This window comes from Bacteroides caecimuris (assembly GCF_001688725.2).
In the GTDB taxonomy this organism is placed as follows: domain Bacteria; phylum Bacteroidota; class Bacteroidia; order Bacteroidales; family Bacteroidaceae; genus Bacteroides; species Bacteroides caecimuris.
On the sequence record NZ_CP015401.2, the window covers coordinates 3,169,056 to 3,284,398 of the forward strand.

The window sequence follows — 115,343 nt, forward strand, 5'->3', positions numbered from 1 at the left end:
CACCAGCCTACGATACGTGCCATGGCAAACAGCGGAGTGAAGATTTCCTGCGGCAAACCGATCATTTCATACACGAAGCCCGAGTAGAAGTCGATGTTACTGGAGACAGTCTTTCCGTTGTTTTTAACCCGTCCGAAAGTAGCGATGGCACGTTCTTCCAGCAGTTCGAGGAAAGCAAATTCGTTTTCTCTGCCTTTTTCACGGGCAAGGTCGCGAGCCAGTTCTTTCAATAGAAGAGCACGAGGGTCGGAGATGGTATAAACGGCATGTCCGATACCATAAATCAGTCCGGTCTTGTTATACACTTCTTTGTTCAACATTCGGGTGAAGTAAGTGTCTATTTCATCTACACTTGTCCAGTCTTTGATATTTTCTTTCAGATGGTGGAACATGTCGGCAACCTGAATATTGGCACCTCCGTGAAGCGGGCCTTTCAGCGAACCGATACCTGCGGCAATGGCCGAATAAGTATCTGTTCCGGTAGAAGAAGTGACGCGGACGGTGAAGGTGGAGTTGTTACCACCACCATGCTCTGCCTGAAGAATCAATAACAAATCGAGGGTGCGTGCATCCAGTTCGGTATAGTCTTTTTTCAGCATGTACAGGAAGTTTTCGGCAATAGAGAGCTTTTCCTGCGGATGGCGGATATGCAGAGAACGTCCGAAAGTAGCATGACGAAGCATATTATAAGCATAAGCGATGATAGTAGGGAACTTTGAAATCAGTTCAATACTCTGACGCATCAGGTTATCCCGGGAAGTATCATCCGCATTCGCGTCAAAACGATACATTTCGAGTACGCTGCGTGAAAGAATATTCATGATGTTGTTTCCTTCCAACTCGATGATGTTCATTTTCGTTTTCTGTTCCAACGGCATGTTGTCGTTAATCAACTCACGGAAAGAAAGCAATTCTTCTTTATCCGGCAGACGTCCGGAAAGCAATAGGTAAGCCACTTCTTCGAAGCCAAAGCGTTTCTCTTTGATTATAGCGTGAGAAATATCTTCTACATCATAACCGCGATAGAACAGTTTTCCCGGTATGGGTTTCAACCCACCGCCCGGCACACGTTCATACCCTACTACATTACCGATTCTAGTTAAACCTACCAATACACCTGTGCCGTCTTCATTACGCAATCCGCGCTTCACATCAAATTTCGGGAACAATTCATTATCAATCCGGGTAGCTTCTTTCATATCCTCGGAAAGCTTGTAAATCAAATACTCTTTTTTCATCTTTCTTCGTTTTTTATTCGTTACTTCTATTTTTCAATTCTTTCCACGATCTCACGAGTGAAAGCGGAAGTAGAAAGGGAGGTTCCATTCGGCATAAAACGGGCTAAATCGTGTGTAGCGCGAGCATCCAGAAAGCTTTGTTCCAAGGCTTTCTCTATCAGAGCAGCCGCTTCTTTCCAGTTAAAATATTCGAGCATCATTACTGCCGAAAGGATAATAGAGCAAGGGTTCACCACATTTTTTCCCGCAATATTGGGGGCTGTTCCATGAGTCGCTTCAAAGATGGCATGACCTGTCCGGTAGTTGATATTTGCTCCCGGAGCGATGCCGATACCGCCTACCATAGCCGCCAGTTGGTCGGAAACGTAGTCTCCGTTGAGGTTTAAGGTGGCTATCACGGAATATTCTTCGGGAATCAAGAGTGTATTTTGCAAGAAAGCATCCGCAATGCAATCTTTTATCACCAGTCTGCCATCTGCCAAAGCATCGGCAAACTCACGTTGCGCCAGTTCGTAGCCCCATTTTTTGAAACCACCTTCGGTAAACTTCATGATATTCCCTTTATGCACCAGCGTTACGGATGGCAAATGATGGTCGAGCGCATACTGGCAAGCAGCACGTACAAGACGCTCCGTACCCTCACGTGATACAGGTTTCACACCAAAAGAAGAGGTTTCCGAGAAACGGACTTTTGTCACGCCCATTTCGTCTTTCAGGAATTGATAGAACTTTTCTGCTTCCGGAGTTCCGGCTTCCCATTCGATACCTGCATAAATATCTTCCGTATTTTCACGGAACACACACATATTCACTTTCTCCGGTGATTTGACAGGCGACTGTACTCCCTGATACCAACGAACCGGACGAAGACAGACGTATAAATCAAGTGTCTGACGCAATGCTACGTTCAACGAACGGATTCCACCTCCGACAGGAGTTGTCAACGGACCTTTGATTCCTACCAGGTATTCCTGAAAGGTTTCCATTGTTTCATCCGGCAACCAGGAACCAGTCGCGTTGAAAGCACGTTCTCCTGCCAACACTTCTTTCCATTCAATACGACGTTTGCCGTCGTAGGCTTTCCGGATAGCTGCGTCCACTACGGCTTGCATAGCAGGAGTCACTTCGGCTCCTACTCCATCGCCAATAATATAAGGTACGGTAGGCACATCGGGCACCAGCAACGTACCATCTGTTTGCATGGTTATCTTACTCATCTTTTATCTTGCATTTAAAGCAGAACCGGCACGGAACCAAGCTATCTGCTGTACATTATATGTATGTTGCACTTCGAAACTTTCTTTCGTTCCGTCTTCATGATGAAGAATAATCATCAGATTGCGCCCCGGTGCGAAATGGACTAAGCCTGATACGGATAGAAGATCGTGTTCCTGAATCTTGTCATAGTCTGCCTTATCTACAAAAGTAAGAGCAAGCATTCCTTGTTTTTTCAGGTTCGTTTCGTGGATACGGGCAAAACTCTTAGCCAAAATAACACGTACATTGAGGAAACGTGGTTCCATGGCCGCATGTTCACGACTGGAACCTTCTCCATAATTCTCCTCAGCAACAACAATAGACGGAATACCTTCGGATTTATACATCTTTGCCGTACCGGAAACTGTTCCATAAGTATTTGTCGAACGATTCCAAACACGATTCGTTTCACCATTGAAAGCATTGACAGCCCCCATCAGCATATTGTCGGAAATATTCTCCAAATGTCCCCGAAAGCGGAGCCACGGACCTGCCATAGAGATATGGTCGGTAGTACATTTTCCCTGTGCTTTAATCAATAAAGGCATGTTCAGCAAGTCCTGCCCGTCCCATGCCGGGAAAGGAGTCAGAAGCTGGAGACGTTGGGAATCCGATTTTACCCTGATTTCCGTTTTTGCTCCGTGCGGGGCAATATACCCTTCATTTCCCTGTTCAAAACCTTTCAGGGGGAGTTCATCTCCTACAGGTTCGGAGAGTTTCATTTTTTCTCCGTTATGATTCACCAGTCTGTCTTTCAACGGGTTGAAACAGAGATCACCGGCTATTGTTAACGCCATCGTCAGTTCCGGAGAAGCTACAAACGCGTATGTGTTGGGATTACCATCAGCACGTTTGGCAAAATTACGGTTGAAAGAGGTAACGATTGAGTTTTTCCGTGTCGGATCGTCCGTCTGACGTTTCCACTGACCGATACAAGGTCCACAGGCATTTGCCATAATCGTGGCTCCCAGCCGTTCAAAAGCTTCAATCATACCGTCTCTTTCGGCAGTAGCCCGAATTTGCTCCGAACCCGGATTAACAATCAGCGGAGAAGCCACACTCAAATTCTTTTCTGTCACCTGCTTTGCCAAAGAAGCTGCACGGCTCAAATCCTGATAAGAAGAATTGGTACATGAACCTATCAAGCCCACCTCCATTTTACGGGGGTAGCCGTTCAATAACACTTTTTCTGCAAATTTAGAGATAGGGGTAGCGGCATCCGGTGTAAATGGTCCGTTTATATAAGGTTCGAGTTCCGACAAGTCAATTTCAATCACACAGTCGTAATAGTTGAACGGTTCATCGGTCACAATGTCGTCTGCACGAAGGTCTGCATCAACAGATTCTGCCCAATCGACTACACAATCTCTTCCAGTAGCTCTCAAATAAGTAGCCATGCGCCCGTCAAACGGGAACAAAGAGGTAGTAGCTCCAACTTCGGCACCCATATTGCAAATGGTCGCTTTCCCGGTAGCAGAAAGGGATTCGGTTCCGGGACCAAAATATTCGATAATAGCATTCGTTCCTCCTTTTACGGTAAGGATGCCTGCCAGTTTCAGGATTACATCTTTCGGAGAAGTCCACCCGCTTAGTTTTCCGGTCAGACGGACACCGATAATCTTCGGCATTTTCAGCTCCCATTCCATTCCGGTCATCACATCCACGGCATCCGCGCCACCGACACCGATAGCCACCATGCCCAGTCCGCCAGCATTAGGCGTATGAGAGTCTGTTCCCACCATCATACCACCGGGGAAAGCATAGTTTTCGAGCACTACCTGATGGATAATTCCTGCTCCCGGTTTCCAGAAGCCGATGCCATAACGGGAAGATACATCACGGAGGAAATCGTATACTTCTTCATTGGTCAGTCTTGCCGTAGCAATATCCGCCTTTGCACCTTTATACGCCTGTATCAAGTGATCGCAATGCACTGTTGAAGGCACAGCCACCTGATCCTTACCTGCATTCATAAATTGAAGCAAAGCCATTTGCGCAGTTGCATCCTGCATAGCCACACGGTCGGGACGGAAATTCACATAATCCTCTCCTCGTTTGTAATCTTTCAAATCGGCTACATCATACAGGTGAGCATACAAAATCTTTTCGGTCAACGTCAAAGGGCGTTTCAGTATAGCCCGTACGTGTTCTACCTTTCCTTTATAAGCAGCGTAGAAAGCTTCTAACATAGTCACATCATATACCATATTGCTTTTTGTTTTTTTAGTCTATCTATTAAAATAACGAACGGCGTTCGAGTAATGTTTAACAAAATGAAATATTTTTTCTATCCGAAACGAAGATTTGTTACCTTTGCATCTATTATGAGTAATAATCCGAAAAGTCCCATTATAGACCTTCAGCAACAGCAACTCCTCCTGCGAATGGAGTATGAATATGAGAAGGAAGAGTTTAAACGGCAAACCGAAACAATGGGTGTTGCCCGTAAAGTGAAGCGTGGTCTCTGCTGGTATCCTGTCTCTCTTGGTCGAAGTTACTACAATTCGCTGAATCAACTTGTAATAGATATTACACGGACCGAAAATAAAGAAATAGAACATTCCTTTGAGTTCGGACGTCCTGTTTGCTTTTTCCACCAGTCATTTGAAGGAAAAGTGAAGTATATGGATTTCATCGCTACCGTCAGCTTTGCCGACGAAGAACGAATGGTCGTTGTACTCCCCGGAGCGGGAGCCTTAACGGAACTGCAAACTGACGGCATACTGGGAGTACAACTTTATTTTGACGAAACATCGTACCGGACCATGTTCGAGGCACTGGAAGATACGATACGCGCCAAAGACAACCGCCTGGCGGAACTGCGTGACATTTTGCTGGGTACCCAAAAGCCAGGATTCCGCGAATTATATCCTGTCCGCTTCCCATGGCTGAACAGTACACAGGAAACAGCAGTCAATAAGGTGCTCTGTACGCGTGATGTATCTATTGTTCACGGTCCTCCGGGAACCGGAAAAAACGACGACTCTTGTCGAAGCCATTTACGAAACATTGCATCGGGAACCACAAGTGCTTGTTTGTGCGCAAAGCAATACAGCTGTCGACTGGATTTGTGAGAAACTGGTAGATCGGGGAGTCCCCGTGCTCCGCATTGGAAATCCAACCCGGGTCAACGACAAAATGCTTTCATCCACCTACGAACGCCGGTTTGAAAGTCATCCTGCCTACCCGGAGCTTTGGGGAATCCGTAAATCTATCCGCGAAATGGGTAGCCGGATGCGCCGGGGTAGTTATTCTGAACGGGAAGGAATGCGTAATCGCATGAGTCGTCTCCGCGACCGTGCCACGGAGTTGGAAATACAAATCAATGCCGATCTTTTCGACAGTGCCCGCGTAATTGCTTCTACCCTTGTCAGCAGCAACCACCGCCTGCTTAACGGACGTCGTTTTCCGACTTTATTCATCGACGAAGCTGCACAAGCCCTCGAAGCCGCCTGCTGGATCGCCATCCGCAAAGCAGACCGGGTCATCCTTGCAGGAGATCATTGTCAGCTTCCGCCGACTATCAAATGTATAGAAGCTTCCCGTGGAGGATTGGATCATACGTTAATGGAAAAAGTGGTTCAGCAAAAACCTTCCGCGGTCTCTCTATTAAAAGTACAGTACAGAATGCATGAAGACATCATGCAGTTTCCCTCCGATTGGTTTTATCATGGAGAACTGGAAGCTGCTCCGGAAGTACGCTATCGGGGGATTCTTGATTTCGACACTCCCATGAACTGGATCGATACTTCAGAGATGGACTTTCACGAAGATTTTGTAGGCGAAAGCTTCGGACGCATCAATAAGCAGGAAGCCAATCTATTACTGCAAGAACTGGAAACTTACATCGAACGTATCGGCAAAGAGCGGATACTGGATGAAAGCATTGATTTCGGTCTGATTTCGCCATACAAGGCACAAGTACAATATTTGAGAGGAAAAATAAAAGGAAGCAGCTTTTTACGCCCTTTCCGCAGCCTCATCACCGTGAATACAGTAGACGGCTTTCAGGGACAGGAACGGGACGTTATTTTCATCAGTCTCGTACGTGCCAACGAGGACGGGCAAATCGGGTTTCTAAATGACTTGCGAAGAATGAATGTAGCGATTACGCGAGCACGAATGAAGCTTGTTATCTTAGGAGATGCTTCCACCCTTACCAAACATCCTTTCTATAAAAAATTGATGTTGTTCATTAAGAAGGGAGAAAGCTAATAGCCCTCTCCCCTTTTAAACTTGTATAATTTATCCAGCTTAATTATTTTCCGGACGAAGTTTACGAACAGTTACAGCAGTCTGCCACATCTCGCTTTCGCGTAATTGACGGAGCTCCTCGTTTAACTTTTCACGATAATCAGGCTGTGAATTACTATCAATAGAAATCTGTGCTTCGTTACCAGTCTTCACGCTATTATACAACTTTTCAACTACCGGCTTGATAGCATCGTGGAATGGTCCCATCCAATCAAGGGCACCACGTTGAGCAGTAGTAGAGCAGTTAGCATACATCCAGTCCATACCGTTCTTTGCAAATAACGGCATCAATGACTGTGTCAGTTCTTCCACTGTTTCATTGAATGCTTCAGAAGGACTGTGACCGTTTTCACGCAATACTTCGTACTGTGCCAGCAACAAACCTTGGATAGCCCCCATCAATGAACCACGTTCACCTGTCAGGTCAGAAGTAGCCTCGCGTTGGAAAGTTGTTTCGAACAGATAACCTGAACCGATACCAATACCCAGTGCGATGGTTCTTTCGTAAGCCTTGCCTGTAGGATCCTGATAGATAGCATAAGAAGAGTTCAAGCCACGTCCTTCGAGGAACATAGTACGCAAAGATGTACCCGAACCTTTAGGAGCAACCATGATAACGTCGATATCAGCAGGAGGAACTACACCTGTACGGTCGTTCCAAGTGATAGCAAAACCGTGTGAAAAATAAAGAGCTTTTCCGGCAGTCAGGTAAGGCTTGATAGTAGGCCATACAGACATTACTGCTGCGTCAGACAACAGACACATTACAATAGTACCTTTTTCGCAAGCTTCTTCGATACCGAACAAAGTTTCACCCGGAACCCATCCGTCTGCTACTGCCTTATCGTATGTTTTTCCTTCACGTTGACCAACGATTACATTGAAACCGTTATCACGCAAGTTCAGTGCCTGTCCAGGCCCCTGTACGCCATAACCGATTACAGCGATTGTTTCATTTTTCAATACTTCACGAGCTTTTTCCAATGGAAATTCGTCACGGATTACTACAGTTTCAGTAGTACCTCCAAAATTCAACTGTGCCATTTTTTTGTTTTTAGTTTTTGATGACTTACGCCATCCGTTATTAATTGGTTTTATATTCTCACATTTATTCAAATATCACTTTTGAGCGGCAAACAACTTCGTTGCCATTCTTCTTCACTTCTACGTGAAACTCGTTTGAGTTCACTTCATCGCAGAAGAAAGAGAGTTCATCACCAAAATAGCTTTCCGCCACATACGCCATTTCAAAACGGCGGATACGTTTGGTCTTATACAGTTCAATCGGGAACAAATCAAGGATATGTTCGATGTAACGGATGCTGTTTACATGACCGTTGATATCTATATCACTGTATTTTGCCGTCAGGGTAGCTATCGGCTGATCGCTTGTCACTTTGATGCGTGAAGGCTTTTCAATCGGGCAAGGCTCATCACAGACATAATCTACGATACTTCCCCCATGCAAAGTCAACAAGTCGGCAGGCTTGCGGGTATTGAGACTAATCATTGCCCATACGGAACGTGCGTAGCCAATCTTCTTCCCATCCTTATCAATAATAGCAAAATTACGATCAGTAAACAAACGGTAGACATTTTCCACCCACGTCTGAACCGAGAAATTTTCATACTGATAAGGCATTTCATCCAACTCAATGGCCAGACGTGAAAGCACCCATGTGTAATTGTCCTCATTCAACGTTGCAATACCAAAACCACGGTCATTGGCGTGAAAACCCGCACAATTGAGCAGATGATTTCCCAGCACCCCCATAGTCAGACGTCCGTTGAAGTCCACATGGAACGGTTCTGCCACAAACTGATAAGTCCCTATTCTATTTTCTTCACTCATTATTCTTATTGATTTTTACTTTGGTTATACATAGCTTCCCGTCCATCAAGAAACTCATTCACCCGTTCAAAGCAGCTGGTAGTAATCGCTACACGTCCCGAACGAACAAACTGCAAAACACAATTCAAAGCCTTCAGTTCACCATAGAGCGAAGTTATATCTTCGCTCATTCCATTTTTCTCGACAATAGAAAATACCGGATTGACTTCCACTATACGTGCATTGTATCTACGGATTAGCTTGGATGCTTCCGGATTCTCCTGAAAAGCAGGAGTAGACACCTTATATAATGCAATCTCGTGGAAATAAATCTCATCCTCTGTGAAATAATGTGCCTGAATCACGTCGATCTTCTTTTCGATCTGTTTCACTACTTTCTCAATGATATCCTTATCAGTCCAGGCAGTTATCGTATACTTATGTACACCTTTAATAGAAGAAGCAGACACATTCAGACTCTCAATATTTATTTGCCGACGGGTAAATACAGCAGTTACCTGATTCAGCAATCCAGCTATATTCTCCGAATGAACAATGATTGTATATAACGTTTTATCACTCATAATTCTATTTTTTTTAATGCGGACCCTCAACTCTCCATTCTCAACTCTCAACTTCTCCTAGCACTCCAGCAACATCTGGTTTACCGAACCACCCGGAGGAGTCATCGGCAAAACATTGCCTTCTTCCACCACGCAGGCTTCGAGCAGGAACGGACCGTCCGTTGCCAGCATTTCAGCAATAGCTTCCTTCAGTTCTTCACGAGTGAAAACACGCTTGGAAGGAATATCATAAGCCGAAGCCACTTTCATATAATCCGGATTCAACATCGGGGTAAACGAATAGCGACGATTAAAAAACATAGCTTGCCACTGGCGTACGTTTCCGAGGTAATTATTGTTCAGGCAGATAATCTTCACGGGAGCTTTCTGCTCCATAATCGTACCCAGTTCCTGAATATTCATTTGCAGTCCGCCATCTCCCATAAATACGCATACGGTACGTTCCGGTGCTCCGAAAGTTGCCCCGATAGCTGCGGGAAGTCCGAAGCCCATTGTTCCAAGTCCTCCGGAAGTAATGATACTGCGTTCTTTCGTATATTTAAAGTAGCGTGCAGACATCATCTGATTTTGACCTACATCTGTTACCAAAACAGCTTCATGGTGAGTAGCATCACTAACCGCACGTACCACTTCTCCCATACTCAAAGAGTTTGTGGCAGGATGAAGTTCGGGACGGATTACTTTTTCCTCCTCTACTTTCTCATATTCTTTGAAGCTATCAACCCATTCGGTATGAGTGTTCTTTTTCAGGAGTTTCGTCACAGAAGCCAGTGTTTCCTTGCAATCTCCCAATACAGCTACATCTACCTTTACATTCTTATTAACTTCCGCAGGATCGATATCAAAATGAATCACTTTTGCCTGCTTGGCGTAAGTTGCCAAATTACCAGTCACACGGTCGTCAAAACGCATACCGACAGCAATCAGTACATCGCATTTATTGGTATTGATATTCGGTCCCAAATTGCCGTGCATACCCAGCATACCTTTATTTAACGGATGCTCTGTCGGCAAAGCCGAAAGTCCGAGCAGCGTACAACCCGCAGGCATATCCGCTTTTTCGATAAACTCGCGCAATTCACCTTGCGCATTTCCCAATTCAACGCCCTGTCCAACCAATACAAGCGGACGTTCGGCGTTATTAATCAGTTCGGCAGCGACCTGTACAGACTCCGCATCTGTATCGGGAACAGGAACATAACTGCGGATAAAATCGACTTTCGTCGGTTCATATTTCGTTTTCTCCACTTGCGCATTTTTGGCAAAGTCCAGCACCACCGGACCGGGACGGCCACTACGGGCAATGTAAAACGCACGTGCCACCGCCCAAGCTACATCTTCCGCACGGCGGATCTGATAGCTCCATTTAGCGATCGGCTGTGTGATACCTACCAGGTCAACCTCCTGAAAAGCATCTGTTCCGAGAAAACCCGTTCCTACCTGTCCGGCAATCACCACGATAGGCGTACTATCGATCATTGCATCTGCAATGCCTGTTACCGTATTGGTTGCTCCGGGACCGCTCGTCACCAGGCAAACACCTACTTCACCCGATACACGGGCATAGCCCTGTGCCGCATGAGCTGCTCCCTGTTCGTGACGAACCAAGATATGGTTTAATATATTTTGATGATCGTACAAGGCATCGAATACCGGCATGATAGAGCCACCTGGATAACCAAAAATGGTAGTCACTCCCTGATGTTCCAAAGAACGCATCAGAGCCTCTGCACCTGTTATTAAATCTTTCATATTTACGATTTGACTATTTACTATTCAATGATTCTCACCGCTCCCTTATCGGCAGAGCTTACCATACTGGCATACGCCTTCAGGCTCTTCGGTACATAACGGTCACGAGTGACAGGAGTCATCGGACGGGCAGCCAGTTCTTCATCCGTCAGTCGCACGTTGATCTTCCGGGCCGGAATATCGATTTCGATAATATCTCCGTCTACAATCTTTCCGATATTACCTCCAGCTGCCGCTTCAGGAGAAATATGTCCGATACTCAATCCGGAAGTTCCACCGCTGAAACGTCCGTCGGTAATCAAGGCACATTCTTTTCCGAGATGACGGGATTTTATATAAGAGGTAGGATAAAGCATTTCCTGCATACCGGGACCACCCTTCGGACCTTCGTGCGTGATGACGACAACATCGCCACTGATGACTCGGCCTCCGAGGATGCCTTCACAGGCTGCTTCTTGCGAATCAAAGACTTTAGCAGGTCCGGTAAACTTCCAGATACTTTCGTCTACCCCTGCTGTTTTTACTACACAACCGTCTTGAGCAATATTGCCTTTCAATACGGCCAGTCCGCCGTCTTTACTGTAAGCATGTTCCAAGTCACGGATACACCCGTTTGCACGGTCCTTATCCAGTTCCTTATAGTACATACCTTGTGAACCAAGTACGAGATTAAATTTATTTCCGGCTGCGCTCGAATATTTCTTAATTGCTTTTTCGCTTACATTCGGGCTGGTGATTGAATATTCATTAATGGCTTCTGCCAGTGACATTCCGTCTACCCGGCGAACGGATGTATCTATCAAACCGCCCTTTGCCAGTTCGTCCATAATGGCAATGATACCACCGGCACGGTTTACATCTTGAATATGATATTTCTGTGTATTGGGAGCCACCTTGCAGAGACAAGGAGTCTTGCGGGAAAGCATGTCAATATCATCCATCTTGAAGTCTACTTCTGCTTCGTGAGCAACAGCCAACAAGTGAAGAACCGTATTGGTAGAACCACCCATTGCTATATCCAGCGTCATGGCATTCAAGAAAGCCTGACGGGTAGCGATGCTACGAGGAAGTACACTCTCGTCTCCTTCTTCATAATATAATTTTGCATTTTTCACGATCAATTCCGCAGCGTCCTTGAAAAGTTGCGTACGGTTTTCGTGTGTCGCTACAATGGTTCCGTTGCCGGGAAGAGCCAGTCCGATTGCTTCATTCAGACAGTTCATCGAGTTGGCGGTAAACATACCGGAGCAGCATCCGCAAGTAGGACAAGCATTTTGCTCGATATTCGCTACTTCCTGATCGCTAACACTTTCGTCGGCCGATTTAATCATCGCATCGATCAAATCCAGGTGCTGGCCATTCCATTCTCCCGCTTCCATCGGACCACCCGATACAAATACGGCAGGGATATTCAGACGCATAGCCGCCATCAACATTCCGGGAGTGATCTTATCGCAATTGCTGATACATACCATTGCATCCGCCTTGTGCGCATTGACCATATATTCTACGCTGTCTGCAATGATGTCACGTGAAGGAAGCGAGTAAAGCATACCGTCATGCCCCATTGCTATACCATCGTCGATAGCTATTGTATTGAATTCCGCAGCGAAGCATCCCAGCTTCTCAATCTCTGCCTTCACCAGCTGACCGATTTCATGTAGATGTACATGCCCCGGAACAAACTGCGTGAACGAATTGACGATAGCGATAATGGGTTTACCCATCTGATTCTTCTTCATACCGTTGGCTGCCCATAATGCACGGGCTCCTGCCATCCGACGGCCTTGTGTACTAAACGAACTGCGTAATTGCTTTTTCATTTCCATCTATCTTTTAATTAAAGAGCCTTCCTCACACAAGTGAGAAAGGCTCTAAATTCTATCTTCTATGGTACGAACACATACAACACAAAAACCTTTCTCACGCTCTTGATGGGACCACCACGACGCGAATAATATGCAGGACTGCTAGGTTAATAGATGTATGTAACATATTCATATTTTCTTTATTTTCGTACTGCAAAGGTAAGGGCTTTTTTATTATATCCAAACAAATCGAAGAAAAAAAACACTTAAAAGCGAATAATTGTAAGAAAAGAGAGGTGTTATTTCTCTATTTTATCACTTAAAGGTTGAATTTACAACTATTATCTAACTGCACACCTCACTTTCTTTTTCTGACAAAAGCACTTAATAATCTGAAATTTACCCTCCCTATACCGGAGTACAAGCAAATAATTCGTATCTTTGTAGACCCGTATTTACGGGAATTATTAATCAGAAACAAAAAAATCAGATGGAAACAGTAGAAAACAAGTACATTACCGTTGCATACAAACTATATACAATGGAAGATGGTGAAAAAGAGTTGTTCGAAGAAGCAAAAGCAGAACATCCCTTTCAATTCATTTCAGGATTAGGAACAACACTCGAAGATTTCGAAAATCAGATAACAGTTCTTTCTAAAGGTGATAAATTTGATTTTACCATTCCGGCAGATAAGGCTTACGGACAATATGACGAACAACACGTTATTGACCTCCCCAAAAATATTTTTGAAATAGATGGCAAATTTGACAGCGAGCGTATTAAAGAAGGTAACATCGTACCTTTGATGACTGGCGACGGTCAGCGCGTAAATGCCTGTGTAGTAGAGATCAAATCGGACATTGTAGTAGTAGACCTCAATCACCCGTTGGCTGGTGCCGACCTGATTTTCGAAGGTGAAATACTGGAAAGCCGTCCTGCTACCAACGAAGAAATCCAGGAATTGGTGAAAATGATGAGTGGCGAAGGTGGTTGCAGTTGCGGATGCGACAGCTGCGGTGATGGCTGTGGCGACAACTGCGGTTGCGAAGACGGACACTGTCATTAATTGAAGTATTAAGTATAAAGTATTAAGTATTATTTCGTGCAGATATAACCTGAGTTTTAATACTTAATACTTTTTTTATGCCGTCATTCCAGCTAATACTTAATACCTAATACTTGATACTTAAAATCAGCATCCCTTGTGCGTCATGATGTCAAGTACCATTTTATCCGTTTCGTTCATGGCTTGCGAGCCGATTCTTGTCAGGTTACGGATGCTTTGGTCTACATCTTCATCTATAATTCCTTCTACGGAAGTCACACAACGGTTTTCCATTGCCATCATGGCAGACAATACGGCTGTCGAAACTCCGGTGGTTACTTTCAAGGCACAACTCGGTTTTGCACCGTCACAAATCATTCCTGTCAGATTGGCAATCATATTTTGAACAGCGAAGGCAACTTGATCGTAGTTTCCTCCCATTAACCTGGTGATTCCACAACTGGAACCTGTAGCAGCTACCACGCAACCACACAAAGCAGACAGACGTCCCAAACTTTGTTTGATATATATAACAGTGAGATGGCTAAGCATTAAAGCACGGATCAGTTCTTCTTCACTTTTTCCGTTTTCTTCCGCAAAGACAACGACAGGAAGTGTAGCGGATATCCCCTGATTACCGCTGCCGGAATTACTCATTACCGGAATCATAACACCGGCCATACGGGCGTCGCAGGCAGCCGACGTATAAGAAAGGATATGAGAGAACACGCTATCCCCCATCACTTTATGCTCATAAGTTCCCCGAAGCATTTTCCCTAAAGAATGTCCGTAATTACCTTTAAATGCTTGCTCGGCAGCAGCTTTGTTCAAATGGGCTGTGTCAAGGATGAAACGGATTTCATCCAACGGAGCAGTCAGTGCAAAATCATAGACCTTGCGCAAATTTAGTTCGAGCGAAGCACCTTCCTCTTCCTCGCTGACTGCCTGTTGCTTGTCGAGCAACGTTTGTTCATCTTTGGCTATATATATAAAGGTAGTATGTCCACCGGCAATGATGGCTTTAGCCGTTTTATCTCCCGTTTTACAGATCACTTCGATATAAAGTTTTTCCGTAATATCTTCTTTTAGAGAAATACAAATCCGTTTTTCTGCGATAAACAGTTTTCCCTGTTCCACCGCTTCCGGCGTACAATCCCTCAACACCTCCAACTGATAATCTGATTTGCCAATCAACGCACCCAAAGCAACCGCTATGGGAAGTCCGACCATACCCGTTCCCGGTATTCCTACTCCCATAGCATTCTTTAATATATTAGCACTTAACAGGACTTCTATCTTTTCCGGTTTCGCTCCCAATGTTTCGGCAGCCTTAGCTACACAAAGCGCCACAGCAATAGGTTCCGTACATCCGATAGCCGGAATGACCTCTTTCTTAATCAATTCTATAATTTGCCTTCTTTCTGATTCAGTCATAGACTTATAAGTTTTGATTCCACAAAAATAGGAAATTCTTTCTTTTCCAACATTCTATAATGGAGAAATAAAATCTCATATTATTATAAAACCTCCCATATACCAGACTTTAACAGAAAGAATTAATAGAAAAATGAAAGAGACATAGGTTTTGGAGGTGCATTGTAATCTGTGGTGAACAAGAAATTAATTTTCACCAGACTCCGCCACCTGTTTCACTCCGGAATAGGTCACTTTTACCGTCTGTTGCAATGCAGGCACTTTCACGTTAATGGTCATGTCTGTATTTCCATCTTTTACCGTTCCCATAACAGTTACAGGACAAGTACCCAAAGAAGCTGCATTTCCCTCAAACGTAAGATCTTGCTGTCCGGTGAACGTAGACACCCCTTCTCGCTTCTTCACTTCACACTTATCAACAACAATATCTCCAAATTCCAGGATCTGTTGGTTGATAAACAGTTCAAACTCCTTCAGTTCAATCTTCACTTCCGTATTGCTGACTTGCAAGAGGGTGATAAACTTCTCTATTCCATCTCCTATGACAATTTCCTGGTCAGAACCATCCGGAATCATGGATATATCCATATTTCCCCAGTACGTTCCGACTACATCCGGAGCCGTAATCACAACTTCCTCTTCAGGAGGATTCTCATTATCCTTGTTATCACTGTCGTCATCGTTACTGCCACAAGCAGCAAAGAAAGTAAGAGAGCAAACCAATGCCAATAAATACAATAGATTCTTTTTCATACGTCTTTGGTTTAGTTATTATAATAAATTTCGTCCCTTATAAACTAAAAAGAAGAAAAAAGGTTTAATATGCTTCCTTTTTCGAAGATATTTCGAGTTCACAACTTTCTTATCGAAAACTTTGTTATATTTGCATATAGTAATTTTTAAAAAGCCACAACTATGTTTAATTCATTTGGCAATATCTTTCGGCTCACAAGTTTCGGTGAGTCTCATGGAAAAGGAGTTGGAGGAGTAATTGACGGATTTCCAGCAGGAATTACCATCGACGAAGAATTTGTACAACAAGAACTTAATCGCCGCCGTCCGGGACAATCCATTCTTACCACTGCACGTAAAGAGGCTGATAAAGTAGAGTTTCTTTCAGGCATTTTTGAAGGGAAATCCACCGGATGCCCTATTGGTTTTATCGTTTGGAATGAAAACCAGCACTCCAATGATTATAATAATCTGAAAAATGTATATCGTCCTTCACATGCTGATTATACGTACACAGTGAAGTATGGAATCCGTGACCACCGTGGTGGCGGACGTTCTTCCGCACGCGAAACGATTTCGCGCGTGGTAGCCGGCGCATTGGCTAAGTTAGCGCTTCGTCAACTGGGCATCAGCATCACAGCTTACACTTCACAGGTAGGTCCTATCAAGCTGGAGGATACTTACTCGGATTACGACCTCGACTTGATAGAAACAAACGATGTGCGCTGTCCGGACCCGGAAAAAGCAAAAGAAATGGCAGACCTTATATATAAGGTAAAAGGAGAAGGCGACACCATCGGCGGCACACTGACCTGCGTCATCAAGGGATGCCCCATCGGATTGGGACAACCTGTTTTCGGTAAACTCCATGCTGCCTTAGGCAATGCCATGTTAAGCATCAACGCTGCCAAAGCATTCGAATACGGCGAAGGATTCAAGGGACTGAAAATGAAAGGTTCTGAACAGAACGATGTTTTCTATAATAATAACGGACGCATCGAAACACATACCAATCACTCCGGAGGTATTCAGGGAGGATTGAGTAACGGTCAGGATATTTACTTCCGTGTAGTATTCAAGCCGATTGCAACATTGCTGATGGAACAGGAAACCGTCAACATTGATGGAATCGACACCACCCTGAAAGCACGCGGACGCCATGACGCTTGTGTACTGCCTCGTGCCGTGCCTATCGTAGAAGCAATGGCCGCCATGACGATACTTGATTATTACTTACTAGATAAAACGACACAACTGTAATGAACGAAATTCAGAAATACATAATAGCACACGAACCTGAAATGATGAATGACCTGTTCAGCCTCATCCGTATCCCCAGTATCAGTGCTCTGCCTGAGCATCACGATGATATGCTGGCTTGTGCGGAACGCTGGACGCAATTGTTACTTGAAGCCGGAGCAGACGAAGCATTGGTGATGCCCTCAAAGGGCAATCCGATTGTTTTCGCTCAAAAGATAGTCGACCCGGACGCAAAGACTGTATTGGTTTATGCTCATTACGATGTAATGCCGGCCGAACCGCTGGAGCTTTGGAAGAGCCAACCATTTGAACCGGAAATACGAGACGGATATATCTGGGCGCGTGGAGCAGATGACGACAAAGGACAATCATTCATCCAAGTGAAAGCATTTGAATATCTCATCAAAAACGGATTACTGAAGAATAATGTAAAATTCATCTTCGAAGGTGAAGAAGAAATAGGCTCGCCCAGCCTGAAGGCTTTCTGCGAAGAACACAAAGAGTTACTGAAAGCAGATGTCATCCTTGTCTCGGATACAAGTATGCTGGGAGCCGAACTTCCGTCTTTAACGACCGGTCTTCGCGGACTGGCTTATTGGGAAATAGAAGTGACCGGACCGAACCGTGATTTACACTCGGGACATTTCGGAGGTGCAGTAGCCAATCCGATCAACGTACTTTGCCAAATTATCAGCAAGGTGACGGATGGCGACGGACGTATTACCGTCCCCGGATTCTATGACGATGTAGAAGAAGTGCCTCAAGCGGAAAGGGACATGATAGCCCATATTCCTTTTGACGAAAAGAAATACAAAGAAGCAATCGGCGTCAAAGAACTTTTCGGAGAAAAAGGATACAGCACATTGGAACGCAACAGCTGCCGTCCGTCTTTTGACGTATGTGGCATTTGGGGCGGATATACAGGGGAAGGTTCTAAAACCGTACTTCCCTCAAAGGCGTATGCCAAAGTTTCCTGCCGGTTAGTGCCGCATCAGAATCATCATAAGATTTCGCAGATGTTTGCAGAGTATATTTCAAACATTGCTCCGGAAACTGTTCAGGTGAAAGTGACTCCGATGCATGGGGGACAAGGATACGTATGCCCGATTTCGCTCTCTGCTTATCAGGCTGCCGAAAAAGGCTTTGATATTGCTTTCGGAAAGAAACCGCTGGCAGTACGCCGTGGCGGTAGTATTCCTATCATTTCTACTTTCGAGCAAGTATTGGGAATCAAAACTGTATTGATGGGATTCGGACTTGAATCAGACGCCATCCATTCACCCAACGAAAACTTTTCACTGGATATTTTCCGGAAAGGGATAGAGGCAGTCATTGAATTTCATCAGGAATATGCCAGACGATAAAGCGGACAGATAAAAAGTCTAATTATAAACGGTATATAAAAAAGAGCGATGGACAAGCTTATAATCAAACACTTGTCCACCGCTCTTTTTATATATTTACAAATACATAGATATGCTGTCTACCGTATATCGTTACATAAAAAAGATGCGCTCTTCCTGCAAACGATTTTTCATTTTCGTTTCTCATATTCTCATAATTTTCAATAAACAAATGATAATCAGGCAGATATATTATGAGAAACACTTTTAAAAACGGCATTTCTCATAAAACATCCCCTATTTTTGCTTAAAACAGACCTTATTCTCATAGTGTTTCGGGGTATTTCTCATAGTGTAGTGTGCCGGAAACTGGTATTGCATAAATAGAACCATGTATTCCTTTTTGCTTGTTTCCATATAGAGTGTATTAGTCCCACATATTGTGGGAAAAGATTCCCAACTGCTAGGGAAAGTATTCCCTCATTTTGTGGGAACGTTTTCCCATAATATGCGGGAATACTTTCCCACAATATATGGGACAATCGAAACCAATGGGTATCTTCAAGCAATAAGCCATTATTTTATCTAAATAGTAGGGCTTTATTTCCTGATAAGAATAAGGTAAGTAGAAAAAAAAGGAAGGACGAATGGCTTTTGACTATGAGAAATACCCCGAAACACTATGAGAATAAGGTCTATTTTAAGCTAAAATACGGGTAAACTTATGAGAATAAAAAAATTAGGGAGATTCATTTCAAAATCTCCCGTTTTATTGTTACTTTTGCGTATGAAGAGTTCTTTGAAGGTTACGCAATGCGCAGAAGGATGATGCAGTAGATAACTAACTAAATCGTAACCTATTACTATCATGAGCAATTAACTTACGCTCATTTCCAATAATTTACACTCTTTTCGTAACTTCTATTTGCAAAATTACTGTTTTTTTCGCAATGCATAACATTTAGGTTCATTTTATCCCATCTTACCAGTCAAATATGCCTTGGTTCGTTCGTCTGATGGTTTAGAGAACATCGTTTCTGTGTCACCGTACTCAACCAACTCACCCAAGTACATAAACATTGACTTTGACGATATACGTTTTGCCTGTCCCATATTGTGCGTCACGATAAGGATTGTAACCTCTTTCTGCAACTCCAAGAGCAGTTCTTCGATATGTTTGGTCGCAATCGGGTCAAGTGCCGAGGTAGGCTCGTCCATCAGAAGGACATCGGGTTTCATCGCCAAGGCACGGGCGATGCACAATCGTTGCTGTTGACCGCCTGAGAGGAACGAGCCTTTCTTGTTGAGCACATCCTTCACCTCGTCCCAAAGGGCTACACTACGCAGACAACGCTCTACCGTAGCATCTTTCTCAGCCTTTGAAAGTTTGATGCCATTCAATGCAAATCCGGACAGTACATTGTCATAGATACTCATTGTAGGAAACGGTGCAGGACGTTGGAATACCATACCCACACGGTGGCGGACATCGATAGGTTCCATCGATAGGATGTTTTCACCGTTCAATAAGATCTCACCGTCAACACGAATGTTCGGATAGAGGTTGTGCATCAGGTTTACCGCACGTAGGAGCGTTGATTTACCGCATCCCGAAGGCCCCATAATAGCCGTGATGGTATTTCGTTCAATGGCAGCCGATACATATTTCACCGCCATCGTCTGCTTTGTATATGATACACAAGTTTTCTTAAACTCAAGAATAGGTGTTACTGATTCCATTTTTTAGCAAGATATTTAGCTGTAAGATTTAACGTAAGAACAAATAATAACAGGAAGAGTGATGCTCCCCAGATAAGTTCCTGCAGGTTGGGATCGTTGAAGAACTCCCAAATCAACAATGGAACTGCCGAAATAGGTTTGTCAATGGAGAAGCGAATGAGCGAACATCCGAGGGCTGTAAACATCAACGGAGCCGTTTCGCCAATCACTCGTGATATGGCAAGCAGCACACCAGTGAAGATACCACCGAAAGCAGCCGGAAGCTGAATCTTCATCATAACTCTTGCCTTGTTACCACCAAGAGCAAGCCCGGCCTCCTTGAGTGATGCAGGAAGGATTTTCAGGGTCTCCTCGGTAGAACGGATAATAAGCGGAAGCATCATGATACAGAGTGCCACACTGCCGGCTATTGCCGAGTATCCTTTCATAGGCACAACCACCCAGATATAAGTAATGATACCGATAATGACCGATGGTGTACCTTGCAGCAAGTCGGTAAGGTAACTTACAACCTGTGCAAAACGGTTCTTGGGGTTCTCTGCTAGGAATGCACCGCACAAGATACCCACAGGTACGGCAACAACGACAGCCATACCGAGCATAATCATCGTACCGATGATACCGTTGGCTATACCACCTGGTATGGGTTCTCCAGCTTCTATGGCCTTCATCGCTTTATATGCTGTTGGAGTAGGCTCTGTAAAGAACGACCACGAGAGTTGGTCATAACCGCGCAACAACACTTCTCCCAAGATGGCAAGCAACGGCACTGCTGTCAGCGCTGCGAACAGACATACGCCCCACAACATCAGGCGGTCTTGTGCCAATCTGTTTTTTATTTTCAGTTTCGTCATAAATTAAGCAATTCTTGCACGTTTAATCATAATCTTACCTATCATATTGATAAGAGCTGTTATCAAGAACAAGATAAGACCTATAGCAATCAGAGATGAGAGTCTCAAACCATCCGCTTCACCGAACTGGTTGGCAATAATGGATGCCATAGAGTTTCCAGTAGAGGTGATGGAATCGGGAATGTTGTTGGTATTTCCGATAAGCATCGTAACAGTCATTGTCTCACCCAATGCACGACCAATCGCCAGAATATACGATGAGAATATTCCCGAGCCTGCAACGGGGAATACCACCTTACGAACCACCTCGGCACGGGTTGCACCAAGACTATATGCCCCCTCCTTCAAATCGTTTGGTACCATCTTGATAAACTCGGCACTCAATGAAGCCGCATAAGGCACAATCATAATCGCCAGTACCAATGAAGCGGTGAGCACACCAGAGCCTTGTGGCGAGATATTGAGAGCCATAATCAGCGGACGGAGAGTGTAGAACCCCCATAGACCATAAATGATTGAAGGAATACCCGCCAATAAGTCTGTTACGGTACTAAGCACAGCTGCAACCTTTGTTCCCTTGAAATATTCGCCCACGAATAGTGCAACGGGCAGGGAGAAAGGAATACAGAAAATAAGCGCCAGCAGTGTTGTCATCAGCGTACCCGTAATGAAGGGCAACGCACCGTACTGTTCTGCACCTTCAGTATAACTCCACTCAGAGGAGGTGAGAAACTTAAAGAATCCGAAATGCTCAAACGCCTCATAGGCGTCAGTGACGAGGGCGTAGACCACGCCCCCGCACACTACCGGCATTATCAGTGCAGCTATGAATAATATAATTTTATATATCTTGTCGTTCATAGCTATCTATTATTGCAATATCGCCACCCCGTCAAAAGTAACTGTCTTCAAATTTGTCATGCTGAGTTCCTTAGCCTTGGCGGGAAGCGGTGCATAGTGTACTTCAGAGGTTATGTTCTGTGCCTCGTCAGAAAGGATGTATTTCAAGAGGTCGAGTGTTGCCATCGCCTGTTCTTTACTGCGGTCAGAGTAGTTCTGCTCTTTGTAGATAATCATCCAAGTAAATGTTGAGATTGGATATGCACCTGCTGCATCGGCATTGGTGATTGAGCAACGAGTATCGGCGGGAATCTCACCCGAAGCCGCAGCCGAAATGGTAGCAGATGAAGGCAATACATATTCACCTCGTTGATTCTGCACTCGTGCGTATGGAATCTTCTGTGCGAAGGCATATTCCGAACCTACATAACCAATGGAGTTCTTGGTCTGTTTGATGACACCAGCCACACCTGGATTACCCTTTGCCGCCTGACCCGAAGGGAAATTGACAGACTTACCGGCACCGAAATTGGATGCCCACATTGGGCTTACTTTTGTCAGATAGTCAGTGAACACAAATGTTGTACCCGAGCCATCTGAACGGAAAACCGGAATGATGGCTTCTGCCGGAAGAGTCACATCTGGGTTAAGTGCTGCCAGACGCTCATCGTTCCACATCTTGATATTGCCGGCAAAAATGTCTGCAATTACCTCGCCTGAGAGTTTAAGCTCGCTTATACCGTCAAGGTTGTATGCCAGAACCACAGCTCCCATACAGGTCGGAACATGGATTACAGGATTCATTTCAGCCATCTCCTTGTCGGACAGAAAAGCGTCACTACCTGCAAAATCAACAATTTCGTCGCGCAAGTTACGTACACCGCCACCTGAACCTATACCACCATACGCAACGGCATCTCCATTTACTTGAGCAAAGTTCTCAAACACCACATTGTAGAACGGAAGAGGGAATGTTGCACCTGCGCCCGAAAGTTCCTGAGCCTTACGGCTACCATCGTTTGAATTACCGCCACAAGCTGTAAGAGCAAGGGCAACTGCCAATGTCATAATTGACGAAATTTTTTTTTTCATAACATTCAAGTATTAAATGATTGTTCTGTTAAAAACCGAAATAGGTGCGTTCCAACTCGAATCTACAATTGTCATTCTCCGAGCCGAATCCTGTGTGAAAGTTCCCGAACATTTGTACAGTCGCTTTGCCTTTCGGCTCTTCGACTTTAGTATCCTGCGCTTGTGCAGTGATACCGACACAGGATAAAAGACCTGCCATGATAAATTTCATTTTCAATTTCTCTATGATTTTTGATTTCCACTGCAAAGTAACGGAGATATTGTTTCATAAAGGTTTCAAAAAAATTAGGCTTTTGTGAAATGCTTATTCTCTATATAGAAGGATTCCCCTTGTCAGAAATCACTTCTAACAAGAGGAATCAAATGCTCCGAATTGGAAATCATAGAGAAGGGAGCATTATTTGGTCCATCCATTCATCCAGGTACATTCCTTCCCTTTAATACCGGTAATCTCAAATCGTCCGTCAAGGTCAGTGGCTGCACCAGAGGTTGTTCCCTTGACATATACAGTGGCACCAGTCAACGGCTCTCCCGTAGAACTATCTTTCACTATACCCTTCAAGGTTGCAGCTTGTACTAGTGCGGCTGTACATAATAGTAATAGTGTAATCAAACTTTTTTTCATGTTCACATCTGTTTTCTTCTTTATCCACTGCAAAGGTATCAGTATATAGTTTCATAAAAGTTTCAAAAAAGTTTGTCTTTAATTAAATGGTTATTACAAAGCAAGTATCAAAAAAAATCCCCCTACCTTCAATCCGGTAAGGGGAAGCCTACTACTTACATCAGTAAAAACACGAGTAAATGACTTATTTCATTTTTTTTACGCTATGCAACACATTGCCGTTCTTGTCTATCATATGTACACAGAGTTCCTTCTCGTCTGCAGCAATGACCGAGAATCCTGTTTCAGGACTGCAAAACTGGGTTCCTTTGATAGGATTTACTTTGCGACTTAATGACGCGGATGAGTTTACTATATAGTCTATAGAACTTCCTTCCGCACAAATATGCTGGAAATTATGGATATGTCCGCACAAATACATTGCAACATTTTTGTGCTTTGCCAGTACCTTTCCCAGTGTATTCTGCATATCCTTACGTTCGCTTGAATCTTTCGGGGTTTCCGCATAAATGGGATGGTGTCCTACCACGATTACCCAATCTTCCTTGGCTGAGGTAAGTACGGAATCCACCCATGCCAATTGTTTAGTATTGTCCTGTTTGCTGGCATCAGGATATTTCTGACTTTCATTTCTATATTTACTCATCAGTGGAGTTGTGTCCACCATAACGAAACGAACGGTAGTGCCATCTTCCTCATAAACTTTAGTATAATATCTTGCCGGCATATTCCATCGACGACTTATATTGGAATAATCCATGACAGCTTGCGTGTTTCCACGATATTCATGGTTTCCCAAAACAGGAAGCCAGTCAATCATCAATTCAGGATGGCTATAAATTAGTTCATAATTGGTCATCCATAAAGGATCATCCACGCTCTGTACACCATCAAAATGATGCACATCTCCTGCGGCGATTATACACTCTGGGCCAATTTCTTCTGCCATTATTCCCATTAGTTCTGCGATTGGTTTCTGGTCATAATATCCATTTCTGCCCAAATCATTGGCTAAAAAGAAATTAGCATCTTTTTTTAATGAACTCCAAACTTCATTATTTTGTGCGAAGGCTCCTACTGAAATGATGAAGGCAATCGCCAATGTCATTAACTTTTTCATTGTCATATAATTTATTTAATTGTTAAAACTGAAATTTTACTCCAAGATTTGCCCTAATTCCATAGTATTCCAATTGCATAGTGCGGTCTTTGGTTCCCTGATAGTATCGCAATGGCTGGTTAAGCAGATTATTTGCCTCTGCATAGATTGTAGTTTTGCATCTTTTGCCGAATGTGTAGCTGGCATTGACATCCAAATAATTTACCTTGTCATAATAACGGTCCAATGCTGCAACTGTACCAAATTCATCTACAAATTCAGATGCAAAATTGTAAGATACTCTCACATTCAAACCCTTATTCTCATAGTAAAAAGATGCATTTGCAGTATGAGCGGGAGAACCTGTCATCTTGATTTTTTCTCCGTCCTCCATAGTGCGGTGCTCAAAGTTGTGGTTCTTTGTTGTACTATGTGTATAGGTGTATGTTCCGTAGAATCCGAGACATTTCAAGGCCGGGGTAATGAAACCAAAATCTCTCTGGTAAGCGACTTCTACACCGAACAAATCGGCATCGTACGCATTAATGGGTTTCGTAATTTCGTATTTAACAGGATCACCATCTTCATTTAGCAGACCGCTTGGAATATTAGGATCATTTGTGCTTCTCCATTTCTCATCTGCTATAACATCATGCACGTTCTTATAGAAAAGTCCTAAACTAACAAGACCTACACTCTCAAAGTAATACTCTCCACCAAGGTCGAAATTATATGATGTTGTCGGTTTTAAGTTTGCATTACCAAAACTAGCTTCCTCTTCGGCTATATTATAGTGAATACAAGGAACCAAAGCTGAATATTTGGGGCGAGATAGGGTTTTGGTAAATGAGGCTCTCAATTTTAAGTCATCAGTTACGTTGTATTTCAACAAAGCACTAGGCAACCAATTGATATAGTCATTTCTCTTATCTCCTGTAGCTTCCAAACGACCCTGCTCATCTTCCAAATCATCAACAACCCAGTTGAATCCGCTGTAATTAAGTGAAGTGTGCTCCATTCTTAAACCCAGAATCAAATCCAATTTATTCCAAAGTTTCTGGTCATAGCGAACATATGCACTAGTGATTGCCTCTTTTGCTTTGTAGTTTCCCGATGCCTCTTCATACAATTCGTATGCTCCATCTTGATTAGGATTCATTTTCAGGCTACCCAGATACTCTTTTGTAATGAATGGAGTGTTCATAGGATAATTGCCATTTGGCATAAACCCATCTCTAATTTGTCCGTTCATGTTATTTATCCAACCGTCTTCAAATTCGCTTTCATAAACATCTGCATAATCATAGCAATGAGTTTCACGTTCCTTAGTTTTATTTGTGTACTTTGCACCAAATCTAAGTGTATTACCAAAAGATCCTGTAGTCAACGGCAACTCAAAGTTAATGCGAAATTTCCATTCATTCTCTTTGATTTGTTGATCTGAATTTGTCAATTCATCAATACTCCATTTGTAGTCATCAACATTTCCAATGCCTTTATTAGGATATGGGTTACGTCCTCCGGCTCCAACAAAACTGAGATCGCTAAAATAATCTTCATTTTTCTTACCCTTCATTGTAACACCAAAGTAACGCTCATTTGGACGGTCCTCTGTTGCGCGTGAAAAAGAACCGGCCCAATCCATATTTAATCTTCCAAAAGTATGTTCACCATCCAACATAAAGTCCATAGTCTGCTGCAACTCCAGGCGTGCATCCTTATTGTCTCCACTACCGCCCTTGGTCTGTAATACAACAGATTGTTTTGAGGGATCTTCGTTCAACTTCTTGTAAGTTATTCTATAACGATTCTCCCAGTCACTGCGTCTATTGTATATTCCTTTAAATGAAATCTTATGGTTCGGATTGAATTTATAATCTGTAGCCAATGAGTAGCTCTGTCGTTCACGTGTCACATAATATTGGCGAACTTCTGCCTTATCTAAAAATACTTTACCATCATCGTCTACATCATATTCAAATTCGGTATTATCGGCTCCACCAGGTGCATTTTGGTAGGAAGCTGCCATCATCAGACCCAGCTTGTCGTTGAAGAAACGATCGCCATAAGTAAGTCCGAGATTGAGTTGCATTTTGTCACTCACGGCATTGTAACCTGTACCAACGGTTGCGTTGAAGACTCTGTCGTAGGGTGTATTTTTGGTTACAAGATTGATTGCACCACCAATGGCATCACCGTCCATATCACTAGTGACAACCTTGCTGACCTCAATAGTTTGTACCATATCGGCAGGTATTAAGTCCAACTGGACATTACGAGTATCACCTTCAGCGGATGGAAGGCGATTGCCGTTTACAGTTACAGATGCCAAGTCTGCACTTGTACCTCTTACTTGTCCGAAACGGGCTTCTCCCATATCATACTGTACATTGATACCATTTATACGCTTCAAGGCGTCGCCAATATTTGAATCAGGAAATTTTCCCACTTGGTCAGCTGAAACGACATTTGTTATACCCAGATTATTCTTCTGCATATTGATTGCCTTTCTCTGACCGGAGAATGCACCTGCCACAACTACTTCCTGAAGTTCTACGCCCTCAGTCAATACAATATCATTTTCAGTAGCCTTACCTTCTTTTACAATTAGTTCCATTGTATAAGGGTCGTAACCGACATAAGAAACAACCACCTTATAATTCCCCGGCTTAAGATTCTTTATCGAGTAGAATCCATTGATATCACTGACATCCCCTGTCTGTAATCCATCGATATAGACACATGCACCAGGCAAAGCCTGTTTTGTATTGTCAATAACTCGTCCACAAATGGAACCCACTTTAGGTACCGGATCTCTGTTTTCTGCCAAAACTGCATTGCTGAATCCAGTAAATAGCAGTACAGATAAGAATACTTTAATAAATTTTTTCATCGTCATTTGCTTTTAAAATTTGACGCTGCAAAAGTATCAGCATTTGATTTCATAAAGATTTCAAAACAAATAGGCTTATGTTAAATGAATGTTTCAACAAATATGACATTTCCGTTAAATCTCTTGTAACATGTTATCAAGTTAAATTTTTCATAGTACTTTTGCAGAAAAAATAAGTGATATGGCTACTGAACGTATATTAATTGTAGATGATGAAGAGACTCTATGTGAAGTCTTGCAACTCAATCTTGAAAATGAAGGCTATGATGTAGATATAGCTTTCAGTGCAGAAGAGGCCTTAACACTTGACTTAAAAAAATATTCGCTTATACTTCTAGATATAATGATGGGAGGGATAAGCGGTATTAAAATGACCAAGATGCTAAAGGCAGATTTAAAAACAGCAGAAATACCAATCATTTTTTGTACCGCACGTGATACGGAAGATGATATGGTGATGGGACTTAATCTTGGTGCGGATGACTATATTATGAAGCCTTACACAATTCGTAATGTGATAGCTAGAGTGAAGAGTGTTTTGCGCCGAACAGTGACCCATAAAAGCAACAATGTCCATTCGGATAAAACCAATATAATGCAAGTGGAAGGTTTGCGATTGAACCTGGAATTTAAACGTTGCACAGTGGACGGAGCAGAGGTAAAGCTGACAAGAAAAGAGTTTGAGCTGTTGGCATACCTAATTTCACACCGTGGCAAAATTCTGTCACGAGAACAGATTCTCAGTAAAGTCTGGAAAGAGGAAGTGGTTGTTTTGGACCGGACCATTGATGTGAACATTACGCGTGTTCGATCCAAGATTGGTGCATATGGTTCATATATTGTTACACGCTCAGGTTTCGGTTATGGCTTCCGTGATTAAAATTTCATATCATAAGCGACTTTTTTTGATGTTGCTTGCTTTCTCATGGACCATAATCTTGTGCTCCATAGGATTTCATTTCCTACGAGAGAAAGAATATAAATCTGAATTATTGAGTGCTCAACTTCAACTTTATAATCGTCAGCTATTAGAAACGATAGAAGACGGCCTTCCATTTGAAGAGTTTATAGAAACTTATTCAAAGCCTTATCAAGACCTTCGTGTATCTGTCATAACATTGACTGGTACTGTGATTTATGACAATATGATTTCCATTGATTCTCTTGACAATCATCGTCAGCGCCATGAAATTGCAGAAGCGCTGAAGAATGGTTCCGGATATCACATTGGTAGACAATCAGTCAGTGATGGAAGAGAATATTTTTATTCTGCAACTAAAGGAGATAGAGTTATAGTACGAACAGCAATTCCATATTCGCCATCTTTAAAAGAACTATTAAAAGCAGATTGGGACTTTTTGGGACTGATGATTATTCTCAGTCTGGTAACAAGCACTTTGGCATATTTTGCTACCCGTAAACTTGGGAAAAATATTAAGCGTCTAACACAATTTGCAGCGAAGGCAGAAAAAGGCGAGTATTTTGATGAAGATGAATTGTTCCCTAATGATGAACTAGGCACAATCTCAAACCATATTGTACATCTTTACACCAAGTTACAACAAACCATTAAGGATAGGGATGTTGCCTACGAAGCAACAATGCGAGAGGAGCAAGAGAAAATACGCATTAAACGACAGTTGACAAATAACATCAATCACGAATTGAAAACACCCGTAGCATCTATTCAGGTGTGCTTGGAAACCCTGTTATCTGGTATTAACTTGAGCGAAGAGAAGCGTCAAGGACTTATTGAACGCTGCTATATCAACAATGAACGTCTTAGACGACTATTGAGCGATGTCTCACTTATTACTCGTATAGAGGATGGTAGTCAGCTAATTGGCAAAGAATCGGTGGTCATTAACAATATCATTGAAGAGATAGCCGATGAGTTGGAAATAATGCCCGAAGAAGAGAAATTTACACTACATACAGATTTTCCAGAGCAAGTTGTTGTCGAGGGTAACACCTCGTTGATAGGATCTATTTTCCGCAACCTTACAGAGAACGCAATTGCTTATTCTGGTGGTCGTAACATCTATATATCATTGATTGAGAATAATGATCAGATGTGTAAGATTCGCTTTGAGGATGATGGATGCGGTGTTGATGATAAGCAATTACCGCGACTTTTTGAAAGATTTTACCGTGTAGATAAGGGGCGTACCCGCAGAATGGGTGGTACGGGGCTAGGACTTGCTATTGTCAAGCACGCTGTACAGTTTCATGGTGGTACAATAATAGCCAGTAACCACCCCAATGGAGGATTAAGATTTGAATTTGTTTTGATGAAGCATAGTGAATTGTAAAAAGTAGTTACAGATTTATACCATTATCGGATTGACTTTCATCGTACTGAGGTTGAGATAGAGTCCGTGATGCTCTATCATTCCGTGTCGGAACATCTTCCAGAGGATATTGCAGCCAAATTGTGCCAATGTGGAGTTGATGAACAAGTCCTGCTTCTCCAATGCCTCGGCAAGAGAACAGCTCGGACCGGAGTCCTCTTCCTTGATTCGGGCATACTTCACAAGTTTGGTAATGACCTTTAATGACGGTACGGTCTGGTAAATTTGTGAGGTGGGTTGCTTTATCTTCTTTGGGATACTGCCCAATACGACCTGTCCCGATGTTTGCGTATTGCCGAAATCAAGCCAATACAGAGGTGTCTGATAGTTCGTATAATTGTACTGTAGCAATGCTTTTAGTACATTCCAGAGGTCTATTCTTGACTTTATATTGTCCGTACAGGTGATAGTGATATTGGCAAGATGTTCCTGTCGAGCATCTTTCATATTGGAGGGATAGAGTGCCGGCACAGCCTTCCAGTCATTCCCGAAGAAGTTGTTGATGCGTGTTATCAGACAATTCGCCTTATTCAGCCCCAAGTCGGAATACCCGAAGAGTTGTCGTCCTATGTTGGCTTCAGTTACAATATCGGGATCATATAGTGTTACGAATAGTCCCGGATGTCCGAGGGCACGAAGTGTTACATCCAATCGTGCAAGGTTTGTCAATACTTGCGAGCCTGTACCTCCACCACCTATAAGGTTTACCGTTACGGGGTGTTGTGGATTGAGCAGATAGCTGTCGGCATAATGTACTTTTTTCATCGTTGTATATCTTTAAGTTTCAAATTCTTTAGAGGCTTTAACTCTTCAATGTTGAAGGGAGCATCCTTTGCTGCCTTTGTTACCAGTACAAGGTTGCTCTTTGTGGGATTTCCGTTACCTCCGAGGTGTGAGAACTCCGTGAGCCAGAACTTCTTTTCCCAATACTCAAGTAATTTGTCGTAGGTAATCTCTGTCGGCTTGTCAATCTTTGCCGAGCCAAGACAGACGCTTGACCCTGTGACATTGAAGAACGGAGCAGCGTAGAGTTCCGTTTCGGGCTTCAGTTCCTTGTCTATGTATGCGTAGATATTCATACGCTCATCCCGCACCTCATAGATGACACCTGGCAGGTTGTACTCGGCATTCTCAATATGTAGCGACTCCTTGAAGAACATCATACGCTTTTGTGGCGGGTTGTACCATATATATTTCTCGTAGCCCTTGCGTGTATCACTCCATAGCATATTTGTTGGGATGCGACCATGCGGTGTGCTGCTGTGCCTCTCGGAATATCCCTTGATGAGTTCGTTGATGAAGTCCACCGTTACGGGACGTCCTTCGCTCATGGCTCCCTCATTATCTATGCTCCGTACTTCAAGGAAGTATGTATCTCCTCCATCTGTGGAGTATGCTATCAATGCCGCACGGGGGCGCAGCATCGTATTTATCTGCTTGGTAAGTTTGTTGGTATCCATAGTGATTATCGTATGTAGTGAATAAAATCATCTGCCCACTTGAAGAACCTTTCAGGATAGGTATCTTCAAGTGTAAAAACCTTGTCGGTCTTTGGAGAGACGGCAAAGGTTGATGCAGGAATAATATCGTATGACTCCTGACGGGAGGAATTATAGAAGTCGATAAGGTGTTCCGTCATAATATCATCGCTGTCATAGACAACCCTTATCTGCTGTTCGAGTGTCATCGGCAGATAATCGGGCTCCTCGTCATAGAACGGGTCATAGCCATAGTACATGATGGCTTTCTCCGTCTTTATGAACTCAAGTCCTCTTCTCAGCAGTTCGATAAGACCTTGTTCAAAGCCATTCTTACACTCATATTCTTCTATGGCTTTGGGCAGGTTCTTATAGTAGGACTTTCGCCACACCCTGTCGAGGAGTTTATATGCTCTACCATCCTTGTATGATTTCACGAGCTTTTCCCTTGCTCGCCTCTCTTTGGCATCTTCATCCTCATAGCAGCCTTCAGTCAGCATATCAATAGCCCAGTCCATATCCGCCTCATCGTTGATGGTGGTTATACCGTTCTCCTTCATAAAATCATGATAGAATGTGATGACAATGCGTCTGAGTGTGGGATTCAGTTCCTCCACAAACTTTACAGGGAAGTAGTACAGTGTGTATTCACCCCAAGTATGTGTGTTCCACACATTGAAGTATAGACAGCCATTGTCATCTTCAAGTTTGAGATACATGCCGCTTTTATTTACGAGGTCGTTCATCTCGTTGTAGAGATTGACGATACCTTCACTTACCACCGTATTCACAATAATTATTATGACCTTCAGGCTCAATATTTCTCCAACGAAAAATATGACACCAATATCAATCGTTGTTTAAATGATTACACTGAAGACTATTACATGAATACAACCTATTTTTGGGGGTGGATTGCCGGTTTAAATGAGATTATCCGCATCACAAAAGATGATCCTTCACGACTAAATCTCAAATCAATAGCCCGTATTTATCGTGTATATCTTTACACGATATGTACCGACTTATTAGGCGATGTACCTTATTTCAAAGCGGCCGACGGTTCAGGCGAAGCTGCTCCCTACGACCATCAGAAAGATATCTATTACGATATGGTAAAGGAGCTTAGCGAGGCTTCGGCTGCGATAGGCACTCCAGGTGCAGGAACAGTTGAAGGTAAATTTGATTTGATTTTCAAAGGTGATTTATCAAGATGGAAAGCATTTGCCAATAGTATGCATCTTCGTCTGGCAATGCGTATGACAGAAGCAGATCCCCAAAAAGCAGAGGCAGAAACAAAAGCAGCTGTTAGTGCCGACGGAGGCTTTATTACCACCGATGTAACCATCCCTCGTGGCGACGGGCTTACTCCGGCCACTTGGCAAATGGATTGGGGATGGTATTATAGCGGGGTCGGATATATGTATGGCGGCCGACTAGCAATGAGTAAGTCTATGGAAAAAATTCTCACCAGTCTTGGTGGCATTGAGTTTCCGATGAAAGACTATTATGATCCTGATCATATTCCAGAGTACGTTGACCCTCGCGGTCCCATTTACTTCAACGTGACTAACGAGATCAATGGTGCAATGGAAAATTATTGCGGACGTTGGGAAGGTATTCCTGCCGGTTATACGAAAGCTGTTGCATTAGAAGAACCGAATGCACAAAAAAACCACGCTCGTCTTGGAGCATTCTTTATCAGAAAAGATCAGGATCCTGATACTAAAGACGCAACAATTTATCGCGACCATCCGCAAACATTAATGTATGTCAATGAAGTTTCGTTCCTTCTTGCCGAAGCGGCTTGGCGTGGTTGGATAACTGGTTCTGCTAAAGATTTCTACGAAAGAGGTATCAGAGAATCCATGAGTGTAGTTAACATCGAGCAAGATAAAGTTGATTCATACTTGCAATCGACCATGAAAAACGGTTATGGGGTATCTGTCAAATTTGATGACGTTGACAACAACAGAAATACACAACTCGACAAAATCATTACTCAGAAATATATCGGAGGATTCCCTTACAACGGTTTTGAAGCATGGAACGACTATCGCCGTCTCGGCATTCCTACTCTTGACCCATTTGCCATGCCGGCTGAAGGTTCTGTCCAAGAAAAAGGAGCCATGGATTGGAAAGGTTCTCTCCGCCGCGTAATCTATCCAACAGGCGAAACTATTAAAAATGCTGAAAACTATAAAGAAGCTGCCGCCCGTTACGAATTTGGAGACAACACCAAATCCCGTATGTGGTGGGATGCCCGCAAGACAATAAAAGAATAGTAACAATGCCTAAAACAATATAAGTTAAAATTCATTTACGATAATAAGAAATGTGCGATGAAAATTATCGCACATTTCTTATTTATCATTAATTTTGCCAAGACATCATTGGAAAAATATATGAAAAAACACACACTTACTTTTATTTTATTATCAATACTATTTGTATTCACAGCCAAAGGGAAAGTTATTGAATTAAAAGTAAATCGCTTTTCTTCCCCTTCGGGAATAGTAGACCAGCATCCGATGTTAAGCTGGAAAATAAGCAGTACTGAACGTAATGTAATGCAAACAGCTTACGAAATTGAAGTCAGAAAAGGTTCGGAAATAGTATGGAAAACTGGCAAAGTCCTTTCTGATATTTCCATAGGTATACCCTATAAAGGTAAAACTTTGGAGTCAGGTACACGCTATACTTGGCGGGTGCGTATTTGGGATAACAAAGGCAAAAAGTCTGCATGGAGCAATCCTGCTGGTTCGTGGTCCACCGGATTGATGTCCATAGCAGAATGGCAGGCCAAATGGATTGAGCCGGAGAGCACAGACAGAACCATTGACAAACCTTCTCCAGTGATGCGCAAACCATTTAAGATAAATAAACCTATTGCTTCGGCAATAGCTTATGTGACTAGTCATGGGATGAATGAAGCCTATCTCAACGGCGAAAAAATAGGTGAATACCATTATGCACCAGGATGGACATCTTACGCTAAGAGATTACAATACTACACTTTTGATGTTACCCGTCTGGTAAAATTGGGAGACAACACATTCGGACTGATGCTCGGCAATGGCTGGATGTTAAGTCCCATGATATGGAGATATGTACAGCTTTATCAGAATACGGCAAAATCAGTCGGCGCATTAGCTCAAATAGTAATTACCTATAAAGACGGGTCTAAAGAAGTGATAGGTACAGACGAGTCCTGGAAATGGTCAACAGCAGAAATCCGAGAGTCCACTATTTATGACGGGGAAACCATTGATGCCAATAAAATACAGAAAGGTTGGAACAATACCGATTTCGATGATTCCGGATGGAAATCCGTAAGAGTGGCAAATTACGACAATTCAAACCTCGTATCGTGTGAGAATGAACCGGTTATAACACACCAATTAATCAAACCTGTAAAACAGTTTATAACACCTAAAGGAGAAAAAGTGATTGACTTCGGGCAAAATCTGGTAGGTCGTGAAAGAATGACTATAAAAGGGAAAAAAGGACAACAGATCACCATTAAACATGCTGAAGTGCTTGATGAGAACGGCAATTTTTATACAGTCAACCTACGCAGAGCAAAAGCCACCAGCCGCTACATTTGTAGCGGAGAAACGGACACTTTCGAGCCCCGCTTTACATTCTATGGTTTCAGATATATTCAGGTGGAAGGAATCGAAGAAGAACTTAATCTTGACGATATCGTTGCAGTAGTCACTTATTCCGGTATGGAAGACAACGGAAACTTCACTTGTTCCAATGAGGCTGTCAATCAGTTGCAAAGCAACATTCAATGGGGATTGCGCGGCAATTTCCTAGATGTTCCAACAGATTGCCCGCAACGCGATGAGAGGTTGGGATGGACCGGTGACGCACAAGTATTCTTCCGCACAGCGACATTCAATGCACGTGTAGAAAATTTCTTTATAAAATGGATGAAAGACTTGGCAGCTGACCAGTATAAAGACGGACGGGTTCCGGACGTGATTCCGGATGCTTTACGCTTGACGGAAGGTGAAGCATCAGGTAGAACAGGCTGGGCGGATGCTTGCACCATTATCCCTTGGAATCATTATACTATTTATGGGGATAAGCGAATACTTGAAAATCAGTATTCGAGTATGAAAGCATGGGTAGACTGTATGCTACGTCAGTCACAAGACTATTTATGGACGTCAGGGTGGCATTATGGTGATTGGCTGGCATTCATTATACCCAATGATACGGACGGACGTTCTTCTGTCACCTCCAAAAGACTTATACAACAATGCTTCTTTGCTCATTCTGCAGAAATTGTCGCCATGTCGGCAGCGGTATTAGGCAATGACGCAGATGCCAAAAAGTATGCGGAAATATCACAAAAAGTGAAAGCGGCATTTTGTGATGCTTATATGACCCAAAAAGGCAACCTGATATCAGATACACAAACGGCTTATACCTTGGCATTGCATTTCAATATACTACCAGCCGATATTCGTCCCATTGCAGCTAAAAGACTTGCAGAACTGGTAGAAGACTATGGACATATCACAACAGGTTTCCTCGGCACTCCGTATATTTGTGGCGTATTGACACAATACGGACGCAGTGATTTAGCTTATAAACTCCTTCTACGCAAAGATTATCCCGGCTGGCTGTATCCTGTCACAATGGGTGCTACCACCATTTGGGAACGTTGGAACTCAATGATGCCCGACCGGACAATACCTGATAATGGAATGAATTCATTTAACCATTATTCTTATGGCGCTATTGGCGATTGGTTATACAGAGATGTTGCGGGTATACAAGAGACGTCACCCGCATTCAAAACTATTCGGATAAAGCCGCATCTTGGTGGTGGTTTCAGCCACGTAAGCGCATCAGAAAATACTCCTTACGGCAAGGTTAGCTGCTCCTGGAAAGACACAACTGATTATCTCACCATGAATGTCACTATTCCGGCAAATACAACTGCGGAAATTTATGTCCCGACCCAATCTGCAGAAAAAGTTGTTATGGATAACCAAAAGATCAAAGTAGACGCCATGAAAGATGGTTACGCTATCATCAAAGTAGGCTCCGGCAATTATCAGTTTACTTCAAAAAAGTAATTATATTCATGTATAAATACTCGGATAGTCATCTGGTTACAACGGAATAATAGCCACCTTATAGAATGACAAATGCCACCTTATAAAGGTGATATTTGTCATTCTATAAAATAACCATCTATCTTCTAAAAAATGAAAAGCATTAAAGATGCAAAATAAATCAGTGAAAAGCAATAGTAAGATCACTTCTCTCTATTAGAAATTCTTCCGGAAAGTACATCCATTTCTCCATTCCGAACACCCGTAAGCAGTCTTCCCTTTAATGATGGTTCCTTTACCACAAAGTGGACAGGGCTGACCTACAAGCGCATCTACCTCACCTGTTGCAGAAGGAGTTGAAGCTGCCATGGCAACCGGAGCAGGAGAACTGGGCGAATCAGTCTTCACTTCATTCATCGTTTTTTCCGCTTTTGGTTTCTTTTCTTTCGGTGTACTCGGTTTTCGTTCACGCTTTTTAGGTTCTTTCTTTTCTTTCTCTTCGGCTTTTGCAGCAACTGCGTCCTGAATAGTTATGCGTCGATTCGTATTATCAGAAAGTACACTCATTACGATCTCTGAAACCATCTGCTTTAGTTCTTCGAGAAACTGGCGGGCATCGTATGTTTTCTTTTCAATCTCACGCAACTTCTTTTCCCAAATACCTGTCAATTCTGCCGATTTCAATAATTCTTCGTGAATAAGCTGCACCAGCTCCACTCCTGTCGGGGTGGCAATCAGGTTCTTTCTTTCCTTACGGATATAATTTCGCTTGAACAACGTCTCAATGATTGCAGCACGGGTAGACGGCCGACCGATACCATTCTCTTTCAAGGCATCGCGAAGTTCATCATTGTCCACCAGTTTTCCGGCTGTTTCCATTGCACGAAGCAAGGTTGCTTCAGTATAAGGTCTGGGCGGCTGTGTCCATTTTTCATTCAGGTCCGGAATATGAGGACCACTTTCCCCCTTCACAAAAGCAGGAAGTACATTTTCATCCTCTTCCTCTTTTTCTTCGGTAGGATCTTTTACTTCCTTGGCAAACACGACACGCCATCCCGGTTCCAGAATTTGTTTTCCAGTTACCCGAAACTCTATCTTATCCACTTCTCCCATCACGGTGGTAGTAGAAATTTTACAGTCCGGATAGAACACGGCTATAAAACGACGGGCTATCAAGTCGTAGACACGACGTTCCATATCCGTCAAGTTTTGAGCATAGACTCCGGTCGGGATAATGGCATGGTGATCCGTCACTTTCGAGTTGTCAAATACCTTTTTTGATTTAGGAAGTGTAGTGCCAGCTAACGGAGCTGTCAAGACTTCGTAATCACGGAGTCCTTTCAGGATAGCAGGACATTTCGGATAAATATCATCACTCAAGAAAGTGGTATCCACACGCGGATAGGTAGCCACTTTCTTCTCATAAAGAGACTGGATCAGTTTCAGTGTTTCATCGGCCGAATAAGCGAATTTCTTGTTACATTCTACCTGGAGGGAAGTCAAATCGAACAAACGTGGAGCGTACTCCTTTCCGTCTTTCTTGCCGACATTGGTGACTACAAAAGGTAGGTCTTTCATACGTTCTACCAATGCTTCGCCTTCTTCCCGGTTGGCAATAGGGTCGATACCCGGGTTATCTATTTTCTTTTTTCCGCCGTTCTTTTCCTCTTCCGCGGCAATTTCTTCATCACTTTTGCGAATGAGTGCAGAGAAAGTGGTATTACGATAGTTTGTTTTCAATTCCCAATATTGTTTGGGTTCAAAATTGGCTATCTCCAATTGACGGTTGACAATCAATGCCAGCGTCGGTGTCTGTACACGACCGATAGAGAGCACCTGTTTGTTTTGACCGTACTTAATCGTATAAAGACGGGTAGCGTTCATTCCCAACAACCAGTCACCTATTGCACGAGAAAGTCCCGCCTCATACAACGACTGAAAATCAGACTGGTCTTTCAACTTGGAAAACCCTTCACGAATAGCTTCTTCCGTCAAAGAAGAAATCCACAGTCGCTTCACCGGACAGCGTGCTCCAGCCTTCTGCATCACCCAACGCTGAATCAATTCTCCTTCCTGACCGGCATCACCGCAATTGATAATTTCATCCGCGTTCTGTATCAACTGCTCAATAATATGAAACTGCTTTTCAATACCCGGGTCGTGCCCAATCAGCTTGATACCGAAACGCGGGGGAATCATCGGCAATCTGCCCAAACTCCACGATTTCCAATTAGGCGTGTATTCATGGGGCTCTTTCAAAGTACATAGATGCCCGAATGTCCAGGTCACCTGGTATCCGTTTCCTTCTATATATCCTTCTTTTCTTGTGTGAGCACCGAGTACTTCGGCTATATCGCGTGCAACAGATGGCTTTTCGGCTATGCAAACTATCATTCTTTCTACTCTTGGTTTTATACTAAACTATGTGCAAAGTTACACGAAATCTCTGGGAAAGGCTAATAAAAAGGTAGAAAAGTCTTCGCTTGTTGACAAGGCGTTTGCGAAGACAAAAGAGGATTAACATGTAGCACTGACATTTTCTCCGTGTGACTATGTTTGGCTTACAAGGTAACTCGTTGAAACTTAATTTTGCAATTAAAAAAGACGAGTATGACAAGAAGCACATTCAAAGTGCCGTTCTACATGAACGACAGCAAGGAGGAGAACGGTATTATCCCCATTATGAAACGGATGACAATCAATGAATTGTGGCGCAGTTTAGTTGCAAGCAGTTCATCTTACGATACCGCTGATGCGGAAACCAGTCAGGCAATGGCGGACATACTTCACAGGAAGAAGAAACGCAAACGGAGAATGAAATTGTAACAGCCGCAGCTTCACAGTCCGATGAATTAACACAGTTCGGCTGTAGATTTCATTACTGACCATATTTTCTAACAAATAAATCCCGATTTGCTTCTCCCCATGTAATCATGGCATCAAGAATTGGCAATAGCGATTGCCCGAGTTCTGTAATGGAGTATTCTGAACGTGGTGGAAGTTCAGGATAAATGGTTTTAACAACAAGACCATCATCCACCAGTTCTTTCAGTTGTAAATCGAGTACGCGCGGTGTAGCTTCAGGTAGAGCCTTGTGCAATTCACTCGGACGCATTGCAACATTGCGGAGTTCATCCAATATGCAAGACTTCCACTTAGAATCTATCAGGCTCATAGTTAGCCGGAGTGGACAGCTTAAATCGACAGGTATTTTTCTTTCGTACATTTTTTCTTTTCGCTATTACAAATGCAAAGGTAAACATAATCTCTCACAATAGAGATATACTGAAAAATAATTCAGTATATGAATAATTTTTCGGTACTTGCCTGTACCAGCATTACCCCGTAACTTTGCAGACGATTAATAAAAAGAATAAAAACATTATGAGAGACTCTATTAAAGAATATGAAGCAGTACAAGAAGCTGCTATGAAGTTTGTGAAGAGTGTGGCTGAAGGTGATAGTAAATATGCACGCGAGTTATTTACCGATGATGCTGTGCTATTCGGCTTTCTTGACGGAGAACTGGAACACGGCTCTATCGAACAATTCTACCACAACGTGGACACTGTCAGTGGAGGTGAAGCATTTAAGGCACGCATTGATGTGGTGGCGGTGGAAGAAACACTGGCGGTTGTTCGTGTTCTTGAAGAGGGTTGGGGAGCTCGTATTGATTTCACGGACTATCTGCTTCTGCTGAAAATTGGCGGTGAATGGAAATGTGTAGCCAAAGCCTATAATCAAAACTCAAATACAATACAAAACCTGTTGGTTGAATTAAATTAGAGAATATTTTATCTGCCCAATCGGACGATGATTAACGAAATTGACATATTGCATGAACGTCATTGCAGCGATTTTGCCTGCCATTCGGGTGAAAAGACCGCAGGATTGCTTTGCGTAGTTTCGTATCATCATAAGATTGTCGTTGAGTTGAGAAAATATCGTTTCGATACGTTTACGGAACCTCTTGTATGCCCATGTGGGCGGACGCCAGTTTTTCTGATTAAGCCGATATGGAACTTCAAGAGTGATATTTGCTGCCTCAAAGAGATTCTTCTGAATCTCAGCACTGAGATAGCCTTTGTCTCCAAGCATCATGCAATCATGATATTCCCAGCGTACGTCCTTGAGATAATGAAGGTCATGGACGCTTGCGGCAGTCATGTCAAAGGAATGGATAACACCACGTATTCCGCAGACTGCATGGAGCTTATATCCATAGTAATGCAAGCCTTGCGAAGCGCAGTATCCCCAGTCAGGAGCCGCATCGGGATTGTCTTGTCCCATGGTGCATCGTTTCGCCCGTGCGTTCTGGCATACCTTTACAGGTTTGGAATCAATGCAGAACACATCTTCGGATCCATCAATGGCTCCGGCTACATCCTTGCGGATTTCTTCTGCAAGTCGTGCTGTAAACTTACGTCGGGCATTGAACTGTCTCCGACTGATCAGGTTTGGAAAATCCTCCTTACACTCATTATGCAATCGATGAAAAAGAAGATTCTCGCTGTCGAATCCGAAGGCTTCGGCGGTTATGCCGAGAGCAATTACTTCGAGGTCCGAGAACTTGGGGACAACGCCACATCTTGGGACGTTTCCGAGTTCATTAACACGATTTCCAGCGAAATCCTTGCATATTCCGAGGATTCTGACGAAATTTGCTATGAAGTTGCGCATAAGCAGTGCAATAGTACTTAGTAGTTTGGTCACCACTAATTTACTAATAATCTGTGAATTGTGCAACTTTTTCATTTGTAGATATTTAAAACTTTAATTCAACCAACGAGTAATACAAAAGAAATAGAAACAATGAGCAAAAGAATTGTCATACTAAACGGAAGTCCACGTATGAAAGGCAATACGGCTGGACTGGTGGAAGCCTTCAAGCAAGGTGCGGAAGAAGCTGGACATACGGTGGAAGTTTTCAATCTGCAACAGATGGACATTCGTCCTTGTTTGGGATGTCTGGGTGGTGGACGCGATTCAAAAAACCCTTGTCTACAGAAGGATGATATGGCGAAAATTTATCCGCATTATGAAACGGCAGATGTATTGGTTCTGGCCTCGCCAATGTATTACTGGAGTATCACCGCACAGTTGAAAACCGTCATTGACCGTTTGTTTGCCGTGACGGAAAAAAGTCCGGAGTATCATACGCCTATGCAACATTGCGTCTTACTCATGGCAGCAGAAGGCGACACACCGGACAATTTCGAGCCTGTGGAGCATTACTACCATGCTTTACTTCGTCACCTCGGCTGGGAAAACTTAGGCGAAGTATATGCTGGCGGCGTTATGCAGATTGGCGATATTACCGGACATCCTTCGTTAGAAAAAGCATATTCATTAGGTAAAAACATCTGAAACTGTGAAAATATTACTGATACAGCCCTCACAAAGATGGATGTACTTTTACAGCATTAGTTGAGGGCGTTCGTATTCTGTATAAGCATGATATTGAAACTGAGATGCTGTATCTTGACAACAAGCCTGTTGCCGTATGTATGACCTACGAGAAAGTATAAGCAGACTTACAGAAACGGGGAGCGGAAATAACCGCCATGCGCAAAAGGTCTTTTATTATGCCGGGCTAATGCAGAAAGATTGCGATAGGGATAAAACAGAAATGTATAAAAAGCATGAAACGTTTTGAGCAGAACGTAAAAATAAACACAGTGCCAATTCGTTACCTCTATTTATCCTATCTTTCAAACCTCTATAAATAAAGAGGTTATAAACGTCTTCCAAAATTAAGAAAAATCTCCCACTAACCATACGAAAAGAAATAAGAATTTGTGAAAGTATTGAACAGGTTCTTATAAAAAAGAAGTGATTGTCCTTCACTGCAAAAAGACAATCACTTCATGAGTATTCTAAGTCAATATGCCGACTGTAATTATTCTTCTCCCATCAGAATTTCCAAAATCTGGCAAGCGGCTTTCGCTACCGGAGTACCCGGACCGAAAATAGCAGCTACACCTGCCTTATACAGGAAGTCATAATCCTGCGCAGGGATAACACCACCAGCGATTACTACGATATCTTCACGTCCTAACTTCTTCAACTCTTCGATAATCTGCGGAACCAGTGTCTTGTGTCCGGCAGCCAGTGAAGAAACACCTACTACGTGAACGTCGTTTTCTACCGCTTCGCGAGCTGCTTCCGCAGGAGTCTGGAACAACGGTCCCATGTCCACGTCGAAACCACAGTCTGCATAGCCGGTTGCTACTACTTTGGCGCCACGGTCGTGACCGTCCTGTCCCATTTTGGCAATCATGATACGAGGTTGACGTCCCTCTTCCTTTGCAAACTTCTCGGCGAGTTCGCAAGCTCGCTTGAAGTCGCTATCGTTTTTACTTTCTGATGAATACACGCCTGATATAGTTCTGATTATTGCTTTATAACGTCCCACTTCCTGTTCGCAAGCATAAGAGATTTCACCTAATGTAGCACGAACGCGGGCTGCCTCGACTGCCAGTTCGAGCAAGTTACCTTTGCCGGTCTTTACACATTCGGTAATCGCAGCCAATGCCTTGTCCACTTCAGCCTGATTACGTCCTTCTTTCAAACGTTTCAGGTTCTCAATCTGTTCGAGGCGAACGGCAGTATTATCAATTTCAAGAATATCAATCGGAGCTTCTTTTTCCAAACGATACTTGTTCACACCCACAATAGTCTGCTGACCGCTGTCGATACGAGCCTGTGTACGTGCAGCAGCTTCTTCGATACGCATTTTAGGAATACCTGTTTCGATAGCTTTCGCCATACCACCCAGTTTTTCGATTTCCTGAATATGTTCCCAAGCCTTGTGTGCCAGTTCGTTCGTCAAAGACTCTACATAATAAGAGCCGCCCCATGGGTCAACGTTCTTGCAGATGTAAGTTTCTTCCTGAATATAAATCTGTGTGTTACGTGCGATACGTGCGGAGAAATCTGTCGGAAGAGCGATAGCCTCATCCAATGCATTGGTATGCAGAGACTGAGTATGTCCCAAAGCGGCAGCCATAGCCTCAATACAGGTACGTCCTACGTTGTTGAACGGGTCTTGTTCGGTCAGTGACCAACCGGAAGTCTGCGAGTGAGTACGCAATGCCAGTGATTTCGGGTTCTTCGGATTGAACTGTTTCACAATCTTCGCCCACAACATACGTGCGGCACGCATCTTGGCAATTTCCATAAAGTGGTTTGTACCGATTGCCCAAAAGAAAGACAGACGCGGAGCAAACGCATCAATGTCGATGCCTGCGGCAGTTCCGGCGCGAAGATATTCCAAACCGTCGGCCAATGTATAAGCCAACTCGATATCTGCAGTAGCACCAGCTTCCTGCATGTGATAACCGGAGATAGAAATAGAGTTGAACTTCGGCATCTTCTGTGAAGTATATTCGAAGATATCAGAAATAATCTTCATAGAGAATGCAGGCGGATAAATATAGGTGTTACGCACCATGAATTCCTTCAAAATATCGTTTTGGATTGTACCTGCCATTTCTTCGAGTTTAGCACCCTGTTCCAAACCGGCATTGATATAGAATGCCATAACCGGAAGTACAGCACCATTCATCGTCATGGATACAGACATCTTATTCAAAGGAATACCATCGAACAAAACTTTCATATTTTCCAATGAACAGATAGATACACCTGCTTTACCTACGTCGCCCACTACACGCTCGTGGTCGGGGTCGTAACCGCGGTGGGTAGCCAAGTCGAATGCTACCGACAGACCTTTCTGACCGGAAGCCAGGTTACGGCGATAGAAAGCATTTGATTCTTCGGCAGTAGAGAATCCGGCATACTGACGGATAGTCCAGGGACGAAGGGTGTACATTACTGAATACGGACCACGCAGATACGGAGGAAGTCCGGCTGCATAGCCGAGATGTTCCATCCCTTCGAGGTCTTCTTTTGTATAAACAGGCTTCACCTCAATGTGTTCCGGCGTCTTCCAGTCGGCAGAGATACCGTTAGCCTTTTGCCATTCAGCACCGTTGACAGGCTGAAATGCGGCATATATATCGATGTTTTTAAAATCTTTTCTCATCTTGTTATTTACGATTTAACGATTTACAATTTACGATTGAAGTTACTTCTTCAACAACTTAGCGTTAAACTCTTTCAAGGTATCCAGTACGTTGACACGGACATGGATGAAGTTTTCGATACCTGCTGCTTTCAATTCGTCCATACAAGCAGGAGCACCGGCAACGATAAACATGGCGCGACCATCCAAAGCCTTGAAGGCAGGAATTGCATATTCCGCATATTCATCATCGCTCGAACAGATTACAACAATGTCGGCTTTGGCAGCCACAGCCGCTTCCACACCGGCTTCCACCGTTTCAAATCCGAGGTTATCAACCACTTCATAACCGGCACACGCCAGGAAGTTGCAGGAATATTGCGCACGTGCCTGCCGCATAGCCAAATTGCCGATAGTCAGCATGAATGCTTTCGGACGTTTGCCGGACGCTTCCGTTTCGAGACGCAATGCTTCAAACTCACTCGCAGCACGGTCGAATACCAATGTATCCACATCTTTTTCGCACGTATGGTCTTTTCCTCCGCAGCAGCATTTTGCTTCGACCGGTTGTTTGCCGTCGGATTTCTCATTGAAGTTGGGGAACTGGTTGGTACCCAACAATACTTCACGGCGTTGAGCAACCGCTTTGTGGCGCGCTTTGTTGCTTTCGTTGACAGCAGCCTGAACTGTTCCGGCTTTCAATGCTGCATAGAAACCTCCGGCTTCTTCGACCGACAAGAACAGGTTCCATGCTTGCTGGGCGATAGATACCGTAAGGTTTTCAATATAATAAGAGCCGGCAGCCGGGTCGATTACTTTATCAAAATGAGACTCTTCCTTCAACAGCAATTGTTGGTTGCGTGCCAGACGTTCGGAGAATTCATCCGGAGTCTCGTATGTCTTGTCGAACGGAGTGACAGTCATTGAATCCACACCGCCCAATGCGGCACTCATCGCTTCAGTTTGTGTACGGAGCAGGTTTACGTGTGCATCAAACAAAGTAAGATTGAAAGTCGAAGTTTCGGCATGAACCGCCATTTTTGCCGCGCAACGACATTCGCCGTTAGCACCTTTGTTATCACAGTCGCGCAGGCATTCAGGATTGTAAGAAGCAACGATATTCGCCCACAATAGACGTGCGGCACGGAATTTAGCTATTTCAAGGAAATAGTTGGAACTGATACCAAAATTGAATTTGATTTTCTTGGCCACTATGGCAGCAGGAACACCGGCATCGGTCAGTTGGCTCATGTATTCATTACCCCAAGCCAATGCATAACCTAATTCCTGAGAAATATAAGCTCCGGCATTGTTCAGCGATAATGCGTTCACATTCAGCACGCGGTAGAAAGGAAGCGGTTGGATAGCTTCAATCAGTGCTTTGGCAGTCTGTACCATATCCCCCTTTTCCTTGCCGCGGGTCAGCATCTTGTTGAAGAAATCATAGTTGATGGAGCCTTTCAACTTCTTCACATCATAATCCTTCTTCTGAAAATAAGCTACCAGCAGATTAGCCAGTTCTACAACGTGTCCCTGACATGTAGAGAAGTTCAGTTCAACACACTCAGCCTGAATATCATTCAACAGAGTCTCAAGATATTCCGCATTGAGTTCTTTTGCCTTTACATGGAAAGAAAGTGAATCTACACCTTTGTTCAGGATATCCAGTGCTTTCGCATTGGCGTCTTTGGGGCATTCCACTCTGATTTCCTGGCGAACCAGCCACTCATTGTTATCTTTTTTAGTTCCTCTCAGATACGGGAATTCTCCGGGAAGCGCATCAGTAGTTTTTAAACCTTCCAAATCTTCCATCCGGTAGAAAGGTTTCACTTTGAACCCTTCGTTTGTCTTCCAAACGAGCTTCTTCTCAAAATCAGCACCTTTCAAGTCGGCTGTAACCTTCTCCATCCATTGTTCGGTGGAGACAGGAGAAAAGTCTGAGAAGAGTTTTTCTTTTTTGTCTGCCATAGTTTATCTAAAATTAAAACAAGAATTAATATTGTCTTTATTTTTATCTGTCTCTTTCCAAATGTCTGTTGTTCGATTTGCAAATATAATTAATAAGTTCAAACAAAACTTCTTTTTATAGAAAATTCGCACACCTCTCCGTCCTGTATAGAATCCGTATAGAAATTCTTCTTTTGTGCGATTTTTAGTTCTCCTTTTATTTGATTAGCTCCAATGTTATGACTAATTTTGCACCCGTTTTCAAAAAGACATTATAAAAACTACTATAGTTATGGATTGGTTACAAAGTTTATTATGGGACCCCAGTTCCGTGGCACATATCGTGTTCCTCTACGCATTCGTAGTGGCGATGGGTGTATATCTTGGTAAGATAAAGATATTCGGAGTATCGTTGGGCGTCACTTTTGTTTTGTTTGCCGGCATCCTGATGGGACACTTCGGCTTCACTGCCGATACACACATCCTACATTTCATCCGTGAGTTCGGATTGATTTTGTTCGTATTCTGTATCGGTCTTCAGGTGGGGCCGTCTTTCTTCTCTTCTTTCAAAAAGGGAGGAATGACATTAAACCTGTTGGCTGTAGGCATCGTAGTGTTGAACATAGCTGTTGCATTGGGACTTTATTTCCTTTGGGACGGTCGTATTGAATTGCCGATGATGGTGGGTATCCTCTATGGAGCTGTAACAAACACTCCGGGTCTCGGTGCTGCCAACGAAGCGTTGAACCAGTTGAGCTACAACGGTCCGCAGATAGCGTTGGGATATGCCTGTGCTTATCCGCTCGGTGTGGTAGGCATTATTGGCTCTATCATCGCTATCCGCTATATCTTCCGTGTCAACATGGCAAAAGAGGAAGAGAGTCTGAAGGCACAAAGCGGAGATGTCCATCTGATGCCACATATGCTGAGTCTGGAGGTGCGTAACGAGTCTATCAACGGAAAAACTCTGATTGAAGTAAAAGACTTCCTTGGACGTCAGTTTGTATGTTCGCGTATCCGTCATGAGGGACATGTCAGTATCCCCGACCATAACACGATCTTCAATGTGGGCGATCAGTTGTATATCGTTTGCTCAGAAGATGATGCTGCCGCTATCACTGTTTTCATCGGTAAAGAAGTGAATATCGATTGGGAGAAACAAGACTTGCCGATGGTATCACGCCGTATACTGGTGACCAAGCCGGAAATAAACGGAAAGACGCTCGGTTCGATGCATTTCCGTAGTATGTATGGTGTGAATATCACACGTGTCAACCGTTCCGGTATGGATCTGTTTGCCGACCCGCATCTGGTATTGCAAGTGGGCGACCGCGTGATGGTAGTAGGACAAGAAGACGCCGTAGAACGTGTAGCAAGGGCACTGGGAAACCAGTTGAAACGCCTAGACACACCGAACATCATTACTATCTTCGTCGGTATCTTCTTGGGAATCCTGCTCGGTAGCCTACCTATCGCTTTCCCAGGTATGCCTACTCCTTTGAAACTTGGTTTGGCAGGCGGACCGCTGGTAGTAGCTATTCTTATCGGCCGTTTCGGACATAAGTTCCACTTGGTGACTTATACGACAATGAGTGCCAACCTGATGCTTCGCGAAATCGGTATCGTGCTCTTCCTTGCGAGTGTGGGTATAGATGCCGGAGCCAACTTCGTACATACAGTGGTTGAAGGTGACGGTTTGCTTTACGTAGGTTGCGGTTTCCTAATCACAGTTATCCCGTTGCTTATCATCGGTGCGGTTGCGAGATTATATTATAAAGTGAACTACTTCACACTGATGGGATTGATAGCCGGTAGCAACACCGACCCACCCGCATTGGCTTATTCCAACCAGGTAACTTCAAGCGACGCTCCCGCAGTAGGATATTCTACTGTTTATCCATTATCCATGTTCCTCCGTATTCTGACGGGACAGATGATATTATTGGCGATGATGTAAATCGAGCTTAGCATATAAACAGTAAAGCCGGCTATATCCTTCAACAGAATATACCGGCTTTATTTATTTTACTTATACCCGTTTTATACTCTCAACTTCAATCTCTTCACCACAAACTCTTCCACAAACTGCACGGTTTCTTCCACACCCAAAGAAGAGGAATCCACGCACAGATGGTAAGTAGCTGCTGCCCCCCAAGTCTTATAGCTATAATAATTATAGTATTCCGAACGTCTCTTGTCTGCTTTTTCGATAATCTCTTCCGCAGCCTCTTCATTCACCTGATGAATCCGGCAAACCCTTTCAATACGGTCTTCCTTCGAAGCCGAAATAAAGATATTCGCGCAACGGGGATGCTCGCGCAAGATATAATCTGCGCAACGCCCTACAAACACACAGGACTTCTCTGCCGCCAAACGACGGATGACATCACTCTGCACTTTAAACAGAGCATCATTGCTCAAACAATTAGTGCATGGCATAGCTCCTTCACTGATAAAAGGGAAACGCATGCCGAACAATCCGCCAATTATACCTTGCGAAGCTTTCTCATCCGCTTTTTCAAAGAATTCCTTACACAGGCCGCTTTCCTCGGAAGCCAGATTAATCAGTTCCTTATCGTAGAAGTCGATTCCCAAACGAGCTGCCAACTTCTCTCCGATTTCCTTGCCGCCGCTACCCAATTGTCGACCGATGTTAATTACATAATTACCGCTCATAGTACATTTTGTTTTATGGTTTGATAGCAAACATACGATTTTTTTCTAAAACCTACATCATTAGACAAAAGTTATATTTGAAAGTAACAATGAATCTTCTTCCCTTTTGGGGATAATACAGATAATTCCTGGAAGTGACTAGAAATTAGAAACTCATGATCACTTAAAATTCTCCGTAAAGAAAACGCCCGCAGGGAAACTATTCTTATTTTTTATATCAAACTGTAAAGCCGGTGTTTTATTGAAATCCAAAATAGCAATATCATTGGTTTTATAATCCGCATATCCTTTCAGAGTGGCAAAATAAACTTCCCCGCTCACCGGATCAACGCCCAAACTGTTATAATAGATCCCTGCATCCTCCACGAACTCTTTTATATCAGCAACTTCTTCCGTCTTATTCTGAGAAAAAATATGTCGGTATAGTTTAAAGCCGGCATTACTGAAATAAATAATATCATCTTTAGCAGAAAACGCAGGGGCAACTCCCCACCCGGCACCAATACTGACATTCAAAGTATGAGAATCAATAATCTTATAATCAACCGGACTGACTTTTATAATACTCGCAGGCTTTGTACATGAAACCCACAAATTCCCATCATACGCTTTAGCAACACCGGATAAAGCACTTTCAAAAGGAACAGTATGTATAACAGCCCCGTCTTGAATAACAAAAAGTCGCTTATTGCCCATCACAAATGTTTTGTCTCCAACCACAGCCATACGTTTTTTCAAAGCACCTTTCGTCCCCTCAACAAAAGTCAGAACTTCGGTGGAAGTATCCAGCATATAGACTCCATTATTATCACGAATATAAAGAGTCTCTCCGACTACAGCCAAATTGGACGGCCAGGACAAAGTAGTATTATCATAAACCTTTTCTTTCTCCAGACTAGTAGCATTCGCAATAGTCAGCAGCCCTTCACCACCATTTTTGGCTCCATTTTGAGAAAGTATATACATCTTATTATCACTGATAAACAGATCTTGGCAGACATTACCAAGTAAAGTTTGATTTACCCGATAATATGCACTATCTACCGCTATGCCTTTTGAATCCACAAAGGTCAAGGTTCCGGTTTCATTCCCCATATTTCCTTCATTCAAGATAAAGGCGCCTTTGCCAAACCGACCTTCCACCTTGGCTGTCATAGTCGTTTGAAGGTTTTCTCCCTTATCATCCGACACCGCCAGCCCTATAACATATTCTCCAGTCTTAGGCTGCGAAAATTTATATGTTGAAGCGGTTGAAACTTCCTTTCCGTCTACTGTCCATACAAAATTCACCACTCCAGGCAGATTTTCAACCCGAGCATCCAGATACAATGTATCTAACTGAGCAATCACATTACTTTCCGATTCACTCCCTATCCATACAGATGAGTTCAGACTTTCCTCCTCATCACATGCTGTAAAAAACAGCCCCAAGGCAACAATTGCCAATACCAAATGCTTTTTCATTTCAAATTATCAATTATTTCTGAACTTATTTGCGGGTATCGATATCAACTCCTAAAACATGCAAATCCTCAATCCCTGATATCTCAGTGGAGCATTCACCTAACCAACCGCTTTCCTGATTGACACCGGTATATATCTTTATGAAATCAATTCCCGGCAAATGTATCTTCTGACCTTTTGAATTTACCGCCCAATCTATATCAATAGCAGACTCATCCATGGCATTCTTCTCATTATCAGCATACCCATAACGAAATTTATACAAAACAAAATAACTACCTTTTCCACTTTCATCAACAGCATTTTGAGGTAAACAAGTCCCATTAAATATTATCTTATCCTCTTTTATCCATTCCGGGAAATAGCACTGATTATGAAATCTATTTTTTACTTTATAACCCGAATTTCCCTGGTTATCTTCCCACCGGATACAGGGAAAACGCACGATCGTTAATTATCTAATAACCAGCATTTATCTTTTCTTCTCAAAACTTATTTGATGGCAAAACTCTTTTATATCTAATAAATAAAGTCTTCCTACTTTCTTTTCCTCCTATAGACGTGTCACAACTTCCCATTGTCATGTTACCTATTGGTTTCATCCTTTTTTTTATCTTCGTGGTTCTTCAATTGATATATTGATTATTTATATTGTATACCTTCTAGTATTTCATTATCTTCACGCCTAAATAATAAATAGTAATGGATAAGATTGCAAAAGATTTTTTAATAAATGACGAATTGGCGCGTCATATGGCCAGTATGTCTGAAGCTATTGATACAATCGACCCACGTGAAAAGAATAAAGTCACTTATTCGGGCAAATTGATAATGCTTGTCACTTTATCAGGTATTTTTTGTGATTGTCAGAGTTGGAATGATATAGCAGACTTCGCCCGTTATAAGAAAGATTTTCTTAGAAGATTCATACCGGACTTAGAAACTACCCCGTCACATGATACATTACGCCGATTTTTTTGTATCATAAAAACGGAAAAATTAGAGAGTTGTTACAGAGAATGGGCCCGTAATATGAGGGGGGATTCACCATCCATAGAAGATTGTGACTGGTCGAAAGTTCAAATTAATGAGGGAAATGATCTTTATACGAATAGACATATAGCTATTGACGGAAAAACGATCCGTGGTGCCATCAATGCTGATAAACTGGTACAAGAGTCAGCGGATAAAACAACAAAGGAGCAGGCATCAGTAGCCAAACTTCATCTTGTCAGTGCCTTTCTTTCTGATATGAGTCTGTCATTAGGGCAGGAACGGGTCTCAATAAAAGAGAATGAAATAGTAGCAATACCCAAATTACTGGACGACATTGATATACGACAAGGAGATGTAGTTACCATCGATGCACTTGGTACTCAAAAGAAAATTGTTGAAAAAATAGTAGAGAAACAAGCCGATTATCTTTTAGAGGTGAAAGATAATCATCTAAAACTAAGGCAAAATATCGAAAACGATGCGGAGTACTTGCTAATTTCCGGAAGAAAAAATGATTTTATCAAAAAAGCTGAAGAAACCACAGAAGGTCATGGATTTATGGTGACAAGAACCTGTATATCCTGCTCTGAACCCAGTAGATTAGGGTTCTGTTATCGCGATTGGAAGAATCTTAGGACTTATGGAATAATAAAGACCGAAAAAATAAATATAGCCACAGGAGAAATACAAAATGAGAAACATTGTTTCATCTCTTCATTAGTGAACAATCCAAAACTTATTCTTAAATATAAAAGAAAGCATTGGGCGGTAGAAAATGGATTGCATTGGCAATTGGATGTTACATTTAATGAAGATGATGGAAGAAAAATGATGAATTCGGCACAAAACTTTTCCACTTTAACGAAAATGGCATTGACCATTTTGAAGAATTATCAGGATGAAGACAAGAAGACTTCGGTCAATAGGAAAAGGAAGAAGGCAGGATGGAGTGATGAGTACTTAACTAATTTGATAGATACCTTTATTAAAGCCTTTTAAATCGTGCGTTTTCCCTGCCACCGGATATATTTTTCTCTTTCTTCCGAAGTTTCCGGTTCTTTTTCCGGACGATAATAGGTGATTTCATAGTTTCGATAAGTCTTCACATCATTTCCCGCAGCTACAGCCTTGTCATACCATAATTCCAATGCAGCGTCTTCATGAGCACTACCGGCAATCTCATACCATTCGTCCTCATCCGGCACACCATTCTGATTTTTATCATAAGCCACCATGATCACTCCCGGCTCACAACTTCCTCCCTCCGGTGCATCAGGATCCGGATTGGCCGCAGAATAAAAAGCATTGCCAAGTACCCGGAAATCACGTTTTCCGGTAACATTAGTTATTGTATGGTCAAAACCTACTACGACATATCCTCCAAATCCTCCCAACGAAATCATCCCCCTTTCATTATTACCGATAGCAGCTAATACTTTTTCATTCATAACCTCTTGAGTATCTCCCTCTTCATATTCCGGCAATGCATTAGTAAATTGTCCCACAGCCGGAACAAAATCAAAAACCTTAGTGATATAAGCCGTCGCTCCTTCAAGGTCCGGTTCGATATTATCAAAAGTTACTGTGACCGTAAAGAGATAATCATAATGATTCTCACCTTGTGACGCACGCAAAATCAGTTCATATTCTCCTACCTCTTCAAACATATACTCCAAATCCTTTGTCCGGGCAATTTCACTGCCGTCCAGCAGCCATAAATAAGAAATCCCTTCATCCGACTCACTTTCAACCCGTACCTTCAACAGTTGATCAACAACAACCGCAAAGCCACCCTCCGGTTGCGACACATGGATGTCTTCCTTTTTCAGTAGGTAAGCATCTTCTCCATCATTACATCCCGTGAATACAGTTCCTACAAACAAAGAAACCGCAATGACAAATGCCAGTCTTAAAACTTTCCTATCCATTTTATTCATTATTAGTTATTATTAGTTATTGAAATGTTTTCGTTGTAAAAGCAAAATGAGCCGGTATATCCCCCGCCCTGACTTTCCATCTTTTCTTTCCTTCAGGACTGAAACAGTAAAGATACCCGGGTACAACATAACTTTTCGCATCCGTTACAAATATTTCTTTGGTCTCGGGATTTACAGCTATTCCATACGGAATTGTTATTTCAGTTTCAGTCCCATCAGTAATAAAATTGCGGGATACTATTTTATTTTGTTTCACGTCATAGAGAGCGTAAGTAATAGTATTACTTTCCGTCACATAGCTCCATTCTACACTTGTCATATAAATCGAATCTCCACTCAAGCACATTTCACTGGCAGCAACTCCCAAATTTCCTGTCACACGATCTGTCTGAGTATCTATAATAAAAACATCCGATCCCGTTCCATAATAATCTCCTCTCGAACTCACATATATACGTCCGTATCTATCCAACTTCATACGGTGAAGATTTATAGCTACATCAATTGTTTTAATAACTTGAAAGGTCTTCAAGTCAATCACCGATACCGTCCGGTCATAATCCGGGAAACGATAACCGCCGGAATTGGCAACATAAAGTTTCCCGTCCTTTATTACCATTTCTTCCGGTTGATAGCCGACTACCACTTCACGGGTTACAGCCAAACTTGTCGTATCCACCTCAACCACTTTTCCCGGACGCGCATTGGGATCTATTCCGACAGGACCTGCATAAGAACTTACATAAGCCTTTCCGTCATTAAAAGTGATATACCGGCAATTTATCACATTTATTTGCCCCAGATGCTGTGCCGTTTCCACATCCATCACCTCTATAAAATTCGAGCAATTGATTACAGCATACAGCTTATCTCCATAAATCTGCAAATCATTTCCAACATCCCCCAGTTCTTTCACTACGGACGGATTTCGCTCGGCATAAATATTACGATGATACTTACCGGTAGTACTGTCATAAAAATCAAGTGTACACTTATTACTTCCCATATTTCCTTCATTGAGAAGATACATTCCTTTAATGCTGACGCTCCCTAAAGCTCCCTTGCCAACGTCTATTTCGTCAGAAGGTAGAACCGGAAGCTCGTCCCGACAAGCCAGCAAACAACAACCTGTTAATATACCAAGCAAGGCACGCGAAAGAATATTATTCACAATCATATCGTTAAGTTTAAAATGAATTTAAAGTTAGTTCCGGGCATCGGATAAGACCTCACCACCTCATATTGTTGATTAAAAATATTATTTACTTCCAAGGTCAATTTGAAATCATACTTTCTCCAACTGAATTTCTTAGCCAAAGAAAAATCACTTGTATACCAAGGGAGACGATAATTCTCCGGAGTATTGGCCGAAACATCATAGCGCTCTCCCGTATATACAAAGCTATAATTCAATTCCCATGATTTATATCCCGCATTTAATATAGCCGATCCACTATGCCAAGGGATATACGATATTTGCCCCCCATACGTATCTTTATCCGATTTATCAGTAAAATCCTGCGCTTTCTGATACGTATATGATAACCGACTGTCAAATACCCAATCGTTACCAAACTTCCAAAGTCCTTGCAAAACGACATCCACTCCTTTTATTTTAACAAGTCCCATATTAATCATTGTCCAACGAAAGAAATTATTGGTAGGAGTAGCTATTATTTTATTTTCCACCTCATTATAATACGCATCCAATTGCACATTCAGTGCTTGCAGCCAGGTTCCGGAAGATAATTTCTGATAAGTGAATCCTACGTTATACTGATTAGTATACTCAGGTTTCAGCTTTATATTCCCTATAAATGTATAATACAAATCGTTCAAAGTCGGCATACGAAATATCCGTTTGTAAAAAGCACGCAGATTTAAATCAATATTCTTGAAAGGTTTATAAGAAGTGATAACGGTAGGAGTAAATTCCATCTTATTCCCAGCCGAAGTAGTATCTGAAGCTACGTTCTCATTTACAAAAGTTCCCAAGACACTGGCCTGCAACTTAAAGCGCTCAAGATGCAAAGAGGTAGCTGCCGCTACCAACGCCGTATTTCTTCGGGGATAAGGGAAATCAGTCAAATTAGCGTTCAGTTTATTCCATTGGTAGTCTGCTGAAATATTTATATCCCAAAAAGGAAAAAGAGTAACCCTGTTAGCCATTGACAAGTAAACTTCCTGTTGGCGATATGTATTATTTACATACATGGTAGCCTCCTCCTTTTGGGGATCCGCCAGATAATGCAGATAATCATATGCGTATTTGGCATTCAACAACAGACTGTACACATCACCAAAATCTTTTTTGAAAGAAGACTGGAAAAAGAAATTTGTATCCCATTGGCGATCCTCATGTGAGAAACGATTCCGCACAACAGCACCGGGATATCCACGTTCTGAATTATAAAAATAAGCTTTCGTACGCCAATAACCACTTTTTATCTTGCCATATAAGCCGCCCTCAGCACGCAGCGCATTGACATCCCCATTACGGCGTACTGCCGTTGTATCATATCCTCCATCCACCGCATAAGTAAATTTATACTTTCCGGTTGTATACATATATTCAGTACTAAGTGACGTACTCACATTCTCACTCAGTTTCTGTTCCCAAAGCAAAGAGGGATTGACAACTCCGAAAGAACCCGTCTTAAAAGTCGCTTTCACATGATAAGCCCTATTCTCCTGAAAAACAGGTATTCTTGACTGTAGATAAATAGAACCTGCAGAACCAAAATCTTTCGCTGATTGGAAAATGGCACTTTTCTGACCATTATATAAAGTGACAGCTTCCATATTATCCAAAGAGAAACGTCCCAAATCAACCACTCCATTCTGCGCATTACCCAGTTCAATGCCGTCATAAAACACTCCTACATGATTCGTTCCCATACTTCGGATATTAACGGTCTTCAGTCCTCCTATTCCACCATAATCCTTTATTTGTACTCCGGAAAAATAACGTATAGCGTCCGCTACCGAATGCGCCGCCAGTTTCTCCAACTTATCCCCTGATAAAAATTGCACCGGAATTACCTCCTTGTTAATTCTGGCAGTAACCACTACTTCATTAAGATGATGCAAGCTGTCCAGTTTGCTTTGTGCTGACAACAATAAAGTCATACTCAGAAAGCATCCTATCCACAATACCCTAAAATAAATCCGCCCGAACATAATCCTCCTGTTTATTAATTAAAATAATAAACTTTCATAGGGTTACAGCGAGGATGCAATTTTCCATACACTCAAACATATACACGTGCTTCTCCCCGCATAATAGGGACACTCAAAAAGGGGATATTCCTCCTTCCTGAAACTTCACATCACCAATCAAAGATGTATTTTGAATAAAAAACCGCACTCTTCAAACTCTAATCCCGGAAAGTTTCAAGAATTCAACTTTGGCAGGTCTTCTGACTTACTCCATTTTCCTAACGCCCTTCCCATTCCTCCAAAGCGGAACAGTGGATCTGAGTATTGTAGGAAAAACTTTTGGCGGAGCTTACAGCAGCGGGTCTGTTCAGGATTTACACCTGATTCCCTTTTCACCACTCGTTCCGTAGAATCGGAAAAGTGACACCAAAATTTCTGGGGGCAAAGATACACAAATAGATACAAATCGGAAGAAAAATTCAACTAAAATAAAAACAAACTAATAATTAAGTCCTATCTTTGCCGTTCGAAAGGATCCACTATTATTTTTTCTAATTAAACATCTTATAAAAGTGAAATCTCCCGCGCTGACTATCACGTTACTTTGCCTGCTCCTTTGGGCAAGCTGTATTACCCGTAATAAGACATCTCTGGAAGCATTCAACCAAGATGTATATACCCCTGAATACGCTTCGGGATTTAAAATTCTAGGTACCGAGAACACCGCCAGCACACTTATACAGATTACCAACCCGTGGCAAGGCGCCAACGATGTAACAATGTCCTATTTTGTTGCACGCAACGGCGAGCAAGCGCCTGCCGGATTCAATGGTCCCGTTATCCCTGCCGGAGCCAAACAGATTGTATGTATGTCTTCTTCCTACATTGCCATGCTTGACGCATTGGGAGAAATTAGCCGGATCGTCGGAGTTTCGGGTATCGATTATATCGCCAATCCCTACATCCTTGCCCACAAAGATTCAATCAAGGATATGGGTCCTGAAATGAACTACGAACTGTTGATTGGATTAAAACCCGACGTAGTTTTGCTTTATGGCATAGGTGACGCCCAAACCGCTGTAACGGACAAGTTAAAAGAACTTTCCATACCTTATCTATATATGGGAGAATACTTGGAAGAATCACCGCTCGGCAAAGCTGAATGGATGATTGTTCTTTCCGAACTGACAGACAAACGGGAAAAGGGAATAGAAATATTCCGGGAAATCCCCCAACGTTATCATGCACTGAAAGCCCTCACAGATTCCGTCAGCCAGCGCCCTACCGTAATGTTCAACACTCCGTGGAACGATAGTTGGGTAATGCCTTCTACCCAAAGCTACATGGCACAGTTGGTTGCAGACGCAGGTGCAGAGTATATTTATAAAGAAAACAATTCCAACAGTTCAACCCCTATCGGACTGGAAACGGCCTATGGCCTGATACAAAAAGCCGATTACTGGATTAATGTCGGTTCGGCGACTACGCTTGATGAGCTGAAAGCTGTGAACCCCAAATTCGCAGATGCTAAAGCCGTGAACGAAAAGACTGTTTATAATAATAACTTACGGTTGACACCGACAGGCGGAAACGATTATTGGGAATCGGCAGTTGTCCGTCCCGATGTAGTGTTGCGTGATCTGATTCATATTTTCCATCCGGAGCTCGTTTCCGATTCACCTTATTATTATAGACACCTGGAATGAAACAATCCCGCAGACACACCACTCTATTATTCATCGCATTAGGAATAGTTGCCATTTTATTACTATTAGTAGATATGGCAACGGGAGATACTTTCATCCCTATATCAAAGATATGGACAGTACTCACCGGGGGGGAATGTGACGAAACCACCCGCAATATAATTCTCTCCATCCGCTTTACCCGTGTCATAGTGGCTGCATTGATAGGTGTAGCGCTTTCAGTAAGCGGTCTGCAAATGCAGACAGTTTTCCAGAATCCGCTGGCAGATCCTTACCTGTTGGGAGTAAGCTCCGGGGCAGGTCTTGGAGTAGCATTGTTTATACTAGGCGCCCCGCTTCTCGGTTGGACAGATTTTCCCTTTCTGCAATCAATCGGTATTGTAGGTTCGGGGTGGATAGGGACTTCCGCCATACTACTGGGAGTAGCCATCATCAGTCGCAAAGTAAAGAATATATTAGGTGTACTGATTATGGGAGTCATGATAGGTTACGTGGCAGGAGCTATCATCCAGATATTACAATACCTAAGTTCTGCAGAACAACTGAAAATGTTCACACTCTGGTCTTTGGGCTCGCTTAGTCACATCACGACAGGGCAATTAACGATTATGATACCAGTAATATGCATAGGGTTGCTGCTATCCATCGCCTGTATCAAATCACTGAATCTGTTGTTGCTTGGTGAAAATTATGCACGCACTATGGGAATGAACATCAAGCGTTCAAGAACGCTTATTTTTATATCTACAGCGTTACTGACAGGAACGGTCACAGCCTTTTGCGGTCCGGTAGGATTCATCGGGCTGGCTATCCCACATATCACACGGATTCTGTTTGACAACGCCGATCACCGGATATTGATGCCGGGTACGATGCTGACAGGGTTGATCGGGATGTTGATTTGTGACATCATAGCCAAGAAGTTTCTGTTGCCGGTGAATTGCATCACTGCGCTATTGGGGGTTCCGGTTATTTTATGGGTAATAGGTAAAAACTTGCGTATATTCAAATGATTCAACTGAAAGATCTGACATTAGGATACGAACAACGTATATTGCTGGAGAAAGTTTCCACCCATATCACGGGCGGGCAGCTTGTTGCACTGCTCGGACGAAATGGTACAGGAAAAAGCACGCTTCTCCGTGCCATTATGGGACTGGAAACACCTAAAAACGGAGAAATCATCTTGCATGGGAAAAACATCGCTTCACTGAAGCCGGAGAAATTAGCCCGGAAGATTAGTTTTGTAACCACCGACAAAGTACGCATCGCCAACCTGCGTTGCAAAGATGTAGTCGCATTGGGACGTGCTCCTTATACCAACTGGATCGGACAGTTACAGGCGGAAGATGAGAAAAGAGTGGTTACTGCCATGCAGCTGGTAGGAATGTCCGGTTATGCAGAAAAGACAATGGATAAGATGTCCGACGGAGAATGCCAACGCATCATGATAGCACGCGCACTTGCACAAGATACGCCTATCATTCTTCTTGATGAGCCTACTGCTTTTCTAGATTTACCTAATCGCTACGAACTCTGTCTGCTACTGAAAAGACTCACACAAACGGAAGGAAAATGTATCCTGTTTTCTACACACGACCTAGACATCGCCCTGTCTCTCTGCGACACGATCATGCTGATTGACAACCCACAATTGTATAGTCTCCCCACAAATGAGATGATTACGAGCGGACATATAGAAAGACTATTTCAAAATGAAATGGTGACATTTGATGCCAAGACTATCAAAATAAGAATCAAACAAATATTCTCCTAAAATACTTCTTATAAATTATTTTAAAGAAAATCCCTTGCCACATACCGCAGCAAGGGATTTTCATTCAAAAGGAATACAATTATCAATCCTTCTATATTCTCAGGAATAAAACTATGCTTTATTCTTGATTATCATCACCTCAATAATAGATATGGCAGTCTTTTCAGGAACCCCAAGAACTTCCGCCAACTGATTGATGATGTCTTTTTCTTCTTCTTCGATCACTCCGTCTGCCAATGCAATATCTACCGCACAAGCAAAAGCGGTAAGTTTCAAATCATCCGATAATTCGGCTGCCGAAGCATTGACCAATGCACTCGGACCGTCTTTCTTCAATATCTTAAAAAGTTTATCGAACAACTTGTCAAAAGCAGGCCCGGAAAAGTTATCGTATATTTTCAATCGACGAATATAATTAACAATTCCATTCCATTCAGATTCAGCAATAGAACCATCTGCTCCTGCCATAGCAAGTGCAATTCCTGCAAAAGCCTCTTGTTGTGTTAATTTCGTTTCTTCTGATGCAGTTTGAAAGATTTTATCAAAAAGTCCCATTTGTTTAAAAATTTAAGTTTTTTGTAAATTAGTTATCTAGTGAAAGTCTCATAACTTTCACACAAAAATAAATACTAATCATCAAATATAAAACTTTTGAAGCTGTTTTTCCTTTTTTTAACTCAGGAAATAAGATATATAGCTATTTAGAGAAACTATGCTTTCACAATACGGATGACGCAAAGAAACCGACAGCACCGATACAAATCAGATTTACCATACCGTTTTTCACAAAGACCAGAATAAGCAAAGAGAAAATACAGGCAACAATATTCACACGGAAATATTTTATTTCAGCAATACGGGCCAACAAGAAAGCACCCAATAAAGTTCCTTTTTGAATATCTTTTAAACCTACAATACAAGATATAAAGGAAGATTTAGAAAAAATAATAGGCATGCTGCATTTCGTTGAAGAACAAAACTCTTTTACAGTAAAGAATTACGAAACATCTAAACTCATATCATGACTTTTTTTTAATTTCTGACTCTGCCATGGTCCTATTTAGAGCCTGTTTAAATTTTCCTGAGATTATGTTAGATAGGCTTTACCGACCAGTTTTTATTCGTCACATAGTCTCCGTCATGCTGCTGCTCACAATAACAGAAAATATACTCGAAAGCAACTCTCAAAACTGTGTCGGGCAAAACTCGGAGCAGGCTCTTAATAACCCACTTTTCATTCATTAATAAAAAAGTTCTCTTTCATTAATTGTAAACTTCTTATTATCAGCATGTAAACTTGTTTTTCGTTAACCGTAATCTATAAACGCAAGCTTTGTTTATAAAAACAAAGGCTTTGATTATAAAAACAAAGCTTGCAATTATATAATCAAAGCTTGCGTTTATAGTTTGCATCGAATGAAAAGAAAGTTTCCTTCTTGTCCGAAGGAACTTTATACTTAATGGGCGGGAAGTTTTCTATTAATAGCCAAGAGCGCAACTGTTAATACCCCTTCCGCCAACTATAGACGGACGCGACAAGAAGAGCCGGGGTAAGTTAAAATATCAGCTATAAGATTATGACTGAAGAGAATTTAAACAGGCTCTCTGTTTGTCTACGCCTCTTAGTATTCATTAAAGCCTGGTGCAGCAAACCGGTCGTCAGACAGGCTTCTTCCGGAATTGCCGGAACTGCCACCAAAGCATTGTTCCCGCTATCAGACTGGCTGTCAAGTCAGAAATCGGCATGCTTATCCAGACTCCTAATTGTCCATAATAACGAGGAAGAATCAGCAGGCAGGGAATCAGGATAAGAACCTGACGGGATATCGAAAGGAAGATTGCTTTGCTTGCCATACCGATGCTCTGGAAGAAATTGGAAGTCACCATCTGAAAACCGACAATAGGAAAGAACATCACTACAATACGCAATCCTTTGGCAGAAATATCCACCAGTTCTTGATGCGTAGTAAAGATAGAAACTGCCAATTTGGGAATCAACATTCCCATCAGAAATCCGGCAGTGGTTACGATAGTAGCGGCATAAATCGTTATTTTCAAGACTTTTGTCACGCGCAGATATTGCTTGGCCCCATAATTGTAGCCGGCAATCGGCTGCATGCCTTGGTTCAACCCCATTACAATCATGACAAAAAGGAATACCAGCCGGTTGACAATACCAAATGCTCCGATAGCCAAGTCGCCACCGTGATGCTGCAAGCCTTGATTTATAAGAATCACAATAAAACAGGCCGCCAGATTCATAAGAAAAGGCGCCATACCGATAGCCAAAGAATCGGCTACGATTTTCTTCTTCAACCGGAAAATTCCTTTATGGAAGTGTAGCAGTTCTTCTTTATTAGAGAATAGTTTGAACTGCCATACCAATGCGACGACCTGTGCAGTAATGGTAGCGATAGCAGCCCCCTGTATTCCCCAGCCGAAGCCATAGATAAAAACAGGATCGAGTATCGTGTTAATCACCACCGTAGCAATCGTAGCATACATCGCCTTCTGCGGATGCCCCGCCGAACGAAGTACGGCATTCAACCCTAAATAAAGGTGAGTGACAACGTTGCCCAATAAAATTACGACCATATAATCACGAGCATAGCCTACCGTGGCGTCACTACCCCCGAAGAAATATAGAATCGGATCTAGAAACATCAATGTGACGACTGTAAAGGCAAGTCCGATGATAATATTCAGTACCAGCACATTGCCAAGCACCCGTTGTGCGGTGTCGTAATCTTTCTGTCCCAATTTCACCGAAACCAATGTAGCCGCACCTACCCCCACCAAAGAGCCGAAGGCGGCGGCAAGATTCATCAGCGGAAAGGTCAATGCCAATCCGGAGATAGCCATCGCCCCTACTCCATGACCAATGAAAATACTATCTACCATATTATAAAGAGAAGACGCCGTCATGGCGATAATTGCCGGAATGGCATACTGCATTAAAAGCTTTCCAATCTTTTCCGTACCCAACGCAGTGGGTGTCTTTTGTACTGTCATACCTATTAGTTTGAGGATGCAAAGATACAAAAAAGAGACAGATTACAGGATATATGAGAAAAGTTTCGTATTTTTGCCCACAAAATTGAGTTAATACGTAACGAAATGAATATATTAGAACTAAGTGAACAGGAAATTATTCGACGTAACAGTCTGAATGAGCTTCGTGCAATGGGTATTGATCCGTACCCTGCAGCAGAGTATGTAACCAATGCTTTCTCTACAGATATTAAAGCTGAATTTAAAGACGACGAAGAGCCACGCCAGGTTTCCGTAGCCGGTCGTATCATGAGCCGCCGCGTAATGGGTAAAGCTTCTTTCATTGAATTACAGGACTCCAAAGGTCGCATCCAGGTGTACATTACCCGTGACGACATCTGTCCGGGAGAAGACAAGGAACTATACAACGCTGTATTCAAACGCCTGCTCGACTTAGGTGACTTTATCGGTATCGAAGGTTTCGTGTTCCGCACACAAATGGGTGAAATCAGTATCCATGCAAAGAAACTGACTGTACTTGCTAAGTCTATCAAACCGTTGCCTATCGTTAAGTACAAAGACGGAGTAGCTTACGACTCTTTTGAAGATCCCGAACTCCGTTATCGCCAACGCTATGTCGACTTGGTAGTAAACGACGGCATCAAAGAAACATTCCTGAAACGTGCCACCGTAGTGAAAACACTGCGCAACGCTCTTGATGAAGCCGGATATACAGAAGTGGAAACTCCTATCCTGCAATCTATTGCCGGTGGAGCAAGCGCACGCCCGTTCATCACTCACCATAACTCACTGGATATAGACCTTTACCTGCGCATCGCAACGGAACTTTATCTGAAACGACTGATTGTAGGTGGTTTTGAAGGTGTATATGAAATCGGTAAGAACTTCCGTAACGAGGGCATGGATAAAACTCACAATCCGGAATTTACCTGTATGGAACTTTATGTTCAATACAAGGACTATAATTGGATGATGAACTTTACCGAGAAGTTACTGGAACGTATCTGTATCGCTGTGAACGGCTGTACGGAAAGCGTTGTTGACGGAAAGACTATCAGCTTCAAAGCTCCTTACCGCCGTCTGCCTATCCTCGATGCTATCAAGGAAAAGACCGGTTACGATCTGAACGGCAAGAGCGAAGAAGAAATCCGCCAAGTCTGCAAGGAACTGAAAATGGAAGAAATCGACGAAACAATGGGTAAAGGCAAGCTGATTGATGAAATCTTCGGCGAATTCTGCGAAGGTACTTATATCCAGCCGACTTTCATCACCGATTATCCGGTTGAAATGTCTCCGCTGACCAAGATGCATCGTTCTAAACCGGGACTGACCGAACGTTTCGAATTGATGGTAAACGGCAAGGAACTTGCCAACGCCTACTCGGAATTGAACGACCCGATCGACCAGGAAGAACGTTTTAAAGAGCAAATGCGTTTGGCCGACAAGGGAGACGACGAAGCGATGATTATCGACCAGGACTTCCTGCGTGCTTTACAATATGGTATGCCTCCTACATCGGGTATCGGTATCGGCATCGACCGTCTGGTTATGTTAATGACCGGCCAGACTACCATTCAGGAAGTATTATTCTTCCCGCAAATGCGCCCGGAAAAGGTAGTGAAGAAAGACGCTGCCGCTAAATATATGGAACTGGGAATCACAGAAGATTGGGTTCCGGTGATCCAAAAAGCCGGTTACAACACTGTAGCTGACATGAAAGATGTCAATCCACAGAAGTTGCACCAGGACATCTGCGGTATCAACAAGAAATATAAATTAGCACTGACCAACCCGTCGGTAAACGACGTAACTGATTGGATACAGAAAATTAAATAAGTTCTTCATCCAAATTCATACAAATGAAATTACCCGGTAAGATAGCGATAATGGGCGGTGGAAGTTGGGCCACAGCTATTGCAAAGATGTGTCTGGCTCAAGAAGACTCTATCAATTGGTATATGCGACGCGACGACCGCATCGCCGATTTCAAGAGATTGGGGCACAATCCGGCTTATCTGACAGGAGTAAAATTCGATACAAAGCGTATCTGTTTCAGTTCCAACATCAACGATGTTGTGAAAGAATCAGATACGCTGATTTTCGTCACTCCTTCCCCTTATCTGAAAGTTCACTTGAAAAAGCTGAAAACCAAGATAAAGGATAAGTTCATCATCACCGCTATCAAAGGAATCGTACCCGATGACAACGTTATCGTATCAGAATACTTCACCAAGGAATACGGTGTTCCTCCCGAAAACATAGCTGTACTGGCAGGTCCCTGCCATGCAGAAGAAGTAGCCTTGGAACGCCTCTCTTATCTGACCATTGCCTGCCCGGACAAAGACAAAGCACGCATCTTTGCACGCCGTCTGGGAAGCAGTTTTATCAAAACATCTGTTAGTGACGACGTATCAGGTATCGAATATAGTTCGGTACTCAAAAACGTGTATGCTATCGCTGCCGGCATTTGCAGCGGACTGAAATACGGTGACAACTTCCAAGCCGTACTGATTTCCAACGCTATCCAGGAGATGAACCGTTTCCTGAATACGGTGCACCCGTTGAACAGAAACGTAGACGAATCTGTTTATCTCGGAGACTTGCTGGTGACGGGATACTCCAACTTCAGCCGCAACCGGACATTCGGTTCGATGATAGGCAAGGGATATTCCGTAAAGAGCGCACAGATTGAAATGGAAATGATTGCCGAAGGTTACTACGGTACGAAATGTATCAAGGAAATCAACAAGCATCATCATGTCAATATGCCGATACTGGACGCTGTATACAATATCTTGTACGAACGCATCTCGCCTATGATTGAGATTAAATTACTAACTGATTCTTTTAGATAACCTTTAAACAAGAAAGATATGATTAGCTTGAACATTGAAAAAACTTTTGGATTTATCTCCAAAGAAAAGGTTTCTGCCTACGATGCAGAGGTAAAAGCCGCACAGGAAATGCTGGAAAAAGGAACCGGAAAAGGCAACGACTTCTTAGGTTGGCTACACTTGCCGTCTTTTATCAGCAAAGAACATTTGGCTGAATTGAACGCTACTGCAAAAGTTTTGAGAGACAACTGCGAAGTAGTAATCATTGCCGGTATCGGTGGTAGCTACCTAGGTGCCCGTGCTGTAATCGAGGCTTTGTCTAACAGCTTCACTTGGTTGCAGGACAAGAAAACGGCTCCTGTCATGATTTATGCCGGACACAACATCAGCGAAGATTATCTGTATGAACTCACCGAATATCTGAAAGACAAGAAGTTCGGTGTTATCAATATCTCCAAATCAGGAACGACAACCGAAACTGCGCTTGCGTTCCGTCTGTTGAAAAAACAATGCGAAGACCAACGTGGCAAGGAAACTGCCAAACAGGTTATCGTAGCCGTTACAGATGCTAAAAAAGGTGCTGCACGTGTTACTGCCGACAAGGAAGGATACAAAACATTCATCATCCCCGATAACGTAGGCGGACGCTTCTCTGTTCTGACTCCGGTTGGTTTGCTGCCAATTGCTGTTGCCGGATTCGACATTGAGCAACTGGTTGCCGGTGCTGCTGACATGGAAAAGGCATGTGGCGCAGACGTTCCGTTTGCCGAAAACCCTGCTGCTATCTACGCTGCTACCCGTAACGAACTGTACAGAAGCGGAAAGAAAATCGAAATCCTCGTCAACTTCTGCCCGAAACTGCATTATGTAAGCGAATGGTGGAAACAGCTATACGGAGAATCAGAAGGTAAGGACAACAAGGGTATTTTCCCCGCATCAGTAGACTTCTCTACTGACCTTCACTCTATGGGACAATGGATTCAAGAAGGTGAACGCTCTATCTTCGAAACTGTTATCTCACTGGATAAGGTAGACCATAAACTGGAAGTTCCTTTTGACGAAGCAAACCTGGACGGCCTGAATTTCTTAGCCGGCAAACGTGTGGACGAAGTGAACAAGATGGCGGAACTCGGTACTCAGTTGGCTCACGTAGACGGTGGCGTACCTAATATGCGTATTGTTCTTCCTTCATTGAACGAATACAATATCGGCGGTTTGCTGTATTTCTTTGAGAAGGCTTGCGGCATCAGCGGTTATCTGCTGGGCGTGAATCCGTTCAACCAACCAGGTGTAGAAGCATACAAGAAAAATATGTTTGCCTTGCTTGACAAACCGGGCTATGAAGAAGAGTCTAAAGCGATTCGCGCTAAATTGTAATAGAATAAAGTCTATATATAAAAAAGAAGCGGTTTTCTGTAAACCGCTTCTTTTTTATATCTTGTGCCGAAGTTGTTTTTATTCTTTTCCGTCACCTTTATTCTTCTTTTTCATCATCGACCTTTGTTTTTAAGCCGATTTCTTCTTGTGCTCCTTCACATTCAGCCTTCGAAGAAAGATAAAAAGATAACTTAACTTCACCATCTTCATTGACATGAATAACAGTAGCCTCCACCTCTACTTTGGTTTGCCTTACTCCGTCCTTAAAACGATATTGCCCTTTACTTTCATCAGTCAAATTACCTTCTGTAGAGATTTCCGATTCCGTCAAAAATTTGGGTTTAGCTTTTACTTCTTCATCATTCTGAAGTGTAAAAGTTTTCAATTCGGCACCATTTCCATCCAAAAGTAAAAGAGCCTTTACCTCGTCTCCCACTTTCAGAGCCGGCAACTCATCCATTTTATTGGCATAGTCTTCTTCTTTTGCACTATCGCCATCCGATTCAACCTTCACATGTAGCTTTTCGATCTTTATCACAGGACTTTCCCCACTATTGGAACAAGCGCCTAAAAACAATGGTAGCAACAATAATACTCTCTTTTTCATGCTATCGTCGAGTTTATAACGTTACAAAAATACACATAATCTTCTAAACAGCAAATATTTGTGTAGTTAATCACACAACGGCCTTGTTTACAACTATCTCGCCATTCTACTCCATCTCTCATTTTTTATCGTTATCTTTGCCTCGCATATGGGGATAATTTAAAACGACTCAACTTAAAAAAAAGAATAAAATGAAACAAAATCTACAAAAGAAATCCTACGGATTCGTGTTACTATGTAGCTTGCTATTATTGATGGTATCAATCAGCAGTTGCCAGGAAAGTAAACTCAAAGCAATAGTTACTATTGCAAACAAACAATGCCCAATGGATATGGGAGAAGTCGGTACGATTACCAGCATCACTTATGACGGGAGCAATGTGGTGTACACGCTCAACATGAATGAAAGCATTACCGACATAACCATCTTGAAGGACAACCCCGAAAGCATGAAAGAGTCTATCAAGATTATGTTCCGGAATCCGGCGAAAGATGTCAAAGAGATGCTTAAACTGGTAGCCGAATGTAACGCAGGACTTCAAATGAAGTTTGTAGGGAAAGACTCCGGCCAAGAGGCAGTCTGCGAACTTACGCCCGAAGAAGTGAAAGAAGTTCTCAAAGCAGAATCCGACCCGTCACAAAGCGAACGTGCCAAACTTGAAGCACAACTGAAAATGGCAAATCTGCAATTCCCGATGCAGGCAAGCGAGGAAATCCTTATAGAAAAAATCGAACTTATTGATGAATCGGTTGTTTATATCTGCAAAGTAGATGAAGACGTATGTCCCATCAGCCAGATTGAAGCAAATGCGGAAGAAGTAAAGAAAGGAATTGTTGCAAATTTGGCTGCACAGTCCGACCCGGCAACTCAGGTATTCTTGAAAACCTGTATCAACAATGATAAAAGCGTAGCTTACAGATATATCGGAACGAAATCGGGCAATCATTATGATGTAGTCATCACCTTGCCTGAATTGAAGAAAATGATAATAAAAAAATAAGTATTACGAAAAAAGATTCTACGACGTACCAAGTATGAAAAAGAAACTGAAAGCCGTCTTGTTCGATATGGACGGTGTACTTTTCAACTCTATGCCCTACCACTCCGAAGCCTGGCATAAAGTAATGAAATCTCACGGGCTCACCCTCAGCCGCGAAGAAGCGTATATGCACGAAGGACGGACGGGAGCTGCTACTATCAACATCGTATTCCAACGTGAACTAGGCAGGGAAGCTACCCAGGAAGAGATAGAAAGTATCTATCAGGAGAAAAGTGTCCTGTTCAATTCGTATGCGGAAGCGGAACGTATGCCCGGTGCATGGGAGTTATTACAAAAAATAAAGAGTGAAGGACTGGTTCCTATGGTAGTGACCGGTTCGGGGCAGTTATCGCTGCTCGAGCGATTGGAGCACAACTTTCCGGGCATGTTCAAAAAAGAATTGATGGTTACGGCTTTCGATGTAAAATACGGAAAGCCACACCCGGAACCTTATCTAATGGCACTTAAAAAAGGCGGATTGAACGCAGACGAAGCCGTTGTCATAGAAAACGCTCCGTTGGGAGTGGAAGCCGGACACAAAGCGGGCATCTTCACGATTGCTGTAAACACAGGACCGCTGGACCCACAGGTTTTACTGGATGCAGGAGCTGATTTATTGTTCCCTTCCATGCAAGCACTTAGTGAAGCATGGGACACCCTGAACATATAAACATCCGTTTTATTCATTAATATGTTTATCTTTATAATATCGATTCTACTATGCAAAAGTTATTATCCTTACCCCCTAACTTAATCCAGTGTTTTCACGAACTGGAAGAAGTGAATCACGCCGACTGGTTTTGTACGTCAGACCCTATTGGAAGCAAACTGGGTTCCGGCGGTGGAACTACCTGGCTGTTGCAAGCCTGCCATCAGGAATTTGCACCTCAGGATACTTTTAGCAACTGGATAGGACGCGAGAAGAGGATATTGCTTCATGCGGGCGGACAAAGCCGCCGTCTGCCAAGCTACGGGCCTTCCGGTAAGATACTAACTCCCATCCCCATTTTCAGTTGGGAACGAGGACAGAAGTTGGGGCAGAACCTGCTGTCATTGCAGCTTCCGCTATACGAAAGAATCATGAAACAAGCTCCTGCCGGACTGAACACGCTGATAGCCAGCGGAGATGTATATATCCGTTCGGAAAAGCCGTTGCAAGACATTCCCAATGTAGATGTCGTGTGCTACGGTCTTTGGGTGAACCCATCACTGGCAACACACCATGGTGTGTTTGTATCCGACCGGAAAAGCCCGGAAGTTCTCGACTTCATGTTGCAGAAACCTTCGCTTGAAGAATTGGAGAGCTTATCCAAAACACATCTTTTCTTGATGGACATCGGCATTTGGATTCTAAGTGACCGTGCCGTGGAAGTATTGATGAAGCACTCGTTAAAAGAAGGAACGAACGATATTAATTATTATGATTTATATTCAGACTACGGATTGGCCCTGGGAGAGCATCCCAAGACAGAAGATGAAGAAATCAACCAACTGTCTGTAGCCATATTACCTTTACCTGGTGGAGAATTCTATCACTATGGCACAAGCCGTGAACTAATTTCTTCCACACTATCCATCCAGGATAAGGTACGCGACCAGAGAAAAATCATGCACCGGAAAGTAAAACCCAATCCGGCTATTTTTATTCAGAATTCTATCACGCAGATTTCTCTTTCGCCCGATAACGCCAACCTTTGGATTGAGAACAGCCATATAGGAAAAGGCTGGAAACTGGGTTCCCGGCAAATCATTACCGGAGTACCGGAAAATTATTGGAACGTCTGTCTGCCGGATGGTATCTGTGTAGATATTATTCCTGTCGGTGAACATGATTTCGTAGCCCGCCCATATGGATTGGATGATGTATTCAAAGGAGCGTTGGAAAAAGTAACGACTACTTATCTCAATATCCCGTTCCCGCAATGGATGGAAGAAAGGGGAATTACGTGGGACGACATCAAAGGTCGCACGGACGATTTGCAGGCCGCTTCCATATTCCCTAAAACTGCTTCAATAGAAGAACTGGGGATATTAGTACGCTGGATGACGTCAGAACCCCAAATGGAAAAAGGAAAAGAACTTTGGCTGAAAGCGGAAAAAGTTTCGGCTGATGAAATTTCGGCAGGTGCTAATCTTAAACGCCTTTATACACAACGCAGCAGTTTCCGCAAAGAGAACTGGAAAGGATTGGCAGCCAACTATGAAAAGAGCGTGTTCTACCAACTCGATTTGCAGGATGCAGCCCATGAATTTGTACGTTTGGATTTAGATACTCCCGACACACTGAAAGAGGATGCCGCACCAATGGTTCGGATACACAACCGCATGCTCCGTGCACGGATTATGAAGTTACGTGGAGAAGATGCTTATCAAAAAGAAGAACAGGCTGCTTTCCAACTGCTTCGCGACGGTTTGCTGGGAGTTATGCCGGAGCGTAAAAACCATCCTATACTCAGCGTCTATTCCGACCAAATCGTATGGGGACGCAGTCCCGTGCGGATTGATGTGGCCGGAGGATGGACGGATACTCCGCCCTACTCTCTTTATTCCGGTGGAAGTGTCGTTAATCTTGCCATAGAATTGAACGGTCAGCCACCATTACAAGTATATGTGAAACCCTGCAAAGAATATCACATCGTACTCCGCTCTATCGACATGGGCGCAATGGAGATTATCAGGAACTATGAAGAACTGCAAGACTATAAGAAAGTCGGTTCTCCGTTCTCCATTCCTAAAGCAGCGCTTAGCTTGGCAGGTTTTGCACCGGTGTTCTCCGCCGAAGCTTACACCTCATTGGAAGAACATTTGAAAGCTTTCGGCTCGGGAATAGAAATTACACTGTTGGCTGCCATCCCGGCAGGTTCCGGCTTGGGGACCAGTTCTATCTTGGCATCCACCGTTCTCGGGGCTATCAATGATTTCTGCGGACTGGCCTGGGACAAGAATGATATTTGCAGTTACACATTAGTACTGGAGCAACTCCTGACCACAGGCGGCGGTTGGCAAGACCAATACGGCGGTGTATTTTCTGGTGTCAAACTACTTCAATCCGAAGCAGGTTTCGAGCAGAAACCGTTAGTACGATGGCTACCCGACCAGCTCTTTGTTCATCCTGATTATCGCGACTGCCACTTGCTATACTATACAGGAATCACCCGTACAGCCAAAGGTATATTAGCCGAAATTGTCAGCTCCATGTTCCTCAATTCCGGTCCGCATCTAAGTTTGCTAGCCGAGATGAAAGCCCATGCAATGGATATGAGTGAAGCTATCCTGCGCAGTAATTTCGATAGTTTCGGTCGATTGGTCGGCAAAACCTGGATACAAAACCAGGCATTAGATTGCGGAACCAATCCGCCGGCAGTAGCAGCTATTATAGAGAAAATCAAAGATTATACCCTGGGATACAAACTCCCCGGAGCAGGCGGTGGCGGTTATTTATACATGGTAGCCAAAGACCCGCAAGCAGCCGGACAGATCCGACGGATACTGACGGAACAAGCTCCTAATCCGCGTGCACGCTTTGTAGAAATGACACTTTCCGACAAGGGGCTTCAGGTTTCAAGAAGCTAAAGAAAAGGGGAAGAGAAAGAGATAAGTAAACAGGAATGGAAACTAAAAGGCAGCAAGTGAATGTTATTTCAAATGCTGCCTTTTGATACTTTCAAATTATAATTGGATAAATTCTACATCGTCTACTTGAAGTTCCTGCTTACCAAATGTATAGTAACCAAATCCTGCATATTCTAATGGCATATAACGTACTTTCAGAATCTGTACACCATCAACAATGAATGTAAGAACCTGTCCATCGCTTATAAGTTCCCATTCTTGGTCAACCTTTTTTTTATCCTTCCATTTTACACCTTGTTGGATAGCTCCTACCACTATTCCATCCACTCTACGTTCAAATCGTACCATTTCATTATTGAAATTGAAACAATAGAAGTTTCCTCCGTCCCTATAATTAAAGACTAATCCAGTGGTACGGTCATTTGTTAATTTCTGAATATTGACGTGCGTTCTGATTTTGAAAGGTTTCTGTACATCAAGCGGAGCATAGCAATGAGTCTCAAAGAATGTATTTGCACCAACTTTAGTAGCTACACCGCTTAATGCAGTAAGAGCAATTCCTAACCCTTTATTTTCTCCTTTTGATACGATAGTCATTTTGCCCCCATCTATGACGGCTGTTCCAATCCACTCTTAAGCAACACCACTAAACAAAAGAAATCCCTCAACAATCTACTGACTATCAAGGGATTCATCTGTGACCCCGGTGCGATTCAAACGCACGACCTTCAGAACCGGAATCTGACGCTCTATTCACTAAGCTACGGGGCCATTCTTTCTAAATGCGAGGACAAAAGTATAAAAAATCTTCTCATCTTCCTAATGATTCTTCTTTTTTTATCGTTCTTAAGGTACTTCCCCATGTTGAACCACTATTATTTTGAAATGTTTTAGAGCATTTACTTTATCAAATTGACAATCTTTTAGAGAATATCCATTACATATATCAATTTTATTCCTATCTTTGCCGACAATTAACATTTAACAGACCTATGAGTTACTTGATAAAACCTAAGAACTATAATCCGCTACTCGACCTCAAACAGACCGAGCTGGGAATCAAGCAAATAAAAGAGTTCTTCCAATTAAACTTGTCATCCGAGCTACGCCTTAGACGTGTGACTGCCCCTCTTTTCGTATTGAAAGGAATGGGTATCAATGATGATTTGAACGGAATAGAACGCCCCGTTTCCTTCCCTATTAAAGATCTGGGCGATGCACAAGCCGAAGTGGTTCATTCATTAGCTAAATGGAAAAGGCTAACCTTAGCTGACTATCATATCGAACCCGGATATGGAATTTATACGGATATGAACGCAATCCGTTCAGACGAAGAACTAGGCAACCTACATTCTCTCTACGTAGACCAGTGGGACTGGGAGCGTGTCATTACCAATGAAGACCGGAACGTAAACTTCCTGAAAGAGATCGTCAACCGTATTTATGCGGCTATGATCCGTACAGAATATATGGTATACGAAATGTATCCGCAAATCAAGCCGTGCCTGCCACAAAAGCTACATTTCATCCATTCAGAAGAATTACGCCAACTTTATCCGGATCTGGAGCCTAAATGTCGTGAACATGCCATTTGCCAGAAATACGGGGCTGTATTTATCATAGGTATAGGCTGCAAACTTAGTGACGGCAAGAAACACGACGGACGTGCACCGGACTATGACGACTACACAACCAAAGGATTGAACGACCTACCCGGACTAAACGGCGACCTCCTTCTGTGGGACAACGTATTGCAACGCTCTATCGAATTGTCATCCATGGGAATCCGTGTAGATAAAGAAGCTTTGCAACGTCAGTTGAAAGAAGAAAAAGAAGAAAAAAGACTGGAACTTTATTTCCACAAGCGATTGATGAATGACACTCTTCCACTATCTATCGGAGGAGGTATCGGACAATCTCGTTTGTGTATGTTCTACCTTCGCAAAGCTCACATCGGAGAGATACAAGCCAGCATCTGGCCCGAAGACATGCGCAAAGAATGTGATGAACTTGATATACACCTCATATAACAAACTATGAACGTACAAATTGAAGAAAGCTGGAAAGCACATTTAAAACCTGAATTTGACAAAGACTACTTTCGCACACTGACGGATTTCGTCAAAAGCGAATATAGCCAGTATCAGATCTTCCCTCCGGGAAAACTGATCTTCAATGCTTTCAACCTTTGTCCTTTCGACAAAGTGAAAGTTGTAATTATAGGACAAGATCCTTACCATGGACCGGGACAAGCACATGGTCTCTGTTTCTCTGTAAACGACGGAGTGCCTTTTCCCCCTTCATTAGTGAACATATTCAAAGAAATCAAAGCCGACATCGGTTCAGACGCCCCGACCACGGGAAACCTGACTCGCTGGGCAGAACAAGGAGTTCTATTACTCAATGCAACCCTGACCGTACGTGCCCGCCAGGCAGGTTCACATCAGAATAAGGGCTGGGAAACATTTACCGATGCTGCCATCCGTGCCCTGGCAGAAGAAAAAGAAAATCTGGTATTTATCTTATGGGGATCATACGCTCAAAAGAAAGGAGCATTTATCGACCGCAACAAACATCTGGTGCTCACCTCTGCCCACCCCTCTCCTCTTTCAGCTTACAACGGCTTCTTCGGAAATAAACATTTCAGCCGTACAAACGATTACCTGAAAGCACATGGACAAACAGAAATCGCATGGTAGTTGGGGAGAAGTTGAGAATGGAGAGTTAAGAATAAAAAGAAAAAGCAAAGAGTAAAAAAGAGCAAAAAGCAAAAAAATGGCTGCACTATTCGTCGAATGATAGCGCAGCCATTTTTCTTTTTCTATATTGTAGCAAAACAATTACACGCCCGAATTTCTACTCTCAACTCTCAATTATTAATTCTCCACTTATCCTAGTACCACTGAATGTTACTTTGCGTCTGGCTTCTCTGCTCATACTTCAAGTCTTGCAAGATGCTTGCATTCGCACGGATGGTAACATTGTAATATTTCCAACGTCCGAAAGGAGAAAGGCTGGCGGACAGGTTGAAACAGTGCAAGTCACGGGAGATTGTACAAGAAGTCTGCGTAATCTCTTTTGCCTGAAAATCATAACCGGAGTTGAACGAGAGCGACCAGTTGTTAGAAATCTTTATATTTCCGTTTGCATTAATGTTATGCGTATACGTATAAGGATATCGCATGGAATAGCGGTTAATAGGCTTAGACCTATCTTCACGGATATTAAACGAATAGCTAAGACTCAACGACCAAGGCATCTTAAACACCTGATAGCCATCCGAGTCAGCTTGTGCTTTCTCTACCTTCTTAGGCGTAGTGCCATCTCCTTCCGTTCCGTCAGCATCTTCATCCTCTCCATCCTCCGACTTCTTATCCTTGCCTTGTTCATCCTCTTTCGGACCGAACCATTTCTTCCAGGTGTCATTATTAAAGGTATAGTTGAAAGAAGAGCCATATCCTTGGAAACGTCCGAAACGTCCATACGACCATTCTGTACGATTACTAGTCACTACATTACCGCTTTTATCGAATGTATAGGCATACGTAGCAAACGATGCATTCATGTTGAAAGTATAATTTTTCGTCAGTTTCAAACGGATGTTCATACTTAAATCACTCCATGGCCTCTCTTTGGCAGCCATATTATAGGACATGTTCGCTCCCAATTCATCAATCAGACTGACTTTTTTAAGCGTATCTTTTTTGGCATCGTAATACTTCATCTCCAAATTATTTGAGATAGAGAAGGTGACTGTTCCCGATCCTTCACGCGAAGGCACTCCATAAGGTTGCCTCGTGAAAGGGGAATAATATTGCGTATTGCCATTATAATCTGTATATTCTTCCCAGTATTTGCTGAATCCCGGAGCACCGCTAAGACTTATCTGCGGCGTGAATACATGACGAATCTGTATTTCTTTCTTCTTAGCAAAAAGAGGTTTGTACATACCATATAGTTTCGTACTCAAACTCAAACTTGCCGAATAATTGGATACCCGGTAAAAGCCATTCAGCGTATCACCCGGCAATGCTTCCAATTTATGCTCTACCTCATTGTATTGCTGATTAATCTTACGAGTATACCAGCGTTCCGTATAATTGACCGAAGGTGAAACCTGTAAATATTTGAACAGCGTGAAAGTAGCGCTGATAGGAATATTATGATTCATTGCATTTTCCCATTCGCTCAGTCCGGCTTTGAATAAACGGTCATCCTTCGTACGGATACTGTTTGTCAGACGTCCGGTATAGCTAAGAGAAATCTTCTCATACCAACGTTCGGCACCTGCCGCTTTCTTACGTTTGAACGGGAACAGACGGCTTAATGTAATATTAAGGTCGGGTAATGTCACTGCAATCGAAGAGTCACACATTGTCTGGGCGATATTGGTCGTTCCGGACAGCGTCAAACCGATATCGGGGAAACTTCGCGAGTAACTGATACTTGATGTTTTGGTATTCTGAGTCAACAACTGGGAGTTATAGAGGTTGTTGATATTGGAACGTTCGTAACTACTGGTTGAGAAGTTCACACTAGCGGAGAATGTGCTGTTCGGACTGGCTTTGGCATCCTGACGATGGTTCCATACTATCTTAAAATCCTTAGCAACTGCATAGTCCGGCATCCCTTTATCTCCCGTCTTGGTGACCTGATAATCCGCTTGCAGTGTACCAGAATATTTATAACGTCTATTATAGTTTGTCAATCCGGACAGTCTCCATGAACCTTTCGTGAAGATATCCCCCGTTATTTTCAAGTCCATGATATCACTCATGGCAAAGTAATATCCTCCTTCCGCCAAGCCGAAACCACGGCTGGAGTCGTCCATATAAGTCGGCATAATGAAACCGGAAGAGTAACTGCTGGAAAATGGGAAGAAGAAGAACGGTACAGCCAACGGCAGAGGCACATCTTCCACGACCAAATAGGCAGGACCTGTCACCACATTCTTTTTAGGGCGCACTTTAGCTCTCGTCAGCTGCATATAGAAGTGGGGATGGTCGTGATGATCGCAGGTTGTATAACGTCCCTGCTCCATGAAAATTTCATCATTGGTCCCTTTCTTCGCCTTGCTTCCGGTCACATATCCTTCTCCCTGCTGGGTGACGATATCGGTAATTCCCGCTTTCTTGGTTTTAAAGTTATATCGGATTGTTTCCGTATCATACGAGGTATCTCCTTCTTTAAATACCGGTTTACCTTTTTCCACTCCGGTAGTATCCTTGATACCATAAGCATGCACAGTACTACTATCCAGATTCATCGAAATAACTTCCGCGGCCAGTTCGATGTTCTGATAATTCACTTTTCCGCTACCATAAAGCGTAGCAGCTCCTCCCAAAGTAAAGACAGTGGAGTCGTTAGATTCATAAACAACCGGTGCATCGAGCGGTTGTTTCTTCTTTACCGGTGCGATAGAATCAATGCGTACCGTTACCGTATCTGCTTTCAACGAATCATTTCCCTGAAGGGAATCCGTTTTCGCGGTATTGGAGGCAATCATTCCTCTTCTTCGACGTTGAGACGTAGCCTCATCGGGAAGCATCAGTAAGACAATCAGCAGTATGAATGATATAAGTATTTTTGCTTTCAATGGCGCCATTAACTAATAGTTTACGCTTGAAGTGGCAAAAGTACACAAACTTCACCAAATATAAGTTAGAATCTTCGTTATTTAATTATTTTTTAGTGCTATAAAAAGAGAGAACACCATCTATCAAAGCGACTCAGACCTTCTTCACCATATTTTGCAATGCTTTGCCGTGCTTTCTCCACTGTTTTCTCTTCATCCAAATGGGTTTTAGAAAAGAATTTATCTGCAAAGCAAATCAATTGCTCTTCTAGGGTGATGGGCAGCATCTCGCGATGAGGAACGGGAAGTTGCTGGGCAATGATATCCTCCAACGAAAGTCCGGCTCCCGTATGACGTTCGCACACCAATGCATGTTGAGGGAAACCTTCCGCCCGCAAGATTTCGGCTCCCAAATATCCGTGCGCGATATAAGGATGAGTGCCAAAGCACTGAATGGCTGGAGCGTCCGTCTGAAAAATACCAATATCATGCAACAGAGCGGCTTCTTTCACAAAACTCCGGTTTAAACGCAATTCGGGATGAGCATCCAGCATTTTCATTGCTTTTCCGGCCACAGCCAGACTATGTATTACTAAGATTTGTCTCTGCTGCGTATTCTCCGAATAATATTTATCAATGATTTCGTATGGATTCATGTGCTTGTTTTTTTGCTCTCTTGATGAGAAATTAATATTTTTGTGCAATATTACAAAAAATCACCGACATGAGAAATAGACTTTCCCTTATTCTTTATTTTCTATTTATCGCGCTCTTTCCCGAGTGTGTCAGCGGCAAAGTTGCTACAGGTGCCGAACGCTTCGAACAATACCTGCCGTTTATCCGGGGGAAACGTGTCGGAATGGTTGTAAACCACACTTCTGTTGTCGGGACGAAGCAGACTCACTTGCTCGATACCCTACTGAAGCAAAACATCAACGTAATCAAAGTATTTGCCCCCGAACATGGATTCCGGGGAAATGCAGATGCGGGGGAGACTGTGAAAGACGGAAAAGATTCGCACACCGGAGTTCCCATCGTTTCCCTTTACGGCAACAACAAAAAGCCGACTGCCGCCCAACTAAAAGACATCGACATTATCTTATTTGATATTCAGGATGTGGGAGCACGCTTCTATACTTATATCAGTACGATGTATTATGTGATGGAAGCCTGCGCAGAAAATAACAAGGAGATGATTGTACTGGACCGTCCCAATCCATGTGATTACGTAGAAGGGCCAATACTGAAACCGGCTTACCGAAGTTTTGTCGGCATGCTACCTATCCCGGTGCTTCACGGATGCACCATCGGCGAACTGGCACAAATGATAAACGGGGAAGGATGGATTGCCAACAAGAAAAAACCTTGCCCATTAAGGATAATCCCAATGACCGGATGGAAACACGGAGAACCTTATTCACTTCCCATAAAACCCTCTCCTAATCTACCGAATGACCAGTCCATCCGCCTGTACGCCTCGCTTTGCCCTTTCGAAGCAACCCGTGTCAGCGTAGGCCGAGGAACTACATTTCCTTTTCAAGTACTGGGGGCACCCAACAAGAAATATGGAGATTTTACTTTTACTCCCCGCTCTCTCCCCGGCTTTGACAAAAATCCGATGCACAAGAATGTTGCTTGCTATGGAGAAGACCTTAGGAACGCGGACGACGTGAACGGATTTACGCTCCGCTACTTCCTGCATTTCTACCGTTTGTCCGGTGAAGGCACAGCTTTCTTCTCCCACGCCCGATGGTTTGATTTGCTTTTAGGTACAGATAGTGTACGCAAAGCTATCCTTAGAGGGGATTCGGAAGAAAAAATAAGAAATAGCTGGCAAAAGGAATTACAGGATTACAAAGAGATGAGAACAAAATATCTTCTCTATGAGTAAAAAACAACTATCATGCTCTCATTTATTTTCATAAATCACTTATTACTAGAGCAATAAATATGATAGATAACATTTATTTCTGGTATCTATCATAGTTGATTATTCCACATCCTCTCCCAAACTTTCATTTTTTTCCGTCCATCGCCAACTTGCAATACCATTCTCTTTTTGCTCATCCCAAACAGCACGAATCTTTTTAGCTTCAAATACTTTTATAGCATCTTTTTCAGTCATAGCATTATGAGCCTGTTTAAATTCTCTTCAGTCATAATTTTATAGCTGACATTTTAACTTAACCCGGCTCTTCTTGTCGCGTCCGTCTGTAGTTGGCGGAAGGGGTATTAACAGTTGCGCTCTTGGCTATTAATAGAAAACTTCCCGCCCATTAAGTATAAAGTTCCTTCGGACAGGAAGGAAACTTTCTTTTCATTCGATGCAAACTATAAACGCAAGCTTTGATTATATAATTGCAAGCTTTGTTTTTATAATCAAAGCCTTTGTTTTTATAAACGAAGCTTGCGTTTATAGATTACGGTTAACGAAAAATAAGTTTACATGCTGATAATAAGAAGTTTACAATTAATGAAAGAGAACTTTTTTATTAATGAATGAAAAGTGGGTTATTAAGAGCCTGCTCCGAGTTTTGCCCGACACAGTTTTGAGAGTTGCTTTCGAGTATATTTTCTGTTGTTGTGAGCAGCAGCATGACGGAGACTATGTGACGAATAAAAACAGGTCGGTAAAGCCTATCTAACATAATCTCAGGAAAATTTAAACAGGCTCTAAATATCAATATCTTATATTTATTATTTTATCTCATTCTTTCTCTTCTTCCACAACTGCCACGAATTAATGATATTCTGCCACAACACATACGAGCCTGGCGCAACAGCGGACAACGGATTGAGATAGGTGTGAGCCATCCAAATAGCCAGAATCGTATTCTTCTGCCCCAACGCCTGACCGCCACTGATGCGGTCGTTATAGACGGAGCCGATAGTTTTTCCTAAAAAGAACTGCAAACAACAAGCTACCAAAGCTCCGACGGCAATCATGATTTCAGTAAACCTGTCAGCTGAATCATTGAGTAATGAATACAAAGTCTGAGCCGTAACGATGGCTAACGAAACAGCCCACAAGTAGAAAGCAAGTTCGTGATAACCTAATAGTTTCTGATGAACTCTCGGCAAACATTTACTCAACAGCCATGCAAGCAGGAACGGGCAAATCAGCAACGGGAATACTTTACTCAAAATAACGAAGAACGCTTGCCAGAATCCGACATCGGGATGTACCTCCACTAAAGGAAAAAGAACGGGTACGGCAATGGCTGCTCCGATATTAGCGAGCAACGTATAAGTAGTCAGACTCGCCGCACTGCCCCCCAACTTGGAAGTAATCACCGCAGCAGCCGTAGCCGTCGGGCAAATAATGCAAACCATCACTCCTTCCGCTACAATCTTATCGAACCGGTAAAGCAATAGGTAAGCCGCCAACGCACCGCCAATCTGAATAAGCAACAGCCATGCATGGAGAGGTTTCGGCTTCAAGTCACGTGGAGACACTTTACAGAAAGTCAGCAGCAACATCGTAAAAATAAGATAGGGAGTCAGAAAAGAAAAGCTGATGAACAGCGGATAACCTATAGCACCTACCAACATAGCAATAGGTAACGTCCAATTCTTCAAAAACTTAAGCATCGTCGTACATTTTAACTTCGAAGCGCAAAGTAACGGAGATTTCAGGAAAAAAGCTATCATTAAACCGAAAAAAACACAAAACTTAATGGCAAATAATGAGTTTTCTACAAATTTCTACTACATTTGCACCGTATTACAAATATGAAACTGAATAGACCATACATAGTATATATATGCATTTGCCTCTGGCTGCTTTTTCTACCCTCATGTACCAGCCATTTATGGGGGAAGGACTTTGTAGTAGTTATTGACGCCGGACACGGCGGACATGACCCCGGCGCCATAGGCAAAACAGCCAAAGAAAAGAACATCAATCTGAACGTTGCCCTGAAAGTGGGAAACCTGATAAAAAGAAACTGCGATGACGTCAAAGTGATTTATACCCGCAGCAAAGATGTCTTCATCCCCTTAGACCGACGTGCCGAAATCGCAAATAACGCGAAGGCTGACCTCTTTATCTCCATCCATACCAACGCACTGGCAAACAACCGCACAGCCAAAGGTGCATCTACCTGGACACTGGGTCTTGCCAAATCGGACGCCAATCTGGAAGTTGCGAAACGGGAGAACTCCGTAATCCTCTACGAAAGCGATTATCAGACACGATATGCCGGCTTCAATCCGAACTCCGCAGAATCTTATATCATATTTGAATTTATGCAGGACAAGTACATGGAGCAGAGTGTGCATCTGGCTTCACTGATGCAAAAACAATTCCGCCACACCTGCAAACGGGCAGACCGCGGAGTGCATCAAGCAGGATTCCTTGTCCTGAAAGCAAGTGCCATGCCGAGCATCCTGATAGAACTGGGATTCATCTCTACTCCTGAGGAAGAACGGTATCTAAGTTCCGAAGCAGGAGCCTCAACCATGGCAAAAGGTATTTATCATGCTTTCCTGAATTATAAAAGAGAGCATGAAATACGTCTTACGGGAGTCAGCAAAACAATTATCCCTACCGAACGGGAAGAAAACGATGCTCAGGCAATTGCACAAAAAGACACGGAAAGCGTGACAACCCCTCAACAGAAGGAATTACTGGCAGAAGCCAGGACAAAACCTGCTTCGGCAACAAAAACGACAACAAACCGCCCGATTGCATCGGAAAGCGCAACCAATGACAGCGAAATTACGTTTAAGATACAGATACTCACCTCTTCCAAACCTCTTGCCAAAAACGACAAGCGGTTGAAAGGGCTGAAAAATGTGGATTATTATAAGGAAAAGGGCATATACAAATACACGTATGGAGCCTCTGCCGATTACAACAAAGTGTTGCGTACGAAACGCACCATTACGGCACAATTCAAAGACGCCTTTATCATCGCTTTCCGAAACGGGGAGAAAATGAACGTCAATGAAGCGATTGCCGAATTCAAGAAAAGAAGAAATAAATAAAAAGATAAAATGAAGTACATTACAAAAGAAGTCAGAATAGGTATTACAGGCATCATTGCACTATGTGTGCTTATATATGGAATTAACTGGCTGAAAGGTATACACATGTTTCAACCTTCCAGCTATTTCTATGCCAAATTTGAAAATGTAAACGGACTCACCAAATCAAGCCCGGTATTTGCCGATGGTGTTCGAGTAGGTATCGTACGTGACATCTATTATGATTATGCCAAACCCGGAAATGTAGTTGTCCAAGTGGAACTGGACACGGAACTGCGGATTCCCAAAGGAAGTAGCGCCGAGCTTGTATCCGAACTTATGGGAGGCGTACGCATGAATATTCTTCTGGCAAACAACCCGCGCGAAAAATATGCCGTAGGAGATACGATCCCCGGCACGCTGAACAACGGAATGATGGAAAGCGCGGCGAAACTGATCCCAAAGGTAGAAGAAATGCTTCCGAAACTGGATTCTATCCTCATCTCTCTGAACAATATATTAGGAGACAAGAGCATCCCTGCCACCCTGCACTCGATAGAGAAGACAACCGCCAACCTGGCAGTAGTCAGTTCGCAGGTAAAAGGGCTCATGAGTAATGACATACCTCAACTCACCAGTAAACTGAACACCATCGGAGACAACTTCGTTGCCATCAGCGGAAATTTGAAAGAAATAGACTATGCAGCCACTTTCAAAAAAATAGACGAAACGCTGGCTAACGTAAAAATACTTACAGAAAAATTAAACAGCAAAGATAACACAATCGGACTGCTCTTCAACGACCCCACTTTATACAATAATCTGAATGCTACAACTGAAAATGCAGCCAGCTTATTAGAAGACTTGAAAGAGCATCCGAAACGGTACGTTCACTTCTCATTATTCGGCAAGAAAGACAAGTAGCAGATTATCGTTATATAGATTTTATCTAAATAACAAAAGGCTTTCAAAAGAAAGTAGATTGCTCTTCAGATGTCTATCTACAAACTGAAATAATATTCCCGTACAAACGTACAAAGGTGAGAGAAAAGTTAGAATTATATACGTAAAACTCTAATATATAAACACTTAAAAAAATGCAAGAGAGGGAAAATAGAATGTGTCCGACAATAAACGTATAACTCATTGAAAGTAAACACATTATTGTTAGCATGAAAAAAACAAGAAAAAATGGATTTGTTTTTTCCGAATAAGATTCCCAATTTTGCAAACGTAGAAGTTTTGCTTAATTAATAAATGTATTAAAAGTTGCTATGATTGAATCAAATCATGTCGTACTTTGGAACCGCTGTCTTGACATCATTAAAGACAATGTTCCCGAGACGACATATAATACTTGGTTTGCCCCTATTGTCCCATTGAAATATGAGGACAAAACGTTGATCTTACAGATCCCGAGCCAGTTTTTCTATGAAATACTGGAAGAGAGATTTGTAGATCTTATACGTAAGACATTATATAAGGTCATTGGCGAAGGAACCAAGTTGATGTACAACGTCATGGTGGACAAGACTTCGATTCCGAATCAAACCGTGAATCTTGAAGCAAGCAATCGTTCTACAGCTGTTACCCCAAAAAGCATAATCGGAGGAAACAAAGCTCCCAGCTTCCTACAGGCGCCTGCCGTTCAGGATTTGGACCCGCATTTGAATCCCAATTATAATTTTGAAAACTTCATTGAAGGATACAGCAATAAACTTTCAAGAAGCGTAGCGGAAGCCGTAGCACAAAAACCGGGAGGCACCGCTTTCAACCCGTTATTCCTTTATGGAGCATCCGGAGTGGGAAAAACGCACCTGGCAAACGCAATAGGCACGAAAATTAAAGAGATTTATCCTGAAAAAAGAGTATTGTATGTTTCGGCACATTTGTTCCAAGTACAATATACGGATTCAGTACGTAATAACACAACCAACGACTTTATCAACTTTTACCAGACGATCGATGTATTAATCATTGATGATATTCAGGAATTTGCCGGAGTCACTAAGACACAGAATAATTTCTTCCATATCTTCAATCATTTACATCAGAACGGCAAACAGCTCATATTAACTTCAGACCGTGCTCCTGTATTGCTGCAAGGTATTGAAGAACGCCTCCTGACCCGTTTCAAATGGGGAATGGTAGCCGAGCTTGAAAAGCCGACGGTAGAACTTCGCAAAAACATTCTGCGCAATAAAATACATCGCGACGGATTACAGTTCCCGGAAGAAGTTATCGATTATATTGCCGAAAATGTGAATGAAAGTGTACGTGACCTAGAAGGTATTGTCATCGCCATCATGGCTCGTTCCACTATTTTCAATAAAGAAATAGATTTGGATTTAGCACAACACATTGTGCATGGCGTGGTTCATAACGAAACAAAAGCTGTTACCATCGATGATATCCTCAAAGTGGTGTGCAAGCATTTCGATCTGGAACCGTCTGCCATACATACAAAATCCAGAAAAAGAGAAGTCGTTCAAGCACGACAGATCGCCATGTATCTAGCTAAAAACCACACTGACTTTTCAACTTCTAAGATAGGTAAGTTTATCGGTAACAAAGACCATGCAACGGTACTTCACGCCTGCAAAACTGTAAAAGGACAATTGGAGGTGGACAAAAGTTTTAGTGCAGAAGTACAGGAAATAGAATCGTTACTGAAGAAGAGAAACTGAAATTAAGTATTTTTCAAGTATCAAGTATTAAGTATTATCCATACGGACAAGCTTTATTATGCGGTTTCGCACCAGGGTAATACTTAATACTTTATACTTGAAAAACACTTAATACTTAAAAGAATCCTTGTTGGCGAAGTACTTTCAATAGGTTTTCGGACATAAATTCGTTATCTTTCTTTGTGTAACGCACATCCGTAAAGACCTGGGCTAGTGTTTCTTTTTTATTATCTTCGATAAACTGCTTGTTTTCCGGCAATGATTCTTTGTAGGCATAGAGTTTATCTATTTCTTCCGGTGTATAGTCGTGATATTTTTCATCGTGCACGGCAGCTTCCAAAGGCAAGCGGTCTACTTGTGCGGGAATACCATCCGGATAGCCTACCGTTATTGTGGTGAGAGGGAATACCAGTTCGGGGAGTTGGAGGGTATCAATAATCATTTGAGGATTATAAGTGGTAGTTCCCAAATAACAAATGCCGAGTCCTACTTCTTCTGCCAGCGTACAAAAAGTCTGCGCAACAAGCAAAGTATCCATAGATGCATTCATAAAAGACATTAAATTATCGTAGCTCGGCACAGCTTTCCGCTGTTCACACCATTTGCTGAAACGACGGAAATCAGCACAAAAAGTCAATACGACCGGAGCATTTTTTACCATCGGCTGATTGAAATGAGCAGGCGAAAGTTTCTCCTTCATTTCCGCATCCCGGGTCACAATCACACTATAAAGTTGCATCCCACCCATCGTAGAAGCACGGAAAGAGGTTTCAAGCAAATCATTTAACAAATTCGGATTTATATCTTCAGGTAGATATTTCCGGATAGTTCTTCTGTTTTTTACGGTTTCAAACATATCTTTTTTTTGCAAAGATATAAAAAGAAAAAAATATTCCACCACACTAACAAAATAGAATAATTTTCTTTTTGGAGAACTTTAACCTTTAAATAAAATCCAACTTCAACTGTTTATCAAATACTTAGCATTAGCAAATGGAAAACTAGCAACCTACTAATAAATAATTTCATTTTTATTTTGATAGATGAAAAAACATTCTTAGCTTTGCGCCTGCATTTGTTAACGATAAGTAAACTTCTACATATTACTTATTAAAAACGAGATTTAACACAAATTGAATCGTGGAAAAACAGATTTATTCTTACGAAGAAGCCTATGAAGAATCTTTACGATATTTTCAAGGCGACGAGCTTGCTGCAAGGGTTTGGGTAAACAAATACGCAGTAAAGGATTCTTTCGGCAATATCTATGAAAAATCCCCGGAAGACATGCATTGGAGAATTGCAAATGAAGTGGCACGCATAGAATCAAAATATCCGAATGCGTTGACAGCAAAAGAGCTGTATGATTTATTGGATCATTTCAAGTACATCGTTCCCCAAGGTAGCCCGATGACAGGAATCGGTAATGACTACCAGGTTGCTTCACTGTCCAACTGCTTTGTTATCGGAGTGGACGGCGCAGCCGACTCTTATGGCGCTATCATCAAAATCGATGAAGAACAGGTGCAACTAATGAAAAGACGCGGTGGTGTAGGTCACGATTTATCACACATCCGCCCGAAAGGTTCTCCCGTTAAAAACTCGGCGTTGACTTCTACCGGTCTTGTTCCATTCATGGAACGCTATTCGAATTCCACTCGTGAAGTAGCTCAAGACGGACGTCGCGGTGCATTGATGTTGAGCGTGTCTATCAAGCATCCGGATTCGGAAGCATTCATTGATGCCAAGATGACCGAAGGTAAAGTGACCGGAGCAAACGTTTCTGTCAAGTTGGACGACGCTTTCATGCAGGCTGCCGTAGACGAAAAGCCGTATGTACAGCAATATCCAATCGACTCAGTCCAGCCTACATTCACCAAGGAAATCGACGCTTCTACCTTGTGGAAGAAAATCGTTCATAATGCATGGAAATCGGCAGAACCGGGCGTTTTGTTCTGGGATACAATTATCCGCGAATCTGTGCCTGATTGTTATGCAGACCTGGGGTACAGAACAGTATCTACCAATCCATGCGGAGAAATACCTCTATGTCCTTACGATTCTTGCCGCTTACTGGCTATCAATCTATATTCTTATGTGGTAAATCCGTTCAAACCAGATGCTTATTTTGATTTCGACCTGTTCCAAAAACACGTGACTCTCGCTCAACGGATTATGGACGATATTATCGACCTCGAACTAGAGAAGATCGAACGTATCATGGCCAAGATTGACGAAGATCCGGAAAACGAAGAGGTAAAATATGCGGAACGTACACTTTGGGAGAAAATATACAAGAAGAGCGGACAGGGTCGTCGCACCGGAGTAGGTATCACTGCAGAAGGGGATATGCTTGCTGCTTTAGGATTGCGCTACGGTACGGAAGAAGCAACGGAATTCTCTGAAAAAGTACACAAGACAGTAGCTCTCGGTGCCTATCGTTCTTCAGTGGAGATGGCGAAAGAGCGTGGTGCTTTCGAGATATACGATAACGAACGCGAACAGAACAATCCGTTCATCCAACGCCTGGCAGCAGCTGATCCGAAACTATATGAGGACATGAAGAAATACGGTCGCCGCAACATTGCCTGCCTTACGATTGCCCCCACCGGAACGACCAGTTTGATGACTCAGACCACTTCGGGTATCGAGCCTGTATTCCTACCTGTGTACAAACGTAGAAGAAAGGTGAACCCGAACGATACGAATGTACATGTAGACTTTGTAGACGAAACAGGGGACGCATTTGAAGAATACATCGTATTCCATCATAAATTTGTTACCTGGATGGAAGCTAACGGATACGATCCGTCCAAACGTTACACTCAGGAAGAGATTGACGAACTGGTTGCCAAATCTCCTTATTACAAAGCGACTTCTAATGATGTCGACTGGTTGATGAAGGTGAAGATGCAGGGAAGAATCCAAAAATGGGTAGACCACTCTATCAGCGTCACCATCAATCTGCCGAACGATGTGGACGAGGATTTAGTAAATCGCCTATATGTAGAGGCATGGAAATCAGGCTGTAAAGGTTGTACCGTATATCGTGACGGTTCACGTTCAGGAGTACTGATTTCTACGAAATCGAATAAAGACAAAAAAGAAGGACTTCCTCCTTGCAAACCGCCTACGGTTGTAGAGGTACGTCCGAGAATATTGGAAGCAGACGTTGTCCGTTTCCAGAACAACAAGGAAAAATGGGTAGCTTTTGTCGGATTATTAGACGGACACCCTTATGAAATATTCACTGGTTTGCAAGATGATGACGAAGGGATCTTGCTGCCTAAGAGCGTAACTTGCGGACGTATCATCAAAAATGTGGATGAAGACGGCACCAAACGTTACGACTTCCAATTCGAGAACAAACGCGGATATAAGACGACCATTGAAGGATTGTCAGAGAAGTTCAACAAAGAATACTGGAACTATGCAAAATTGATTTCCGGTGTGCTTCGCTACCGGATGCCGATTGAGCAGGTTATCAAACTGGTTGGCTCTCTGCAATTGAACAGTGAAAGTATCAACACTTGGAAAAACGGCGTAGAACGTGCATTGAAGAAGTATGTTCAGGATGGAACGGAAGCCAAAGGTAAGAAGTGCCCGAACTGTGGCAACGAGACATTGGTTTATCAGGAAGGCTGTCTGATTTGTACGACTTGCGGTGCTTCCAGATGTGGATAATAGTCCTACGTATGTTAATTAATATATAAACAAAAGATTAAAAGGAGTCCGGTGCGGCTCCTTTTATTTTTTATTCAAAAAAATGTCTTATACTTGCAGTGTCTTACATATACAATCAAAATCTAATATATATGATTCTATCATTTAATATTGAATACCGCACCAATTGGGGAGAAGAAGTAAGGATTTCCGGCTTATTCCCGGAATCAATTCCTTTACACACCACCGATGGTATCTATTGGACGGCAGAACTTGAGCTTGAAGTCCCTCAAGAAGGGATGACCATCCATTATAACTATCAGATAGAACAGAACGGAATGGTTATCCGCAAGGAATGGGACAGTTTTTCGAGATCTATTTTCTTATCAGGCAGTTCCAAGAAGATATACAGAATCAATGATTGCTGGAAAAATATTCCGGAACAACTGTATCTTTATAGTTCTGCTTTTACAGAAGCCTTACTGGCACATCCTGAAAAAGAAAATATTCCGCAAAGATATAAGAAGGGACTGGTGATCAAGGCCTACGCCCCACGCATCAGCAAAGATTATTGCCTGGCAATTTGTGGTAACCAGAAATCATTAGGTCACTGGGATCCGGAAAAAGCAGTGTTGATGAGTGATGCCAATTTCCCGGAATGGCAGATAGAGCTGGACGCCAGCAAACTAAAATATCCGCTGGAATATAAATTCATCCTCTACAACAAACAGGAAAAGAAAGCAGACTGCTGGGAGAAAAACCCTAACCGCTATCTGGCAGACCCGGAACTGAAGACCAACGAAACGCTCGTAATTGCCGACCGATATGTTTATTTCGATATCCCCGCTTGGAAAGGGGCAGGAATCGCTATACCCGTATTTTCTTTAAAATCAGAGAAAAGTTTCGGAGTAGGTGATTTCGGCGACTTGAAACGTATGGTCGACTGGGCAGTAAGCACTCGCCAGAAAGTTATTCAGATTTTACCGGTCAACGACACTACCATGACGCATACATGGACGGACTCTTATCCTTATAACAGCATTTCTATTTATGCTTTCCATCCGATGTATGCGGATATCAGGCAAATGGGAACTCTGAAAGATAAAGAAGCGGCATCAAAATTCAGCAAGAAACAAAAGGAACTGAACAGCCTTCCTGCTATTGACTACGAAGCTGTCAACCAAACCAAATGGGAGTTTTTCAACTTACTGTTCCGACAGGAAGGAGAAAAGGTATTGGCTTCCAAAGGTTTCAAAGATTTCTTTGAAACGAACAAGGAATGGCTGCAACCTTATGCAGTCTTTAGTTATCTGCGCGATGCCTACAAAACGCCCAATTTCCGCCAATGGCCGCGACACTCTGTTTACCAAGCGGAAGATATAGAAAAAATGTGCCAACCGGGAACGGCAGATTATCCTCACATCTCGTTGTATTATTATATCCAGTATCATTTGCATCTGCAATTGCTGTCTGCAACCGAATATGCCCGCCAACACGGTGTCGTATTAAAGGGGGATATTCCGATTGGTATCAGCCGCAACAGCGTGGAAGCCTGGACAGAACCTCATTACTTCAATCTCAACGGACAAGCGGGTGCTCCACCCGATGATTTCTCAATCAACGGGCAAAACTGGGGATTCCCCACATACAACTGGGATGTCATGGAAAAAGACGGATATCGCTGGTGGATGAAGCGCTTTCAGAAAATGGCGGAATACTTCGATGCTTACCGGATCGATCATATCCTCGGCTTCTTCCGTATTTGGGAAATACCAATGCACGCTGTACACGGATTGTTAGGTCAGTTTGATCCTTCTTTGCCGATGAGCCGGGAAGAAATCGAAAGTTATGGTCTAACGTTCCGGGATGAATATCTGCTACCATTCATCCATGAATCTTTCCTCGGACAGTTGTTCGGACCGCATACCCGTTTAGTCAAACAGGATTTCCTTGAATCGGTTGACGACTCCGGACTTTATCGAATGAAACCGGGATTTGAAACACAACGGGAGGTAGAACAATTCTTTGCCGGTAGAAATGATGAAGATAGTGTGTGGATTCGGGAAGGGCTTTATTCATTAATCAGCAACGTCTTATTTGTTGCAGATAAGAAAGAGGAAGGTAAATACCACCCGCGCATCGGTGTGCAACGGGATTTTGTATTCCGATCGCTGAACGAAGAAGAGAAAAATGCATTTAACAAACTATACGACCAATATTATTATCACCGGCACAACGAGTTCTGGCATCAGCAAGCTATGAAGAAGTTACCTCAACTGACACAGTCAACCCGCATGTTGGTTTGTGGAGAAGATTTGGGGATGATTCCTGCTTGTGTGTCGTCGGTGATGAATGATCTCCGGATTCTTAGTCTGGAAATTCAGCGAATGCCTAAGAATCCGATGCATGAATTCGGGCATTTAAATGAGTATCCGTACCGGTCTGTCTGCACAATCTCCACTCACGACATGTCTACGTTGCGTGGCTGGTGGGAAGAAGATTACCAACAGACACAGCGTTACTATAATGCAACGTTGGGACATTACGGAGTTGCACCGACAACTGCCACCCCGGAGTTGTGCGAGGAAATCGTACGCAACCATCTCAACAGTAATTCCATTCTCTGTATCTTGTCTTTCCAGGATTGGTTATCGATAGACGAGAAATGGAGAAACCCGAATGTGGCGGAAGAACGGATTAATGTTCCGTCCAATCCGCGAAACTACTGGAGATACCGGATGCATCTCACGCTGGAACAGCTGATGAAAGCCCAAACACTTAATAATAAGATTGGCGAACTGATTAAATACACAGGAAGAGATCCGAATAAATAGCATAAAAGTATCTTTGCGCCGAAAAAGAGAAATTAAAAGAGATAATGGAAGGCAACCGGAGCAGACGGAATGTTTCAAAAAAGACCGTTAAAAGTCAAACAAGATCACACTAAAAAGACAGTATATGAAAATAAACAGTAGCTATATCTTTTTGAAGGAAATTCGTTGTTACGCCTATCATGGAGTTGCACCGCAAGAAAATCTGATTGGGAATGAATATCTCATTGACCTGAAGCTGCAAGTAGATATCAGCAAAGCCGCCCGGACAGATGAAGTTACCGACACCGTCAACTATGCTGAAGTACATCAGGTGATAAAGAATGAAATGGCTATTCCGTCAAAGTTACTGGAGCATGTCAGCGGACGGATTATAGAAAAGCTTTTCGAACAATTCCCTTGCATTGAGAGAATAGAACTCCGGCTTTCCAAACGGAATCCGCCAATGGGAGCAGATATAGAATCAGCAGGCATTGAACTGCAATGCAGCAGAGATGAATGATATATTGCTCTATAGTTCTCCTCCTTCACATCCTTCACGGATGGTAATCATCTGTTTGACAGGTGTTTTCTGTGAACAAATAAAGAAAAGTCTTTTCTTCACGCCCTTCACACCTTCACAATCCCCACAGTTTGCACTTTCACAGCCCGTAACCTTCGCATCGGGATTGTCAATCTTAGCAAATAGAACAGCTTGCGTCCAAGAAGCCGACTGAAGTTGTCCACCTAGCCGACTGAAGTTGTCTAATCAGACGACTATAGTCAGCCAGGTAGACAACTATAGTCGGCGATTAATAAATAGAAATAAAGTATACGATAAGACGGCAGTTTATCAGTAATAAGAAGGCTGATTCTTAATATTGTCAATGAATAAAATATAATCATAACCGTGCAGGAATGAATCTATTTTGTTAAGGATGTGATTGCCCTGAATCAAATCCCCCAATTTTCAGAATGAGCCCTTATTTTCAAGTTTAGCATAAGCAGAGTATAGCTACCTTAATAAACAACGCAGATAATACGACTTTAATCTGTATTATCTGCGTTATCTTATTTTAAACAGGTGATCTGTTTCTATTATTTACACCTCGAATCCGCTTATTATCTCTTCTTTTTTCTTCGATTTACTGATTCGACCGCTTCCGTCACCACAGGTTTATTCTGGAAACGTTTTGTATAGCTGGAATAGTCCGGATGAATACGTTCGTAATCAGGATTCATAAATAACGGACTGGAAATAATATGATCCGCCGTAGAACGGTTACAACAGAAAACTATATTTTCTACACCCGCCAAACGGGTTAATGCCTTCACATCTGTATCATGCGGTTGCAGTGTCATGGGGTCCGTGAAGAAAAAGAGATAATCAATCTGCCCATCCACAATACGTGAACCCATCTGTTGGTCACCACCTAACGGACCTGATTTTAAAATCGTAAAATCCCACTCTTCATCAGGATGTTTCTCCTTCAATGCTTCCAATATCAAAGTACCTGTAGTACCTGTACAATAGAATTTATTACCCATCAACAGTTCCGAGTTCCACAGTACCCATTCGATGAGGTCTTTTTTCATTGCATCATGCGCTACCAGCCCGATGCCTCTTCTAACCTTTGATTCCATTTGTTATCCTTATTAAATCCGACAATTGAGAGAAGCGTTTGCATCCTCTCACATAAAACTGCCACAAGATACTACTTTTTGTCCGTTCAGGTATCGGATTCAAAGTTTTTTTTCTCATATCCTCTTCACGAGATAAAGAAAATGACGGACATAATCGTTTATACTCTTTCCGCGCACGCATCACAGCCCTAGCATTATCCCAGTGCCCTTGCAACAAGAAATTGAACGCTGCCAGATAATCGAGACAGGTCCGGATACGCATCACTTTATTCAACTCCTCCTGTGGAAGATTCTTATAGAGCATGACAAGATTATTACGGAAATTAAGAAAGGTTTTATGAGGATTCTCTTTTTTAAGAGTCCCCCCCCCCACATGATAGACAACGCTTTGAGGTACACAGACAATCTCACGATTCCGCGAACGGAGTCGCCAGCACAAATCTATTTCTTCCATGTGAGCAAAGAAACGTCCATCCAGTCCTCCTACATTCATATAATCAGCTCGCCGGATAAACAACGCTGCCCCCGTGGCCCAGAAAACAGGAATTACTGTATCATACTGACCTTCGTCTTTCTCCACAACTCCCATAATACGCCCCCTACAAAAAGGATAACCGTATTTATCAATAAAGCCACCGGCTGCCCCGGCATATTCGAAATATTCTTTTTGCCGCTGGCTTCGTATCTTGGGCTGACAAGCAGCTACCTCCGGATGCTTATCAAGATAAGCAAGCATTGGTTCCAGCCAATGCTCCGTCACCTCGACATCCGAATTCAAAAGAACCACATATTCTGCGTCGACCTGCTGCAATGCTAAATTATATCCATCGGCAAAGCCATAATTCTGATCGAGTACAATCGTCCTGACAGAAGGAAATTCCTGTTGAAGCAAAGTAACGGAAGCGTCCGTAGAACCATTGTCAGCCACACAGACTTCGATCCCCTCCCCTTCCGAATACCGGACGACGGACGGAAGAAAAGTACGGAGCATATCACATCCGTTCCAATTTAAAATTACAACTGAAACTTTCATGATTATTATTTTTTCTTGTTCAGCTCTTTCTCTTCCAATCGGTCAGCTTCTTCACGAGTCATTTTCCAGCGTTTATGAGACCACAACCAATATGCCGGTTCTTTACGAATCGTCTGTTCTAACCGATGAGCAAACATTTCTGTGATTTCTCCTTCTTTTGTTTCTTTCGGTGTTTCCGTCATTAACTTGAACTCCGCTTCACAGTATCCTCTGCGCTTCTTACTAAGCTCGCAATAGAAAACAGGAAAATTCATCATTTTGGCAATTCGCTCCGCACCATTCAGAAAACCGGTTTCCTGTCCTAAAAAGGTAGTCCAATATTTATCATATCCACTAGGCCATTGATCAGTAATCAAACCGACTACCATCTTTTTTCCATCATGTTTGAGCTTAATAATTTCACGGGCTGTAGAATGTTTCGGAATATTATACCCCCCGAAACGAGAACGAATACGTTTAAACAACTCATCCAAATATTTATCCCTCAACGGTTTATAAACCTGTACGGGAACATCTCCCGGTTTCATGATTGCTCCCATACCTATCAACCATTCATAATTGGCATAATGAGGAATCATTACTATAATACCTCCATACTTTTCAGTCAGTTCAAGATATTGTTCCGTATTCTTATAAGTCATTCTCTCACAAAGTTCTTCGGCAGACATATGCAACAATTTCAAATCTTCAAGCATATAATCCGACAAATAGCGATAAAACTTGCGTTCTATCTGCAATCTCTCCGCATCAGTTTTTTCCGGGAAGGATCTCAATAGATTTCTCCGAACTACTTTCCGTCGATATTTTCCAACACGATACATCAGCAGATAATTAAAATCTGAAAGCATATATAAAACCCGGAACGGAAGAGCCGAAAACAGCCACATTCCACTGTATATCAACCAATAGATAAGTTTTGATCTCATAATTTATACCAAAATTGTACCTTTAAGTGCTGTCATCTCCTCATTAAACTCTCCCAGACGTACATGAACCACCTGATTATCCAGCGAGTCATCACTTTCCACCTCTACACGAATATAATTCTCCGTAAATCCATGCATCGGAACACCAGCTTTCGATTTTTCCATCAATACCGGCATTGTCTGCCCGATATGACGTGCATAAAAAGCCTGTGTCTTTTGGTCCGATAGCGCCAACAGACGCTGACTACGCTGATGCTTCTCTTCCGGAGAAACCACATATTCTATTTTTAAGGCTTGCGTTCCGGGACGCTCGGAATAGCTAAACACATGCAATTGCGTCACATCCAATCCGTCAATAAACTGATAAGCCTGTTCAAAGTATTCGGGTGTTTCTCCACGGGTACCCACAATCACATCCACTCCGATAAAAGCATCCGGCATCACCTCTTTTATCTTCTTCACTTTCGAAGCAAAAAGAGCAGTGTCGTAACGACGGCGCATTAACTGCAAAACTTCATCGCAACCGGATTGCAAAGGGATATGAAAATGAGGCATAAAACTGCGGGAGTGAGACACAAACTCGATAGTCTCATCAGTCAACAGATTGGGTTCTATGGAAGAAATACGATAACGTTCGATTCCATCTACCTGATCCAGCGCCTTTACCAGATCAAAGAAACTCTCTCCTGTTGTTTTACCAAAATCTCCGATATTCACTCCGGTCAGAACGATTTCTTTTCCACCTTCAGCAGCTGCCTGCCGCGCCTGCTCAACCATGGAAGCAATAGTCCCGTTACGACTTCGCCCGCGGGCAAAAGGAATCGTGCAATATGAACAGAAGTAATCGCATCCATCCTGCACCTTTAAGAAGAAACGGGTACGGTCTCCCCTTGAACACGAGGGAGAAAACGAACGGATATCTTTGGTTGGAGTAGTGATAGCCTCTCCTTTTTCATGCTTTTGGAGGTCGCCCAGATATTGAAGTAACTCTCCCTTCTGTTCCGCTCCCAACACTACATCTACTCCATCTATCTTTGCCACATCGCCGGGCTTCAATTGCGCATAACATCCGGTCACTACCACAAAAGCACCGGGATGCTGCTTTACCAGGCGATGGATGGCTTGCCGGCATTTTTTATCCGCCATCTCCGTCACCGAACAGGTATTTACCACACAGATATCTGCTTTCTCCCCTTTGCGCACAGTCCGGACGCCTGCCTCACGCAGAATTTTACCGATAGTTGAAGTCTCTGAAAAATTTAATTTGCAGCCCAAAGTATAATAAACGGCTGTCTTATTTTGAAATACAGTGGTATCTATCATAAGCTGTTATAAACACATTAGCGATGCAAAGTTACACATTATTATCAGTAAAACACTTTAGGATACGAAAGTTTATTCCTATTTTTGCACAGTTCACTAAAAAACGTGCAATGATTAAAGAGAATTTCATTAAACTATACGAAAATAGTTTTCGTGAGAATTGGGATCTGCCTTGTTATACTGATTATGGAGAAGAGACCCAATACACATACGGTGAGGTGGCTGAAAAAATCGCCCGTTTACATCTGTTATTCAAACATTGTAGCCTTCGCAGAGGAGATAAGATTTCAGTTATCGGCAAAAATAATGCTCATTGGTGCATCGCCTATATGGCAACGATCACATACGGAGCAATCATTGTCCCTATCCTTCAAGATTTTACGCCTAATGACGTTCATCATATCGTCAATCATTCCGAATCTGTATTCCTATTCACCAGCGACAGCATTTGGGAGAATCTGGAAGAGGAAAAATTAACGGGACTACGGGGAGTATTCTCATTGATGGATTTCCGGTGTCTTTATCAACGCGACGGAGAAACGATACAAAAGTTTCTGAAAAATACCGATAAAGAGATGCATTCTCTCTATCCGCAAGGATTTACCCGTGAAGATGTTCAGTACACCACTTTATCCAATGACAAAGTGATGCTGTTAAATTACACTTCCGGAACCACCGGTTTCAGTAAGGGTGTGATGCTGACAGGAAATAATCTTGCCGGTAATGTCACTTTCGGTATTCGTACCGAACTCCTTAAAAAAGGGGATAAAGTGCTTTCTTTCCTTCCCCTCGCCCACGCATACGGTTGCGCATTCGACTTTCTGACAGCAACCGCTGTCGGCACCCATGTCACTTTGCTTGGAAAAACGCCTTCTCCCAAAATTATAATGAAGGCTTTTGAGGAAGTGAAACCTAACCTTATTATTACTGTCCCGCTAGTGATTGAAAAGATATATAAGAATATTATCCATCCACTCATTAATAAAAAAGGTATGAAGTGGGCACTCAATATCCCTCTGCTCGACACCCAAATCTACAATCAGATACGTAAAAGACTGATTGATGCATTGGGAGGACGGTTTAAAGAAATCATTATCGGTGGCGCCGCTATGGATAAAGAAGTAGAAGAATTCTTCTACAAAATCAAATTTCCTTTTACCATCGGTTATGGAATGACAGAATGTGGTCCGCTTATCAGCTACGCTCCTTGGGATGAATTTGTACTAGGTTCTTCCGGAAAGATTTTGGATATAATGGAAGCGCGTATCTATAAAGAAACCCCGGAAGCAGAAACCGGAGAAATCCAGGTTCGGGGAGAAAATGTGATGGTTGGCTACTACAAGAACCAGGAAGCAACGCAGGAAGTATTCACGCAGGACGGCTGGTTACGTACGGGTGACCTTGGTTCTATGGACAGCAACGGAAATATTTTCATCCGGGGACGACTCAAGACTATGATCTTAAGTTCCAGCGGACAGAACATCTTCCCCGAAGAGTTGGAAACTAAACTGAATAACCTGCCTTTCATTCTTGAAAGTCTTGTTATCGAACGCAATAAAAAATTAGTGGCACTTGTTTATGCCGATTACGAAGCGTTGGATTCTCTCGGATTAAACAATCCGGATAACCTGAAAACAATCATGGATGAAAATCTTAAGAATCTGAACAGCAACGTAGCCGCTTATGAGAAAATCAGCAAGATCCAACTCTATCCTACGGAATTTGAAAAAACGCCCAAAAGAAGCATAAAAAGATACTTATATAACAGTATTGCTGTCGATTAGCATGTTCTAAAACATATAAAAAGGGGAGAAAAGGAGCTAGTTACCAAAAAAATTATAAAAAAAGTTGGCATTTCGAGAACAACATATTGAAAAAGTGCATACCTTTGCATCGTTTTAATAAAGCAATTGATTGTATTACGTTTTTAAAAAGCAAAGAAAATGAAAAAATTAGTTTTGATGGCCGTAGCTATCGTAGCAGTATCATTCGCATCATGTGGTAACAAAGCAGCTGACGCAGCAAAAGCAACTCAGGATTCTATCCGTATCGCTGACTCAATCGCAGCAGTAGAAGCAGCAGCTCTTGAAGCTGAACAAGCAGCAGCCGCAGCAGCAGCAGATTCTTTGAATGCTGATAGCACTGCAACTGAAACTGTAGCTGAATAATTCAGAAACAGCTTAGAGAGAATTGAAAGTCTGCCATGCGAAAGCATGCACAGACTTTTTTTTATGCCTTTATATTAGTAAGCTACACGTTATTTAGCGTATGAGCTTTTCACAAAAGGAGCGTTCAACAAATAATCCAGACTTACTTCTACACTTTCCTCTACCGGAATGCTATACCTTTCGATTTCAGCAACAAGATAATTAACACCTGCAGTTTTTGCATTCTTAAAGATAGCATCAAAACCTACCATTCCACTTTGTCCAATCTCTCTGTGATCTTTCAAATGAAATACTTTGAAACGACCGGGATATTTATTAAAATAATCGACAGGACTGTTTTGTCCGCGAACTACCCAATAAAGGTCCATCTGGAAGAAAACATATTCCGGATTCGTATTTTCCAACATATAATCATACATCACTTTATCTTCTACTTTCTGAAATTCATGAGCGTGATTATGATATCCGAACGACAAACCTTGTTGTTTGCAACGCTTGCCTATCTCATTATAATATGCACAATACGTTTCTAAATCCTTGAGCGTCTTAGGTACATCCATCCACGGAGCTACAATATATTTCATACCGGCAGCTTTGTGATCGGCAATACATTGATCCCACCATTCAAGTGACTTCGAATAGTCGCCGGAAGCCAACTCTTCTTTAGACAATTGTTTTGTACAGTGTGAAGACAAAACCTTTAATCCTGCCGATTCGACATCTTTCTTAAATTGTTGGGGAGTACGGTCATAAAATTTACCGTTGTTATAATTGGCTGCTTCAACACCGGTATATCCCATGTTTGCCAATTTCTTCAGAAGAGCAGTATAAGTGGGGTCGCACTTACCGTTTTTGTTGTCTACCTTGTTTAATATATCTCTGACAGAATAGAGCTGAATCGCTACCTCTTTTTTAGCTTTTTTCTTGGTTTGTGCCGTTACTGCCAATGGAATCATGAAAAGAGCAGCCAATGCACAGATATAAATTCTAGTTTTCATATAATAGATATTAGTGGGTTACAATTATTCAGGTTTATATAGAAAAAATAGGCACGGATTACGCAGACTTCACGGTTGTTCTATGACAATCGCCATTCAAAAAAAACGTGAAATACGTGTAACCCGTGCCTTTTTATTGCTATTCGATTAGTCCAAAATCTTCACGCGAATGTTACGGAACCAAACATCGTCACCGTGATCTTGCAAACCAATGAAACCTTCGTGATTTTCGCCACCGCAATTATTCAGCAATTCAAATGCCAAAGGCCATTTTTCTTCGCTAAACTTACTTGCTTGCAACATATCAGTCCATTGTTTTGTCCACAAATGATATTCAACTACGTTTTCATCATTTTGTCCGTGAACAACTGTACCTTTATAAACCATAATCTTAGCCTTGTTCCATTCGCCAAACGGTTTAGAGTTTTGAGGAACCGCCGGAATCATGTCATACAAAGAAGCTGACTGACGATTGTTGTCTTTACCCAATTTAGCATCCGGATGATTGGCATTGTCCAACACCTGATATTCGGGCGCGGAAATGTAAATAGGCTCAAGCACATCATTACCGTCTTTATCTTTCGATACAACTTCCTGAGCTAAATAGAAAATACCGGAGTTACCACCTTTAGAAACTTTCCATTCCATCTCCAGTTCGAAGTTTTTAAACTTGTGAGCAAAAATCAGGTCACCACCATCACCGTCTTGAGCTTCACCGCCACCAGAACCGTTAAATTTGATGCAACCGTCTTCAATAGTCCATTTAGAAGGAATACGGTCTTTTCCATAACCACGCCATCCGTTAAATGTTTCACCATCAAAAATAGTGATATAGCCATCTTTATCAACAGTCAGATTCAAGCTATCTGTTTCTGGTGCTTTCAATGATTTAGAGTAAGACAACGCAACTTTTTGCTCTTCCGGAGCATTTGCTTTCTTCTGAGCGCCGCAAGAAGCAAAAACACCTGCAGCAAGACAACAACAAGCTAATGGATAAAATACTTTTTTCATGATATCAACTATTTATTTTTTTAATCTTTAATTTACTTTTATCTTGGCATATCAGGCAGTCTCCAGCCTTCACGATAATTATGTTTCACTAATTCAGCCGCAAACTGTTGTGCATTGATCGGATCTGTCCATGTCTTATCAAATGTAGGATGACCATTATGAATCTTGAAACCGTCTTTGATAACGGTACGGATGGTTTCGTTATCACCGATATTTGTAAAGCGCATGTTAGCTCCATCCCATTCAAGAGTCTTATTCAGCGCCTGCAAACGGATAGCCAATACACCCATTGCCACCATTTCATTCATTGGTCCAGCTTCTGAGAAGTCAGATTTAGTCATGATACGATTAGATTTATCTTCTTTACATGCACGTACCCAATCCATTTCGTGACCACCATTCATTGCTTTAGGAACACGGCGACAAACCTTCGGTGCATTTGGCTTACGACCTGAAAGCAACCAAGGATTCTGTCCATAACATCCGCAAATCAATGTATCTTTCGTTCCGTGGAAAATAGTCAAACCACCACCGCTCTGCATCAGTTGTTTACCTTCAGGGAATCCTTTCGGACGCTCAGGCATCATACCGCCATCATACCAATGTATTTCCACTTCAGGCATAGCTACTTTCGGCATATTTTCACGAGCAGGGAAAATCATTTTCACGTGTTGTGCCTGTGGAGCACAAGCATTCAACAATAATGTCGATGAACCTTCCACTTTGGTAGGATACTGCAATTTCAATGCTTTAAACGGCTGATGCAAAATATGACAAGCCATATCACCCAATGCACCTGTTCCGTAATCCCACCATCCACGCCAGTTCCAAGGATGGTAAATAGCATTATAAGGATTCATTTTAGCAGGACCTGTGAATAAATCCCAGTTCAACGTGCTAGGAATTTTATCAGCCTTTTCCGGAACATTCAATCCTTGAGGCCAAATAGGACGGTCTGTTGCACATTCAACTTTCGTCACATCACCGATTTCTCCATTCCAAATCCATTCACATACTAAATCCGTACCTTCATCCGATGCACCCTGATTACCCATTTGAGTAACCACACCCGTTGATGCAGCCAGTTTGGTCAACAAACGAGATTCATACACTGAATGTGTTAATGGCTTCTGGCAATATACATGTTTTCCCATTGTCATTGCGTCAGCAGTGATGATAGCATGAGTATGGTCGGCAGTTGCGATAATTACACCGTCGATAGATTTACCCATTTCATCATACATCTTACGATAGTCCCAGTACTTTTTAGCCTTGGGAAATTCGTCGAACACGCCTTTTGCGTACTTCCAATCCACATCACAAAGAGCCACAATATTTTCAGTGCCCTTCACGTGATTAATGTTGGCATGTCCCATACCACCAATACCCACAGCTGCAAGATTCAGTTTATCAGTAGGCGAAATATGCCCGTGACTCATACCTAAAATAGTACTAGGAGCAATAGTTATACCTGCTAAAGCAGCGGCTCCTGTTTTGAGAAATTTTCTCCTCGAAATGTTTGACATGATTTTATTTATTTAAGAGTTAATAATCTTTGGAAGGTTGCCGTGCAACAATCCATATCCATTTTTCATATTTCTTCTTCGCTCGCGTATTTGCTCCAAAGTGCTTAAATTACCAATAGCAGGCAAATCGTGTTTGCGAGTATCTTCCAAGAATGTCCACGCATATTCGGATGCAATAGCCGAATCACGCATTAACGGTAAGCGTGAACTACGTTTTCCGGTTTCTATCGAATCTGCAAACAGGTCACACAACACGTCTATATTCTTGCCACCGAAAGGTTTCTCTACACGAATGGTCTGGTTAACACCGTGCAGGTCGACAACAGCAGTATTGAAGTCATGCGTCATACGCACAATTCCTTTCGTACCTATAATATCTATATACGAATTATGTGTCTGGTCTTTAGATAATTGCCCATAAACAAATCCCTGAGTAATATCAAAAACGACCCCATTTTGAAAAGTTCCGTGACATTGCACCCACCAAGGATCTTTGTAGTTCCACATATTCACTCCCTGAGCATTCCATGTTCTATAGTCACATTCTGCATACCAACGGGTAATATCTACATAATGCATTCCGCAATCATGAAAAGCAGGTCCTTCATATTCATGCCCTTCACCTGGTGCCAAGCCGGGAGTCATGTGACAAATACGAATAATAGCCAACTCTCCGATTTCTCCTTGCTGGATATATTTCTTCATTAAATTATGATACCAGGAATTCCGCAAATACAAGTTCACCGTAGAAATGAGATTTGTGTTTTCTGTCATTTCTACAACTTTCCACTCATTTTCCATTGTATCTGCAACTGGTTTTTCTGCAATAATATGTTTGCCGTAACGAATAGCTTTTTCTATTTGTTCCAACCGTGAGTCAGCCAAAGTGAAAAGCCCGACTACCTGCACACTTTCATCCTCAAAAATCTTTTGATTATCTTCTAATATAATAGAGTTAGGAGAAAGCTTCTTGGCTAACTGACGTGATTCAGGATTAGTATCACAAATATAAGCAATATTCCACCGATCACTTTTAGTCATCGCTTCCCAGTAGAATCTTCCCATCCTACCAAAACCGATAATTCCAACTTTAATTCTCGTGTCTACTGAAGATTGCGTGTTCATAATTAAACATAGTGAATTTAAGTACAAATAATAGATAAAATATCAACTCCTAACTATCAAACTGATGAGCTAAAAACTGATATTGCAAATTTAGTCAAATAAATAACGGCTTATTTGACTTACACTACTTTATGTAGATATAAAATTAGCACTTTATACTATTAATCAAGCACTTACTTAATTCAATACATCAAAAAAATGTAGATGATTTGGAAAGTATTATAATGTTAAAATGATAATTATGTCTCTTGAGTTGAACTAATTTTCATAACTTCATTCTCAAATTCATCCCTGTCGACAGCTGCCTTATTTCTCATCTTCGTGCGATAATTATAAACCGTACTTGTAGAACAACGGAGGAAGTTCGCTATTTTCCCACTATCCGTAATACCCAAACGCAATAAAGCATAAATACGAAGTTCTCTGTTCAATAAAGCATCCGGTTTTAAAATTATTTGCTCTTCATCTTTCAACAAAGCATTAAAATCTGAAACAAAAGTAGGATACAGCCCCAAGAAAACTTTATCAAAACGAGTGTATAAAGCACTAAGTTCATCGTCGATAAGCTCAGATGATTTTAGCTTCTTAATCAGCTCATCATAGTATTTATTTATAGCTACTTTATACAACATATTTTGATATTTCTCCATTTTATGGATATAACTAAAGCATACATCAAAAAATTCGGCTATATAATGTTCCTTTATACTACTAATTTCATACAACTGATTATTTGTATCATTCAGCTGACTGTTCATACTATTCAGTTTATTGTTCAATCGCAAAAGTTCCTCATTACTCTGCGCCAATGCCTGTTTTATTTTCAACGTCTTCTTCATCTGAATATAGATAAAAAGCACCAACAGGACTAAGAGAAAAAGGATAATACTTGTAGAAATAAGGAAAGTAGTCAGATGCGAGCGCGATCTGGTCTGTTCCGCCTGATAAGCAGTATTAATAATAGAATTGAATTTATAAATTTCGATGGCCCGAAAATGAATACCGGAAGATATAACGTCATCGATAGCAGACTGTGTAAATTTAAATGCATCAGCCAAATTCTGTTCATCATAAGCTATCAATGCAAGAGATTGCAGGGAGGCATTATCCCGCGTAGCATTCCGGGTATCGGCTATTGCTGACAACATCAAATATTTTTTTTCCTCATCATACTTTTTTTGATGGTGACATAACCTGGAATATGAATGAGTTATCATGGCATAATTAGGTGTCCCCACTTCTTCAATCTCTAGTAGTTCTTTAAAAATTTCTTTCGATTTCAATGTATCACGCCAAATATAATAAGAAGCCTGGGACATTCGATAATCCCAAGAAGTGTGGTCAATGAGGGCAAACAACGAATCCTGACAAGCAGCCTGATGCTTGCCATACAGATTATTGGCAACAGAAATCGAATAGTGCCCCCAAAAACTGGAATAAGTTTGATAGTAGTTTATTAATAAATCCTTGGGAAGTTCTGAAGTCTTTATACTTTTCAAGATGATCTCTGCTTCGCGAAACCTGCCACACATCGAATATAAAAGGCTAAGATATAAAGACGACTGGTTAGTGAAATAAGGTCTATTCAACTGGCGGGAAATCTCAATATTGCGATCGACATAATGGATGGCTGAATCAATATGAAACTTTTTATATTCATTATACAACCGTAGATTGATTCTATATTCTCCTTCAAGAGTCAAACCGGGACTTCTCAACATACATTTTATCCGGTTTATCCGATCTTCTTTCTCTTTAATAAAGACGTGTTTTTCATCTATCACTCTACGCAAAGAATCAGTCAATAACTTCAACTCATTATTCGCATAAATAACACTGCCAATTCCCAAAGCAATCAGCAGAAGCAAAAACCTCTTCTCTAGAAAACAACAGTCGAATTTCATAATAGTAATAGCAAAGATAACAAAAAAAAGCGATTTATTCGTTCAGAACAAATCGCTTTTCATATATGAAGTAAATTTGCTCTTATTCAGCAACTACCTCGAAAGGAATTTCTACCGAAACTTCCTTGTGAAGCTTAACGATAGCCTTGTAGCTACCAACTTCTTTCACAGCGTCTTTTACAACGATGATCTTTCTGTCAACTTCATGACCCAGTTTAGACAATGCTTCAGCAATCTGGATGTTACCAACAGAACCGAAGATAGTACCGGTTGAGCTAACTTTAGTTGCGATAGTCAAAGAAACGCCTTCCAACTTAGCAGCCATAGCTTCAGCATCTTTCTTGATTTTCTCAAGTTTGTGAGCGCGCTGTTTCAGTTCTTCAGCCAACATTTTCTTTGCAGAAGGAGAAGCGATGATAGCTTTTCCAGTCGGGATCAGATAATTACGACCGTATCCGGATTTCACGTTTACGATATCGTTCTTATAACCCAAGTTTACTACGTCTTCTTTCAATATAATTTCCATACTTTTCCTCCTTCTTATTTCATCATGTCAGTTACATAAGGCAGCAATGCCAAGTGACGAGCTCTCTTCACAGCCTGCGCGATACGACGTTGGAACTTCAAAGAAGTACCTGTAATACGACGCGGAAGGATTTTTCCTTGTTCATTCAAGAATTTCTTCAAGAATTCAGGATCTTTGTAGTCGATATACTTAATACCACTCTTTTTGAAACGGCAGTACTTTTTCTTCTTAACGTCTACTGACGGCGGAGTTAAATATCTGATTTCTGATTGAACTTGTTGTGCCATGATTAATCCTCCTTTTTGTTTGATTTAACACTTCTTCTTTTTGCAGCGTATTCAGCAGCATACTTATCCATCTTGAAAGTCAAGAAACGGATTACGCGTTCATCACGACGGAAATTAATTTCCAGCTTGTCAATTACAGTAGGATCTGCATTGAACTCAATCAGTTGATAAAAACCTGTAGACTTTTTCTGAATTGGGTAAGCCAATTTCTTCAGTCCCCAGTTTTCTTCATTAATAATCTCAGCACCTTCAGCTTGAAGAACGCCTTTGAATTTTTCTACCGCTTCCTTCATCTGAACATCAGATAAAACGGGAGTTAAAATGAAAACGGTTTCGTATTGATTCATACTTCGTTTAATTAAATAAATTATTTGATTTTAAATGCGAGTGCAAAGTTAGACATTTTATTTTGAACTACAAATATTTAATCTTTTTTTGTATCCGAAGATAGGATTTATCCAGGAAGAGACTTACCTTTGCAAAGTTGTCTAAACAATAATTTCATGATAGAGCAATTTAATTTCGACATTCGACTTATATTCGCCATATTGAATGGCAAAGTTTCTGCGGCAATCAACCGGAAACTGTACCGTAACTTCCGTCAGAACGGTTTAGAAATTAGCCCTGAACAATGGACGGTACTCATTTTCCTGTGGGAGAAAGACGGTGTGACGCAACAAGAGTTGTGTAATGCAACTTTTAAAGATAAGCCCAGCATGACCCGCTTGATAGATAATATGGAACGGCAACATCTTGTTGTGCGCATTTCCGATAAAAAAGACCGCCGCACCAACCTGATCCATCTGACCAAAGACGGGAAAGAACTGGAAGAAAAAGCGCGTATTATTGCGGGCCAGACTCTGAAAGAGGCTCTTCACGGTATCACTCTCGACGAATTAAGCATTGGACAGGAGGTACTCAAAAAGGTGTTCTACAATACAAAAGATTAGATAGAAGAACTTCTCTCCAAATCATAAAATCCACTAAATCGTGCATTTATAATGGAATTTTTATCCAAATAATTTCGCCCGTTAAAGAATTATGCTTTAATTTGTGACTGGAATATTATAATCTATTAAAATACACACACATGAAAGGTTTATTAAAGAACTTAGGATTGATATTAATCTTGGTCGGAGTAGTGATCCTGCTGGCTTGTTCCTTTACAGGAAATGTAAACAACAACGCCATCCTGGGTACTTCAGTAGTACTTGTAGTACTGGGACTCATTTCTTATATTGTTATTAATAAGAAGATCGCTGATTAATTTCGCAGAATCAATAAAAAATCCCGGAAACGAATGTTCCCGGGATTTTTTATTTGGAGTTATCTCAAACGCAATCATTAAGATTCAACTTCCGGAGTAATCAGCTTATAACCTTTTCCGTGAATATTGATAATTTCGATTGAATCATCTTCTTTCAAATGCTTACGCAATTTTGTGATATACACATCCATGCTACGGGCATTGAAATAGTTATCATCAATCCAGATTGTTTTCAGAGCAAAGTCACGTTGCAAAATCTCATTGGCATGTGCGCAAAGCAATCCGAGTAGCTCAGACTCTTTGGTAGTCAGCTTAGTTTGTTTGCCTTCTGACGACAGAATTTGTTTCTGTGTGTCAAAAGTAAACTTACCAATCTTATAGATATTGCTTTCTTTGTTCTTCTTTCCACGAACACGTCTCAAGATTGCTTCAATTCTGAATGTCAATTCTTCCATACTAAACGGTTTGGTGATATAATCATCCGCACCGATTTTAAAGCCTTCCAAGATATCTTCTTTCAGCGTTTTAGCCGTCAGGAAGATAATAGGAATTTCAGCATTTGCTGCACGGACATCCTGTGCCAGTGTGAAGCCGTCTTTTTTAGGCATCATCACGTCAAACACGCACAAGTCATATTTATTCTTCAAGAAAGCCTTATAACCGGCTTCTCCATCAGGATATAACTCAGCAGAATAACCTTTTGCCTGTAGATATTCTCTTAAAAGCATGCCAAGATTTTCGTCATCCTCGCATAATAAAATACGCAGTTTCTCGTCCATATCAATTATTTTTTAATAAAGGTAATGCAATAATAAATTTAGTTCCCACGTTCAGGTCGCTTTCCGCCCGGATGGTCCCCTTATGATCCAATATAATTTTTCTCACATAAGCCAATCCCAGTCCAAAGCCCTTCACATCGTGCAGATTACCCGTATGTACACGATAGAACTTTTCAAATATCTTTTTCAGGTTCTCTTTTTTGATACCGATACCATTATCCTGTATCGAAATCATCAGTTTACCCGACTCATTCCACGTTCTCACTTTCAGTTCCAGATCCTCTTCCGGTTTCTTATATTTCACCGCGTTATCCATCAGATTAAAGATTACATTCGTGATATGCATCTCATCTGCAAATATAACAGGATCGGTAGCCTCAAGGTTCGATGTTATCTTACCATTATATCGTTCCACTTTCAGCGCAAAGGTATTGATAACTCCTGATATTAATTCATTCGCATCAATCTCCTTCATCTTCAAAGTTGCCTTCTGACGTTCGAACATCGACATCTGGAGCACTTTTTCCACCTGGAAACGCAAGCGCTTGGTTTCATCATTAATCACTCCCGATATATGCTGAAACATCTGTGGAGATTTTCCCACCGCCGGATCTTTCAACATCTGGGCTGCTAATGAAATGGTAGATATCGGTGTTTTAAATTCGTGCGTCATATTATTGATAAAGTCATTCTTCATCTCCGTCAGTTTCTTTTGCCGGAATACGATATAAATCGTAAAGATGAATGTCACTAACAATACCAGTGTAAATATCAGCGACGGAATCATGAAACTGATGGAGTCAAATATATAATCTTTCTTCCCCGGAAAGTGTACTTTCAAGATACTCATTTTTGCAGGCGGATCATTCTTAAACAATGCCTGCTGATAAGCGTCTTCACTCCCCTTTGCCTCATAATCCGCACAACGGTAGACTTCCCTTCCGTCTTTATCAATCACCGTAAAGTGATAAGGCAAATCTATACTATTATTATATAAACTCGATTTCAGATAGTCATCCAGTTCTTTAAACCGTACTCTGTCTCCAATCGACTTGTCACTTCCCCGATAAATCATCTGCCAGGCCACTTCATCGAGTAATGCCCGCTGATACATATACCGATTCTTGATGGCTTCCACCAATGAACGCGAAGTTTCCGGAATAGTCTTTGTCCCCCTGTAAGGAGAAATCATAGCCTTCGGAAGCTCGGAGGGCTTAGTGGTCATCACTTTCAGCTCAAAATCCGAATATACTTTTCCATCCTTAGACTTCACCGTAAACCGCTGCGTCTGCTGAATCAAGTTGTCTTGTTGTATGGAAGCATTATTCGCAATCAGTGCTTTTCTTTCCGCTTCTGAAATATCTTCGATCAACCAACGTCTGGTCTCTGCATATTCCACATCCTTGGAAACCTGATCCAAGCTATTGCGTACAGCCGAATCAAACTGTTCCTTCCGGGTTTTCATCATTTCCTCTATATAACTTACCTGCAAATACAGCAAGCTAAGGAAGGAAAGCCCCATTACAATACCTAATATCCAAATTGTTGACTTCTTCATAGCAACAAAATTAACACTCCCTAATTAACACTCCTAATGCATTAACTTGATTTAACCGGAACTTCCCGGAAATTAACCGTAAGGAGCTATTTAGGTTGTATTCTGATTACTACAACAATAAAACCCCTCCTTTGGTTTGCAAATTTAATAAAAAATTAAATTTTCACCTTGTGTTTTTCCATCTTTATTAATCATAGTTAAACAAAAACTGCCCCCTTTTACTTAAAAAAGACGGCAGTTTTAACGTTTTAGTTGATTCTTTATGCCTAACAGATAATAAATACCGAATATTATAGTGAATATTCAATCAATTATCACCTATCATTTATACTTATTCTTCAGTTTGTTTAGCTTCAAAGTCCTTCATTAACTTATCTTGAACGTCCGTCGGCACAAGCTCATAACTAGAGAATTTCATAATGAACGAAGCACGTCCGCCTGTGAGAGAGCTAAGCGCCGTAGAATAAGACGACATTTCTTTCAAAGGTACTTTCGCAACCAGTTTCTCAAAACCTTTCTCGCTACTCATCCCCATAATCATGGCACGACGTCCCTGAAGATCTCCCATCACATCTCCCATCCTATCAGACGGAACGAACACTTCCACATCATAAATCGGTTCCAGAATTTTCGGACCGGCGTTTTTGAAGGCTTCACTAAAGGCATTACGTCCGGCAAGCATAAAGGAGATTTCATTCGAATCTACCGGGTGCATCTTACCATCGTAAACAATAACGCGCACGTCACGAGCATACGACCCCGTCAACGGTCCTTGCTCCATACGAGACATAATACCTTTCATAATAGCAGGCAAGAAGCGGGCATCGATAGAGCCACCAACGATACTGTTAACAAACACCAGTTTACCACCCCATTCCAATGGTATCTCTTCCGTACCTCTCACGGTAATCTTAAATTCCTGTCCATTGAACTTATACGTTTCAGGTATAGGCATACCTTCTTTATAAGGTTCTACGATCAGGTGAACTTCACCAAACTGACCGGCACCACCAGACTGTTTCTTATGCCGATAGTCGGCACGGGCAGCTTTGGTAATCGTTTCACGATACGGAATCTTCGGCTCTTCATATTTTACTTGAAGTTTTTCGTTGTTTTCCAAACGCCATTTCAATGTACGAAGATGGAATTCTCCCTGACCGTGTACCAAAGTCTGTTTCAGTTCTTTTGATTGCTCGATCACCCAGGTAGGATCTTCTTCACGCATACGATTCAAGATACTCATCATCTTTTCCACATCCGATTCATTCACCGGCTTAATGGCACGGGTATATTTAGAGTTTGGATATTTGATAAAATTGAATTTGTAGTCGCAATCCTTACCATTCAGCGTATTACCGGTTTTCACGTCTTTCAGTTTCACGGCAGCACCGATATCACCGGCCTGCAATTCTTCCACTTTGACACGATTACCACCGGCTACCACATAGATTTGCGCGATACGTTCCTTCGAACCACGGTTGGCATTCAGCAAATCGTCCCCCTCATGAACTTTACCGCTCATTACTTTAAAATAGGAAACTTCACCGATATGCGGCTCCACACTTGTCTTGAAGAAATAAAGAGATTCCGGTCCATTGGAGTCCGGAGCCACTTCTTTACCTTCCGTATTCTGTACCTTCGGCATTTCAGATACAAAAGGAACAACGTTGCCCAAGAATTCCATCAAGCGGCGAACCCCCATATCTTTACCTCCGCAGACGCAGAATACAGGGAACATACCTCTGGCGATCAATCCCTTACGGATACCTTCACGCATTTCGTCTTCTGAGAGGGAATCTTGCTCGAAGAATTTCTCCATCAGATTTTCATCATTCTCGGCAGCAGCTTCTACCAATGCTTTGTGCATTTCCATAGCCTTATCCATTTCTTCTGCCGGAATATCTTCGATTGTCGGAGCCCCTCCTTCGGGTTTCCACGAGTATTTCTTCATCAACAATACATCGATCAGCGCATTAAAGCCCGGACCGGTAGTTATCGGATATTGAATGGGAACAATCTTAGAGCCGTATGCCTCTTTCAGCTGTTCGAGGATATTATCATAGTCGCATTTTTCATTATCAAGCTGGTTGACTAGAAAAATAACAGGTTTATTCAGCTTTTCTGTATAACGGAAGTGATTTTGTGTACCGACTTCGACGCCGTATTGGCCATTGAGAAGGATGATTGCTGTGTCGGTCACATTTAGTGCAGTCACTGTACTGCCTACGAAGTCGTCCGAGCCCGGACAGTCAATAATATTAAGTTTTTTATTATTCCATTCTACATGGAGAACGGTGGAGAAAACGGAGTAACCATACTCTTGTTCAACAGGGAAATAATCGCTCACGGTATTTTTGGCGGCAACAGTTCCGCGACGTTTTATAACTCCACTCTCGAAAAGCATCGCTTCCACGAGAGTGGTTTTCCCAGCGCCAGAACTACCTAACAAGGCTATGTTCTTGATTTCATTTGTCTGATATACTTTCATAATATATAAGATTTTAGTAATTACTCAGTATGTTTCTCACATACCATTTATTTAGTGGTCCGCAAATTAGGGATTAATTTTGGGAAAGGCAACACTTACGGCAGTGTTACTAAACAATGTTATGTAACACCCCTTTATCGTGAACCTTTGTTTCAAGACATATCTCTTCTTATAAAGTTGAAAATAGCAAAGACATCTTGCACCTTGCACTTTTATCCCTTAACCATCTGTTATATAATAAATTGCAGAGTGTAAAATAGGGTGACAGATGTGTGTAAGATACTTTTATCTTGCACACATCTATTGTCCGGTGATTACTTGCCGGTTAATTTGCCGGATAGCAGTAGTTTCATTCTGTTTCAATTGCTTGAAACAAAGTGTTCATAGGCTTGAAACAATGTGTTCAACTGCTTGGAACAATGTGTTACAATGTAATGAAACACATTGTTTGCCTACATTCATTTCACTCATAACCGTATAAAAACAAAGTTATTCGACAAACAGTCTTTTGATATATCGGATAATAATCTTACTTTTACACCCGCAAAATCCCAAACCGACATCATTATGGCAGGTATTTATCTCCACATCCCTTTCTGCAAGACCCGTTGCATCTATTGTGATTTTTATTCGACCACACGAAGCGAACTGAAAGCGCGCTACATACAGGCTCTCTGCCAGGAGTTGGAGATGCGGAAAGCGTATTTGAAAGGAGAACGCATTGAAACCGTTTACTTCGGCGGCGGCACCCCCTCGCAACTGGAGGAAGAGGATTTCAAACAAATATTCGGCACTCTGCAAGCGTGTTACGGGATGGAACACTGTTACGAAATTACCTTAGAAGCCAACCCCGACGACTTATCGGTCCCATACATGCAAATGCTGTCTACCCTCCCCTTCAACCGCATCAGCATGGGTATACAGACTTTCGACGATGCCACACTCACATTGCTGAAACGACGTCACAACGCCCGCACCGCCATCGAAGCCGTAAGCAGATGCCGGCAAGCCGGATTTGACAACATCAGCATCGACCTTATATATGGACTTCCGGGTGAAACGAAGGAGCGATGGGAGAACGACCTCCGACAAGCCATCGACCTACAGGTAGAGCACATCTCCGCCTATCACCTGATTTACGAAGAAGACACACCTATATATAGTATGTTGAAGCAGCACCAAGTGTGCGAAGTAGACGAGGAGTCCAGCCTGGAGTTTTTCACGTTACTAATAGAACAGCTGCAAAAAGCCGGATTCGAACAGTATGAAATATCCAACTTCTGTCGCCCCGGAAAGCACTCGCGACACAACACCTCCTATTGGAAAGGAATCCCCTATTTGGGCTGCGGAGCCTCAGCACACTCCTTCGACGGAACAACACGGGAATGGAACGTCTCCTCCATCGACCTATATATAATAGGTATAGAAGAAAACCGCCGCGCCTTCGAGATAGAACATCTCGACCCGACCACCCGCTACAATGAATTTATCATCACCACCATGCGCACCGCTTGGGGGACTCCTCTGGAACAACTGAAAAAAACATTCGGCAAGGAGCGATGGGAATATTGCCTGAACATGGCAGCACCTTACCTGCAAAGCGGAAAACTGGAAGAACGCAACGGTGCTCTGTGCCTGACGCGCGAAGGGATTTTCGTTTCCGACAGCATAATGAGTGATTTACTTTGGGTAGACTAACCAAACAAACTAAAAGCCGATGACCGAATCAGAAGTAAGAAAGTTATTGCGGCAAATGAAGGAGCTGGATTCGCAAACAGCTTTCCGTGACTTTTACAACATGACTTACGACCGCCTTTTCCGCATTGCCTACTACTACGTGAAACAGGAAGAATGGTCACAGGAAATCGTTCTCGATGTATTCCTGAAACTATGGAAGCAACGCAACAATTTGCTCGATGTGAGAAACATTGAAGATTATTGTTTCATTCTCGTCAAAAATGCTTCGCTCAATTATCTGGAAAAAGAATCAAGACATACGCTTATTCATCCCGATTCTCTGCCGGAGCCACAGGAACAGAGCTATTCACCGGAAGAATCACTCATTAGTGAAGAATTATTTGCTCTTTACGTAAAGGCACTCGACCGGCTTCCGGAGCGTTGCAGGGAAGTATTCATCCGCATCCGTGAAGAAAAACAGAGTTACGCACAAGTAGCAGAAGAATTAGGCATCAGCATGAATACAGTAGACGCACAACTTCAGAAAGCAATCACACGACTCAAAGAAATGATTAGCCGGGCAGAAATATATTAACAATTATTTAGAAAAAGAGCGTAGGGAGTTTCTGTCACCCTCCGGTCTTTATCAACAAATAAGTCAATCAATCACTAAAAAAGACA

General features: G+C 42.3%; 90 protein-coding genes, 1 tRNA gene, 4 pseudogenes and 1 riboswitch (1 of these 96 only partly in view). Of the genes and pseudogenes, 37 read left to right on the forward strand and 58 right to left on the reverse strand.

Annotated elements, in window-relative coordinates; translation table 11 throughout:
• The 3 genes in view from A4V03_RS13800 to A4V03_RS13810 are tightly spaced (at most 26 nt apart) and all read right to left on the reverse strand, a layout consistent with a single transcriptional unit that may run on beyond the window.
• On the reverse strand, positions 1-1,238 hold the 5' portion of the coding sequence (locus A4V03_RS13800; RefSeq protein WP_065539319.1) for a citrate/2-methylcitrate synthase. 106 nt of this gene lie to the left of the window's left edge; the window shows 1,238 of its 1,344 coding nt (coding positions 1-1,238); its start codon is at positions 1,236-1,238; its stop codon lies beyond the left edge, outside the window.
• A 26-nt stretch (positions 1,239-1,264) separates the two neighbouring features.
• Positions 1,265-2,455: an NADP-dependent isocitrate dehydrogenase gene (gene icd / locus A4V03_RS13805; RefSeq protein WP_065539320.1), complete on the reverse strand. Its 1,191-nt coding sequence runs from the start codon at positions 2,453-2,455 to the stop codon at positions 1,265-1,267.
• Positions 2,456-2,458: 3 nt separating this feature from the next.
• Entirely contained in the window at positions 2,459-4,702 is a 2,244-nt protein-coding gene (locus A4V03_RS13810; protein ID WP_065539321.1) for an aconitate hydratase, read from the reverse strand.
• 54 nt (positions 4,703-4,756) lie between these two features.
• Between A4V03_RS13810 and A4V03_RS13815 the strand changes: the two are divergent.
• Positions 4,757-6,710, forward strand: a pseudogene (locus A4V03_RS13815) (AAA domain-containing protein).
• A gap of 39 nt (positions 6,711-6,749) precedes the next feature.
• Here the strand turns inward: A4V03_RS13815 and ilvC are convergent.
• From ilvC to ilvD, 5 genes are all read right to left on the reverse strand, one after another.
• Entirely contained in the window at positions 6,750-7,793 is a 1,044-nt protein-coding gene (ilvC, locus tag A4V03_RS13820; RefSeq protein ID WP_065540433.1) for a ketol-acid reductoisomerase, read from the reverse strand.
• A gap of 64 nt (positions 7,794-7,857) precedes the next feature.
• Positions 7,858-8,601 carry an acyl-[acyl-carrier-protein] thioesterase gene (locus A4V03_RS13825; RefSeq protein WP_065539322.1) on the reverse strand — a complete coding sequence of 248 codons (744 nt, stop codon included), beginning with the start codon at positions 8,599-8,601 and terminating at the stop codon, positions 7,858-7,860.
• Positions 8,602-8,606: 5 nt separating this feature from the next.
• Positions 8,607-9,164 (reverse strand): acetolactate synthase small subunit, encoded by a 558-nt coding sequence (gene ilvN, locus A4V03_RS13830; protein WP_004299476.1) that lies wholly within the window; start codon positions 9,162-9,164, stop codon positions 8,607-8,609.
• Positions 9,165-9,221: 57 nt separating this feature from the next.
• Complete coding sequence (gene ilvB, locus A4V03_RS13835) at positions 9,222-10,916, reverse strand: biosynthetic-type acetolactate synthase large subunit (RefSeq protein WP_065539323.1); 1,695 nt, start codon at positions 10,914-10,916, stop codon at positions 9,222-9,224.
• Positions 10,917-10,936: 20 nt separating this feature from the next.
• Positions 10,937-12,739 carry a dihydroxy-acid dehydratase gene (ilvD, locus tag A4V03_RS13840; RefSeq protein ID WP_065540434.1) on the reverse strand — a complete coding sequence of 601 codons (1,803 nt, stop codon included), beginning with the start codon at positions 12,737-12,739 and terminating at the stop codon, positions 10,937-10,939.
• A 475-nt stretch (positions 12,740-13,214) separates the two neighbouring features.
• On the opposite strand from ilvD, the gene A4V03_RS13845 reads away from it, so the two are divergent.
• Entirely contained in the window at positions 13,215-13,793 is a 579-nt protein-coding gene (locus tag A4V03_RS13845) for an FKBP-type peptidyl-prolyl cis-trans isomerase (RefSeq protein WP_065539324.1), read from the forward strand.
• A gap of 126 nt (positions 13,794-13,919) precedes the next feature.
• Here A4V03_RS13845 and A4V03_RS13850 read toward each other — a convergent pair whose 3' ends face one another.
• Positions 13,920-15,206 (reverse strand): L-cysteine desulfidase family protein, encoded by a 1,287-nt coding sequence (locus A4V03_RS13850; protein WP_065539325.1) that lies wholly within the window; start codon positions 15,204-15,206, stop codon positions 13,920-13,922.
• A 186-nt stretch (positions 15,207-15,392) separates the two neighbouring features.
• The gene (locus A4V03_RS13855) at positions 15,393-15,959 is read right to left on the reverse strand and encodes a calycin-like domain-containing protein (RefSeq protein ID WP_065539326.1); all 567 of its coding nucleotides are present in this window, start codon (positions 15,957-15,959) and stop codon (positions 15,393-15,395) included.
• A 162-nt stretch (positions 15,960-16,121) separates the two neighbouring features.
• Here A4V03_RS13855 and aroC point away from each other — a divergent pair, with 162 nt between their 5' ends.
• Both aroC and A4V03_RS13865 read left to right on the forward strand, forming a co-directional pair.
• A complete protein-coding gene (gene aroC / locus A4V03_RS13860) occupies positions 16,122-17,198 on the forward strand; it encodes a chorismate synthase (protein WP_065539327.1) in 1,077 nt (358 codons plus the stop codon).
• Complete coding sequence (locus A4V03_RS13865; RefSeq protein WP_065539328.1) at positions 17,198-18,562, forward strand: dipeptidase; 1,365 nt, start codon at positions 17,198-17,200, stop codon at positions 18,560-18,562. The genes aroC and A4V03_RS13865 overlap by 1 nt, the downstream gene beginning before the upstream one ends.
• A gap of 951 nt (positions 18,563-19,513) precedes the next feature.
• Here the strand turns inward: A4V03_RS13865 and A4V03_RS13870 are convergent.
• The 8 genes from A4V03_RS13870 to A4V03_RS13905 all read right to left on the reverse strand — a co-directional run bounded on the left by A4V03_RS13870 (position 19,514) and on the right by A4V03_RS13905 (position 27,684).
• Complete coding sequence (locus tag A4V03_RS13870; RefSeq protein WP_065539329.1) at positions 19,514-20,281, reverse strand: phosphate ABC transporter ATP-binding protein; 768 nt, start codon at positions 20,279-20,281, stop codon at positions 19,514-19,516.
• Complete coding sequence (gene pstA, locus A4V03_RS13875) at positions 20,269-21,135, reverse strand: phosphate ABC transporter permease PstA (protein WP_065539330.1); 867 nt, start codon at positions 21,133-21,135, stop codon at positions 20,269-20,271. The genes A4V03_RS13870 and pstA overlap by 13 nt, the downstream gene beginning before the upstream one ends.
• A gap of 3 nt (positions 21,136-21,138) precedes the next feature.
• Positions 21,139-21,996: a phosphate ABC transporter permease subunit PstC gene (gene pstC / locus A4V03_RS13880; protein ID WP_065539331.1), complete on the reverse strand. Its 858-nt coding sequence runs from the start codon at positions 21,994-21,996 to the stop codon at positions 21,139-21,141.
• A 9-nt stretch (positions 21,997-22,005) separates the two neighbouring features.
• Positions 22,006-23,067: a phosphate ABC transporter substrate-binding protein PstS gene (gene pstS, locus A4V03_RS13885; RefSeq protein ID WP_065539332.1), complete on the reverse strand. Its 1,062-nt coding sequence runs from the start codon at positions 23,065-23,067 to the stop codon at positions 22,006-22,008.
• Positions 23,068-23,095: 28 nt separating this feature from the next.
• The gene (locus A4V03_RS13890) at positions 23,096-23,266 is read right to left on the reverse strand and encodes a hypothetical protein (protein WP_157448003.1); all 171 of its coding nucleotides are present in this window, start codon (positions 23,264-23,266) and stop codon (positions 23,096-23,098) included.
• Between the two features lie 198 nt (positions 23,267-23,464).
• A complete protein-coding gene (locus A4V03_RS13895) occupies positions 23,465-23,692 on the reverse strand; it encodes a carboxypeptidase-like regulatory domain-containing protein (RefSeq protein ID WP_065539334.1) in 228 nt (75 codons plus the stop codon).
• A 184-nt stretch (positions 23,693-23,876) separates the two neighbouring features.
• Positions 23,877-24,812, reverse strand: coding sequence for a metallophosphoesterase (locus A4V03_RS13900; protein ID WP_089280737.1), 936 nt, complete (start codon positions 24,810-24,812; stop codon positions 23,877-23,879).
• A 22-nt stretch (positions 24,813-24,834) separates the two neighbouring features.
• Positions 24,835-27,684 carry a TonB-dependent receptor gene (locus A4V03_RS13905; protein WP_065540435.1) on the reverse strand — a complete coding sequence of 950 codons (2,850 nt, stop codon included), beginning with the start codon at positions 27,682-27,684 and terminating at the stop codon, positions 24,835-24,837.
• A gap of 181 nt (positions 27,685-27,865) precedes the next feature.
• Here A4V03_RS13905 and A4V03_RS13910 point away from each other — a divergent pair, with 181 nt between their 5' ends.
• Together A4V03_RS13910 and A4V03_RS13915 are read left to right on the forward strand one after the other, a co-directional pair.
• The gene (locus tag A4V03_RS13910) at positions 27,866-28,564 is read left to right on the forward strand and encodes a response regulator transcription factor (RefSeq protein WP_065539336.1); all 699 of its coding nucleotides are present in this window, start codon (positions 27,866-27,868) and stop codon (positions 28,562-28,564) included.
• Positions 28,565-28,676: 112 nt separating this feature from the next.
• The gene (locus tag A4V03_RS13915) at positions 28,677-29,996 is read left to right on the forward strand and encodes a HAMP domain-containing sensor histidine kinase (protein WP_235827448.1); all 1,320 of its coding nucleotides are present in this window, start codon (positions 28,677-28,679) and stop codon (positions 29,994-29,996) included.
• Positions 29,997-30,011: 15 nt separating this feature from the next.
• Here A4V03_RS13915 and A4V03_RS13920 read toward each other — a convergent pair whose 3' ends face one another.
• The 3 genes from A4V03_RS13920 to A4V03_RS13930 are packed head-to-tail and all read right to left on the reverse strand — an operon-like array spanning position 30,012 to position 32,304.
• Positions 30,012-30,800, reverse strand: coding sequence for a PRTRC system ThiF family protein (locus A4V03_RS13920; RefSeq protein WP_065539338.1), 789 nt, complete (start codon positions 30,798-30,800; stop codon positions 30,012-30,014).
• A complete protein-coding gene (locus A4V03_RS13925; RefSeq protein WP_065539339.1) occupies positions 30,797-31,495 on the reverse strand; it encodes a prokaryotic E2 ligase family D protein in 699 nt (232 codons plus the stop codon). Before A4V03_RS13925 ends, A4V03_RS13920 begins: the two co-directional genes overlap by 4 nt.
• A 5-nt stretch (positions 31,496-31,500) precedes the next feature.
• Positions 31,501-32,304, reverse strand: a complete 804-nt coding sequence (locus tag A4V03_RS13930; RefSeq protein WP_236588628.1) for a hypothetical protein — start codon at positions 32,302-32,304, stop codon at positions 31,501-31,503.
• Here A4V03_RS13930 and A4V03_RS13935 point away from each other — a divergent pair.
• Positions 32,299-33,798, forward strand: coding sequence for a SusD/RagB family nutrient-binding outer membrane lipoprotein (locus A4V03_RS13935; protein WP_394334763.1), 1,500 nt, complete (start codon positions 32,299-32,301; stop codon positions 33,796-33,798). The two genes, A4V03_RS13930 and A4V03_RS13935, sit on opposite strands and share 6 nt — an antisense overlap.
• Positions 33,799-33,918: 120 nt before the next feature.
• Positions 33,919-36,609, forward strand: coding sequence for an alpha-L-rhamnosidase (locus tag A4V03_RS13940; protein WP_065540436.1), 2,691 nt, complete (start codon positions 33,919-33,921; stop codon positions 36,607-36,609).
• Positions 36,610-36,804: 195 nt separating this feature from the next.
• On the opposite strand, the gene A4V03_RS13945 is transcribed toward A4V03_RS13940, so the two are convergent.
• Positions 36,805-38,982: a DNA topoisomerase 3 gene (locus tag A4V03_RS13945; RefSeq protein ID WP_065539341.1), complete on the reverse strand. Its 2,178-nt coding sequence runs from the start codon at positions 38,980-38,982 to the stop codon at positions 36,805-36,807.
• 216 nt (positions 38,983-39,198) lie between these two features.
• Between A4V03_RS13945 and A4V03_RS21685 the strand changes: the two genes are divergently transcribed.
• Positions 39,199-39,414: a hypothetical protein gene (locus A4V03_RS21685; protein ID WP_065539342.1), complete on the forward strand. Its 216-nt coding sequence runs from the start codon at positions 39,199-39,201 to the stop codon at positions 39,412-39,414.
• Positions 39,415-39,466: 52 nt separating this feature from the next.
• Here A4V03_RS21685 and A4V03_RS13950 read toward each other — a convergent pair whose 3' ends face one another.
• Positions 39,467-39,814 (reverse strand): winged helix-turn-helix transcriptional regulator, encoded by a 348-nt coding sequence (locus tag A4V03_RS13950; RefSeq protein WP_024987283.1) that lies wholly within the window; start codon positions 39,812-39,814, stop codon positions 39,467-39,469.
• Positions 39,815-39,972: 158 nt separating this feature from the next.
• Here A4V03_RS13950 and A4V03_RS13955 point away from each other — a divergent pair, with 158 nt between their 5' ends.
• Positions 39,973-40,374 carry a nuclear transport factor 2 family protein gene (locus A4V03_RS13955; protein WP_065539343.1) on the forward strand — a complete coding sequence of 134 codons (402 nt, stop codon included), beginning with the start codon at positions 39,973-39,975 and terminating at the stop codon, positions 40,372-40,374.
• Here the strand turns inward: A4V03_RS13955 and A4V03_RS13960 are convergent.
• On the reverse strand, positions 40,366-41,343 hold the full coding sequence (locus A4V03_RS13960; RefSeq protein WP_065537559.1) for an IS982 family transposase: 978 nt from the start codon (positions 41,341-41,343) through the stop codon (positions 40,366-40,368). The genes A4V03_RS13955 and A4V03_RS13960 overlap by 9 nt on opposite strands.
• Before the next feature lie 57 nt (positions 41,344-41,400).
• Between A4V03_RS13960 and A4V03_RS13965 the strand changes: the two genes are divergently transcribed.
• Positions 41,401-41,955: a flavodoxin family protein gene (locus A4V03_RS13965; RefSeq protein ID WP_065539344.1), complete on the forward strand. Its 555-nt coding sequence runs from the start codon at positions 41,401-41,403 to the stop codon at positions 41,953-41,955.
• 532 nt (positions 41,956-42,487) lie between these two features.
• On the opposite strand, the gene scpA is transcribed toward A4V03_RS13965, so the two are convergent.
• Both scpA and mutA read right to left on the reverse strand, forming a co-directional pair.
• On the reverse strand, positions 42,488-44,635 hold the full coding sequence (gene scpA / locus A4V03_RS13970; protein ID WP_065539345.1) for a methylmalonyl-CoA mutase: 2,148 nt from the start codon (positions 44,633-44,635) through the stop codon (positions 42,488-42,490).
• 42 nt (positions 44,636-44,677) lie between these two features.
• Positions 44,678-46,582, reverse strand: coding sequence for a methylmalonyl-CoA mutase small subunit (mutA, locus tag A4V03_RS13975; RefSeq protein ID WP_065539346.1), 1,905 nt, complete (start codon positions 46,580-46,582; stop codon positions 44,678-44,680).
• 271 nt (positions 46,583-46,853) lie between these two features.
• Here mutA and A4V03_RS13980 point away from each other — a divergent pair, with 271 nt between their 5' ends.
• Positions 46,854-48,518 (forward strand): putative transporter, encoded by a 1,665-nt coding sequence (locus A4V03_RS13980; protein ID WP_024987278.1) that lies wholly within the window; start codon positions 46,854-46,856, stop codon positions 48,516-48,518.
• A gap of 83 nt (positions 48,519-48,601) precedes the next feature.
• Here the strand turns inward: A4V03_RS13980 and A4V03_RS13985 are convergent, their stop codons facing one another.
• The 3 genes and pseudogenes from A4V03_RS13985 to A4V03_RS13995 all read right to left on the reverse strand — a co-directional run.
• Positions 48,602-49,237, reverse strand: a complete 636-nt coding sequence (locus A4V03_RS13985) for a cytidylate kinase-like family protein (RefSeq protein ID WP_065539347.1) — start codon at positions 49,235-49,237, stop codon at positions 48,602-48,604.
• A gap of 159 nt (positions 49,238-49,396) precedes the next feature.
• A complete protein-coding gene (locus tag A4V03_RS13990) occupies positions 49,397-50,701 on the reverse strand; it encodes a DUF5074 domain-containing protein (RefSeq protein ID WP_065539348.1) in 1,305 nt (434 codons plus the stop codon).
• Between the two features lie 25 nt (positions 50,702-50,726).
• Positions 50,727-51,131 (reverse strand): annotated as a pseudogene (locus A4V03_RS13995) (hypothetical protein); the annotation flags it as partial.
• A 272-nt stretch (positions 51,132-51,403) separates the two neighbouring features.
• On the opposite strand from A4V03_RS13995, the gene A4V03_RS14000 reads away from it, so the two are divergent.
• Positions 51,404-52,696: an ISAs1 family transposase gene (locus A4V03_RS14000; RefSeq protein WP_065539350.1), complete on the forward strand. Its 1,293-nt coding sequence runs from the start codon at positions 51,404-51,406 to the stop codon at positions 52,694-52,696.
• 14 nt (positions 52,697-52,710) lie between these two features.
• On the opposite strand, the pseudogene A4V03_RS14005 reads toward A4V03_RS14000, so the two are convergent.
• The 3 genes and pseudogenes from A4V03_RS14005 to A4V03_RS14015 form a co-directional block, all read right to left on the reverse strand.
• Positions 52,711-53,625 (reverse strand): annotated as a pseudogene (locus tag A4V03_RS14005) (PKD-like domain-containing protein); the annotation flags it as partial.
• A 25-nt stretch (positions 53,626-53,650) separates the two neighbouring features.
• Positions 53,651-54,811 (reverse strand): YncE family protein, encoded by a 1,161-nt coding sequence (locus A4V03_RS14010; RefSeq protein WP_024987274.1) that lies wholly within the window; start codon positions 54,809-54,811, stop codon positions 53,651-53,653.
• Entirely contained in the window at positions 54,808-56,814 is a 2,007-nt protein-coding gene (locus A4V03_RS14015; RefSeq protein WP_024987273.1) for a TonB-dependent receptor plug domain-containing protein, read from the reverse strand. Before A4V03_RS14015 ends, A4V03_RS14010 begins: the two co-directional genes overlap by 4 nt.
• 212 nt (positions 56,815-57,026) lie before the next feature.
• Positions 57,027-57,239: riboswitch (cobalamin riboswitch) on the reverse strand.
• A gap of 126 nt (positions 57,240-57,365) precedes the next feature.
• Between A4V03_RS14015 and A4V03_RS14020 the strand changes: the two genes are divergently transcribed.
• From A4V03_RS14020 to A4V03_RS14030, 3 genes are read left to right on the forward strand one after another with little or no spacing between them, the layout of a single operon-like run.
• Entirely contained in the window at positions 57,366-58,499 is a 1,134-nt protein-coding gene (locus A4V03_RS14020) for an ABC transporter substrate-binding protein (RefSeq protein WP_167371342.1), read from the forward strand.
• The gene (locus tag A4V03_RS14025) at positions 58,496-59,512 is read left to right on the forward strand and encodes a FecCD family ABC transporter permease (protein WP_065539352.1); all 1,017 of its coding nucleotides are present in this window, start codon (positions 58,496-58,498) and stop codon (positions 59,510-59,512) included. The genes A4V03_RS14020 and A4V03_RS14025 overlap by 4 nt, the downstream gene beginning before the upstream one ends.
• Positions 59,509-60,276 (forward strand): ABC transporter ATP-binding protein, encoded by a 768-nt coding sequence (locus tag A4V03_RS14030; protein ID WP_065539353.1) that lies wholly within the window; start codon positions 59,509-59,511, stop codon positions 60,274-60,276. The genes A4V03_RS14025 and A4V03_RS14030 overlap by 4 nt, the downstream gene beginning before the upstream one ends.
• 111 nt (positions 60,277-60,387) lie before the next feature.
• Here the strand turns inward: A4V03_RS14030 and A4V03_RS14035 are convergent, their stop codons facing one another.
• The 3 genes and pseudogenes from A4V03_RS14035 to A4V03_RS14045 form a co-directional block, all read right to left on the reverse strand.
• On the reverse strand, positions 60,388-60,831 hold the full coding sequence (locus A4V03_RS14035; RefSeq protein ID WP_065539354.1) for a tellurite resistance TerB family protein: 444 nt from the start codon (positions 60,829-60,831) through the stop codon (positions 60,388-60,390).
• A 169-nt stretch (positions 60,832-61,000) separates the two neighbouring features.
• Positions 61,001-61,165, reverse strand: a pseudogene (locus A4V03_RS21690) (MFS transporter); the annotation flags it as partial.
• Positions 61,166-61,935: 770 nt separating this feature from the next.
• Positions 61,936-63,288, reverse strand: a complete 1,353-nt coding sequence (locus A4V03_RS14045; RefSeq protein WP_089280727.1) for an MATE family efflux transporter — start codon at positions 63,286-63,288, stop codon at positions 61,936-61,938.
• Between the two features lie 105 nt (positions 63,289-63,393).
• Here A4V03_RS14045 and lysS point away from each other — a divergent pair, with 105 nt between their 5' ends.
• The 3 genes from lysS to A4V03_RS14060 are packed head-to-tail and all read left to right on the forward strand — an operon-like array spanning position 63,394 to position 67,499.
• Positions 63,394-65,124, forward strand: a complete 1,731-nt coding sequence (lysS, locus tag A4V03_RS14050; RefSeq protein WP_065539357.1) for a lysine--tRNA ligase — start codon at positions 63,394-63,396, stop codon at positions 65,122-65,124.
• 23 nt (positions 65,125-65,147) lie between these two features.
• Positions 65,148-66,143, forward strand: coding sequence for an NAD(P)H-dependent glycerol-3-phosphate dehydrogenase (locus A4V03_RS14055; protein WP_024988157.1), 996 nt, complete (start codon positions 65,148-65,150; stop codon positions 66,141-66,143).
• 18 nt (positions 66,144-66,161) lie between these two features.
• Positions 66,162-67,499, forward strand: coding sequence for a glucose-6-phosphate isomerase (locus A4V03_RS14060; protein ID WP_065539358.1), 1,338 nt, complete (start codon positions 66,162-66,164; stop codon positions 67,497-67,499).
• A gap of 97 nt (positions 67,500-67,596) precedes the next feature.
• Here A4V03_RS14060 and A4V03_RS14065 read toward each other — a convergent pair whose 3' ends face one another.
• Positions 67,597-68,106, reverse strand: a complete 510-nt coding sequence (locus A4V03_RS14065) for a DUF5035 family protein (protein ID WP_024988156.1) — start codon at positions 68,104-68,106, stop codon at positions 67,597-67,599.
• A gap of 191 nt (positions 68,107-68,297) precedes the next feature.
• Here A4V03_RS14065 and A4V03_RS14070 point away from each other — a divergent pair, with 191 nt between their 5' ends.
• Genes A4V03_RS14070 through A4V03_RS14080 form a run of 3 tightly spaced genes read left to right on the forward strand, consistent with a single transcriptional unit; the run spans position 68,298 to position 72,719 of the window.
• Complete coding sequence (locus A4V03_RS14070) at positions 68,298-69,107, forward strand: hypothetical protein (RefSeq protein WP_065539359.1); 810 nt, start codon at positions 68,298-68,300, stop codon at positions 69,105-69,107.
• Positions 69,108-69,141: 34 nt separating this feature from the next.
• Positions 69,142-69,816: an HAD family hydrolase gene (locus A4V03_RS14075; RefSeq protein WP_065539360.1), complete on the forward strand. Its 675-nt coding sequence runs from the start codon at positions 69,142-69,144 to the stop codon at positions 69,814-69,816.
• 38 nt (positions 69,817-69,854) lie between these two features.
• Positions 69,855-72,719 carry a bifunctional fucokinase/fucose-1-phosphate guanylyltransferase gene (locus A4V03_RS14080; RefSeq protein WP_286144902.1) on the forward strand — a complete coding sequence of 955 codons (2,865 nt, stop codon included), beginning with the start codon at positions 69,855-69,857 and terminating at the stop codon, positions 72,717-72,719.
• Positions 72,720-72,815: 96 nt separating this feature from the next.
• On the opposite strand, the gene A4V03_RS14085 is transcribed toward A4V03_RS14080, so the two are convergent.
• Both A4V03_RS14085 and A4V03_RS14090 read right to left on the reverse strand, forming a co-directional pair.
• On the reverse strand, positions 72,816-73,316 hold the full coding sequence (locus A4V03_RS14085) for a hypothetical protein (RefSeq protein WP_236588627.1): 501 nt from the start codon (positions 73,314-73,316) through the stop codon (positions 72,816-72,818).
• Between the two features lie 101 nt (positions 73,317-73,417).
• A tRNA-Arg gene (locus tag A4V03_RS14090) sits at positions 73,418-73,490 on the reverse strand.
• A 221-nt stretch (positions 73,491-73,711) separates the two neighbouring features.
• Between A4V03_RS14090 and asnA the strand changes: the two genes are divergently transcribed.
• Complete coding sequence (gene asnA / locus A4V03_RS14095) at positions 73,712-74,749, forward strand: aspartate--ammonia ligase (protein WP_065539362.1); 1,038 nt, start codon at positions 73,712-73,714, stop codon at positions 74,747-74,749.
• Between the two features lie 6 nt (positions 74,750-74,755).
• Positions 74,756-75,418 (forward strand): uracil-DNA glycosylase, encoded by a 663-nt coding sequence (ung, locus tag A4V03_RS14100; RefSeq protein WP_065539363.1) that lies wholly within the window; start codon positions 74,756-74,758, stop codon positions 75,416-75,418.
• Positions 75,419-75,612: 194 nt separating this feature from the next.
• Here ung and A4V03_RS14105 read toward each other — a convergent pair whose 3' ends face one another.
• Both A4V03_RS14105 and A4V03_RS14110 read right to left on the reverse strand, forming a co-directional pair.
• A complete protein-coding gene (locus tag A4V03_RS14105) occupies positions 75,613-78,324 on the reverse strand; it encodes a putative LPS assembly protein LptD (protein ID WP_065539364.1) in 2,712 nt (903 codons plus the stop codon).
• Positions 78,325-78,413: 89 nt separating this feature from the next.
• Positions 78,414-78,950 (reverse strand): HDIG domain-containing metalloprotein, encoded by a 537-nt coding sequence (locus A4V03_RS14110; RefSeq protein WP_065539365.1) that lies wholly within the window; start codon positions 78,948-78,950, stop codon positions 78,414-78,416.
• A gap of 68 nt (positions 78,951-79,018) precedes the next feature.
• Between A4V03_RS14110 and A4V03_RS14115 the strand changes: the two genes are divergently transcribed.
• A complete protein-coding gene (locus A4V03_RS14115) occupies positions 79,019-80,185 on the forward strand; it encodes an exo-beta-N-acetylmuramidase NamZ family protein (protein ID WP_065539366.1) in 1,167 nt (388 codons plus the stop codon).
• 99 nt (positions 80,186-80,284) lie between these two features.
• Here A4V03_RS14115 and A4V03_RS21455 read toward each other — a convergent pair whose 3' ends face one another.
• On the reverse strand, positions 80,285-80,419 hold the full coding sequence (locus A4V03_RS21455) for a hypothetical protein (protein WP_255202407.1): 135 nt from the start codon (positions 80,417-80,419) through the stop codon (positions 80,285-80,287).
• A 572-nt stretch (positions 80,420-80,991) separates the two neighbouring features.
• On the reverse strand, positions 80,992-81,945 hold the full coding sequence (locus tag A4V03_RS14120; RefSeq protein ID WP_065539367.1) for a bile acid:sodium symporter family protein: 954 nt from the start codon (positions 81,943-81,945) through the stop codon (positions 80,992-80,994).
• A gap of 81 nt (positions 81,946-82,026) precedes the next feature.
• Between A4V03_RS14120 and A4V03_RS14125 the strand changes: the two genes are divergently transcribed.
• The 3 genes from A4V03_RS14125 (at position 82,027) to dnaA (ending at position 85,949) form a co-directional block, all read left to right on the forward strand.
• Positions 82,027-83,283: an N-acetylmuramoyl-L-alanine amidase family protein gene (locus tag A4V03_RS14125; protein WP_065539368.1), complete on the forward strand. Its 1,257-nt coding sequence runs from the start codon at positions 82,027-82,029 to the stop codon at positions 83,281-83,283.
• A 9-nt stretch (positions 83,284-83,292) separates the two neighbouring features.
• The gene (locus A4V03_RS14130; protein WP_065539369.1) at positions 83,293-84,186 is read left to right on the forward strand and encodes an MlaD family protein; all 894 of its coding nucleotides are present in this window, start codon (positions 83,293-83,295) and stop codon (positions 84,184-84,186) included.
• Between the two features lie 350 nt (positions 84,187-84,536).
• Positions 84,537-85,949, forward strand: a complete 1,413-nt coding sequence (dnaA, locus tag A4V03_RS14135; RefSeq protein ID WP_065539370.1) for a chromosomal replication initiator protein DnaA — start codon at positions 84,537-84,539, stop codon at positions 85,947-85,949.
• A 115-nt stretch (positions 85,950-86,064) separates the two neighbouring features.
• Here dnaA and A4V03_RS14140 read toward each other — a convergent pair whose 3' ends face one another.
• A complete protein-coding gene (locus A4V03_RS14140; protein WP_065540437.1) occupies positions 86,065-86,805 on the reverse strand; it encodes an NADPH-dependent oxidoreductase in 741 nt (246 codons plus the stop codon).
• Positions 86,806-87,089: 284 nt separating this feature from the next.
• Between A4V03_RS14140 and A4V03_RS14145 the strand changes: the two genes are divergently transcribed.
• The 3 genes from A4V03_RS14145 to folB all read left to right on the forward strand — a co-directional run bounded on the left by A4V03_RS14145 (position 87,090) and on the right by folB (position 92,945).
• Entirely contained in the window at positions 87,090-89,633 is a 2,544-nt protein-coding gene (locus A4V03_RS14145) for an adenosylcobalamin-dependent ribonucleoside-diphosphate reductase (RefSeq protein ID WP_065539371.1), read from the forward strand.
• Positions 89,634-89,764: 131 nt separating this feature from the next.
• Positions 89,765-92,446, forward strand: coding sequence for a 4-alpha-glucanotransferase (locus tag A4V03_RS14150; protein ID WP_065539372.1), 2,682 nt, complete (start codon positions 89,765-89,767; stop codon positions 92,444-92,446).
• 124 nt (positions 92,447-92,570) lie between these two features.
• A complete protein-coding gene (gene folB / locus A4V03_RS14155) occupies positions 92,571-92,945 on the forward strand; it encodes a dihydroneopterin aldolase (protein ID WP_065539373.1) in 375 nt (124 codons plus the stop codon).
• A gap of 599 nt (positions 92,946-93,544) precedes the next feature.
• Here folB and A4V03_RS14160 read toward each other — a convergent pair.
• The 4 genes from A4V03_RS14160 to mtaB are packed head-to-tail and all read right to left on the reverse strand — an operon-like array spanning position 93,545 to position 97,348.
• Positions 93,545-94,066, reverse strand: a complete 522-nt coding sequence (locus tag A4V03_RS14160; protein WP_065539374.1) for a methylglyoxal synthase — start codon at positions 94,064-94,066, stop codon at positions 93,545-93,547.
• On the reverse strand, positions 94,050-95,099 hold the full coding sequence (locus A4V03_RS14165) for a glycosyltransferase family 2 protein (RefSeq protein ID WP_084081157.1): 1,050 nt from the start codon (positions 95,097-95,099) through the stop codon (positions 94,050-94,052). Before A4V03_RS14165 ends, A4V03_RS14160 begins: the two co-directional genes overlap by 17 nt.
• A gap of 5 nt (positions 95,100-95,104) precedes the next feature.
• Positions 95,105-96,025: a lysophospholipid acyltransferase family protein gene (locus A4V03_RS14170; protein ID WP_065539376.1), complete on the reverse strand. Its 921-nt coding sequence runs from the start codon at positions 96,023-96,025 to the stop codon at positions 95,105-95,107.
• Positions 96,026-96,028: 3 nt separating this feature from the next.
• The gene (mtaB, locus tag A4V03_RS14175) at positions 96,029-97,348 is read right to left on the reverse strand and encodes a tRNA (N(6)-L-threonylcarbamoyladenosine(37)-C(2))-methylthiotransferase MtaB (protein WP_065539377.1); all 1,320 of its coding nucleotides are present in this window, start codon (positions 97,346-97,348) and stop codon (positions 96,029-96,031) included.
• Positions 97,349-97,458: 110 nt separating this feature from the next.
• Here mtaB and A4V03_RS14180 point away from each other — a divergent pair, with 110 nt between their 5' ends.
• Both A4V03_RS14180 and A4V03_RS14185 read left to right on the forward strand, forming a co-directional pair.
• Positions 97,459-99,132 carry a long-chain fatty acid--CoA ligase gene (locus tag A4V03_RS14180; RefSeq protein WP_065539378.1) on the forward strand — a complete coding sequence of 558 codons (1,674 nt, stop codon included), beginning with the start codon at positions 97,459-97,461 and terminating at the stop codon, positions 99,130-99,132.
• 159 nt (positions 99,133-99,291) lie between these two features.
• Positions 99,292-99,516 (forward strand): hypothetical protein, encoded by a 225-nt coding sequence (locus tag A4V03_RS14185; RefSeq protein ID WP_055235719.1) that lies wholly within the window; start codon positions 99,292-99,294, stop codon positions 99,514-99,516.
• 89 nt (positions 99,517-99,605) lie between these two features.
• Here A4V03_RS14185 and A4V03_RS14190 read toward each other — a convergent pair whose 3' ends face one another.
• From A4V03_RS14190 to rpsF, 8 genes are all read right to left on the reverse strand, one after another.
• A complete protein-coding gene (locus tag A4V03_RS14190; RefSeq protein ID WP_065539379.1) occupies positions 99,606-100,514 on the reverse strand; it encodes a sugar phosphate isomerase/epimerase family protein in 909 nt (302 codons plus the stop codon).
• Between the two features lie 147 nt (positions 100,515-100,661).
• Entirely contained in the window at positions 100,662-101,525 is an 864-nt protein-coding gene (locus A4V03_RS14195) for a 3-keto-disaccharide hydrolase (protein ID WP_065539380.1), read from the reverse strand.
• Positions 101,526-101,563: 38 nt separating this feature from the next.
• Positions 101,564-103,051, reverse strand: a complete 1,488-nt coding sequence (locus tag A4V03_RS14200) for a Gfo/Idh/MocA family oxidoreductase (RefSeq protein WP_065539381.1) — start codon at positions 103,049-103,051, stop codon at positions 101,564-101,566.
• Positions 103,052-103,063: 12 nt separating this feature from the next.
• A complete protein-coding gene (locus A4V03_RS14205) occupies positions 103,064-104,176 on the reverse strand; it encodes a Gfo/Idh/MocA family protein (RefSeq protein ID WP_065539382.1) in 1,113 nt (370 codons plus the stop codon).
• 239 nt (positions 104,177-104,415) lie between these two features.
• Complete coding sequence (locus A4V03_RS14210; protein WP_065539383.1) at positions 104,416-106,080, reverse strand: DUF6377 domain-containing protein; 1,665 nt, start codon at positions 106,078-106,080, stop codon at positions 104,416-104,418.
• Positions 106,081-106,162: 82 nt separating this feature from the next.
• Positions 106,163-106,606, reverse strand: coding sequence for a 50S ribosomal protein L9 (gene rplI, locus A4V03_RS14215; RefSeq protein ID WP_004307965.1), 444 nt, complete (start codon positions 106,604-106,606; stop codon positions 106,163-106,165).
• 14 nt (positions 106,607-106,620) lie between these two features.
• A complete protein-coding gene (gene rpsR / locus A4V03_RS14220; RefSeq protein ID WP_004307964.1) occupies positions 106,621-106,893 on the reverse strand; it encodes a 30S ribosomal protein S18 in 273 nt (90 codons plus the stop codon).
• A gap of 2 nt (positions 106,894-106,895) precedes the next feature.
• Positions 106,896-107,240 carry a 30S ribosomal protein S6 gene (gene rpsF / locus A4V03_RS14225; protein ID WP_004299329.1) on the reverse strand — a complete coding sequence of 115 codons (345 nt, stop codon included), beginning with the start codon at positions 107,238-107,240 and terminating at the stop codon, positions 106,896-106,898.
• Between the two features lie 156 nt (positions 107,241-107,396).
• Between rpsF and A4V03_RS14230 the strand changes: the two genes are divergently transcribed.
• Positions 107,397-107,843, forward strand: a complete 447-nt coding sequence (locus A4V03_RS14230; RefSeq protein WP_004306609.1) for a MarR family winged helix-turn-helix transcriptional regulator — start codon at positions 107,397-107,399, stop codon at positions 107,841-107,843.
• A 140-nt stretch (positions 107,844-107,983) separates the two neighbouring features.
• Positions 107,984-108,160, forward strand: a complete 177-nt coding sequence (locus tag A4V03_RS21040) for a hypothetical protein (protein WP_004299327.1) — start codon at positions 107,984-107,986, stop codon at positions 108,158-108,160.
• A 77-nt stretch (positions 108,161-108,237) separates the two neighbouring features.
• On the opposite strand, the gene rprY is transcribed toward A4V03_RS21040, so the two are convergent.
• The 3 genes from rprY to A4V03_RS14245 all read right to left on the reverse strand — a co-directional run bounded on the left by rprY (position 108,238) and on the right by A4V03_RS14245 (position 112,985).
• Entirely contained in the window at positions 108,238-108,939 is a 702-nt protein-coding gene (rprY, locus tag A4V03_RS14235; protein WP_004299326.1) for a response regulator transcription factor RprY, read from the reverse strand.
• Between the two features lies 1 nt (position 108,940).
• On the reverse strand, positions 108,941-110,497 hold the full coding sequence (locus A4V03_RS14240; protein WP_008641002.1) for a sensor histidine kinase: 1,557 nt from the start codon (positions 110,495-110,497) through the stop codon (positions 108,941-108,943).
• A 331-nt stretch (positions 110,498-110,828) separates the two neighbouring features.
• Entirely contained in the window at positions 110,829-112,985 is a 2,157-nt protein-coding gene (locus A4V03_RS14245) for an elongation factor G (protein ID WP_065539384.1), read from the reverse strand.
• Between the two features lie 567 nt (positions 112,986-113,552).
• Here A4V03_RS14245 and hemW point away from each other — a divergent pair.
• Both hemW and A4V03_RS14255 read left to right on the forward strand, forming a co-directional pair.
• A complete protein-coding gene (hemW, locus tag A4V03_RS14250) occupies positions 113,553-114,683 on the forward strand; it encodes a radical SAM family heme chaperone HemW (RefSeq protein WP_065539385.1) in 1,131 nt (376 codons plus the stop codon).
• A 19-nt stretch (positions 114,684-114,702) separates the two neighbouring features.
• On the forward strand, positions 114,703-115,257 hold the full coding sequence (locus A4V03_RS14255) for an RNA polymerase sigma-70 factor (protein ID WP_065539386.1): 555 nt from the start codon (positions 114,703-114,705) through the stop codon (positions 115,255-115,257).
• Positions 115,258-115,343: the final 86 nt, after the last annotated feature.

What these genes read in the sequence shown, in the direction of transcription:
- icd (WP_065539320.1), bottom strand. Translation starts at nt 2,455, where the DNA reads ATGAGTAAGATAACCATGCAAACAGATGGTACGTTGCTGGTGCCCGAT.
- A4V03_RS13810 (WP_065539321.1), bottom strand. Translation starts at nt 4,702, where the DNA reads ATGGTATATGATGTGACTATGTTAGAAGCTTTCTACGCTGCTTATAAA.
- ilvC (WP_065540433.1), bottom strand. Translation starts at nt 7,793, where the DNA reads ATGGCACAGTTGAATTTTGGAGGTACTACTGAAACTGTAGTAATCCGT.
- A4V03_RS13825 (WP_065539322.1), bottom strand. Translation starts at nt 8,601, where the DNA reads ATGAGTGAAGAAAATAGAATAGGGACTTATCAGTTTGTGGCAGAACCG.
- ilvN (WP_004299476.1), bottom strand. Translation starts at nt 9,164, where the DNA reads ATGAGTGATAAAACGTTATATACAATCATTGTTCATTCGGAGAATATA.
- ilvB (WP_065539323.1), bottom strand. Translation starts at nt 10,916, where the DNA reads ATGAAAGATTTAATAACAGGTGCAGAGGCTCTGATGCGTTCTTTGGAA.
- ilvD (WP_065540434.1), bottom strand. Translation starts at nt 12,739, where the DNA reads ATGAAAAAGCAATTACGCAGTTCGTTTAGTACACAAGGCCGTCGGATG.
- A4V03_RS13845 (WP_065539324.1), top strand. Translation starts at nt 13,215, where the DNA reads ATGGAAACAGTAGAAAACAAGTACATTACCGTTGCATACAAACTATAT.
- A4V03_RS13850 (WP_065539325.1), bottom strand. Translation starts at nt 15,206, where the DNA reads ATGACTGAATCAGAAAGAAGGCAAATTATAGAATTGATTAAGAAAGAG.
- A4V03_RS13855 (WP_065539326.1), bottom strand. Translation starts at nt 15,959, where the DNA reads ATGAAAAAGAATCTATTGTATTTATTGGCATTGGTTTGCTCTCTTACT.
- aroC (WP_065539327.1), top strand. Translation starts at nt 16,122, where the DNA reads ATGTTTAATTCATTTGGCAATATCTTTCGGCTCACAAGTTTCGGTGAG.
- A4V03_RS13865 (WP_065539328.1), top strand. Translation starts at nt 17,198, where the DNA reads ATGAACGAAATTCAGAAATACATAATAGCACACGAACCTGAAATGATG.
- A4V03_RS13870 (WP_065539329.1), bottom strand. Translation starts at nt 20,281, where the DNA reads ATGGAATCAGTAACACCTATTCTTGAGTTTAAGAAAACTTGTGTATCA.
- pstA (WP_065539330.1), bottom strand. Translation starts at nt 21,135, where the DNA reads ATGACGAAACTGAAAATAAAAAACAGATTGGCACAAGACCGCCTGATG.
- pstC (WP_065539331.1), bottom strand. Translation starts at nt 21,996, where the DNA reads ATGAACGACAAGATATATAAAATTATATTATTCATAGCTGCACTGATA.
- pstS (WP_065539332.1), bottom strand. Translation starts at nt 23,067, where the DNA reads ATGAAAAAAAAAATTTCGTCAATTATGACATTGGCAGTTGCCCTTGCT.
- A4V03_RS13890 (WP_157448003.1), bottom strand. Translation starts at nt 23,266, where the DNA reads ATGGCAGGTCTTTTATCCTGTGTCGGTATCACTGCACAAGCGCAGGAT.
- A4V03_RS13895 (WP_065539334.1), bottom strand. Translation starts at nt 23,692, where the DNA reads ATGAAAAAAAGTTTGATTACACTATTACTATTATGTACAGCCGCACTA.
- A4V03_RS13900 (WP_089280737.1), bottom strand. Translation starts at nt 24,812, where the DNA reads ATGAAAAAGTTAATGACATTGGCGATTGCCTTCATCATTTCAGTAGGA.
- A4V03_RS13905 (WP_065540435.1), bottom strand. Translation starts at nt 27,684, where the DNA reads ATGAAAAAATTTATTAAAGTATTCTTATCTGTACTGCTATTTACTGGA.
- A4V03_RS13910 (WP_065539336.1), top strand. Translation starts at nt 27,866, where the DNA reads ATGGCTACTGAACGTATATTAATTGTAGATGATGAAGAGACTCTATGT.
- A4V03_RS13920 (WP_065539338.1), bottom strand. Translation starts at nt 30,800, where the DNA reads ATGAAAAAAGTACATTATGCCGACAGCTATCTGCTCAATCCACAACAC.
- A4V03_RS13925 (WP_065539339.1), bottom strand. Translation starts at nt 31,495, where the DNA reads ATGGATACCAACAAACTTACCAAGCAGATAAATACGATGCTGCGCCCC.
- A4V03_RS13940 (WP_065540436.1), top strand. Translation starts at nt 33,919, where the DNA reads ATGAAAAAACACACACTTACTTTTATTTTATTATCAATACTATTTGTA.
- A4V03_RS13945 (WP_065539341.1), bottom strand. Translation starts at nt 38,982, where the DNA reads ATGATAGTTTGCATAGCCGAAAAGCCATCTGTTGCACGCGATATAGCC.
- A4V03_RS21685 (WP_065539342.1), top strand. Translation starts at nt 39,199, where the DNA reads ATGACAAGAAGCACATTCAAAGTGCCGTTCTACATGAACGACAGCAAG.
- A4V03_RS13950 (WP_024987283.1), bottom strand. Translation starts at nt 39,814, where the DNA reads ATGTACGAAAGAAAAATACCTGTCGATTTAAGCTGTCCACTCCGGCTA.
- A4V03_RS13955 (WP_065539343.1), top strand. Translation starts at nt 39,973, where the DNA reads ATGAGAGACTCTATTAAAGAATATGAAGCAGTACAAGAAGCTGCTATG.
- A4V03_RS13960 (WP_065537559.1), bottom strand. Translation starts at nt 41,343, where the DNA reads ATGAAAAAGTTGCACAATTCACAGATTATTAGTAAATTAGTGGTGACC.
- A4V03_RS13965 (WP_065539344.1), top strand. Translation starts at nt 41,401, where the DNA reads ATGAGCAAAAGAATTGTCATACTAAACGGAAGTCCACGTATGAAAGGC.
- scpA (WP_065539345.1), bottom strand. Translation starts at nt 44,635, where the DNA reads ATGAGAAAAGATTTTAAAAACATCGATATATATGCCGCATTTCAGCCT.
- mutA (WP_065539346.1), bottom strand. Translation starts at nt 46,582, where the DNA reads ATGGCAGACAAAAAAGAAAAACTCTTCTCAGACTTTTCTCCTGTCTCC.
- A4V03_RS13980 (WP_024987278.1), top strand. Translation starts at nt 46,854, where the DNA reads ATGGATTGGTTACAAAGTTTATTATGGGACCCCAGTTCCGTGGCACAT.
- A4V03_RS13985 (WP_065539347.1), bottom strand. Translation starts at nt 49,237, where the DNA reads ATGAGCGGTAATTATGTAATTAACATCGGTCGACAATTGGGTAGCGGC.
- A4V03_RS13990 (WP_065539348.1), bottom strand. Translation starts at nt 50,701, where the DNA reads ATGAAAAAGCATTTGGTATTGGCAATTGTTGCCTTGGGGCTGTTTTTT.
- A4V03_RS14000 (WP_065539350.1), top strand. Translation starts at nt 51,404, where the DNA reads ATGGATAAGATTGCAAAAGATTTTTTAATAAATGACGAATTGGCGCGT.
- A4V03_RS14010 (WP_024987274.1), bottom strand. Translation starts at nt 54,811, where the DNA reads ATGATTGTGAATAATATTCTTTCGCGTGCCTTGCTTGGTATATTAACA.
- A4V03_RS14015 (WP_024987273.1), bottom strand. Translation starts at nt 56,814, where the DNA reads ATGTTCGGGCGGATTTATTTTAGGGTATTGTGGATAGGATGCTTTCTG.
- A4V03_RS14025 (WP_065539352.1), top strand. Translation starts at nt 58,496, where the DNA reads ATGAAACAATCCCGCAGACACACCACTCTATTATTCATCGCATTAGGA.
- A4V03_RS14030 (WP_065539353.1), top strand. Translation starts at nt 59,509, where the DNA reads ATGATTCAACTGAAAGATCTGACATTAGGATACGAACAACGTATATTG.
- A4V03_RS14035 (WP_065539354.1), bottom strand. Translation starts at nt 60,831, where the DNA reads ATGGGACTTTTTGATAAAATCTTTCAAACTGCATCAGAAGAAACGAAA.
- A4V03_RS14045 (WP_089280727.1), bottom strand. Translation starts at nt 63,288, where the DNA reads ATGACAGTACAAAAGACACCCACTGCGTTGGGTACGGAAAAGATTGGA.
- lysS (WP_065539357.1), top strand. Translation starts at nt 63,394, where the DNA reads ATGAATATATTAGAACTAAGTGAACAGGAAATTATTCGACGTAACAGT.
- A4V03_RS14055 (WP_024988157.1), top strand. Translation starts at nt 65,148, where the DNA reads ATGAAATTACCCGGTAAGATAGCGATAATGGGCGGTGGAAGTTGGGCC.
- A4V03_RS14060 (WP_065539358.1), top strand. Translation starts at nt 66,162, where the DNA reads ATGATTAGCTTGAACATTGAAAAAACTTTTGGATTTATCTCCAAAGAA.
- A4V03_RS14065 (WP_024988156.1), bottom strand. Translation starts at nt 68,106, where the DNA reads ATGAAAAAGAGAGTATTATTGTTGCTACCATTGTTTTTAGGCGCTTGT.
- A4V03_RS14070 (WP_065539359.1), top strand. Translation starts at nt 68,298, where the DNA reads ATGAAACAAAATCTACAAAAGAAATCCTACGGATTCGTGTTACTATGT.
- A4V03_RS14075 (WP_065539360.1), top strand. Translation starts at nt 69,142, where the DNA reads ATGAAAAAGAAACTGAAAGCCGTCTTGTTCGATATGGACGGTGTACTT.
- A4V03_RS14085 (WP_236588627.1), bottom strand. Translation starts at nt 73,316, where the DNA reads ATGACTATCGTATCAAAAGGAGAAAATAAAGGGTTAGGAATTGCTCTT.
- asnA (WP_065539362.1), top strand. Translation starts at nt 73,712, where the DNA reads ATGAGTTACTTGATAAAACCTAAGAACTATAATCCGCTACTCGACCTC.
- ung (WP_065539363.1), top strand. Translation starts at nt 74,756, where the DNA reads ATGAACGTACAAATTGAAGAAAGCTGGAAAGCACATTTAAAACCTGAA.
- A4V03_RS14105 (WP_065539364.1), bottom strand. Translation starts at nt 78,324, where the DNA reads ATGGCGCCATTGAAAGCAAAAATACTTATATCATTCATACTGCTGATT.
- A4V03_RS14110 (WP_065539365.1), bottom strand. Translation starts at nt 78,950, where the DNA reads ATGAATCCATACGAAATCATTGATAAATATTATTCGGAGAATACGCAG.
- A4V03_RS14115 (WP_065539366.1), top strand. Translation starts at nt 79,019, where the DNA reads ATGAGAAATAGACTTTCCCTTATTCTTTATTTTCTATTTATCGCGCTC.
- A4V03_RS21455 (WP_255202407.1), bottom strand. Translation starts at nt 80,419, where the DNA reads ATGACTGAAAAAGATGCTATAAAAGTATTTGAAGCTAAAAAGATTCGT.
- A4V03_RS14120 (WP_065539367.1), bottom strand. Translation starts at nt 81,945, where the DNA reads ATGATAGCTTTTTTCCTGAAATCTCCGTTACTTTGCGCTTCGAAGTTA.
- A4V03_RS14125 (WP_065539368.1), top strand. Translation starts at nt 82,027, where the DNA reads ATGAAACTGAATAGACCATACATAGTATATATATGCATTTGCCTCTGG.
- A4V03_RS14130 (WP_065539369.1), top strand. Translation starts at nt 83,293, where the DNA reads ATGAAGTACATTACAAAAGAAGTCAGAATAGGTATTACAGGCATCATT.
- dnaA (WP_065539370.1), top strand. Translation starts at nt 84,537, where the DNA reads ATGATTGAATCAAATCATGTCGTACTTTGGAACCGCTGTCTTGACATC.
- A4V03_RS14140 (WP_065540437.1), bottom strand. Translation starts at nt 86,805, where the DNA reads ATGTTTGAAACCGTAAAAAACAGAAGAACTATCCGGAAATATCTACCT.
- A4V03_RS14150 (WP_065539372.1), top strand. Translation starts at nt 89,765, where the DNA reads ATGATTCTATCATTTAATATTGAATACCGCACCAATTGGGGAGAAGAA.
- folB (WP_065539373.1), top strand. Translation starts at nt 92,571, where the DNA reads ATGAAAATAAACAGTAGCTATATCTTTTTGAAGGAAATTCGTTGTTAC.
- A4V03_RS14160 (WP_065539374.1), bottom strand. Translation starts at nt 94,066, where the DNA reads ATGGAATCAAAGGTTAGAAGAGGCATCGGGCTGGTAGCGCATGATGCA.
- A4V03_RS14165 (WP_084081157.1), bottom strand. Translation starts at nt 95,099, where the DNA reads ATGAAAGTTTCAGTTGTAATTTTAAATTGGAACGGATGTGATATGCTC.
- A4V03_RS14170 (WP_065539376.1), bottom strand. Translation starts at nt 96,025, where the DNA reads ATGAGATCAAAACTTATCTATTGGTTGATATACAGTGGAATGTGGCTG.
- mtaB (WP_065539377.1), bottom strand. Translation starts at nt 97,348, where the DNA reads ATGATAGATACCACTGTATTTCAAAATAAGACAGCCGTTTATTATACT.
- A4V03_RS14180 (WP_065539378.1), top strand. Translation starts at nt 97,459, where the DNA reads ATGATTAAAGAGAATTTCATTAAACTATACGAAAATAGTTTTCGTGAG.
- A4V03_RS14185 (WP_055235719.1), top strand. Translation starts at nt 99,292, where the DNA reads ATGAAAAAATTAGTTTTGATGGCCGTAGCTATCGTAGCAGTATCATTC.
- A4V03_RS14190 (WP_065539379.1), bottom strand. Translation starts at nt 100,514, where the DNA reads ATGAAAACTAGAATTTATATCTGTGCATTGGCTGCTCTTTTCATGATT.
- A4V03_RS14195 (WP_065539380.1), bottom strand. Translation starts at nt 101,525, where the DNA reads ATGAAAAAAGTATTTTATCCATTAGCTTGTTGTTGTCTTGCTGCAGGT.
- A4V03_RS14200 (WP_065539381.1), bottom strand. Translation starts at nt 103,051, where the DNA reads ATGTCAAACATTTCGAGGAGAAAATTTCTCAAAACAGGAGCCGCTGCT.
- A4V03_RS14205 (WP_065539382.1), bottom strand. Translation starts at nt 104,176, where the DNA reads ATGAACACGCAATCTTCAGTAGACACGAGAATTAAAGTTGGAATTATC.
- A4V03_RS14210 (WP_065539383.1), bottom strand. Translation starts at nt 106,080, where the DNA reads ATGAAATTCGACTGTTGTTTTCTAGAGAAGAGGTTTTTGCTTCTGCTG.
- rplI (WP_004307965.1), bottom strand. Translation starts at nt 106,606, where the DNA reads ATGGAAATTATATTGAAAGAAGACGTAGTAAACTTGGGTTATAAGAAC.
- rpsR (WP_004307964.1), bottom strand. Translation starts at nt 106,893, where the DNA reads ATGGCACAACAAGTTCAATCAGAAATCAGATATTTAACTCCGCCGTCA.
- rpsF (WP_004299329.1), bottom strand. Translation starts at nt 107,240, where the DNA reads ATGAATCAATACGAAACCGTTTTCATTTTAACTCCCGTTTTATCTGAT.
- A4V03_RS14230 (WP_004306609.1), top strand. Translation starts at nt 107,397, where the DNA reads ATGATAGAGCAATTTAATTTCGACATTCGACTTATATTCGCCATATTG.
- A4V03_RS21040 (WP_004299327.1), top strand. Translation starts at nt 107,984, where the DNA reads ATGAAAGGTTTATTAAAGAACTTAGGATTGATATTAATCTTGGTCGGA.
- rprY (WP_004299326.1), bottom strand. Translation starts at nt 108,939, where the DNA reads ATGGACGAGAAACTGCGTATTTTATTATGCGAGGATGACGAAAATCTT.
- A4V03_RS14240 (WP_008641002.1), bottom strand. Translation starts at nt 110,497, where the DNA reads ATGAAGAAGTCAACAATTTGGATATTAGGTATTGTAATGGGGCTTTCC.
- A4V03_RS14245 (WP_065539384.1), bottom strand. Translation starts at nt 112,985, where the DNA reads ATGAAAGTATATCAGACAAATGAAATCAAGAACATAGCCTTGTTAGGT.
- hemW (WP_065539385.1), top strand. Translation starts at nt 113,553, where the DNA reads ATGGCAGGTATTTATCTCCACATCCCTTTCTGCAAGACCCGTTGCATC.
- A4V03_RS14255 (WP_065539386.1), top strand. Translation starts at nt 114,703, where the DNA reads ATGACCGAATCAGAAGTAAGAAAGTTATTGCGGCAAATGAAGGAGCTG.